This window comes from Flavobacterium ajazii (assembly GCF_010614725.1).
GTDB classification, from domain to species: domain Bacteria; phylum Bacteroidota; class Bacteroidia; order Flavobacteriales; family Flavobacteriaceae; genus Flavobacterium; species Flavobacterium ajazii.
Genome location: NZ_JAAEHL010000006.1, coordinates 1 through 115343 on the forward strand (window position 1 = coordinate 1; position 115343 = coordinate 115343).

General features: G+C 35.5%; 91 protein-coding genes (1 of these 91 running past the window's edge). 39 read left to right on the forward strand and 52 right to left on the reverse strand.

Annotated elements, in window-relative coordinates; genetic code table 11:
- The 5 genes from GWR14_RS11970 to GWR14_RS11990 form a co-directional block, all read right to left on the reverse strand.
- On the reverse strand, positions 1-4064 hold a 4064-nt coding region (locus GWR14_RS11970; protein WP_163409256.1), incomplete at its 3' end, for a beta strand repeat-containing protein.
- A gap of 378 nt (positions 4065-4442) precedes the next feature.
- Complete coding sequence (locus tag GWR14_RS11975; protein WP_163409257.1) at positions 4443-9317, reverse strand: LamG-like jellyroll fold domain-containing protein; 4875 nt, start codon at positions 9315-9317, stop codon at positions 4443-4445.
- A gap of 214 nt (positions 9318-9531) precedes the next feature.
- Positions 9532-10335, reverse strand: coding sequence for a T9SS sorting signal type C domain-containing protein (locus GWR14_RS11980; RefSeq protein WP_163409258.1), 804 nt, complete (start codon positions 10333-10335; stop codon positions 9532-9534).
- A 371-nt stretch (positions 10336-10706) separates the two neighbouring features.
- On the reverse strand, positions 10707-15218 hold the full coding sequence (locus GWR14_RS11985) for a T9SS sorting signal type C domain-containing protein (protein WP_163409259.1): 4512 nt from the start codon (positions 15216-15218) through the stop codon (positions 10707-10709).
- Between the two features lie 5 nt (positions 15219-15223).
- Positions 15224-16531, reverse strand: a complete 1308-nt coding sequence (locus tag GWR14_RS11990; RefSeq protein ID WP_163409260.1) for a glycine-rich domain-containing protein — start codon at positions 16529-16531, stop codon at positions 15224-15226.
- Between the two features lie 304 nt (positions 16532-16835).
- Here GWR14_RS11990 and GWR14_RS11995 point away from each other — a divergent pair, with 304 nt between their 5' ends.
- Positions 16836-17294, forward strand: coding sequence for a regulatory protein RecX (locus GWR14_RS11995; RefSeq protein ID WP_163409261.1), 459 nt, complete (start codon positions 16836-16838; stop codon positions 17292-17294).
- An 83-nt stretch (positions 17295-17377) separates the two neighbouring features.
- Here GWR14_RS11995 and GWR14_RS12000 read toward each other — a convergent pair whose 3' ends face one another.
- The gene (locus GWR14_RS12000; protein ID WP_163409262.1) at positions 17378-23218 is read right to left on the reverse strand and encodes a T9SS sorting signal type C domain-containing protein; all 5841 of its coding nucleotides are present in this window, start codon (positions 23216-23218) and stop codon (positions 17378-17380) included.
- Between the two features lie 557 nt (positions 23219-23775).
- Between GWR14_RS12000 and GWR14_RS12005 the strand changes: the two genes are divergently transcribed.
- Positions 23776-24813: an aldo/keto reductase gene (locus GWR14_RS12005; protein ID WP_163409263.1), complete on the forward strand. Its 1038-nt coding sequence runs from the start codon at positions 23776-23778 to the stop codon at positions 24811-24813.
- A 65-nt stretch (positions 24814-24878) separates the two neighbouring features.
- Here the strand turns inward: GWR14_RS12005 and GWR14_RS12010 are convergent, their stop codons facing one another.
- The 3 genes from GWR14_RS12010 to GWR14_RS12020 all read right to left on the reverse strand — a co-directional run bounded on the left by GWR14_RS12010 (position 24879) and on the right by GWR14_RS12020 (position 27740).
- Positions 24879-25502 (reverse strand): murein L,D-transpeptidase catalytic domain-containing protein, encoded by a 624-nt coding sequence (locus GWR14_RS12010; RefSeq protein ID WP_163409264.1) that lies wholly within the window; start codon positions 25500-25502, stop codon positions 24879-24881.
- An 8-nt stretch (positions 25503-25510) separates the two neighbouring features.
- On the reverse strand, positions 25511-26671 hold the full coding sequence (locus GWR14_RS12015; protein ID WP_163409265.1) for a vWA domain-containing protein: 1161 nt from the start codon (positions 26669-26671) through the stop codon (positions 25511-25513).
- 103 nt (positions 26672-26774) lie between these two features.
- Complete coding sequence (locus GWR14_RS12020) at positions 26775-27740, reverse strand: SIMPL domain-containing protein (RefSeq protein WP_163409266.1); 966 nt, start codon at positions 27738-27740, stop codon at positions 26775-26777.
- Between the two features lie 148 nt (positions 27741-27888).
- Here GWR14_RS12020 and GWR14_RS12025 point away from each other — a divergent pair, with 148 nt between their 5' ends.
- Together GWR14_RS12025 and GWR14_RS12030 are read left to right on the forward strand one after the other, a co-directional pair.
- On the forward strand, positions 27889-29706 hold the full coding sequence (locus tag GWR14_RS12025; protein ID WP_163409267.1) for a tetratricopeptide repeat-containing sensor histidine kinase: 1818 nt from the start codon (positions 27889-27891) through the stop codon (positions 29704-29706).
- Entirely contained in the window at positions 29706-30452 is a 747-nt protein-coding gene (locus GWR14_RS12030) for a LytR/AlgR family response regulator transcription factor (protein WP_223150971.1), read from the forward strand. Before GWR14_RS12025 ends, GWR14_RS12030 begins: the two co-directional genes overlap by 1 nt.
- Before the next feature lie 16 nt (positions 30453-30468).
- Here the strand turns inward: GWR14_RS12030 and GWR14_RS12035 are convergent, their stop codons facing one another.
- The 6 genes from GWR14_RS12035 to panC form a co-directional block, all read right to left on the reverse strand.
- Positions 30469-30927 (reverse strand): DUF4262 domain-containing protein, encoded by a 459-nt coding sequence (locus tag GWR14_RS12035; protein ID WP_163409269.1) that lies wholly within the window; start codon positions 30925-30927, stop codon positions 30469-30471.
- 12 nt (positions 30928-30939) lie between these two features.
- A complete protein-coding gene (locus tag GWR14_RS12040; protein ID WP_163409270.1) occupies positions 30940-32904 on the reverse strand; it encodes a transglycosylase domain-containing protein in 1965 nt (654 codons plus the stop codon).
- Positions 32905-32922: 18 nt separating this feature from the next.
- On the reverse strand, positions 32923-34284 hold the full coding sequence (gene radA / locus GWR14_RS12045) for a DNA repair protein RadA (RefSeq protein WP_163409271.1): 1362 nt from the start codon (positions 34282-34284) through the stop codon (positions 32923-32925).
- Complete coding sequence (locus tag GWR14_RS12050) at positions 34284-35438, reverse strand: alpha/beta hydrolase (RefSeq protein ID WP_163409272.1); 1155 nt, start codon at positions 35436-35438, stop codon at positions 34284-34286. Before GWR14_RS12050 ends, radA begins: the two co-directional genes overlap by 1 nt.
- Before the next feature lie 174 nt (positions 35439-35612).
- Positions 35613-35963 carry an aspartate 1-decarboxylase gene (gene panD / locus GWR14_RS12055; RefSeq protein WP_163409273.1) on the reverse strand — a complete coding sequence of 117 codons (351 nt, stop codon included), beginning with the start codon at positions 35961-35963 and terminating at the stop codon, positions 35613-35615.
- A gap of 14 nt (positions 35964-35977) precedes the next feature.
- Positions 35978-36826 carry a pantoate--beta-alanine ligase gene (gene panC, locus GWR14_RS12060; protein WP_163409274.1) on the reverse strand — a complete coding sequence of 283 codons (849 nt, stop codon included), beginning with the start codon at positions 36824-36826 and terminating at the stop codon, positions 35978-35980.
- A gap of 107 nt (positions 36827-36933) precedes the next feature.
- Here panC and GWR14_RS12065 point away from each other — a divergent pair, with 107 nt between their 5' ends.
- The 7 genes from GWR14_RS12065 (at position 36934) to GWR14_RS12095 (ending at position 48195) form a co-directional block, all read left to right on the forward strand.
- Positions 36934-37740, forward strand: coding sequence for a glycogen/starch synthase (locus GWR14_RS12065; protein WP_163409275.1), 807 nt, complete (start codon positions 36934-36936; stop codon positions 37738-37740).
- Positions 37741-37761: 21 nt separating this feature from the next.
- Positions 37762-39480 (forward strand): DUF4270 domain-containing protein, encoded by a 1719-nt coding sequence (locus GWR14_RS12070; protein ID WP_163409276.1) that lies wholly within the window; start codon positions 37762-37764, stop codon positions 39478-39480.
- A gap of 10 nt (positions 39481-39490) precedes the next feature.
- The gene (gene glmS, locus GWR14_RS12075) at positions 39491-41338 is read left to right on the forward strand and encodes a glutamine--fructose-6-phosphate transaminase (isomerizing) (RefSeq protein ID WP_163409277.1); all 1848 of its coding nucleotides are present in this window, start codon (positions 39491-39493) and stop codon (positions 41336-41338) included.
- Between the two features lie 297 nt (positions 41339-41635).
- On the forward strand, positions 41636-44476 hold the full coding sequence (locus GWR14_RS12080) for a TonB-dependent receptor domain-containing protein (protein WP_163409278.1): 2841 nt from the start codon (positions 41636-41638) through the stop codon (positions 44474-44476).
- Positions 44477-44549: 73 nt separating this feature from the next.
- Positions 44550-46085 (forward strand): SGNH/GDSL hydrolase family protein, encoded by a 1536-nt coding sequence (locus GWR14_RS12085; RefSeq protein WP_163409279.1) that lies wholly within the window; start codon positions 44550-44552, stop codon positions 46083-46085.
- Between the two features lie 235 nt (positions 46086-46320).
- Positions 46321-47832: a F0F1 ATP synthase subunit beta gene (gene atpD / locus GWR14_RS12090; protein ID WP_163396342.1), complete on the forward strand. Its 1512-nt coding sequence runs from the start codon at positions 46321-46323 to the stop codon at positions 47830-47832.
- An 81-nt stretch (positions 47833-47913) separates the two neighbouring features.
- A complete protein-coding gene (locus GWR14_RS12095) occupies positions 47914-48195 on the forward strand; it encodes a FoF1 ATP synthase subunit delta/epsilon (protein WP_163409280.1) in 282 nt (93 codons plus the stop codon).
- A 63-nt stretch (positions 48196-48258) separates the two neighbouring features.
- Here GWR14_RS12095 and GWR14_RS12100 read toward each other — a convergent pair whose 3' ends face one another.
- Positions 48259-48465, reverse strand: a complete 207-nt coding sequence (locus tag GWR14_RS12100; protein WP_135222187.1) for a helix-turn-helix domain-containing protein — start codon at positions 48463-48465, stop codon at positions 48259-48261.
- 3 nt (positions 48466-48468) lie between these two features.
- Positions 48469-49341 (reverse strand): hypothetical protein, encoded by an 873-nt coding sequence (locus GWR14_RS12105; RefSeq protein WP_163409281.1) that lies wholly within the window; start codon positions 49339-49341, stop codon positions 48469-48471.
- A 303-nt stretch (positions 49342-49644) separates the two neighbouring features.
- Between GWR14_RS12105 and GWR14_RS12110 the strand changes: the two genes are divergently transcribed.
- The 7 genes from GWR14_RS12110 (at position 49645) to GWR14_RS12140 (ending at position 55337) form a co-directional block, all read left to right on the forward strand.
- A complete protein-coding gene (locus GWR14_RS12110) occupies positions 49645-50799 on the forward strand; it encodes an aminotransferase class I/II-fold pyridoxal phosphate-dependent enzyme (protein ID WP_163409282.1) in 1155 nt (384 codons plus the stop codon).
- Positions 50800-51013: 214 nt separating this feature from the next.
- On the forward strand, positions 51014-51202 hold the full coding sequence (locus GWR14_RS12115) for a hypothetical protein (protein ID WP_163409283.1): 189 nt from the start codon (positions 51014-51016) through the stop codon (positions 51200-51202).
- Positions 51203-51289: 87 nt separating this feature from the next.
- The gene (locus GWR14_RS12120) at positions 51290-52153 is read left to right on the forward strand and encodes a TraB/GumN family protein (RefSeq protein WP_163409284.1); all 864 of its coding nucleotides are present in this window, start codon (positions 51290-51292) and stop codon (positions 52151-52153) included.
- Between the two features lie 7 nt (positions 52154-52160).
- Entirely contained in the window at positions 52161-52664 is a 504-nt protein-coding gene (locus tag GWR14_RS12125; protein WP_163409285.1) for an RNA polymerase sigma factor, read from the forward strand.
- Positions 52654-53268 carry a hypothetical protein gene (locus tag GWR14_RS12130; RefSeq protein WP_163409286.1) on the forward strand — a complete coding sequence of 205 codons (615 nt, stop codon included), beginning with the start codon at positions 52654-52656 and terminating at the stop codon, positions 53266-53268. Before GWR14_RS12125 ends, GWR14_RS12130 begins: the two co-directional genes overlap by 11 nt.
- Positions 53269-53429: 161 nt before the next feature.
- The gene (gene bioD, locus GWR14_RS12135; protein WP_163409287.1) at positions 53430-54050 is read left to right on the forward strand and encodes a dethiobiotin synthase; all 621 of its coding nucleotides are present in this window, start codon (positions 53430-53432) and stop codon (positions 54048-54050) included.
- Positions 54051-54167: 117 nt separating this feature from the next.
- Complete coding sequence (locus GWR14_RS12140) at positions 54168-55337, forward strand: beta-ketoacyl synthase N-terminal-like domain-containing protein (RefSeq protein ID WP_163409288.1); 1170 nt, start codon at positions 54168-54170, stop codon at positions 55335-55337.
- 74 nt (positions 55338-55411) lie between these two features.
- Here the strand turns inward: GWR14_RS12140 and GWR14_RS12145 are convergent, their stop codons facing one another.
- Together GWR14_RS12145 and GWR14_RS12150 are read right to left on the reverse strand one after the other, a co-directional pair.
- Positions 55412-56353, reverse strand: a complete 942-nt coding sequence (locus GWR14_RS12145; protein WP_163409289.1) for an OmpA family protein — start codon at positions 56351-56353, stop codon at positions 55412-55414.
- Between the two features lie 235 nt (positions 56354-56588).
- The gene (locus tag GWR14_RS12150) at positions 56589-57350 is read right to left on the reverse strand and encodes an exodeoxyribonuclease III (protein ID WP_163409290.1); all 762 of its coding nucleotides are present in this window, start codon (positions 57348-57350) and stop codon (positions 56589-56591) included.
- A 114-nt stretch (positions 57351-57464) separates the two neighbouring features.
- On the opposite strand from GWR14_RS12150, the gene GWR14_RS12155 reads away from it, so the two are divergent.
- On the forward strand, positions 57465-59273 hold the full coding sequence (locus GWR14_RS12155; protein WP_163409291.1) for a GNAT family N-acyltransferase: 1809 nt from the start codon (positions 57465-57467) through the stop codon (positions 59271-59273).
- A 61-nt stretch (positions 59274-59334) separates the two neighbouring features.
- Here the strand turns inward: GWR14_RS12155 and GWR14_RS12160 are convergent, their stop codons facing one another.
- The 3 genes from GWR14_RS12160 to GWR14_RS12170 form a co-directional block, all read right to left on the reverse strand.
- Positions 59335-59613 (reverse strand): TM2 domain-containing protein, encoded by a 279-nt coding sequence (locus GWR14_RS12160; protein WP_163409292.1) that lies wholly within the window; start codon positions 59611-59613, stop codon positions 59335-59337.
- An 18-nt stretch (positions 59614-59631) separates the two neighbouring features.
- The gene (locus GWR14_RS12165; RefSeq protein WP_163409293.1) at positions 59632-60039 is read right to left on the reverse strand and encodes a DUF805 domain-containing protein; all 408 of its coding nucleotides are present in this window, start codon (positions 60037-60039) and stop codon (positions 59632-59634) included.
- Positions 60040-60210: 171 nt separating this feature from the next.
- Positions 60211-61158 carry a 2-hydroxyacid dehydrogenase gene (locus GWR14_RS12170; protein ID WP_163409294.1) on the reverse strand — a complete coding sequence of 316 codons (948 nt, stop codon included), beginning with the start codon at positions 61156-61158 and terminating at the stop codon, positions 60211-60213.
- A 170-nt stretch (positions 61159-61328) separates the two neighbouring features.
- Between GWR14_RS12170 and nhaA the strand changes: the two genes are divergently transcribed.
- On the forward strand, positions 61329-62471 hold the full coding sequence (gene nhaA, locus GWR14_RS12175; protein ID WP_163409295.1) for a Na+/H+ antiporter NhaA: 1143 nt from the start codon (positions 61329-61331) through the stop codon (positions 62469-62471).
- Positions 62472-62541: 70 nt separating this feature from the next.
- Here the strand turns inward: nhaA and proC are convergent, their stop codons facing one another.
- The 12 genes from proC to GWR14_RS23720 all read right to left on the reverse strand — a co-directional run bounded on the left by proC (position 62542) and on the right by GWR14_RS23720 (position 74758).
- A complete protein-coding gene (proC, locus tag GWR14_RS12180) occupies positions 62542-63327 on the reverse strand; it encodes a pyrroline-5-carboxylate reductase (protein ID WP_163409296.1) in 786 nt (261 codons plus the stop codon).
- A gap of 99 nt (positions 63328-63426) precedes the next feature.
- A complete protein-coding gene (gene mgtE / locus GWR14_RS12185) occupies positions 63427-64776 on the reverse strand; it encodes a magnesium transporter (protein WP_163409297.1) in 1350 nt (449 codons plus the stop codon).
- On the reverse strand, positions 64760-65545 hold the full coding sequence (rsmA, locus tag GWR14_RS12190; RefSeq protein WP_163409298.1) for a 16S rRNA (adenine(1518)-N(6)/adenine(1519)-N(6))-dimethyltransferase RsmA: 786 nt from the start codon (positions 65543-65545) through the stop codon (positions 64760-64762). Before rsmA ends, mgtE begins: the two co-directional genes overlap by 17 nt.
- A gap of 93 nt (positions 65546-65638) precedes the next feature.
- A complete protein-coding gene (locus GWR14_RS12195) occupies positions 65639-65971 on the reverse strand; it encodes a DUF4286 family protein (RefSeq protein ID WP_163409299.1) in 333 nt (110 codons plus the stop codon).
- An 86-nt stretch (positions 65972-66057) separates the two neighbouring features.
- Entirely contained in the window at positions 66058-67839 is a 1782-nt protein-coding gene (locus GWR14_RS12200; RefSeq protein ID WP_163409300.1) for a tetratricopeptide repeat protein, read from the reverse strand.
- A gap of 89 nt (positions 67840-67928) precedes the next feature.
- Positions 67929-69200 carry a serine--tRNA ligase gene (serS, locus tag GWR14_RS12205; RefSeq protein ID WP_163409301.1) on the reverse strand — a complete coding sequence of 424 codons (1272 nt, stop codon included), beginning with the start codon at positions 69198-69200 and terminating at the stop codon, positions 67929-67931.
- A 183-nt stretch (positions 69201-69383) separates the two neighbouring features.
- Positions 69384-69908 (reverse strand): hypothetical protein, encoded by a 525-nt coding sequence (locus tag GWR14_RS12210; protein WP_163409302.1) that lies wholly within the window; start codon positions 69906-69908, stop codon positions 69384-69386.
- Between the two features lie 57 nt (positions 69909-69965).
- Complete coding sequence (locus GWR14_RS12215; RefSeq protein WP_163409303.1) at positions 69966-71366, reverse strand: T9SS type A sorting domain-containing protein; 1401 nt, start codon at positions 71364-71366, stop codon at positions 69966-69968.
- A 34-nt stretch (positions 71367-71400) separates the two neighbouring features.
- Positions 71401-72327, reverse strand: coding sequence for a hypothetical protein (locus tag GWR14_RS12220; protein ID WP_163409304.1), 927 nt, complete (start codon positions 72325-72327; stop codon positions 71401-71403).
- 90 nt (positions 72328-72417) lie between these two features.
- Positions 72418-73962: a patatin-like phospholipase family protein gene (locus GWR14_RS12225; protein WP_163409305.1), complete on the reverse strand. Its 1545-nt coding sequence runs from the start codon at positions 73960-73962 to the stop codon at positions 72418-72420.
- Positions 73963-74023: 61 nt separating this feature from the next.
- A complete protein-coding gene (locus GWR14_RS12230; RefSeq protein WP_163409306.1) occupies positions 74024-74566 on the reverse strand; it encodes a DMP19 family protein in 543 nt (180 codons plus the stop codon).
- A 24-nt stretch (positions 74567-74590) separates the two neighbouring features.
- Positions 74591-74758 (reverse strand): hypothetical protein, encoded by a 168-nt coding sequence (locus GWR14_RS23720; protein WP_187356532.1) that lies wholly within the window; start codon positions 74756-74758, stop codon positions 74591-74593.
- 279 nt (positions 74759-75037) lie between these two features.
- Here GWR14_RS23720 and GWR14_RS12235 point away from each other — a divergent pair, with 279 nt between their 5' ends.
- From GWR14_RS12235 to GWR14_RS12255, 5 genes are all read left to right on the forward strand, one after another.
- Positions 75038-75532, forward strand: coding sequence for a TlpA family protein disulfide reductase (locus GWR14_RS12235; protein ID WP_163409307.1), 495 nt, complete (start codon positions 75038-75040; stop codon positions 75530-75532).
- Positions 75533-75637: 105 nt separating this feature from the next.
- A complete protein-coding gene (locus GWR14_RS12240) occupies positions 75638-76225 on the forward strand; it encodes a YdeI/OmpD-associated family protein (protein WP_163409308.1) in 588 nt (195 codons plus the stop codon).
- Positions 76222-76779 (forward strand): YdeI/OmpD-associated family protein, encoded by a 558-nt coding sequence (locus tag GWR14_RS12245; RefSeq protein WP_163409309.1) that lies wholly within the window; start codon positions 76222-76224, stop codon positions 76777-76779. Before GWR14_RS12240 ends, GWR14_RS12245 begins: the two co-directional genes overlap by 4 nt.
- A 1-nt stretch (position 76780) precedes the next feature.
- Positions 76781-77200: a hypothetical protein gene (locus tag GWR14_RS12250; RefSeq protein ID WP_163409310.1), complete on the forward strand. Its 420-nt coding sequence runs from the start codon at positions 76781-76783 to the stop codon at positions 77198-77200.
- 101 nt (positions 77201-77301) lie between these two features.
- The gene (locus GWR14_RS12255) at positions 77302-78204 is read left to right on the forward strand and encodes a PhzF family phenazine biosynthesis protein (protein WP_163409311.1); all 903 of its coding nucleotides are present in this window, start codon (positions 77302-77304) and stop codon (positions 78202-78204) included.
- Between the two features lie 59 nt (positions 78205-78263).
- On the opposite strand, the gene GWR14_RS12260 is transcribed toward GWR14_RS12255, so the two are convergent.
- Entirely contained in the window at positions 78264-78491 is a 228-nt protein-coding gene (locus GWR14_RS12260) for a CDGSH iron-sulfur domain-containing protein (RefSeq protein ID WP_073485872.1), read from the reverse strand.
- 352 nt (positions 78492-78843) lie between these two features.
- Between GWR14_RS12260 and metG the strand changes: the two genes are divergently transcribed.
- Complete coding sequence (metG, locus tag GWR14_RS12265; protein WP_163409312.1) at positions 78844-80979, forward strand: methionine--tRNA ligase; 2136 nt, start codon at positions 78844-78846, stop codon at positions 80977-80979.
- Between the two features lie 138 nt (positions 80980-81117).
- Here the strand turns inward: metG and GWR14_RS12270 are convergent, their stop codons facing one another.
- From GWR14_RS12270 to GWR14_RS12280, 3 genes are all read right to left on the reverse strand, one after another.
- A complete protein-coding gene (locus GWR14_RS12270) occupies positions 81118-81771 on the reverse strand; it encodes a metal-dependent transcriptional regulator (RefSeq protein WP_163409313.1) in 654 nt (217 codons plus the stop codon).
- Positions 81772-81873: 102 nt separating this feature from the next.
- A complete protein-coding gene (locus GWR14_RS12275; protein WP_163409314.1) occupies positions 81874-83742 on the reverse strand; it encodes an Nramp family divalent metal transporter in 1869 nt (622 codons plus the stop codon).
- 67 nt (positions 83743-83809) lie between these two features.
- Positions 83810-84208, reverse strand: coding sequence for a Fur family transcriptional regulator (locus tag GWR14_RS12280; protein WP_163409315.1), 399 nt, complete (start codon positions 84206-84208; stop codon positions 83810-83812).
- Positions 84209-84303: 95 nt separating this feature from the next.
- On the opposite strand from GWR14_RS12280, the gene GWR14_RS12285 reads away from it, so the two are divergent.
- From GWR14_RS12285 to GWR14_RS12305, 5 genes are all read left to right on the forward strand, one after another.
- Positions 84304-84657 carry a MerC domain-containing protein gene (locus GWR14_RS12285; protein ID WP_163409316.1) on the forward strand — a complete coding sequence of 118 codons (354 nt, stop codon included), beginning with the start codon at positions 84304-84306 and terminating at the stop codon, positions 84655-84657.
- A gap of 11 nt (positions 84658-84668) precedes the next feature.
- On the forward strand, positions 84669-85577 hold the full coding sequence (locus GWR14_RS12290) for an NAD(P)/FAD-dependent oxidoreductase (protein ID WP_163409317.1): 909 nt from the start codon (positions 84669-84671) through the stop codon (positions 85575-85577).
- Positions 85578-85822: 245 nt separating this feature from the next.
- Positions 85823-88111, forward strand: coding sequence for a TonB-dependent receptor (locus tag GWR14_RS12295; protein WP_163409318.1), 2289 nt, complete (start codon positions 85823-85825; stop codon positions 88109-88111).
- 158 nt (positions 88112-88269) lie between these two features.
- On the forward strand, positions 88270-88734 hold the full coding sequence (locus GWR14_RS12300) for a thioredoxin family protein (RefSeq protein WP_163409319.1): 465 nt from the start codon (positions 88270-88272) through the stop codon (positions 88732-88734).
- 129 nt (positions 88735-88863) lie between these two features.
- On the forward strand, positions 88864-89274 hold the full coding sequence (locus GWR14_RS12305; protein ID WP_163409320.1) for a BrxA/BrxB family bacilliredoxin: 411 nt from the start codon (positions 88864-88866) through the stop codon (positions 89272-89274).
- Between the two features lie 174 nt (positions 89275-89448).
- Here GWR14_RS12305 and GWR14_RS12310 read toward each other — a convergent pair whose 3' ends face one another.
- The 3 genes from GWR14_RS12310 to GWR14_RS12320 are packed head-to-tail and all read right to left on the reverse strand — an operon-like array spanning position 89449 to position 95150.
- Complete coding sequence (locus GWR14_RS12310) at positions 89449-90816, reverse strand: efflux transporter outer membrane subunit (protein ID WP_163409321.1); 1368 nt, start codon at positions 90814-90816, stop codon at positions 89449-89451.
- Positions 90809-93982, reverse strand: a complete 3174-nt coding sequence (locus tag GWR14_RS12315) for an efflux RND transporter permease subunit (protein WP_163409322.1) — start codon at positions 93980-93982, stop codon at positions 90809-90811. Before GWR14_RS12315 ends, GWR14_RS12310 begins: the two co-directional genes overlap by 8 nt.
- 34 nt (positions 93983-94016) lie before the next feature.
- On the reverse strand, positions 94017-95150 hold the full coding sequence (locus GWR14_RS12320) for an efflux RND transporter periplasmic adaptor subunit (RefSeq protein ID WP_163409323.1): 1134 nt from the start codon (positions 95148-95150) through the stop codon (positions 94017-94019).
- A 251-nt stretch (positions 95151-95401) separates the two neighbouring features.
- Here GWR14_RS12320 and GWR14_RS12325 point away from each other — a divergent pair, with 251 nt between their 5' ends.
- The 8 genes from GWR14_RS12325 (at position 95402) to GWR14_RS12360 (ending at position 104907) form a co-directional block, all read left to right on the forward strand.
- On the forward strand, positions 95402-96364 hold the full coding sequence (locus GWR14_RS12325; RefSeq protein ID WP_163409324.1) for a polyphosphate kinase 2 family protein: 963 nt from the start codon (positions 95402-95404) through the stop codon (positions 96362-96364).
- Between the two features lie 135 nt (positions 96365-96499).
- On the forward strand, positions 96500-97858 hold the full coding sequence (gene trhO, locus GWR14_RS12330) for an oxygen-dependent tRNA uridine(34) hydroxylase TrhO (protein WP_163409325.1): 1359 nt from the start codon (positions 96500-96502) through the stop codon (positions 97856-97858).
- Between the two features lie 105 nt (positions 97859-97963).
- Positions 97964-98950 (forward strand): virulence RhuM family protein, encoded by a 987-nt coding sequence (locus tag GWR14_RS12335; RefSeq protein ID WP_163409326.1) that lies wholly within the window; start codon positions 97964-97966, stop codon positions 98948-98950.
- Between the two features lie 168 nt (positions 98951-99118).
- Positions 99119-100507 carry a PSP1 domain-containing protein gene (locus GWR14_RS12340; RefSeq protein ID WP_163409327.1) on the forward strand — a complete coding sequence of 463 codons (1389 nt, stop codon included), beginning with the start codon at positions 99119-99121 and terminating at the stop codon, positions 100505-100507.
- Entirely contained in the window at positions 100491-100970 is a 480-nt protein-coding gene (locus tag GWR14_RS12345; RefSeq protein ID WP_163409328.1) for a gliding motility lipoprotein GldH, read from the forward strand. Before GWR14_RS12340 ends, GWR14_RS12345 begins: the two co-directional genes overlap by 17 nt.
- A 9-nt stretch (positions 100971-100979) precedes the next feature.
- Positions 100980-103289 carry a penicillin-binding protein 1A gene (locus GWR14_RS12350; protein WP_163409329.1) on the forward strand — a complete coding sequence of 770 codons (2310 nt, stop codon included), beginning with the start codon at positions 100980-100982 and terminating at the stop codon, positions 103287-103289.
- A gap of 168 nt (positions 103290-103457) precedes the next feature.
- On the forward strand, positions 103458-104159 hold the full coding sequence (locus GWR14_RS12355; RefSeq protein ID WP_163409330.1) for a CoA transferase subunit A: 702 nt from the start codon (positions 103458-103460) through the stop codon (positions 104157-104159).
- Positions 104160-104247: 88 nt separating this feature from the next.
- Positions 104248-104907 (forward strand): CoA transferase subunit B, encoded by a 660-nt coding sequence (locus GWR14_RS12360; RefSeq protein ID WP_163409331.1) that lies wholly within the window; start codon positions 104248-104250, stop codon positions 104905-104907.
- 112 nt (positions 104908-105019) lie between these two features.
- On the opposite strand, the gene GWR14_RS12365 is transcribed toward GWR14_RS12360, so the two are convergent.
- From GWR14_RS12365 to GWR14_RS12415, 11 genes are all read right to left on the reverse strand, one after another.
- Positions 105020-105778 carry a GH12 family glycosyl hydrolase domain-containing protein gene (locus tag GWR14_RS12365; protein WP_163409332.1) on the reverse strand — a complete coding sequence of 253 codons (759 nt, stop codon included), beginning with the start codon at positions 105776-105778 and terminating at the stop codon, positions 105020-105022.
- 263 nt (positions 105779-106041) lie between these two features.
- Positions 106042-106491: a CAP domain-containing protein gene (locus GWR14_RS12370; protein ID WP_163409333.1), complete on the reverse strand. Its 450-nt coding sequence runs from the start codon at positions 106489-106491 to the stop codon at positions 106042-106044.
- Positions 106492-106769: 278 nt separating this feature from the next.
- A complete protein-coding gene (locus tag GWR14_RS12375; protein WP_163409334.1) occupies positions 106770-107510 on the reverse strand; it encodes an SDR family NAD(P)-dependent oxidoreductase in 741 nt (246 codons plus the stop codon).
- Between the two features lie 69 nt (positions 107511-107579).
- Positions 107580-108146 (reverse strand): Crp/Fnr family transcriptional regulator, encoded by a 567-nt coding sequence (locus GWR14_RS12380; RefSeq protein WP_163409335.1) that lies wholly within the window; start codon positions 108144-108146, stop codon positions 107580-107582.
- A gap of 100 nt (positions 108147-108246) precedes the next feature.
- Positions 108247-109851 carry a fumarate hydratase gene (locus GWR14_RS12385; protein ID WP_163409336.1) on the reverse strand — a complete coding sequence of 535 codons (1605 nt, stop codon included), beginning with the start codon at positions 109849-109851 and terminating at the stop codon, positions 108247-108249.
- Between the two features lie 69 nt (positions 109852-109920).
- A complete protein-coding gene (locus tag GWR14_RS12390; protein ID WP_163409337.1) occupies positions 109921-110667 on the reverse strand; it encodes a hypothetical protein in 747 nt (248 codons plus the stop codon).
- A gap of 18 nt (positions 110668-110685) precedes the next feature.
- Positions 110686-112125 carry a nucleoside recognition domain-containing protein gene (locus GWR14_RS12395; protein ID WP_163409338.1) on the reverse strand — a complete coding sequence of 480 codons (1440 nt, stop codon included), beginning with the start codon at positions 112123-112125 and terminating at the stop codon, positions 110686-110688.
- A 175-nt stretch (positions 112126-112300) separates the two neighbouring features.
- Complete coding sequence (locus GWR14_RS12400; RefSeq protein ID WP_163409339.1) at positions 112301-113377, reverse strand: winged helix DNA-binding domain-containing protein; 1077 nt, start codon at positions 113375-113377, stop codon at positions 112301-112303.
- A gap of 105 nt (positions 113378-113482) precedes the next feature.
- Positions 113483-114196: a 3'-5' exonuclease gene (locus GWR14_RS12405; protein WP_163409340.1), complete on the reverse strand. Its 714-nt coding sequence runs from the start codon at positions 114194-114196 to the stop codon at positions 113483-113485.
- Between the two features lie 336 nt (positions 114197-114532).
- Complete coding sequence (locus GWR14_RS12410) at positions 114533-115009, reverse strand: methylated-DNA--[protein]-cysteine S-methyltransferase (protein WP_163409341.1); 477 nt, start codon at positions 115007-115009, stop codon at positions 114533-114535.
- 198 nt (positions 115010-115207) lie between these two features.
- Positions 115208-115343, reverse strand: the 3' end of a protein-coding gene (locus GWR14_RS12415; protein WP_163409342.1) for a Rossmann-fold NAD(P)-binding domain-containing protein. It continues 680 nt past the right edge of the window; 136 of the gene's 816 nt are visible here — the last part of the coding sequence; its start codon lies beyond the right edge, outside the window — the gene reads right to left on this strand; the stop codon is at positions 115208-115210.

Below are 115343 nucleotides of genomic sequence, written 5' to 3' on the forward strand. Positions count from 1 at the left end.
GAACCGTTAGCAGTAACTGTTGGTGCAGAAGGATTCAATGAACCTCCCGGGCATAATGCTGATGGTGACGAAATTGCTGCAACTGTAGGGGCATTATTTACCGTTATTGCTACAACATTACTGTAAGTGGTACCACAGCCATTAGTAGCATAGTATCTAATATTCTTACCATTATCAGCATAAGCCACTGTATATGGAAGTGATAAAGATGTATAAGTGCTACCCCCTGAAGTGGTAGAAATCTCCCAGCCTGAAGCCGAAACAGTAGAACCATTGTTCGTAACTGTTGGTGCAGAAGGATTCAATGAACCTCCTGAGCATAATGCTGAGGGTGATGAAATTACTGCAACTGTAGGAACATTATTTACCGTTATCGCTACAACATTACTATATGTTGTTCCGCAGCCATTAGTGGCATAATATCTAATATTCTTGCCATTATCGGCATAAGCCACTGTATATGGAAGCGATAAAGCTGTATAAGTGCTACCGCCTGAAGTTGTCGAAATCTCCCAGCCTGAAGCCGAAACAGTAGAACCATTATTAGTAACTGTTGGTGCTGAAGGATTCAATGAGCCTCCTGAGCATAATGCTGATGGTGACGAAATTGCTGCAATTGTAGGAACATTATTTACTGTTATCGCTACAACATTACTATAAGTTGTTCCGCAGCTATTAGTAGCATAGTATCTAATATTCTTGCCATTATCGGCATAAGCAACTGTATATGGAAGTGATAAAACGGTATAAGTGCTACCGCCTGAAGTCGTAGAAATCTCCCAGCCTGAAGTCATAACAGTAGAACCATTGTTCGTAACTGTTGGTGCAGAAGGATTCAATGAACCTCCTGAGCATAATGCTGATGGTGAAGAAATTGCCGCAACTGTAGGAACATTATTTACTGTTAGCGCTACAACATTACTATAAGTTGTTCCACAGCCATTAGTAGCATAATATCTAATGTTCTTGCTATTATCGGCATAAGCAACTGTATATGGAAGCGATAAAGCTGTATAAGTACTGCCTCCAGATGTCGTAGAAATCTCCCAGCCTGAAGCCGTAACAGTAGAACCGTTAGCAGTAACTGTTGGTGCTGAAGGATTCAATGAACCTCCAGGACATAATGCTGATGGTGAAGAAATTGACGTAATAGTAGGAGCTGCATTAATCACAAATGTTGTAGGAGTACGACATCCTGGATTTGTCGAACACTCTGCATAATAAATCTTTGTATCAACTGAATTAGTATTAGCCAATCCTGAACCAGTTACTCCAACCGGATTAAAAGTAGCTCCAGAGCCTAATAATGTTCCTCCTGAAGAAGCTGTATACCAGTCTATAGAACCCGGAACAGTATAGCTTATTGACAGACTAATATAATCAATAGATGCAGTTCTATTACTTCCACTAACATCTCTAACTGAAAATGCTACTCCAAAGTTAGAAGCCTTAACTTGAGCAAGTGTTAAACTTCCATAACCCCATGAAGTAGGAGATGCAGAATAGGAAACAGCAGACTCAGAATTTGTCCAAGAAGTTGTAGTATTTGCTAAGCTAGTCCCTCCTGCTGTCCCTCCGACAATTAGATTTAAAGCAACATCTCTAATTGCATTATTATTACTTGCAAAACGTCCAATAATTACTTCAATATTTGTAATTGTTGCATTATTAGGAATCGTAGAAAAATCATATCCTGTTGCATTAATTAATGCAGATGTTGTGTTATTTAACGATCGTGTAGCGTAAACATTATCATTAGCATAAATATTTGTTGGATTTGTCCAAGTATTACCTGATCCATTAGTTCCTGATGTTGGAAATTTGGTTAGTATGACAGGATTTGACACACAGCTCGTCGAAGAACTCAAAGATCCAGAACCACCTGTACAAATAGTCACTCCGGTAGTTGTTGGACCTGAAGAAGCCACCGTAATTGCATTCGAAGTTGCCGGACTTCCTGTTAAACAAGGAGTAGCATTCGAAGTCATTTCGCAAGTAACCACATCATTATTTAACAACAAAGTACTGTTTGTATACGTTGTAGAGTTGGTTCCAACATTTACTCCATTTAATTTCCATTGATAAACCGGAGTTGTTCCTGGATTGGTTGGCGTTGCAGTAAACGTTACAGTTGTTCCCGCACAAACAGTTGCTGATGAAGCCGCAATACTTACTGAAGCTGTTAAAACAGGATTAACCGTAAGTGTAATTGCCTTTGTTCCTGTACATCCACTAGCATTGGTAACCGTCATTGTACCTGTGTAAGTTCCTGATGTAGTACCTGCCGGAATTGTTATTCCTGTTAGAGTTCCGCCTCCAGCAGCAAAAGAAAATGCAGTTGATCCCTGATCTGCCAATGTTGCCCAGTCTATACTATAACTCGTTGGCGAAAAAGTAGTCGCAGTATAAGCCATAGTTGTAGTTTGAACACTTGCACTTTGACAAGCTGCTGTAACTACTCCAGTAGTAGCTGCAGTTGATATTGTTGGATTAGAACTTACTGATAAAGTCACATTTTGGGTAAAACTAGCAGAACAATTTGGAGTACTGCTTGTTGTTGTTACTCCTGTAATACTTAATTGCTGAGTATTATTGGCAGCCGTTAAAGCAACGGTGCTAAAACTTGCTGCACCTGAAACATCAGAAACAACACCTGTTACAGCAGTTTGTGCTACACCATTAATTGTATAACTAATAGTTGAGGTAACGCTTGGCAACAATCCTGTTAAATTAATCGTTGCACCTGATCCTACACAAGCTGTAGTGGGTTGTGTCGCACCTGTTAATGTGGGTGTTGCGCGAACTGCCAAAGTCACATTTTGGGTAAAGCTAGTTGAACAGTTTGGGGTCGAGCTTGTATTCGTTATAGATGTTATTTGCAATATCTGACCATTATTTGCAATCGTTAACACAGGAGTTGTAAAACTTCCTGCACCGGAAGCATCAGAAACAACACCTGTAATAGCAGTCTGTGCAATACCATTGATTGTATAATTAATTGTAGAAGTCGTACTAGCTAATAAACCTGTTAAATTAATTGTAGCTGCTGAACCTGCACAGACAGCAGGTTGTGCCGCAGGTTGTGCCGCACCTGTTAATGTTGGATTAGGGTTTATTGAAACACTTCCGTTCATTGGTGTGGTACATGACGTTGTTCCAGCAGTACCTATCGCTGTATAAACACCTGTAACAGTTTGACTACCAAAAGATATGGCACTTCCTGTACCAGCTACAGCACTTCCAACAGCTGTAGAACCGTTACGATATAACTGATAATTCACCCCCAATTGTGAGTTTGCAAGTCCAACTATAGTTGAAGTACCTGCACAAACACTCGTACCAGCCATATTATAAGCCGTAGGATTATTAGCATAAAGCATAATATCATCTAAAAACCAGTCATCTCCACCCCAAGCTAGACAAACTGACGGACTAGTACTTGTCGTATTTGAAGTATTTGCTACAAATTCTAAATCTGCTGTAGTGGCTGTTGCCGGATTCCATGGAATTGTAAGAGTTATAGTTCCTTGACTTATAACTGTTGCCGAAGTAGTTCCTCCCACTGTTAAAGGAAATCCTGTTTGGGTATAAGTAGCCCCATTGGAAGTAGAGACATTAGCTGTTGTTATTTGAGAATTGCTTACCGGATTTAAAATTGTCATGTAAGTAACACCTCCTATTTTTATATCTAACTGAGCTGTTGTAGGACAACTATTTAAACGATTTGCATTTTGTCCTTTAATTTTAAAAGTAAGCGTTAATGAATTAGAAATCAGACCGCTTAAAGTTTGTTTTAGTGACTGATTGACAGCTCCGTCTTTTTCGATATAAATCTCATTTGGAGCCCATGTAGACTCATAATACCAGCCTGTACCAGAACCTCCTAATGTCCAGCCAGTTGCGTTACCTGTAAAAGTAGAATTGGTAACCACATTACATGTCTGCCCATAACCCATTTGAAACATCAAAAAAGTTAAGCAAAACCATTTAGCTATACTTGAAAATTTATTTTGATTTAAAGAAGAAAACAGAGAAATAGAGAACAAAAGTAATTTTTGTATCATATTGTAGGTTTTATATTTTAGATTTGGGCGTTGGGATGAGGTTTTTGCTTAATCAACAGTTGTTTTGTTAATTGGTCTTTTAACCATCAAAAAAAAGCTATAATTAAACAACAAAAATAACTTTTCTGCAATTTATTTTTAAGCAAAAAAAAAGAAACTCGACTAATGACATATTTATCCGACATGTTGCTATTTTTTGATGCAAAAATAATTTTTAAAAAGTAAATTCCTTCAATTTATTTAGTTTTACAAAAAATAATTTTAAAATAATACTCATATTAAACGATAACTAACTTAAAATCAAAGCTATATTTCACAAAAAAAAGTCCAAAAGTTTTTACTTTCGGACTTTTCACTAAAATAAACTAAACTAACTAATTATCTAAAAATAATTTTTTGTGTTTCTTCATGATCATTTTTCAAAATGACTTTTACAAGCAAAACCTGTTCTGTGGCCGGCAACTGACTTACAGAAAATTGTTTACTGCTCAACTTTTCATTTTTATAAATAAGTTTACCAGAAATATCATATATGAAAACTTTATTTATATCATTGACAGCAGAAGTAATGGTTATGATTTTATTTTTAACAGATACTGTCAAACCTTTTTTATTCATTTCAAAACCATCTGAACCAAGAGCATTACTAGTGTATCTTAAAACAAAACGGTCATTAAAAGTTCCGGCTGTTGTCATGAATATATAATTGGCTGCCTGCAAATTATGGACGGTGTTAGCTAATTTATCTTCGAGATAAATCGCCTGATTTGTCAAAGCACCATCTGTTTTATTTATTGCTATTGTAAAACTGCCCGCTATAGTAGTTTTATATCCCAAGGGAACAACATCTGTGTTATCAAAAGGCAAAGCGCGCCCCTGAATTACAAGATTAGCCCCATTATTAATACTATAAAAATCCACATAAGGATTACCATCAAAACTTACTCCGTCAAACTGATCTTCATAATTATTAGTGGCTCCTTCAACATATCCTATTAAAGTTTGTTTATAAACCCCTTCCTGATTACTCAAATCAAGCCACAAACGATGCCTTTCAAGTTCACTACTTTTTCCCGATCTGTAAAACTGACTATTATTTCCTGCAACACGCATCGCATTTGTAAAGGTTATTGTTCCCTGACCTTTTGCTGTGGCAAAAAATGATTGTCCCGCAGCAATTTTACCGAGTGGAGTCGAATTATTTGCACCCGGATTTGCAGCTGGAGCCGTTACACCTGTTCCGCCGGTTGTATTATAACTTGCATAATCATTGGACTGATAAACATATTTTGATCCACTTTGGGCAATTCCGGTATTATGAGTCCATAAATAAATTGTTCCTTCTAAAATAGCAGAATTGGCGAGCAAAAATAAATCTGCATCTAATGCGGAAGGATATGGATTCCCTATTAAAAAGTTTCGGGCAGCAGTAAGTGATGTTATTTGTTCCCCAAAAATACCTCCGTTATTCGGAACCCCGACAAATCGGACAGGCTGTTCATAAGGAAAGACAACATTCTCTCCATTGCCCCAAAGTCCGGCTTTAGGTGTTCTTATAATATATCCTTTTCCTACGGTCATTACAGAAGCTGGTGATTCCTGAAACCAATTCGGAGTAGTCGCATCATACGAAAAATATTTATCTGATAAGGTATTTGGAGAGATGTCATACAGTACCTGGCGCCCTATTGGTGCAGACCAGTAGGTATAATCAAAGTTTTTCATTGGAAAAGAAATCCTTTTATAAATAATATCTCCTGTATTACTAACATCATTGGTCTGAACAAGGCTTGCATTGTTTTCAAAAGTTAATGTCCCTCCTGTTGTGGTTACCGCATTGGTAATCGTAAATGTATGTCCCGAATTTACGGTCACTGACACTCCTGAATTTACAGTACAGGTACAACCGCTTAAATCTCCTGTTGAACTATAATTGCCTGCAAAAACAATATAATTATTAATTGTTGGCGCAGTCGACCATGAAGAACCATTCCATGTTGATGTTGTTACCACCAAAGGATTCAGCACAATATTAGCTGAATTAGGAGAATAACATGCATCTGTCTTAACGGCTACAGTAAAAGTGTTATTTGGAGCAAGATCAGATATAGTGACACTAGTTCCACTGCCTGAATAAGTCTGACCTGTTGAAAATTGCAATGTCCATTCTCCGGCAGGAAGACCATTTAAGACTACCTTGGCTGTCGGATTAGCACATGTAGCCTGAGTTATTGTTCCTACTGTAGGTGCAGCAGGACCTGTACTAACTAATATCGAACTGGTATTAGACGGAGTTGCCATCATGCCACAGGCAGCATTAGAGGAACGTAATCTGTAATAATACGTCGTATTAGAACTCAGTCCTGTAACAGCTGCACTCGTAACGTTGCCGACATTTAAAGCATTATAACCTGGAACAAAACTGGTAAAACCAGCATTTGTAGACACGTCCAAATAATAGCCATTTGCACCGTCAACAGCATTCCAATTGGCTGTAAAACTCGTACATGATAACGTTGCAGCTGCCGTAGCAAACAGCGTTTTGGGTTGTAAGGTTTGATATTGAATAGTATTGGAATTGGCACTTACACCGCAGCTTGTATTTCTGCGTACTCGGTAATATATCGGACCCGGAGGAACATTGGTCACGGCATAGGTTGTTACGTTGCCGACATTTAAACCATTGTAGCCTGAAACAAAACTGGTAAAAGCGGCATCTGTAGCTACATCCAGTATATAACTTGTGGTTCCTCCTACTGCATTCCAATTTGCATTAATAGTAGAGGTACAATTGGCACCTGTTCCTGAGGTTGCGGTTACTGTACTTGCTGAGCCAACTGTAAAAACTTTAGCATTTGGGCTGCTTACACCTGTCAATGCTACTGTAACCCTATAGTCCCCGGGTGTCAAACCTGCCAGGTTTTTTGTAGTAGCAATAACAGTGTTGTTTCCTACTCTCTGCCAGGCATATGTATAAGGATCTGCCCATACAGGAGAGTTCACAAAGGTTCCATTAGTACCAGCAGGAGTTGATGTTAGTATTGTTCCGGTACCATCGAAAAAATTATATCCTGCAATTATGCCGGCTTCAACACCAGAATACGTAGTTGGTCCAAAAGCCAGACTCGTAATTCTGGATTGTGAAAGTGCTGTATTATAAAATCCTACTTTTAATACATTCCCGCTAAATGATTCTCCCACAACATCATTAAACACACGACTGCCAATTTTAGTACTAAACGCAGAAGCACCATAATTAGAAGTCGTTGTTACACCTCCGGTCACAGTTACACTAACACCATCAATATATATCCTGATTCTTGTTCCATCTCCAGTTGCTGCTATATGATGCCATTGGCCATTTCCTAAAGAAGCAGGAAGTGATGCAGTAGCTATACCAGATGCATTTGTCCACAACTCAATAGTTGTTGAGTTAACAAACCCAAATTCAATAGCATTATTCTGTCCAAACAAACTTGTTCTTCCGGTAATATCGGCTAAATTAAACTTTATCCATCCCTCGATTGTAAAAGCGCTTCGGTTAGAAAGCATTTGGGATCCTAAATCGATATAATCATTATCTGCTTTTACAAAATTTACACTATTGTTCATGTTCGTGATAGTGATGCTACCATCGGATGCACTGCTACAAGTTGCATCTAAAATCGTTGCCGTAGGCTGCGGCAATAGCGAAAAAATTGTCATTTCTGTAGTAGCATCTGTACAACCTGAGACACTATAAGTGATGGTATAAGTACCACCTGCACTTGCTGCCAGGTTTACCTCTCCGGTTGATGTACTCACAAAAGACAAACCGGAAGGAGTGGCCGAATAAGTACCGCCAGTTGCCCCTGTTTGTGTAGCTGCAACCGTACCTATTGCTATAAAAGCATTTCCAGGATATGAAATTGCTGGAGGAGGTGTAAATCTATAGACCTGTCCTGTGGCTGGTTTCGTATTCAGTGTAAATATAAAAGAACTGGATGTAGTTGTGGGACTTGCACTTGTATTGTTAAGAAGCAAATAATTATTATTTGCATCATATATCCCTATAGTAGCAGAGGGGTTTCGTAATGCACCCGTACCCTGTTTATAAATGTACTCTACAACATTGCTTTTCTCATATAACCATATCTGAAAAGAAATGGCATCAGCAGCACCGGCATAATCCCATTTCTGTTTAGAAAATTCAATCTTAAAAATCCTGTTTGGTGCTGTACCCGAGGTTACATATTTTGGAATTACGGTAAGTTCAATATCATCCCACAACGCAAATAATGCAGGCTTTATAATGTTCGCATTGGCAATATTGTTTGTATAATTTTGTGATGCTGTTGGAGTAGGTGATGCAAATGTAATCCATCCATTACTGGAAACCCGTATACTGGAATAAAAAGCACCTGCAAAATTAAAGGTAAAAGGTAGAGTAACAGCATTCGACAAAGCATCATCTGAACTCGCCGCCAGCCCTGTTACATCTGTAGTAGACAATAGATTATCGTATGTCCTTGAACTTGCAGAAAAACAATAATTATTTGCTTCTAACCCAGCTGCAACCGGTGGACTAAATCTATAAATCTGCCCTGTTGCAGGTTTTGTTCCAATATTAGTTGTAAAAACATCTGATTGTGCAATAGGTATTCCGCTGGAATTATTTAATGTCAAATATCGGCCGGAACCATCGTATACTCCTATTGAAGCCCCGCCAGAAGATGCAGTATTTGCCGCTACCGCCCCCTGATTGTACAAAAATTCAACTACATTGGTGGTTTCAAAAAGCCATACCTGAAACGAAATTACATCTCCGGCAACACCATTATTCCAGCTTTGCTGCATCCACTCTACTTTAAACCTCCTGTGTGGTGCAATTCCGGTCGTTACATATCGGGGTGCAACATTACATTTCAAATTATCCCATAAAGGAAATAAAATCGGTTTTCTTGTTTCTGCATTTGCCTGCGTATTATCATTAGATTCTACAGGAGTTCCCGCACCTAAATACATCCAACCATTGGGGGAAACTCTTATAGAAGTATAAGCAGTTCCTGCAAAAGTAAAAGTAAAAGGAAGGGTTATCGCATTTGAAACTCCTTCATCTGCAGTTGCAGATATTGAAGTGTCTGTAACTCCGGCAACTCCTGTAAGAGAAATGTAATTTCCCTGAATCGCAGTAAAACTATAATTACTTGCAGACTGTCCAAATGAATTTACAAAAATTAAAAAGAGCCCTATTGTAGTGTAGATATTTTTCATTTTGTTTAATATTAGGGGTTAAATACTAAAAAAACACAATTAAAATATTACCTAAATTACCCCTGATAATCAAAAACTTTTAACTCAAATGATTTAAATATTGCCTCAAAAAATTATTCTTGAGAACAACAGGATTCTACTTTCATTTTGATTATGGACAAAAAAAAGATCCGATAACTTTCGTAATCGGATCTTTTTTGTAAATACTATTATCTTACTTAAATAATACTTTTTTAGTAGTTGAATATCCATTTTCTAAAAACACCTTTACCAGCAAAATCTCCTGAGAAGAAGATAAACCCTGAATTATCAACTGTGAATCCCTAATGTTTTCATTCTTTAATAATTGTTTACCCAAAATATCATAAATAAAAATTTTATCAATATTTCCTGCTATTGAATTTACATTAACTATTTGATTCTTAACCCCAATTGTAACCTCATTGCCTGCAGTTTCAAAATCATCAGTAGCTAATGCGGTATCAGCATATCGCAGCACAAATCTGTTGTTGAACACTCCAATAGCTGTATTAAAAACATAATCACCTTGTTTTAAATTATGGATTGTATGCATCAGTTTATCTTCAATATAAATCGCCTGATTTGAAAGAACACCATCGGTATGATCAATTGAAATAGTAAATTCTCCCGCTATGATGCTACGGAAACCTAAAGGGACCACATCTGAAACGGCAAAAGGAAGTGCACGACCCTGAATAACGAGATTTCTTCCTGAATTAATACTATAAAAATCAATAAATGGATTAGCATCTAAGCTTAATCCGTCAAAATCGCTATCAAATCCATTGGTTGCTCCCTCAATATAACCAACTAAAAGCTGTTTAAAAGCCCCGCCTGTATTACTAAGGTTAAGCCATACACGATGTCTTTCCAGCAAACTGGGCTTAGCTGGATTTACCAGCTCTTCTCCCGAAACTTTTAATACGTTATTTACCGATTGCCCAAATGTGCACATAAAAAGCATAAGCATGCTTAATGTAATAAATCTCTTTTTCATCACTATATGGTTTTTTAGTTAGGTCAAAAAATTCCGATCGAAAAAAAGGGGCGATTGTAAGTCTTAATAATTTAACTATTAAAAACCTCAGAATTAAGTTAATCTTTTTTTCTCAAAAACCCGATTAAAAACACAAAAAATCGACGAAATACATAAATCATCTTATTTTGAAGTATGAAATAACCTTTTTAACCCGTTAGATGAAATGATTAAAAAAATAATTTGTGATAAAACAAGTTTATGATTCAGCAATAAAGCATCCCATATTAATTCAGCTTTTTGAGAATAGATTTCTAGAAAGGTTATTTAACCCAAAAGGGCTTCGGCTTTGCTGAGCCTTATTCTAATTTACCGGATACTTTTTTTAATAATTATTTAAAGGCTGTAACAACTTTTTTTGTGAGTGTGTTGTTATTGGCTAAGACAATTTTCACTAATAAAAGTTCATTTTTAAATCTAACATTATTGATTGTAACTTCTGAAGCTGAAATTGTCGTATCACTATAAACAAGCTTTCCGGAAACATCATAGACAAATACTTTATTGATATATTCTTTTTCTGAACGAAGTTTTATGTTTTTATTTTCAACCCAAACAGCAACATTATTATCAGACTCTTCAAAATTATCAGTTGTCAATGTTCTGTTAGTATACCTCAATGCTAATCGGTTATTAAAAACACCTGTTCCCGTATTAAAAGTATAATTACTTTGTGTCAAATCATGAATTGTATTCGTTAGTTTGTCTTCAATAAAAACAGGCTGATTACTGAGCATTCCGTCTGCATGGTCTATCGAAATAGTAAAATCACCCGCTATGATGGTACGATAGCCTAAAGACACAACATCTGAATCAGTAAAAGGTACTGCACGCCCCTGAATAACCAGATTACTGCCCATGTTTATACTATAAAAATCAATAAATGCATTACCGTCAAAAGATAAACCATCAAAATCGCTGTCAAATTCATTAGTTGCTCCTTCAACATAGCCAATTAACAGCTGCTTAAAAGCACCGCCCGTATTAGTCATATTAAGCCATACACGATGCTTTTCAAACATCTCTTGTTTTGATGTTTTACCGGGTTTAAAAAATTGGGTGTTATTTCCTGTAATCCTCATTCCGTTATTAAATACTATCGTTCCGTTAGCACTGGCCAAAGCAAAGAAAGACTGTCCTGAGGCAATTTTACCAGTGGGCAGATCTCCTCCTGAAGCAGAAGGCAAAGTTGCTATGCCTCCCACACCGTTGTAAGATGCATAATCATCCGAAGAATAGATATATTTAGATCCACTATGTGAAATAGCAGTATTATGAGTCCAGAAATAAATAGTTCCGTCTAAAATAGCACTGTTATTCGGATCTGGATTTGCGAATAAAAACTTATCGGCATCCAAAGCTGAAGAATATGGGTTGCCTACTAAATAATAATTTCCAGCTATAACTGTATCACCTGTGATATTTCCATTATTCGGTACACCAACAAACTGTACTTGTTGTGAGTATGGAAACACTACATTTTCACCATTAGGCCAAAGCCCTTCCTTTGGTGTTCTAATAATATATCCTGTTCCGGGTTTCATAATAGTCGATACTGGATTTTCTATTTTCCATGCCGTACCTGTGTACGAAAAGTATTTATCTGCTAAAGTATTGGGAGATAAATTATACAATGTCTGACCTGTCACTGGTGATGCCCAATACGTAAAATCAAAATTTTTCATAGGCTTCGAAGTTCGTTTAAATATAAGATTACCGATATTAGCAACATTCGCTATTTGGACCAGACTGGCATTATTTTCAAAAGTTAATGTTCCTCCATTATTCGTAATTGAATAATAAATAGTTAGAGTGTCAAGACTACTTATTACAACATTAATACCATTATTTACTATACATGTACAACCACTAAGATTCCCTAATCCTGCACCTGCTGAAGTGTAAGCTGATGCAAAAACCAAATTTTGGTTGATAGTAGGAGTTCCATTTGACCAGCTCCCACTATTATATGTATTTGTCACCAACGGATTTACCACAACGCTTGAAGATAAAGATGATGTACAGCTGCCGCTATATTCAACTGTAAATTGATAACTGCCTACAGCAAGAGCAGAAACAGTATAACTGGTTCCTGTTCCTGTATATATTGTTGATGCTGTACCACTTTGTGTTATTGTCCAGGTTACTGCTCCAGGTAATCCATTTAAAATTACACTTCCTGTGGTTAACACACATGTAGGTTGTGTAATAGTTCCAAGTGACGGTGTAGTTGGTGTTGGTTTAATAGTAATTTGTATTGCCTGAGTTGCAGAACAATTGGCATTCTGAATAGTCATAGTACCCGTATACGTATTCGCAGCGACATTAGCCGGTATTGCAATTGTGCTCAAATTTCCTCCGCCTGATGAAAAAGCAAATGCAGTAGTTCCCTGATTTGTCAGTCCCGCTGTATTGGCAGCAGCATCCCAGGTAATGCTATAACTTACAGGCGTATTTGTTGTAGCTGAATAAGGTAAAACAGCCGTTTGAACACTTGTACTAAAACAAATATCCGTAAGTGTTCCGCTTGTTGTAATGGTAAGCAAAGGATTTACAGTTACAGTCGTAGGATTTGAATAAACAGTACTACAAACGCCATTTTTAATAACCGCCCTAAACTGTGTTGTTTCTGTTAAAGAGCCAGAGGTATATGTTGATCCCGTATGAGCAATCGGAAACCATGAAATTGTAGAAAATATTTCAACACCATATTCCCAACCAATTATTGTCCCTGTATAACCTGATAAAGTTAACAAACCACTTGTTTGACCACTACAAATAGCAGTACCGCCAGTTACACTTCCTCCAACACTTGTCGCATTAATGGTAATCTGGATTGCCTGCGTTACTGAACAATTCCCATTCTGGATGGTCATCGTACCCGTATACGTATTGGCAGCCACATTAGCCGGTATTGCAATTGTACTCAAATTTCCTCCACCTGATGAAAAAGAAAATGCGGTACTTCCCTGATCAGCCAACCCGGCTGTATTCGCAGCCGCATTCCAGTCAATACTATAACTCACAGGTGTATTCGTTGTAGCAGTATAGGGCAAGGTCGCAGTTTGCGAACTGGAACTAAAACAAACTGTATTGATTGTTCCTGTTGTAGTAATCGTTGGCAAAGGATTTACTGTGATGGTTGTAACGGCTGAATTTATCTCGCTGCAAACCCCGTTTTTAACAACTGCCCTGAACTGAGTTGTCTGTGTTAAGGCTCCCGATGTATATGTAGTTGTTGTATTTGATATATCAGTCCAAGTAGAAAAAGGGCTTACGGCTGACTGCCATTTTACCACTGAACCCGTATGACCCGATAATGTCAGTAGACCGCTTGTGCTTCCGCTGCAAATCGCAGCAGGTGTGTTAATTGATCCTCCAACGCTTGTGGCATTAATCGTAATTTGTACGGCCTGCGTTGCTGAACAATTCGCATTCTGAATAGTCATCGTTCCTGTATAGGTATTGGCAGCTACATTGGCCGGTATTGCAATGGTGGTTAAATTTCCTCCGCCTGATGAAAAAGAAAATGCAGTAGTTCCCTGATCAGCCAACCCGGCTGTATTTGCAGCCGCATTCCAGTCAATGCTATAACTCACAGGTGTGTTCGTTGTAGCAGTATAGGGCAAGGTCGCAGTTTGGGAACTGGAACTAAAACAAACTGTATTGACTGTTCCTGTTGTAGTAATCGTTGGCAAAGGATTTACTGTGATGGTTGTAACGGCTGAATTTATCTCGCTGCAAACCCCGTTTTTAACAACTGCCCTGAACTGAGTAGTCTGTGTTAAGGCTCCCGATGTATATGTAGTTGTTGTATTTGATATATCAGTCCACGTAGAAAAAGGACTTACTGCTGACTGCCATTTTACCACTGAACCCGTATGACCAGATAATGTCAGCAAACCACTTGTGCTTCCGCTGCAAATCGCAGCAGGCGTATTGATAGTACCTCCAACACTTGTGGCATTAATGGTAATCTGGATTGCCTGCGTTGCTGAACAATTCGCATTCTGAATAGTCATCGTTCCTGTATAGGTATTGGCTGCCACATTGCCCGGTATTGCAATGGTGGTTAAATTTCCTCCGCCTGATGAAAAAGAAAATGCGGTACTTCCCTGATCAGCCAACCCGGCTGTATTCGCAGCCGCATTCCAGTCAATGCTATAACTCACAGCTGTGTTCGTTGTAGCAGTATAGGGCAAGGTCGCAGTTTGCGAACTGGAACTAAAACAAACTGTATTGACTGTTCCTGTTGTAGTAATCGTAGGCAAAGGATTTACGGTGATGGTTGTAACTGCTGAATTTATTTCACTACAAACCCCGTTTTTAACAACTGCCCTGAACTGAGTTGTCTGTGTTAAGGCTCCCGATGTATATGTGGTGGTTGTATTTGATATATCAGTCCACGTAGAAAAAGGACTTACGGCTGACTGCCATTTTACCACTGAACCTGTATGACCCGATAATGTCAGTAGACCGCTTGTGCTTCCGCTGCAAATCGCAGCAGGTGTGTTAATTGATCCTCCAACGCTTGTGGCATTAATCGTAATTTGTACGGCCTGCGTTGCTGAACAATTCGCATTCTGAATAGTCATCGTTCCTGTATAGGTATTGGCAGCTACATTGGCCGGTATTGCAATGGTGGTTAAATTTCCTCCGCCTGATGAAAAAGAAAATGCAGTAGTTCCCTGATCAGCCAACCCGGCTGTATTCGCAGCCGCATTCCAGTCGATGCTATAACTCACAGGTGTGTTCGTTGTAACAGTATAGGGCAAGGTCGCAGTTTGGGAACTGGAACTAAAACAAACTGTATTGACTGTTCCTGTTGTAGTAATCGTAGGCAAAGGATTTACTGTGATGGTTGAAACATCAGAGTTTTTCTCACTACAAGCCCATTTCCGTTCTTAATAACAGCTCTGAACTGAGTGGTCTGTGTTAGTGGGCCAGATGTATACGAAGTTGTAGTATTTGGTATATCGGTCCAGGTAGAAAAAGGACTTACGGCATATTGCCATTTGACTACAGAACCTGTATGACCGGTTAATGTCAGCAAACCACTTGTGTTTCCACTACAAATTGCAGGAGGGACATTAATCGTTCCCCCAACACTTGAGTTATAAACATTAATTGATACTGTATTACCAGTTGTAAAATTATTCAAACAGGCTTCTGAGGTAAGCCTTGTAACCGTAATAGTACAGCTACCATTCGAATTTAATCCTGTGGCCGTAAATTGTAAAGTTCCGGCACCAGCTCCGCTTACTGTTGCATTAGCTGTTAACCCAGTAGCACTTGGATTACTGGTGTTATAAGTAACCACATAATCCCCTTGAGGCAGTCCGGGTCCAGTTAAGGTCACTAAGGAAGTAGTACCATTACTCAAACAAACATCTGCTGCAGTAATATTTGTAAAACTATACGTTGGACAGGTGTAAACAACATTTAACTTTCCGTTTCCTCCACTTCCTCCTTTTCTTCCACCACTAACTGACAGTATAGATGCTCCACCACTACCTCCACCTCCAGGTACGGTACCGTCTGCTCCATCATTAAACAATGCTATTACCCCTGTAGCTCCTGCTCCGCCTCCTGTGCTTCCACCTGTTCCAGCAGTCGCATTGTTTGCATTACCACCATTAGAAGCTGTTCCTGCTGCCCCTCCGCCACCTCCTGAATTTATTGTCACAAGACTTAAAATAGCAGCACCTGCTCCGTTACCTCCTGAAAAAGTTGTTCCAGTTGCTGAAACAGCCCCACCAGCTCCTCCAGCTCCTAATGAAGGATTTCCAAATTTACCGCCTACACCTCCATTTGCAGAAACTGTAGAAAAAAAAGTCTGTTCTCCATTGGTTCCATCTGCTCCATTTGAACTTGTTCCTCCAGCTCCAACTTTATAACTTAAAGTTACTGCAGGAGTTACAGAAAGATTTGCAACTTTACAGTAAGCACCTCCACCACCACCTCCTCCTGCAAAAAGAGAAAGACCTGCAGTTACTCCCCCACCGGCACCTCCGGCTCCCCAACATTCAACACTCATTGATGTAACACCCGCAGGAACTTTAAAATTCCCGGCTGTAGTTGTTGATGGTGAAAAAGTGATTTGTGACCACGTAAAAGAGTAAACAAAAAACAACAATAAGGGTAGTTTTAGTCTCATAATAACAGAGTTTATAGATTAAAAAAATCAATCAATTCTTCGAAATATTAATGAGTGGTATTGAAAAAGCAAACGCTGCAAGGACTATGGGGATCGCCTGAAACAGCCACTTTTTCTCAAAAAAACATATTTTATAAACAACTGAATTCAAGTCGTTTATCATGGGGCTATTTCAAATTTATAAAAAAAATAAATTTCTATATGTTAAATTTTCTTACTTTTTAATACTCTGACAAAAGTTTTATCACAATAATTTTAAAAAAGGTACTTTTGTTTCCAATTAAATTATTTTTCGTTTTTAATTATGTCTATCAAAGAAGCTTTACAAAAATTAGAACATTTTTGTGCCTATCAGGAACGTTGTCATGATGAAGTAGTAACCAAATTGTATTCTCTAAAAATGTCACCGGAAGAAGCAGACATTATCATTGTTAAACTCATTGAGGATAATTTCTTAAACGAAACACGCTTTGCCTGCAGTTTTGCAAGAGGTAAACACCGTATTAAAAGTTGGGGAAAAACCAGAATTGTAAACGAACTTAAACTAAGACACATTTCTACAGCCAATATTAATCTGGCTTTAAAAGAAATTACTGCTGAAGAATATGAAACGACCTTTAATAATCTTGCTCAAAAATGCTGGGACAGCCTGAATGAAACAAACTCATTAAAAAAACGAAAAAAATTTTGTGATTATATGCTGAGAAGAGGTTATGAGAGTAATCTGGTTTATGATAAAGTAAAAGAGTTTGAACAAATCTAAATCATTGCTTCAACCTTCGATTATACCATAAAAAAATCCGGCAACTTTCGCTACCGGATTTTTCAGTTTATTCTCTGTTTTTCTTATTTAAAAATTACCTTTTTAGTTGTAACTGTACCATTTTCTAAAAATATTTTCACCAATAATACCTGTTGCGCAAATGGCAGGTTTTGCATTATGAGCTGAAGATTATTTACATTATCTTTTGTATATAATTGTTTGCCTGTGATATCATAAATAAATACTTTATCAATATTTTCTACACTTGAATCTATTGTAACCGTTTTATTCTGAACCAAAATTGATATAGCATCTTCTACCGTTTCAAATTCTCCTGTACCCAATGTTTTATTGGTATATCTCAATACAAAGCGGTTATTGAAAGTTCCTGCTTTTGTGTTAAAAGTATAATTACCTGCAGTTAACTCATTAATAGCGCCAGTCTGTTTGTCTTCCAGATAAACTCTCTGAGTAGCCAAATTACCATCAGCATGATCGATTGCAATAGTAAAATCACCAGCCACAGTTGAACGGTATCCCAAAGGCACAACATCTGTATCAGTAAAAGGCAAAGCACGTCCCTGAATTACATAATTATCGGCTGCATTGACACTATAAAAATCAATATAACTGTTTCCATCAAAACTCAATCCGTCAAAACTTTTGTCAAAACTGTTAGTCGCACCTTCTATATATCCAATCAAAGCTTGTTTATAGGCCCCTCCCGAATTAATCATATTAAGCCATAAGCGGTGTTTTTCCAGTCTTGTTGATTTGGATGTTTTTGCCGGTTTAAAAAACGTACTGTTATTATCTCCTACACGCATTGAATTATCAAACTCAACATTTCCGGCTAGATCTGCTGATGCAAAAAATGATTGTCCTGCAGCAATGTAACCATCAGGTACAGTCTTGTTTCCTGAACTGCTTGCTGCTGTCCCTGTCCCTCCTGTTAAATTGTAAGAAGCGTAATCATCTGAAGTATATTTGTATTGTGTTCCTGTTGGCGTAATTGCCGTATTATGAGTCCAAAAATATATTGTTCCCCCTAAAATATCCCTGTTATGAAGATTCATAAACAAAAATTCATCAGCATCCATTGCAGATGGGTAAGGGTTTCCTACCAAATAGAAATTCCCTGCTACCATTGTCTGACTGCTTGTAATATTTCCATTATTAGGCACTCCTTTGAATTCAACTGGCTGCGCATAGTTGCTGCCTGTCCAATAATCCTGACCATTAGGATATGTTGAATTTGGTTTAGGAACACGAATGATATAACCTATACCCTTATCCATAATACTTGAAGGAGATTCAGACTTCCAGGCAGTTCCTGTAAAAGACATGTATTTATCAGATAAAGTATTCGGTGATAAAGCAACAAAAGTTTGTCCCGCTACCGGTGATGACCAATATGTATAATCGAAGTTCTTCATAGGCTGAGAAATTCTTTTATAAGTAATAGCTCCGGAATTTCCAACATTATTGATTTGAACCAGACTGGCATTGTTTTCAAATGTAAAAGTACCTCCTGTAACTGTCACAGCATTAGTAATTGTTAAAGTTACTCCCGAACTTACTACAACATTTCCTGAATTTACAGTACAGCTACATCCCGTTAAATTAGTTGACAAAGTATAATTGCCTTCAAAAACAATTTTATCATCAGCTGTTGGCAGCGTAGTGTTTCCAGTTTTTGACCATTTTGTTCCATCCCAGATATTAGCTACCTGACTCATATTTAATGTTGCTGAAGCATCAGAAGTACAACTACCTTCTGTAACAGTAAAAGTATAAGTACCTGATACTAATCCATTAATTGTATAACTGGTTGTATTAGCAGTTGTATTATTATAACTTGCCGTTACTGTTCCTGTTTGATTAATCGTCCAGTTTCCAGATGGTAAACCAGTCAAAACCACGCTTCCTGTTACAACAGAACAAGTAGGATAGGTTGTTGTACCAATAGTTGGAGCATTAAAAGCATCTATATTTATTCTCGACTCTATAGAAGTCTTTGTACAATTACCACTTTGCAATATAACCTGATAAGTTCTAAAAGCTCCTGGAAATGCAGTTGGTGTATAAGAAACTTGTCCAACTGTTCCAGAAATATCCTGCCAATTTGAATTATCAGCATTATCACTGTATTGCCATTTTAAAACTAATGAAGCATCTGGATAAGTAGCATTTCCTGCATCATTTCGCAAGGTTAGAGTTGGCAAAGAACTTCCTTTACAAATATGTGCCCCGCCATTTACCCTACCTCTGTCGATTACAGTTACATTAGTTGAATAAGTAGCTGCTGCCGCACCATTACAGCCATTTGAATTATTATAATTTACAGTTACTGTTTTTGCCCCGGCTGTTAACCATTCAATCACAATATCAAAGTCAGTACTTGTACCTCTTGCAATAAGTCTGTAATCTGTATTTAGAACACCTGAAACTGTCCATACATAATTAGATTGTCCTGACTGAGAGGTATAAGTCTTATGATCTCCTCCACAGGTCTGAGCCTCAGTAGCAGTTGTAAATGTTGGAGTTGGTCTTGAGTTTACTGTCATGGTCACAGCATTTGATGTAGCCGGGCTTCCGGTTAAACATGGACTTGCATTTGATGTCATTTCAACAGTAACCACATCATTATTTGCTAAAGTTGTTGTTGTATATGTTGAAGAATTTGTTCCCGCATTAGTTCCGTTTACTTTCCATTGATAAACCGGTGTAGTTCCAGGATTTGTTGGTGTAGCAGTAAAAGTTACCGAAGTTCCTGAACATATCGCTCCTGTAGGAGAAGCTGCAATTGAAACACTTGCCGGTAAATTAGGATTTACGGTTATCGCTACAACATTACTATATGTTGTTCCGCAGCCATTAGTAGCATAATATCTGATATTCTTGCCGTTATCGGCATAAGCAACTGTATACGGAAGCGTTAAGGCCGTATAGGTACTTCCTCCAGACGCAGTCGAAATCTCCCAGCCTGAAGCCGAAACAGTAGAACCATTAGCAGTAACTGTTGGGGCAGAAGGATTCAATGAACCTCCAGGACACAATGCTGAGGGTGATGAAATTGCTGCAACTGTAGGAACATTATTTACCGTTATCGCTACAACATTACTATAGGTTGTTCCGCAGCCATTAGTAGCATAGTATCTAATATTCTTACCGTTATCGGCATAAGCAACTGTATATGGAAGCGATAAAGCTGTATAAGTGCTACCGCCTGAAGTTGTCGAAATCTCCCAGCCTGAAGCCGAAACAGTAGAACCATTATTAGTAACTGTTGGTGCAGAAGGGTTCAATGAGCCTCCTGAGCATAATGCTGATGGTGACGAAATTGCTGCAACTGTAGGAACATTATTTACTGTTATCGCTACAACATTACTATAGGTTGTTCCGCAGCCATTAGTAGCATAGTATCTAATGTTCTTACCATTATCGGCATAAGCCACTGTATATGGAAGCGATAAAGCTGTATAAGTGCTACCTCCTGAAGTGGTAGAAATCTCCCAGCCTGAAGCCGTAACAGTAGAACCATTGTTCGTAACTGTTGGTGCAGAAGGGTTCAATGTACCTCCTGAGCATAATGCTGATGGTGATGAAATTGCTGCAACTGTAGGAGCATTATTTACTGTTATTGCTACAACATTACTATAAGTTGTTCCGCAGCCATTAGTGGCATAGTATCTAATATTCTTAGCGTTATCTGCATAGGTCACTGTATATGGTAGCGACAAAGCTGTATAAGTACTACCGCCTGAAGTTGTCGAAATCTGCCAACCTGTAGCCGAAACAGTAGAACCGTTAGCAGTAACTGTTGGTGCAGAAGGATTCAATGAACCTCCCGGGCATAATGCTGATGGTGATGAAATTGCAGTTATTGTAGGTGCTGCATTTGGAGTGATACTTCCTGTAGTTGATGCCGAACTTGTCCCACAGGTATTTGTAGCTGTTACAGAAACTGTTCCTGCTCCTGAACCAATTGTAATAGTGGCTGAAACAGTACCTTGTCCTCCAGTTACAGACCATCCCGTTCCCGTAACTGACCAAGTGTAAGATGTAGCACCGGTTACAGCAGTAATACTAAAGATATTTCCCGTTGAACCAGCACATTTATTTGTTGGTTGTGTTATGGTTCCCGGAGTCGCAGGAGTTGTTCTTACAGTAATAGTACCTGTAGCTACTGGACTGCCACCACAACTACCGCCTGTTAACGGAATACTGTAATTAAATGTTCCTGATGCTGTTGGTGTACCACTAATAGTGATTGTATTATTCGAAAAAGAAGCAGAGACCCCTGCAGGCAAACCTGTTGGAGTTCCTATTCCTGTAAAACCACTTGTTGTATGAGTAATGTTGGTCATTGCCGTATTAATACATGGCGTAGGACTTGATGAAGCTACAGAAATGGTATTAATAACTGTTATTAAAACTACTGTAGAATAGCCATTACACCATGGAGCTGATGTCATTTGTGAAGTAACTGCTCTAAAATAAGTGCTTTGAGTTAGATTACCTATAACAGCCCCTGTCAAAGTAGTAGCTGTTGAGGCTATGGTTTGTCTGCTTGAAAATGAGATATCAGTAGAAGATTCCCAACTAGTAACCGGAGAAGAGTTTCCTGTCAATACTAAATTAGCAGGCTGTGTACCTGAACAAATGGTTTGTGAAGAAGCAAGTGTTCCGGAGTTTGTAGATCCTGTCATTGAAATAGTCCCTGTATTAGAATAATTTGATATTTTACAGCTATCATAAGCTCTTATTCTAAAATACGAAGTCCCATTTGGAAGGTTGTATACAGGAGAACTACCATTATTATAGGCAACATTATAATTTTGATACCCAGCAACAAAATTAGTAAAGCCGCTATCTGTTGCAATGTCTAAATAATATCCTGTAGCATTAGAAACCTGATTCCAGGTAAGCATAGCATAACCACAGTTAACTCCTGAAATATTATTTACCGATGGATTAGCCGTACTAATTGCCGTATTGATATATACATAATAATATGTTGCATTACTTGTTCCGCATGCATTTGTGGCAGTTACAGTAAGATTCCCACTTTGTGATGAAGTTCCTGTAGTAACAGTAACACTAGTCGTACCTTGTCCTGCAGTAATTGTCCAGCCAGTTGGTACTGTCCATGTATAACTGCTTGCACCACTTACAGCTGCTATCGAATACACCTGACCAGTTAAGCTTGGGCATGTAGGAGTCGTACCTGATACTGCTCCCGGTTGTGCGGGTGCTGATGAAGCAACATAAACAGTTCTTGTAGCTGTTACACCAGATTTAGTATAAGTTATTGTTGCAGTTCCTGCAGATAAAGCAGTTACAACACCTGTTGAAGAATTTACTGTCGCAATTGAAGTGCTACCACTAGACCATGTACCACCAGATGATGTAGAACTAAAAGTTGTAGTGGTGGTACCAGATGTACAAATATATTGATTACCTGACAAAATCCCGGCCTGATTAATACCTCCATTTGCAATAACGTCAGCAAAAGATGGTATACTTCCGCTACCATTACAATTTGCTACAACCGAGCCTCCAATATAAATTCTGTCAGAAGCGCTACAACCACCACCGCTATAAATATTTGAGCCACTTTGAAGTATAACTGAAGAACCCGAAGCTAGTTTTAAATCATAATTACCTCCTGAAAAATCTAAAGTACCATTATTTCTTACTATAAGCTGAATCGCACCTAAACATTCAAGATCTAAATTTTGGTTCATATTCAAACTCATAGCATTTGTCCCGTCGCCAATATATAAAATTCCTCCACATGAAGATAAAGGTGCGGTGCCACAAGTAAGTGCAGATGCATTAGTTGTGGCTGTGATTGAGCACTGTGCATTTACACTTGTGTAAAAAACAGCAAAAAGCAGAATAAGTAAAATTTTCTTCATAAAAAAAATTTTTAAATTCTTATAAAAGAATAGTTTTTAATAACTAAATTTTTGTTGATTATTTTCTAACATTACTCCCTTACTTCAGGAGCATCAAAATCAAATTTTCTTAAGATTTTGTATTTCCTTTTACCTACGTAAAAACCCTTGCTAAGGATTTCATTTTTTCAATCAATTTTGGCTAAGAATATGAGACAAAATTAGCTTGTAAAATCAGGTTTTTTATGAAAATTCAGACCTTTTAGATGAAAGACATTATTAGTCGATGAGCGACATATTTTGAAGAAAAAAAAGTAAGAAACAGAAGTTTTTACTTACAATAATAAATACCCTAATTTTTATTTTAAATAAGTAATTTACTACATAAAAAAATGTAAAACAGCTGATATTCAATCCTCAATATATTTTTGTAAAAAAAAGTGATTAAAAAGTTAAATTTCTCTAATTCAAATCATTGAAATTTTTCAAAAAAAAGCTTAAGCGTTTTTTAACTTTTGTAATTTTTTCAATTAAAAAATACGGTTGTACCTTTGAAAAAATTGAATACCACAAAATATATGAAATACACTACCCTGCCTAAAACTGACATAGAAGTAAGTAAAATCTGTCTTGGAACGATGACTTTCGGGCAGCAAAACACAGAAGCCGAAGGACACGAACAAATGGATTACGCTCTGGAAAGAGGAGTAAATTTCTTTGATACAGCCGAAATGTATTCGGTTCCTGCGAGTGAAGCGACTTACGGAAGCACAGAAAAAATTATTGGAACCTGGTTTAAGAAATCAGGCAACAGGGACAAAGTTGTTTTAGCTTCTAAAATTGCTGGACCAAATCCGAATTTTGGCTATATGCGTGAGAAACTGGATTTTTCTCCGGCAAGTATTAAATACGCAGTTGAAAATAGTTTGAAAAGATTACAAACCGATTACATCGATTTGTACCAAATGCACTGGCCAGAAAGAAAAACGAATAATTTCGGAACACGCGCTTTTCACGGACATGATGATGTTTGGGAAGATAACTTCAGAGAAATTTTGGAAACTTTCGACGGATTAATTAAAGAAGGTAAAATCAAACACATTGGAGTTTCTAACGAAAATGCCTGGGGAATAATGCGTCTTTTGGAAGAAAGCAAATACAACAACCTGCCTGCAATCAAAACCGTTCAAAATCCGTATTCTTTATTGAATCGTTTATTTGAAGTAAACTCAGCCGAAGTTTCAAAATATGAGAATGTTGGTTTATTAGGTTATTCGCCTTTGGCCTTCGGAGTTTTGACGGGGAAGTTCTTAACTGGAGAAAGTCACCCGAAAGCAAGAATTAACCTTTTCCCGCAATACAAACGTTACAATAGCGAACAATGTACGGAAGCGACAAAATTATATCAGGAAATCGCTAAAAAACATGGTTTAACGTTAACGCAATTGGCAATGGGATTTGTTTTGCAACAGCCATTCTTGACAAGCGCTATTATTGGTGCTACAACTATGGAGCAATTAAAAGAAAATATCGATACAATTGATGTGGTTCTTTCTAAACAAATCTTAACAGAAATTGATTCGGTTCAGGCTATAATTCCGGATCCGGCTCCTTAATTTTAGTAAATTAATATAAAATCCCGATAGTTTTAGAAGCAAGCTATCGGGATTTGTTTTTTGAATTAATAATACATAACCAAAATGATTTTCTTTTTAGAATTGTCAATCAGTTTTTCGAGAATGCCGAAGAACTTTTCGTTTACCATTGGACACCCCAGACTATTGCAAATTGGATAGGGCTGTTCATCAAACGGAATCTCAGAATATTTATGAAGTACTATATTTCGATCAAAAGCATTGCTGTTGGTTTTATCCAAGCCATGCAGTTTGTATGCTTTTCCAAAAGTTCCAACGTAAGAACTGCCAATGGAATATTTGCCCAACGAACTGCAATTGGAATTTTTAACATTGCTGAATTTTAGTTCTCCTGAAATTCCTGTTTCAGAACCAGAGCCGTGTCCGACCAAGCCTTTATTTAGCAGTTTGTTGTGTTTTAAATCATAAATAAAAAACCGATTTCTTCCAGATTCTATCTTCATGTCTAAAAATAGTGCAACATCTGAATTGTATTTTGAAGATTTCCCCAAGAAGCTTCTTATTTCAGCAATTTCACTTTTTAGTTTCTTTTCATAGGAGTAAATCGGTTTTGTAGTTCTTGAATCTTTTGTTTTCTCTTTTTTATTTTCACAGCTCAAACAAATCAACGGAATTGTCACAAAGAGCAGGAAGAAGATTTTCTTTTTCATTAGGATTCTTATTTCTCAACCGTATAGCCTTTTACTTTAGCGAAAGCCAGAATAGAAGAGTTTATCGTATTTCCAAGATCATCTTGCGTTTTAGTTTTTTTAGATTCTGTATCGATATATTGCTGACGCTTTTTTGCCAAGACACTAATTTCTTTTTGAATCGTTTCTCTTTCTTTTTTCTTTTCGTTTACGATTACCTGAATTTCAGCCGTTGTTTTATTTTGAAGTTCTGCCGGAAGTTCTTCTTTCTTCATTTTAGAAATAGCGCCTGCATCATCTTTTACCTTGTCTACCAAATCCCAGCTTTCGTTTTTATAAGCCGCTTTCGATTTACTCACCGCACGATCGGTGTAATTGGAAGCTGAAACTGTTTTGGCATTTTGATCCTGCATTACCTGGTTTCTTTTTTTATCTGCACCTTTAGCACCGTAATTGATATAGGTTTTGTTAATTTTTTCATCACATTTAGCGATTTCTTCATCGTAAGGTGTTGCAATATATTGAACTGCTTTATCTGAATCAATGTTGAAATATTTACCTTTTCCGCGGTCAGCACCGTCTTTCCATAAAATGTTAATGCCTTCCGTTTTGTTTCCGCAGAAAATAGTATTCACATAAATATTGTTTTTTAAAGCATCGCTGATTGTTTCTTTATAACTGATTTTACCCTGATTAAATTCTTCATTTCCTGCAATGTAAATCAGTTTCATGCTGTTGTTTTCTGCTGACCATTTCAATCCTTTGGTTGCATCCTGAATTACTGCACCGCAATATTCACTTCCGCCATTGGTTCTTAAAGCAAATAATTTCTCTGAAATCAAATCCAAATCTGTCGATAAAGGCGTGACCTGTCTGATGTAATTAGACTTTTCAGATAAACCGTCATTTCCATATTCGTATAAAGAAATTTCAATGTCTGGCGTTTTTCCTTCGTATTTCAAAGTAGTCAAAGTGTTTACAATATTCCACAATCTTGATTTCGCCTGATCAATTAATCCGTCCATACTGTTAGAAGTATCCAATAAAAGTGCCACTTGAATTTTGGTTGTTTCACCCGAATCTGGTTTTTCGGTTACATTATTTTTTAGTGGTTTTGCATTAGACGAATTACACGCAGCAAAAGAAATTGACGTCGCCAAAAGTGCTGTTATAAAAAGATTTGATTTCATAATTTTAGTTTTTAAATAGATGATTACAGATCAAACTTAAAAACTAAAAAAGCTCATTTTTTGGACAAATGGTGAAACGGTCTTTTGACTTGGTGAATTAAGGTTAATAGGTCGGTTTTGTAGAATTGACATTAATAGGTTTTAAATCGCCATTTGGAGTAATCAGAATAAATTCTTTGTCTGCTTTGGCAAGTTGTTTCTTTTCTTTTTCTCTGTTAATGAAAATCTTTACTTCGTATTGTATCTGAATAACGGGCTCCAAAACTGTTGGATTAATGATAAAGTCAAATTCTTTGTTGAAGACAGGCTGATAATAAAGTGTAGTCGATTTACTCGCCTGATTAACATCTGCCGATTTTTTTAAGTTTAAAGAAGAACTGTTGTACGCTTCATACGATTTGTACATTTCGACAGGTAAATTCACAATAAAATCATCGGTAATTCTTTTTTCAACGTTTGTGAATGTTTCTCCAAGAAGAAGTTCGTAATTCTTGATTTTTTCCTGGATCAACAGTTTGGCTTTATTCATCATTTCTTTTTTAATGATTTCCAACGAATTAGAAAAATAATCAACTCGCACCAAATCGTATATTTCATGATTGGATAAAATCGAAATAAAATCATTCAGCTGATTGGGATCGGAGTATTTTATGTGGATGTTTTTCTTCAATTCAAATCCCACAGGAACTTCATTATAAGTTTTACGGCTGAAAATCTTTTTCTCGGTTTCATATTCATAAACCGGAACAAAAGAAATCATATCGACAAAAATCTCAACACCTTTTTTAAGTTTTATTTCGTGTAATGAGCGTTCGATTCTCTGGTCAATTAATTCATTGACTTCTTTAGTTGTTTTACCCGTTTGAGTCGTACTGAAAATTGCTGTATAAGAATCAGCTTTGACATTCGCAAGCCCTTTTACACTTGCTATAATTCCTTCGTTAGAAGGGAAACTAATATCAATGGCATTATTATCAGAATATTGATTTTGATAATTGACATTTCCAGAAACTTGTCCAATAATAAACTGAGAAAAAAGGATAAAAGAAGAGTAAAATAGTTTCTTCATAATGATGGTTTTTAAGATTACGAAGCAAAAGTATTGATCGAAAAAACGTATTTTTGAGAAAATGGGTTAACAAGCTGTTTGACTTGGTGAATGCGATAGGATAGAAATTTGAAATTAAGTTACTTTACACTTTCTAAATAACTTGTTTGTGAAACGTCATGTATTAATTGTTTTTAGTCTGCTTTTTTTAGCGTTTTTATTTCCTCAAGAGATAACTGCGCAGGCAATTCCTGAAAAAAGTCAAACAAAGAGTAAGGCCAGAATCAGTAAAACTGCCGAAGAATTATCCAAATCATTGGATGAAAACGATGAATCGAAAATTGCTCAGAACTATGAAAAGTTAGCTAACGATTTTCTTAGCAAAGGCGATAATGCAAAAGCAGAAGAATATTTTAAAAGAGCTTTAAACTCTTATACCAAATTAAAACTGACCGATGATAAAACGCGCGTCACAAGAAGTTTGGCCAAAGTTCAGGAAAATCAGAAAAACTTCGATTCTGCCATAAAAAATTATGAAAAGGCAGGTTCATTGACCAAAGATGCCGCTGAAGAAAAAATCAATTTGAATGATGCCAACCGACTTAAAAATCAATCTAATCCGGAAAGTCAGACCACTTATGTCGATTCGAATATTGAATTGCTGAAAAAAGAAAAAAAAGCTGAAGAGGTTAGTAAAGCGTATGTTCAGAAAGCAGAGAATTCTTTGCAGTTAAATGATAAAGCAGTTGCAATTGAAAGTTATAAAAAAGCCTTAAAATACGCTAAAGACAAACCGGAGGAAGTCAAGATTAAAAACGAAATCGCAAAAGTTTATGTCGCCGATAATCAGTTTGACAAAGCACTTGCCATTAACGAAAAACTTCTTGCAGACGCGAAGAGCAATAACGATTTTACCACCGAAATAAAACAGCTTCAATCGCTGGCTTCTCTTTATTTTGAAAAAAAAGAACCAGAAAAAGCGATTTCTTCGCTAAAAGAAGCTTACAATTTATCTTTTCAAAAAGGAAATTCATCCGAAGCTAAAAAGAGTTTATCTTCTTTAATTCGATATTATAAAACGAAAGGCGAAGACAAAGAAAGTATGGCTTTGTACGAACAGTTTTTTAATAATTTCGAACAGTTAATCAAGTCCGATACAACTTTAATCGATGCCAAAACTTTTCAGGTTACAGAAGATAAAATCCGTCAGCTTGAAAAAGAAAAGATTCTAAAAGACGAATTGATTTCAAAGAAAAACTCCTTCAATTATTTCCTTTTAGGTTCAATTGGTTTGTTGCTGCTTTTGTTTTTCTTCATTGTAAAAGCATTGTATTCTATCCGAATCAAAAACAAGGAAATCGCTTTGCAGTCATTGCGCCGAGAAATGAATCCGCATTTTATTTTTAATAGTTTGAACAGTGTCAATCAGTTCATTGCCGAAAATAAAGAATTGGAAGCCAATAAATACTTGACTTCCTATTCGAATCTGATGCGAAATATGATGGAAAACTCCAATAAAGATTTTATTTCGCTGGATAAAGAAGTAGAACAATTAAAAAAATATCTCGATTTAGAACATCTTCGTTTTCAGGATAAATTCGATTTTGAAATTGTGGTTGATGAATCTCTTGATACCGAAAGAGTTTTTGTTCCAAATATGATTATGCAACCGCATTTGGAAAATGCAATTTGGCACGGATTGCGTTATTTGGAGGAAAAAGGTTTTTTATCGCTTCGATTCGAGTTTAAAAACGGAAAAATTAATGTGATAATTGAAGACAACGGAATTGGTTTAACCAAAAGTCGTGAACTCAAAACGACCAATCAGAAAATCTACGAATCGCGCGGTTTGAACAATACCAAAGAAAGGATTGACCTTTTGAACGAATTGTACAAAAAGGATATTTCGTTTACTGTTTCAGAAAAAGAAGCACCAGAATCAGGCACGATTGTTCAAATTGTTTTTCCATTAATTGACAAAATATGATGACTTTGCAGAAAATAAAAAGTGTAATTGTCGAAGATGAATTGGCAGCGCGCGAAGTGCTTAAAAATTATTTGAGCAAATATTGTCCACAAATTGAGGTTGTTGGCGAAGCGCAGAATATCAAAGAAGCCGTTCCGTTATTGCATGAAATTAAACCGCAGTTGGTTTTTCTAGATGTAGAAATGCCTTTTGGAAATGCTTTTGATGTTTTGGAAGCGTGTAAAGATCTTCAGTTTGAAACCATTTTTGTTACCGCTTTTTCTGAATATTCACTTCGCGCTTTAAACCAAAGTGCAGCTTATTACCTTTTAAAACCAATCAGTATCGAAGAACTGATTATTGCGGTAAACAAAGTGCATCATCAGATTTTAAATCACGAAATCTTCAATCGAAATAAAATCATTGTCGAGAATTTTCATGAGCAGAAACCAGAAAAACAACAAGTCATTTTACCAACGCTTGAAGGTTTTGAAGTAGTGAAGATGGAAGATATTGTACGTCTTCGCGGAAATGGAAATTTCACCGATTTGTATTTAAATAATGGAGCCAAGAAGATGGTTTGCCGATTTCTGAAACATTTTTCAGAGATTTTACCGTTGCCTTTTATTCGGGTTCATAAATCGCATATTATCAATCTCAATTGTGTGAAATCTTATAATAAAGGCGGAATCGTAACATTAAACGACGGGACTGAAATTGAAGTTTCGCCAACTTATAAAGAAGAATTTTTAAAGAACTTTAAATAATGTTTTTGATTTTTTTTTATAATTTAAAATCTCCTTTTATTTTTTGATCGTAATCATAATTAGGTTCATTAGGAAAAAATCCATTTAAGTCTGGAAAAATTAATTGAAGATATTTAAAATCACGATTTTCATAGAATTTAATTGTTGTGAGAATTTCTTCGTTTAGATCACTGTTGTCAACATTTATAAAATAGACTAAAAATGTATCGATTAAGTCATCAACTTTTTCGTTTGTCGGAACATTTTTAAACTTATATTTTTCGGCATAATTCTTAATTATTTCTCCAGAAAGATTTGGTCCAAGTCCCGAAATGAATATCTCAGGTATTTTGAAGTTTTCATATATTCCCGTAGAATAAGCAAAAGGTGTAAAGCCTTTTTCTTCCATCACTGCTGTTGTGTGATAACCAAATTTTTCAATGTTATCATAAACTTTCGTAAAATATATTTCTTTCTTTTCTTCGTTAAATTCCATGTAATAGATGTTCTAAAGATCAAACTCATCATCTACAGCTAAAGAATCTGTTTTGATTGCTGTAGAATCCGGAACTTTAATTTTTATTAAAGAACGTGCATTTCCTGAAATGTAAACAGGCAATAAACCAATTGTATCTTCAGGAACTAAAAGACCTCTTCTAAACATTAAATTCTTTAGGAATTTTTGGTTTTTAATAGCATAATCTTTCAAATTGCCTTCATCATTAAACTGATACATGAATTTTCTCGGTTTCGGAATAATCGTTGCCAAGTATAAACATTCATCTACATTTAAAGCCGAAGGACTTTTCTGGAAATAAAATTGACTCGCTTCGCCAATTCCATACACATTTGGTCCCCATTCTATAATATTGAAATATACTTCCAGCATTCTTTCTTTGCTTACAATTCTATTATTTTCTAAAATGTAAACTAATAGAATTTCTTCAAGCTTTCGCGAAAGCGTTTTTTCACGGGTCAAAAAGACATTCTTTATTAACTGCATACTGATAGTACTGGCGCCACGAGAGAATTTCTTAGTTCGAATGTTTTTAAGAATCGATTGTTTGAAAGCCTCATTTATGAATCCACGATGCGAGAAGAAAGAAGGATCTTCAGTTGTCAGTACACATTTTCTTAAATACGGCGAAATTTGGTCTAAAGGAGTATAATTTGGATTCTCAACTCCAACCAAAACAGGACGCTGCAGCACATTCTGAATAATGGCGCGATATACAAATTCTCCATTTAACTTATTAAGATTTGCTTCTCCGTATTTCGTAATCCTAAGATCTTCTTTATTTAATTTACTATCAAAAACTAAAGTATTCGGTTTGTTTTTATTGAATTTAAAATCCAGTTTATAATTAAAATTACCCGTAGCTTCCATTCCCTGAAAATGAGTAAATAACCCATCAGGTAATGAAACTATGAAATCCTGAGCTTTCATTTTTGGAATATCAACTTTCAACGTATAAACCGTATCCGATTCAGTATTATAAGAAACATACGGCTTAACTTTTATTTTGTTCAACTGCATTGTAGATGTACTGTCGATCGAAATAAAATCAGAACCCAATAAAAAGCGATAATCAAAGCGGGCGTTTTTAATTACTACATCTTTGTTTGCAATTTTAGGATGATTTATCTTCAAATTAGCAATCGAGGTATAACCGTCTATATGTAATTCGCTTCCGTCTTTATCAATATTGGCTACATTCAGACGTATCGAGTCAAAACTTGCTTTTAAGTTATAACGCTCATCCAGATAAGGGACTCTGATTGCACCGGTATCCAAATTAAAAAAACGTATATCTGCCTTTTTATTCCTAGGATCAGCAAAACCTTTAATGTTCCATCGCTGATCAAAATTTTTACTCTGAACATGCAGATTGGTTGTGAGCTGCTTATTATCTAAAACCAGTTTATTGATTACAATTGTTGCTTTTTTACCATTATCATCGATTCTGAAATCAAGATTTTCCAGTTTCATATCGGTCGGAACCAGATTTAGCAATTTTGAAATAATGCGATAAGCATAATCTGCGTATTTTCTTTTTTCATCTGATTTTTCTTCTGAATTGTTCCTTTTCAAAAAAGCATCAAAATTTCTAATTTTTCCTTTTTTGACTAACTGAATATAACCTTTATCTATTTTTAAAGTTCCAATCTGAACATCCCCAATCAGCAAATTAGAAAGACTGATACTAGTTTCTATATTTTTTATATTGAAAAGAGTATCGGCATTTTTTGGCACCAGAACCACATTAGTCAGTTTAATGCTGGACAAACCATCGAAAGAAGCTTCTTTTATTGAAAAATCGCTATTGTAATCAACGGCCATTTTGTGTGTCACTTTGGCGACAGCCTGTTTTAAAAGTGAATTTCGAAAAGAATACAAACCGATGCAAAGCAAAATAAACAGTACTGCTAGTACTTTTAAAATTTTGAATATTTTTTGTTTTGGGAATTTCATAAGTAACTTTTATAAAAACTAACCAAACAGGAAACTCGCCACATCTTCAATTTTGGCCACGAGTTCAATTTTGATTCCTGTATTTTTTAAAGCAATTTTATTATATTTTGACACAAAGATTGTGTTGAAACCTAACTTTTCAGCTTCCTGAATGCGTTGGTCAACACGATTCACAGGACGAATTTCTCCCGAAAGACCAACTTCACCGGCAAAACAAAATCCTTTTGTTATCGGAATATCTTCATTCGAGGATAAAATAGCTGCAACAACTGCCAGATCAATTGCAGGATCATCAACAGAAATTCCACCGGTTACATTTAGGAAAACGTCTTTTGCTCCAAGTCGGAATCCGGCTCTTTTTTCTAAAACAGCCAAAATCATATTCAATCTTTTGGCATTATAACCGGTTGTACTTCGTTGTGGTGTTCCGTAAACTGCTGTGCTTACCAGCGACTGTATTTCAATCATCAGCGGACGCATACCTTCCATAGTTGTGGCAATTGCTGTCCCTGACATCTCTTCATCTTTATGCGAAATCAATATTTCTGACGGATTACTTACCTCACGCAAACCGCTTCCTAACATTTCATAAATACCCAGCTCGGCAGTGGAGCCAAAACGGTTTTTTAGAGAACGTAAAATTCGGTACACATGATTTCGATCGCCTTCAAACTGCAAAACGGTATCCACCATATGCTCCAGAATTTTTGGTCCGGCAATATTTCCATCTTTTGTAATATGTCCAATTAAGATGACCGGAATACTGGTTTCTTTTGCAAATTTGATTAATTCTGCAGTTGTCTCTCTAATCTGAGAAATACTTCCTGCAGTCGATTCAATATAATCCGTATGCAGGGTCTGAATCGAATCTATAATCACAATTTCAGGCTGGATTGCTTCAACCTGTTTGAAAATATTCTGTGTTTTTGTTTCCGTCAGAATATAACAATTGTCACTATTGGGCGTGATCCTTTCGGCACGCATTTTTATCTGTTTTTGGCTTTCTTCACCAGAAACATATAAGGTTTTATAAGGTAATTTTAAAGATATCTGAAGCAAAAGAGTACTTTTTCCAATTCCGGGTTCACCTCCCAAAAGCGTTAAAGAACCCGGAACGATTCCACCTCCGAGAACACGGTTCAATTCGCCATCAGTTGTGTCCATCCGAACTTCCTGAGCCGAATCAATTTCTGTTATTTTTAAAGGCTTCGGCGCTCTGTTGCCAGGAGTCGGCTCACTTTTCCATGCTACTTTTTCCTGTTTCTGAATAATTTCTTCGGCAATAGTATTCCATTCTTTACAAGCATTACATTGCCCCTGCCATTTGGCATATTGAGTACCGCAGTTTTGGCAAAAGAAGGAAGTTTTAACTTTTGCCATTATTTTGTTTTTTTGGCGAGCGTATTCATTTCATCAATTTTCTCATACATCATATCTCTGGTCAGCTCACCAATTGGTTCCATCTGCGAAGCATTTTGGTATTTTTTTGATGCTCTTTTCGGCTCACCCATTTTCTCATACATCAAACCTAGCTCGTACTCCCCCAACATAGCACGCGGATAATCAACATTGGCAATTTCAGCCATTTTACCTAATTCATCATAAGCATTGTTTTTCAGGATAAGATTTTCAACAACTTTAAAATCATTCATCCTAACCGGAATATCCACTCCTAAAACTTCTGACATTGTATTGTATTTATTATCAAGGTAATCTGCAAAACCAGATTTTAACACAGCGATTTTATCCTTAAATTCAGCAGAATTAATTGGTTTATAAACCTCAAAAATGTGATACAATGCACTCGGAATTGAATGTAAAACTTCTGTATAATGAGTTGAATTTTTAAACAAATCGTATTTGTAATTCACAAGAGGATTATTTGCAATTTTAATATTGCTGTCCAGTTTTTCTATTGGCTCTTTGATTTTTTTAATATCTCCGTCACCTGCAGACAAGTAGTAAAAAAACGGTTTTTTTACTTTTTCAAATTTCTCCGGAATACGTATTTCCATTTTTGGAGCAAGTTCCGGACTCAAACAAATATACCCGTTAAAAAGAGGAATATCTTTATACAGGTAAAAATTTATAAAACTTGCCGTTATATCATGTCCGGCTATAATTCTGAAAGGGGATGTTCTGTAATTCTTTTCAATGTAAGGAACTAATTCTGCTCCAATAAATTCGAAAAACTCTGCTCCTTTTTCAAATGGCAGTCCTGCATTCTGATCAATAGTAGAATCATCATAACGTTCACCATCATTATTTTGATGAACACCGATAATAATCATTTCTGGCAAATCATCCCAATAAACTCCATAATTTACAGCTCCGGAAAAAGGGTCAAACAAATATTCTCCATCAAGCAGATATAAAACAGGGTATTTTTTAGAAGGGCTGGTTTCATAAGAAGCCGGAAGACCAATGGTTATTCTCCTTTCGCTTCCAAGTTTTTCAGATTTGATATTATCGAATTTCTTCTGTGAAAAAACTGAAATAGAGATTAGGGTAAGTAATAAGCAAACTTTTTTCATGATTTGGGAAATAAAAAGTATTAAAATTATGGTACCAATATAATACTTTTATTTGCTTTTTGTCAAAGTGTAATTTTAAAATCAAAGAAATTTAGGACAAAAGAAACCGGCTTTGTCCAAAAAGATTTTGACAAATCATAAATGAAGGGTAAATTTAAAAACCGAAGAGAGTTTTTAAGTCAGTGAATTATCATTTTCATTAGGAAAAACAATCCATGGTTTGAAGGTTTTTGCTTCTTCGAATTCCAGAGTTGCATACGAAATAATGATAATAATATCGTCTTTTTGAACTTTTCTGGCTGCAGGCCCGTTCAGGGTTATCTCACCTGAATTTCGCTCGCCTTTAATAGCATAAGTTTCAAAACGTTCCCCATTGTTGATATTTACAATAGATACTTTTTCGCCTTCAATAATATTTGAGGCATCCATTAAGGCTTCATCAATAGTAATACTGCCAATATAATTAAGATCGGCCCCGGTTACTTTAACACGATGAATTTTTGATTTTATAACTTGAATTTGCATTTTGCAAAGGTAATTTAATTTAATGATATGGTGTCTATCAGTCTGATAGAATTAACAAATACTGCTATAAATGCACGGTATTTTTTGTCTATAATTTTATTTTCAATAGGTAATAATGTCGATTCGTCAGCAATTACAAAATACTCTAAATCAAATCTTTCATTCCCCCGGAAAGAATTTTCTACAAATTCAACAGTTTCCTGTGGGCTTTTCGTCTGAAATACTTCTTTTGCTTCAGTAAGGGTTTTATAGATAATTGCTGCTTCCTTTCGTTCTTCAACAGTTAACCGTTCATTTCTGGAACTCATTGCCAATTGATTTTCTTCCCTAAAAATAGGGCAGCCTACTACATTAACAGGCAAATCATACTTTTCAGCAAGTTTTTTTACAATCTGTAATTGTTGAAAATCTTTCTCCCCAAAATAAGCATTGGTAGGTTCTACAATTTCAAAAAGACGTTTTACTATAGTTCCAACCCCATTAAAGTGCCCTGGTCTGAATTTTCCCTCCATTTGATTTTCTAGTCCGTCAAAATCAAATGAGCCAGATATCGTATTTCCTTCATAAATATCATCTACAGAAGGAGCGTATAAAATCATTTTATCACTCAGTCCTCTCATTTTTCTCACATCTTCCTCGAGAGTGCGGGGATATTTTTCGAGATCCTCCGGATTATTAAACTGTGTAGGATTGACAAAAATACTCACAACAGTATCATCATTTTCTTTGAGTGAACGTTGCATTAAAGCCAGATGTCCCTGATGTAAAGCACCCATAGTTGGCACAAAACCTATCGTTGAATTTGCAGTTTTGATAGTTTTTAAATATCCTTTCAGTGCTGCTTTGCCGTAGAAAATATGCATGGCGGTATTATTAAAATTTGTGCAAACATAATATATTAGTTATAAACTGCATAAAATTTTGTAATTTTGCAACGTTTTTATTACCAAAAATTAAGTAAAATACTATTATGAAAGAGAAGAGGATATTATATGTATCATCTGAAGTCGTGCCTTATTTGGCTGAAAATGAGGTTTCATTAATGTCTTATGACGTGCCGAAAATGATAAATGACCAGGGCGGTCAGATAAGAATTTTCATGCCAAGATACGGAAACATTAATGAAAGAAGGCACCAACTCCACGAAGTAATCAGACTTTCAGGGATGAATTTGGTAGTGAACGATTTAGACATGCCTCTGATTATCAAAGTTGCCTCTATTCCTAAAGAAAGAATACAGGTATATTTTATTGATAATGATGAATATTTTAAACGTAAAGCAACTTTTGCCGATGAAGAGGGTGTTTTATACCCTGACAATGATGAAAGAGCAATTTTTTTCGCAAAAGGAGTTGTTGAAACTGTAAAAAAACTAAACTGGGTTCCGGATATCATTCATGTTCATGGTTGGCTCGCTGCTATGCTGCCGATTTATATGAAACATTATTATAAGAATGAAGCCCTATTTTCTGAAACTAAGATTGTGACTTCAGTTTACGGACAATCTTTTGACGAAAACCTAGATTTAGAATTTATAAATAAAGTAAAATTTGACGGTGTCCCACATGAGTCAGTCGCTGATTTAGAAACACCTAATTACGAAAACATATTAAAAGCAAGCGTATTACATTCTGATGCTGTAATTATTGCATCTGAAAATGTATCACCAAGTTTAACAAAATTTATAGAATCTTCAGGAAAACCTTTTTTACCTTTCGTCGCGAAAGATGTATTTGCTGATGCTTATACAAATTTCTACAAAACTATGGGTCTTTAAATTTTAACCATTATATCAAACATGTATAATACTTCTTTTTTTAAGAAAATTCTATTAATAGTAACAGTCGCCTTTTTCTATTCATGTGATAAAGAATTCAATGCTATAGGTGATGATTTAATTGGAGACAATCATTTTGATTTAGAAGCAGAACCTTACACAGTAACTGCTTATAATCAAAAAGTCACTCCAACAGCTACAAATAATTTAGCTGTAAATGCTTTAGGAATTTACAACAATCCAGTTTTCGGAACCTCTACTGCAGATTTCAACACCCAGGTTGCCTTAGCCTCTTATGCACCAACCATTGGTGAAGGAGCTGTAATTGACAGTGTAACATTAAATATACCTTATTTCATAGATCCAACTAAAACAGTCTTTAATTCAGAGGATGGCAGTTCAACTTATGTTCTTGATTCTATTTATGGACCTGAAACGGGAAGACTTAAATTAAGCGTTTACGAATCCGGTATTTTCTTAAATACCTATAATGCCAGCAATTATGATTTAAACAAATTTTATAATACTGACAGAAACAGCGATTTTCAAACACAATCTGAAGCGTTAGGAGCTAGATTAAATGACAGAACTAAAAAAACTATAAAAGACGATGCTGGAAACATTACAATTGTAGATGATGCGTCAGAAAACGACGAATTCTTATTTAGCCCAAAAGAGATAAAAGAAACAACTCCAAAAACAGAAACTACTGCTGAAGTTATTAAAAGAATCAAGCCTGAAATGCGCTTACATTTGAACAAAGATTTTTTTAAAACTAAAATTTTCGATGCTCCAGCAAGCAAATTAGCTGCTGATGATGTATTTAAAAACTATTTTAAAGGATTGTATTTTAAAGTTGAAAAATCAGGCACACTTCCTGGAAGAATGGCAATGATGGATTTTAAATCCGGGAAAATAACTATTTTTTATAAAGCTAAAACTGCTTCAACAACTGATGCTGAAACAGAAATGGAATCAAAAACACTTGTAATAAATTTAACTGGTAATACGGTAAGTTTGTTACAGGAAAACAATTCAACATCTGATTACACAACCGCAACTGCAAATGATACTACAGAAGACGAAAGGCTATATCTAAAAGGAGGACAAGGATCTATGGCTGTTATTGAGCTTTTTGACAAAACTGATTTAGGCAGATATGAAAACGGCGTATTTGTAAACACTCCAAACGGTGTATCAGATGAATTAGATGGAATCAGAAACAATGTTACAACTAACCAATGGATAGCTAACGAAGCTAATTTAGTATTCACCATTGATTCGGAAAAAATGGCAAATACTCCTGAACCAAACAGGATTTATTTGTATGATTTCGATAACAATACTATACTTGCCGATTATTCCGCTGACCGAACAACAAGCCTTACAGGTGATACTAAAAAATCCAGAACAGTTTTTAGTGGTATTATAAATTTAGATACAAATAAAAGAGGAACTACATATAAAATACGAATTACCAATCATATTCGAAATCTTATCAAAAATGCCGATGTTACCAATGTTAAATTAGGACTAGTCGTTACAGAAGATATTAATACGATAACATCCAGTAAATTTGATAAAACCAAAACGATTAATAAAATTATATCTGAAATCCCAACAGCTTCTGTAATGAATCCGTTAGGAACTGTATTATTTGGAAGTAATATTCCTCAAAGTGATACAAATAATTATGCTAAAAGATTAAAATTTGAAATTTACTACACGAAACCAAATTAATAAATAATATATGTGTGGAATTGTTGGATATATAGGACACAGAGAGGCTTATCCTATTGTTATCAAAGGATTGAAGCGTCTGGAATACAGAGGTTATGATAGTGCCGGCGTAATGTTATACGACCAGGAAAACATCAAACTTTGTAAAACAAAAGGGAAAGTTTCGGATCTTGAAGAAAAAGCAAAAACAAACTTCACAAATAACGGAACTATCGGAATTGGACATACTCGTTGGGCAACTCATGGAGTTCCTAATGATGTAAACTCACACCCTCACCTTTCTAATTCAGGAGAACTTGTTATTATTCACAATGGAATAATTGAAAACTATGCTCCTCTTAAAGAAGAGTTGATTAAGAGAGGTTATACTTTTAAATCAGATACCGATACTGAAGTTTTAGTAAATCTTATTGAAGAAGTTCAAAAAAACGAAAATATAAAACTTGGAAAAGCAGTTCAGATTGCTTTAAATCAAGTAATTGGAGCTTACGCTATTGCTGTTTTTGACAAAAAAAACCCTGATGAAATTGTTGCAGCGAGATTAGGAAGCCCACTGGCTATTGGTGTCGGGGAAAATGAATTCTTTATTGCCTCAGATGCTTCACCATTTATTGAATATACTTCAAACGCAGTATATCTGGAAGACGGTGAAATGGCAAACATCAGATTACATAAACCTCTTAAAGTCAGAAAAATAAAAGATGACTCATTAGTTGATCCGTACATTCAGGAACTTCAGATGAATTTGGAGCAAATTGAAAAAGGAGGCTACGATCATTTCATGCTGAAAGAAATTTATGAGCAGCCAAATGTTATCAAAGACACCTACAGAGGAAGACTGCATGCAAATGAAGGAATCGTTCAGATGGCCGGCGTTGAAGATAATATTGAAAAATTCCTGAATGCTAACAGAATTCTTATTGTGGCATGCGGAACTTCATGGCACGCAGGCTTAGTAGCCGAATATATATTTGAAGAATTCACACGTATTCCCGTTGAAGTAGAGTACGCTTCTGAATTTAGATACAGAAATCCAATCATCAATAAAAATGATGTGGTAATTGCTATTTCTCAATCAGGAGAAACAGCAGATACAATGGCAGCTATCAAACTGGCAAAAGAAAATGGCGCTTTTGTATTTGGAGTTTGTAATGTAGTCGGATCATCGATTTCAAGAGAAAGCCATGCAGGTGCTTATACACATGCCGGACCTGAAATCGGAGTAGCTTCGACTAAAGCATTCACTACTCAGATTACAGTTTTAACAATGATTGCTTTAAGATTAGGAAAAGCGAAAGGGACTTTATCAAATACTGATTTCCATACCTTTTTACAGGAATTAGAAATAATCCCTGAAAAAGTAGCAGAAGCATTAGAAACAAACGAAAGAGCCAAAGAAATTGCAGCAGCTTTCAAAGACGCTCCAAACTGTCTTTACTTAGGACGCGGCTATAATTTCCCAGTAGCATTAGAAGGCGCATTGAAACTAAAAGAGATATCTTACATTCACGCAGAAGGATATCCTGCCGCAGAAATGAAACATGGACCAATTGCATTAATTGACGAGCAAATGCCTGTTATTGTAATCGCTCCTAAACAAGGTCATTACGATAAAATTGTAAGTAATATTCAGGAAATCAAATCGAGAAGTGGTAAAATCATAGCTGTCGTAACCAAAGGTGACACTCAGGTACGTGAATTAGCAGATTATGTTATCGAAATTCCGGAAACTTCGGATGCATTATCTCCTCTAATTACTACCATTCCTTTACAGCTTTTATCTTATCATATTGCCGTAATGAGAGGCTGCAATGTAGACCAGCCTCGCAACCTTGCGAAATCAGTTACTGTAGAGTAATTTTAAAATAATTATATTAAAAAGCGGGATTTTAACATCCCGCTTTTTTTATTGCCAAACTTTTTTATTATCAATCTAATTTTTAAGATTAATTCAGTTTTTTTCTTAAAATTATTATGTATGCATACTAATTACCGTATTTATCAATTCTTTCTTGATTTAAATTTAATAAAACAGCCTAATAAATACTCATAATTACCTGTATTTTTATGATAAATATTAATTTTTTTTAACGTTTTTTTATTAATATTAAAAATATTTGTATTTTGGCTATACGAACTAACAAAAAACTAACCAATGAGAGCATACTTACTAATCATGTTGTTTATCAGCGGATTATCATTTTCGCAGAGTACTGTTACCGGTTCTGTTACAGACAACAACAAACAATCTATTCCCGGTGCCAATATTAACGTAATAGGAAGCTCTACTGGAGCATCAACGGACTTTGACGGTACCTTTAAATTAAACACAAATGCCAAGCCTCCTTTTACAATTAAGGTATCAGCTGTAGGATTCGAAACTAAATCAATTAACATCACATCAGCAAATCAAAATGTAAGTGTGATTTTAAAAGAAGAAGAAACCAAACTCGATGAAATAGTAGTTTCGGCATCCCGAACGCCGGAACGCATCTTAGAATCACCTGTAACTATTGAAAGAATGGGTATTCAGGATATTAAAAAAACAGCCTCTCCTTCTTTTTATGATGGCTTAGAAAATTTAAAAGAAGTACAGATGAATACCAGTAGTATGACTTTTAAATCTGTTAACACTAGAGGATTTGCTACAGTAGCCAATACGCGTTTTCTTCAATTAGTTGATGGAATGGACAATTCATCACCATTATTAAATTTCGTTTTAGGAAATATGATTGGAGTATCAGAAATTGACACTCAAAGCGTTGAATTGCTTCCGGGTGCCTCATCAGCATTATATGGCGCAAACGCCTTTAACGGAATCTTGTTCATGAACAGTAAAAGTCCATTTACCCATCAGGGAGTTTCTGCATATTTTAAATACGGAATGACTTCTCAGGATGCAGCAGGAACAAATAATTACTATGATTTGGGCGTAAGATTTGCTCATGCATTTAATAAATATTTTGCAGCTAAAGCCAACTTTACTTATATGGAAGCTACAGATTGGTATGCAACAAATTATAATGATAAAACTATCGCAGGCATAGACAGAACAGACCCAAATTATGACGGTATAAATGTTTATGGAGACGAAGCCACCACAAACATTAAAGTAGTAGGACAAAAATTAGCTGCAATGGGAATAATACCTACAGGAGCTGTTAACTTATTACCCAACAGCAATGTAAGCCGAACTGGATATAACGAAACAGATCTTACCAATAACAAAGCAGGAAATACAAAAATAGATTTCTCATTCCATGGAAGACCTTTTGGAGACGAAAGACTTGAAATTATCTGGCAAAGTAAGTTTGGTTTTGGAAACGCTGTTTATCAGGGAGCGAACAGATATTATTTAAATGATTTTTTTATGCAGCAGCATAAATTAGAGTTTAAAGGAAAGAACTTTTTCTTAAGAGGATACATGACAACAGAAGATGGTGGACATTCATACGATATGGTTTTTACCGGAATCAATGTAAACAGAAAATGGAAAGATGACAATACCTGGTTTGGACAATATGCCGGAGCATACATTCAGGGTACTTTAGCAGGTATGACTCCACAACAGGCTCATGCAGCTGCAAGAACAACAGCTGATACTGGTCGTTTTCTACCTGGAACACCAGAATTTCAAAACGCATTTAACCAGGTAATCAACGATGAAAGTGTATTATCCGGATCAAAATTGGTAGACAACTCCAAAATTTATCATTCAGATGCAAATTACAATTTTAAAGACCTTATAAAATTTGCCGAAATCCAGGTAGGCGGATCTTATAGATTATATGAGTTAAATTCTCACGGAAGAATTTACACAGATGCTGATGGCCCTATTAATTATAACGAATATGGCGCTTATACTCAACTAACAAAAAGATTTCTTGATGAAAGATTAAAATTTACTGGATCGATTCGTTACGATAAATCTAAAAACTTTGACGGAAACTACTCTCCTAGATTATCCCTTGTATATTCAGGAGGAGAAAAGAAAAACCATAACTTCAGGGGATCATTCCAGACAGGTTTCAGAAACCCTACCACACAGGATCAATACATAGGATTTAATATTGGTAGAGCTGTATTAATAGGTTCTGCACCAGATAACCTGACCAGATTTAGCGAAACTTTTACACTGAGTGCGGAAGGACAAAGCTATAATGAAAACAACAGCCCAACCAAAATTATGACAGGAGATGATGCTTATAACAACTCTTATCTTGCAAGTTCGGTTGAAGCATTTAGCGCAATGGCAGGAACTAACCCAACAGCTGCAGCAGAATTATTAAAGAAAACAAGAGCCAATTACGTAAAACCGGAACAGGTAAAAGCTTTTGAATTAGGATACCGCTCAATTTTTAAAGATTTCTCAATAGATCTAAACGGATATTACAATATTTATAATGATTTTATTGGCAACCTGAATGTTGTTTCTACTTATTATGGAACAGCTCAGGATAATCCAAGCTTACCAATTTCATTTCCTGTAACGGATCCAGGAGCTCAATCAATACGAGCCCTTCAGAATGGAGAATACAGAGCTTATCAAATATATACAAACTCAGACGTAGAAATTCATTCACTTGGATTTGGTGTAGGACTTTCAAGAAAAATAATTGCTGATTTTGAATTAGGATTAAACTATAATTACGCTCAATTTGATTTTGATCAGTCAAAAGATCCAAGTTTTGAAGCCGGTTTCAACACTCCAAAACACAGATTCAAAGCATCCATTGGAAATGAGAAATTATTTGAAAATTTTGGCTTTAATGTCAGCGCAAGATGGAACAGCGAATACGAGTGGGAATCAACTTTTGCAGATGGCACAATTGAATCGGCTACTGTAATTGATGCACAAATTAACTATAGCTTACCAAAGTTAAAATCCACTTTTAAATTAGGAGCATCAAATCTGAGAGGAAAAGAATACACTCAGGTAATTGGAGCAGGATTAATCGGTCAACAATATTTTGCTTCCTGGACAATTAATCCGTAATAAAAACACAATATCAACACATTATTTCACTTGTTCAAAACCCCGACAAGCAATAATTTAAAATATAGAAATTATGATAAAAAATTTCAAATGGCTGTTATTGATTTCTTTAGCCTTTGCAGCCTGTAACAGTGATGATGAGACCGTAAAAAACGACAACTCATCTGATGGATTACCGTTAACTTCAGGAACTGCAGATTTCTCAAAGTATGTAGCCTTAGGGGATTCTTTTGCTGCAGGATTTAGCGACAATGCCCTTTTCATTAAAGGTCAGGAAGGAGCATACCCAAATATTTTAGCACAGCAATTTGCTACCGTAGGAGGAGGCACTTTTACAACCCCATTTACAAATGACAATATTGGTGGATTATTATTAGGTGGTAATGTGATCACCGGACCACGTTTGTATTTTGATACTACTACCAGTACTCCTGTTTCTGTTACAGGCACACCAACAACAGAAGTAACAGCACATTTGTCTGGAACATTTAATAATTTAGGAGTTCCTGGTGCTAAAAGTTTCCATTTGCTGGCACCGGGTTACGGTAGCGTGGCAGGAATAACTGCAGGAACAGCAAATCCTTATTTTGCCCGTTTTGCTTCAAGTGCAACGACTACAGTTTTAGCAGATGCGTTAAGTCAAAATCCCACTTTTTTCTCTTTATGGATTGGAGGAAATGACGAATTAGGATATGCAACTGCCGGCGGAGATCCAGCGGTAAATCCTTTAACACCTCCTGCAACTTTTGATGCAGCCTATAAAGGTTTAGTTGCACAGCTTGTTGTCGGAGGAAGAAAAGGAGTTGTGGCTAATTTACCCGTTATTACAACTCTCCCTCATTTTCATGTTATTGCTTACAATCAACTTACTCAAGCCAATTTAAGTTCTGGCGGAGTTAGTTTGGTTAATACATTGAATGCACAATTGTACGCACCGTTACATAACGCTTTGGCCTTTTTAGGGCAAGGAAGCAGAATTAATCTTTTGACTACAACAGGAAACAATCCTTTATTAATTGTAGATGAAACTTTGCCTGATCTTTCAGCAAATTTAAAAGCAGTTTTAATCGGTGGAGGATTAGATACTCCTACTGCTACAGTAATGGGGCAGATTTTCGGAAGAGCCAGACAAGCACTGCCTACAGATTTAATTTGTTTAGGAGCTTCTTCCAGAATTGGAAAAATACCAACTGTTGCGGCTGACGGAATCGCTTCTCCATCTCCATCATTATCACAATTGGGAGTTACTTTTCCTTTACCAGACAGATATGTCTTACTTCCTACTGAAGTGGCAGAAATTGGAGTTGCTACTGCAGCATACAATGCGACTATAAAAGCAGCTGCTGAATCTAATGGCTTGGCGATTGTTGATGCAGAATCAATTATGGCTGATTTAAACAAACCAAATGGAATTTCAATGAATAACTTTACGTTAAATGCAACATTCGTTACAGGTGGTATGTTCTCTTTAGACGGAGTTCACCCTACTCCAAGAGGATATGCCCTGATTGCTAACAAATTTATTGAAGCAATCAATACTAAATACGGCTCAAACTTAAAAGGTGTAGATGTAGGTAAATATCAAATTCTATATCCAAAAACATTATAATAACGCCAATTTTTTTAGTAAAAAGTCACTCATCTTTAAAATGCAGTGGCTTTTTTTGCATCAATAAAAATTGTTATTTTAAATATTAAAACTGACTGTTTTAAGAGTATAACAAAAAACTAAGTATTTTTTATAAAAAAAATATTGATTTTATATTTTAAAAAATTATCTTTGCGCTCTGAAAAAAGAGGTATTTTCGATAAACCTAAATAGCTATTTAATAAACACATAAGTAATGTCAAAAGTAATAGGAAAAGTTGCTCAAATCATTGGACCAGTAGTTGACGTAGTTTTCAACGGTAAGGATGTTGAACTTCCAAAAATTTATGATTCCCTAGAAGTCACTAAAAAAGATGGAACATTATTAGTTCTAGAAGTACAATCTCATATTGGAGAAAACACTGTTCGTACAATCTCTATGGACTCTACAGACGGTTTGTCAAGAGGATATGAGGTAGTTGGAACTGGAAATCCAATCCAAATGCCAATCGGTCCAGATGTATATGGACGTTTATTTAATGTTGTTGGAGATGCAATTGATGGTTTAGGTGAATTGCCAAAAACTGGAGAAAATGGTTTGCCAATTCACAGACAAGCTCCAAAATTCGAAGATTTATCAACTTCATCTGAAGTTTTATTTACAGGTATCAAAGTAATCGATTTGATCGAACCTTATGCAAAAGGAGGTAAAATTGGATTGTTTGGTGGTGCTGGTGTTGGTAAAACAGTATTGATTCAGGAGTTGATCAACAATATCGCAAAAGGTCACGGTGGACTTTCAGTATTCGCTGGAGTAGGTGAAAGAACACGTGAAGGAAATGACTTACTTCGTGAGATGTTAGAGTCAGGAATTATTAAATATGGTGATGATTTCATGCACTCTATGGAAAATGGAGGATGGGATTTATCTAAAGTAGATATGCCAGGAATGAGAGAGTCTAAAGCTACTTTCGTTTTCGGACAAATGAATGAACCACCTGGAGCTCGTGCACGTGTGGCACTTTCAGGATTATCTATCGCTGAGTATTTCCGTGATGGAGCCGGATCTGATCAAGGAAAAGACGTATTATTCTTCGTTGATAACATCTTCCGTTTTACACAAGCAGGTTCTGAGGTATCAGCACTTTTAGGACGTATGCCATCTGCGGTAGGTTATCAGCCAACATTAGCAACTGAAATGGGTGCTATGCAAGAGCGTATTACATCTACAAACAAAGGATCTATTACATCTGTACAAGCGGTTTACGTTCCTGCGGATGACTTAACCGACCCGGCGCCGGCTACAACTTTCGCACACTTAGATGCTACAACTGTATTATCTCGTAAAATTGCTGAGTTAGGTATCTACCCTGCGGTTGACCCGTTAGATTCTACTTCAAGAATTTTAACTCCACATATCTTAGGAGATGAGCACTACAACTGTGCACAAAGAGTAAAAGAAATTCTTCAAAAATACAAACAACTTCAGGATATCATTGCGATTCTTGGTATGGAAGAGTTATCTGAAGAAGACAAACTTTCTGTATCTAGAGCTCGTCGTGTACAACGTTTCTTGTCTCAGCCATTCCACGTAGCGGAGCAATTTACAGGTATCCCAGGAGTATTAGTTGATATTAAAGATACTATCAAAGGTTTCAACATGATTATCGATGGTGAGTTAGACCACCTTCCTGAGGCTGCATTCAACTTGAAAGGTTCTATTCAGGATGCAATCGAAGCTGGAGAGAAAATGTTAGCTGAAGCATAATATTAATTGTGAATTATGAGTTATAAATTATGAGTTCATCTCACTTATAACTCATAACTTATAAATCATAACTAAAAAAAGATGATTTTAGAAATAGTATCACCAGAAGCGAAATTATTTTCAGGAGAAGTTACTTCAGTTACTTTACCAGGAGTTGATGGAAGCTTTCAGATTTTAAATCACCACGCGCCGATTGTTTCTATTTTAGAAAAAGGAACAATTAAAATTGCAGCTCCTAGCTTCAGTTTTTCTAAAGAGGTAGCAGATAAATTCACGAAAGTAAACGACCAGACTTATACTTTAGGGATTAAGTCAGGAACAATCGAGATGAAAGACAACAAAATAATTGTATTAGTTGATTAAGACAATTTAAGAATAATTAAAAAGCCAGACTAATCGTCTGGCTTTTTTTGTAGAATACTCTTTTCATTCTTTTACATATTCCATAATATCTCCCGGCTGGCATTCTAGTATTTCACAAATGGTTTCTAAAGTTGAAATACGAATTGCTTTTGCTTTTCCGGTCTTTAATATCGAAAGGTTAGCTGTTGTAATTCCGATTTTTTCTGCCAGTTCATTTGATCGCATTTTGCGTTTAGCGAGCATTACGTCTAAGTTGATAATAATTGGCATAGCTTAAATAGTTAATTCATTGTCCTCTTCTAATAATCTTCCCCTCTCAATCAGTTTGGTTAGCATTACCAAAATACTTCCTAAAAGTACTGCATAAAATTGTACATCTATAGTTGGATTAAACGAAACTTTAATATTTTCGAAGTAAGTATTTTGCAAAGATGTTAAAATTTGTGGCTCGACAGTTATATTACCAAATAAATTAATATCAAGAAAGCAGTAAATTACAGGGATTAATTGCGAAAAGAGAAACACATATCCTAATCTTTTGATATAAATCGAAAGAAGTTTTGAAAAATATATTTCTTTAGCCAGTTCTCTTAAAATAAGAGCTAAAAAAATCATTTTTAGAATCAAAAAGACACTATTCAGATGCTCTCTTAGAGCAAGCATGATGTTGACAAAAGACTCTTTTGTCAATATCTTTAAATATGATGAATCTCCCTGCGAAACATATTTTATAAATTTGAATCTGCCCGCTTGTTTATACAGATAAGCTCCACTTCCATCGGCCCCCACTGGAGCATGATTGTTTTCAGAACTGACGTTATAGATGTTTACAGCCTTTGCTATTTTGTTATCCTTTAGATATGTGCTGGTAATTTGAGGATAAGAATCTCCTGCATAAACCCCTAAACTCCCTTTATATTTCCTTATTGAATCAGGAATTTGTAAAGTCAGTATAGCCGGCACATAATAGCCTTCAGAAGTTTTACTTCCCATTGTTAAAGTCGAATTACCATTTTTTATGATATATTGCCCATCGCTACCAAACAATTTGGCAGATAAGAATGTTAGAAAAAAAATAGTATAAGCTATAATACCAAATACGACGGCAAAGTAGAGTAACGATGCAAAATGTTTGATTGGATTCATAATGACTGATGTTTAAATTTATTGCAAACATATAATAAATTATCGAAAAACAATAATTTATTATTAAAAAACAGATTTTTGCATAAAAAAATTAGATAGACGCATCATCTACAATGTTATTTAAGCATGAGAACGATGTCTTAACAATAAACTCATTTCTTCTTTTATATTTTTCTTTAACAGTAACAAACTTAACATTTCAAAAGAAGCGCTATTAAAACAGTATTTGAGTCACCAATTAAAATCAACGAATCACATAATCCCCCTGTTTATTTATATTTTCAATTTCATAACTTTGCTTTTATGAAATTACCTGAAAACCTAAATCAGAAACTTGAGAATCGTAAGCTGAACAATTCGCTTAGAAAACTTCCTGCGTTTAATAATCTTGTCGATTTTTCGTCTAATGATTATATAGGTTTTTCAAAATCGGAATCCATTTTCAAACATACTCATGCTTATTTACTGGAAAATGAGATTTTTCAGAATGGAGCAACAGGCTCCCGCCTAATTTCAGGCAACCATTCTTTATACCAAATTGCCGAAACTTTTATTTCGCAATTCCATGACGCTGAATCGGCTTTAATTTTTAATTCGGGCTATGATGCTAATATTGGTTTTTTTAGCGCTTTACCGCAACGAAACGATGTTATTTTGTATGATGAATTAAGCCATGCTTCTATTCGCGACGGAATTACAATGTCGAATGCCAAATCATATAAATTCAACCATAACGATTTTGAAGATTTAGAACGATTAATTATTAAATTTCAATTTTCTAAATCCCAAATTCCAACAAATATTTACGTTGTTACAGAAACCGTTTTTTCTATGGACGGTGATAGTCCAAATCTGGAAGAGTTAGTGCAACTTACCGAAAAATACAATTGTTATCTGGTAGTTGACGAAGCACATACATTAGGCGTTTTTGGAGAAAAAGGCGAAGGGCTTACGCAATACCAGCAGCTACATCATAGAATTTTTTCCCGAATTATGACTTTCGGAAAGGGTTTAGGATGTCATGGTGCTGTTGTCCTGGGAAGCATTGAGTTAAAAGAATATCTCGTTAATTTCGCCCGAAGTTTTATTTACACAACAGGTCTGTCTCCACATTCTGTTGCTACTATCTTGGTTGCCTACCAACAATTAGAAATCGAAAAAGAAACGATTGAAAAATTACGCCAAAACATCATTTTGTTTAATCAGCAAAAAAATCTTTTAGGCTTAAAACCCATGTTTGTCCGAAGTAAATCAGCTATTCAATCGGCAATTATTCCGGGTAACGGAAATGTAAAACAAATTGCACAACAATTACAGGACAAAGGTTTTGATGTAAAACCGATACTTTCACCAACCGTTCCTGAAGGCCAGGAACGTTTACGTTTTTGTATACACAGCTACAATACTGAAGAAGAAATTAATCAGGTTTTAGAATTTCTGAGAGATTTGGTCTTTTAATTATTCCGCAGAAATTCCCAAAAATTTCCACAAAGAATCACAAAAAAACTTCGCAAACCTTTCTGCATTTTCTTTGTGTATCTCTTGTAAAATTATATTTTTTTTCTTCTCGAACCCCTTATATTTCCTCACTTTTCGAAAAAAGTTTATTTTTTTTGTAACGTTTTGAATGTTTGGTCACTTACGAGTCGTAATTAAATAAATCAAAACTATTATGAAATCGCAATCTAGTTTCTCCAAACAAAATACCTACAAATGTGTCTTAGCCGCATTAGCAGGATTTCTACTCGCTTTACTCTTCAAAATCCTGATAAAAATAATCAGCATTGTTTTTTTAGTTCTGATGGGCGCTTTAGTCATGGGAGTTGTTTCTTCCTGGCAACGAAATAAATACAGTAAATAATCAAAAGAGTTTCAGTCGTACAACCAATCAAATCATTTTAATCAAAATCATCAATCAATTAATCATCAACTTAAATCAATCAAAATCATGAAAAATTTAATCAAAACAACATTAGCAGTAATATTATTCATTTTTAGCGGAACAATCGAAGCACAACAAAAATCTCCTAAATTAGAAAATTCCCTATTATGGGAAGTATCCGGAAACGGATTATCAAAACCTTCTTATTTATACGGAACGATTCATATGATATGTTCAGGAGATTATTTTCTTTCTGACAAAGCAAAAAGAGCATTTGATGCATCAAACAAACTGGTACTCGAAATAAACTTAACAGATCCTAAAGAAATGGCAGAGATGCAGGAAGCATCAACGAAAGCAGAACCGATTACCAAAAAGTTAAACACAGAACAATTAGCTAAATTTGAAGATATTTTAAAGAAAACTACTGGTTTGAATGTAGCTCAGATTGATAATTATGGTTTGGCGGGTGCAATGTCATTAGTTTCAATGAAAAATTATGGCTGTAAAGATTTGAAGCAATATGAAATGGAATTTATCTCAAGAGCCCAAAAGAACAACATACAAGTTGGAGGTTTAGAAACGGCAAAAGCTCAATTATTGGCCATTGATAATGCCTATACAAATGATGAAATGATTACATTTTTGAAAGAGTTTGACCCAGAAGTAACCGCAAAACTTGTAAAAGCGTATAAAGAGGAAAATGTAAATGATTTATTTACAATTCTAACAGACAAAAAAATGGCGAGTGAGCGCACTAATAAAGCTATATTAGATGACAGAAATAAGAACTGGGCTAAAGATATGCCTCAAATTATGAAAAATGAAAGCGTATTTTTTGCATTTGGTTCAGCACATTTAGGTGGAGATTTAGGAGTGATTAATTTACTAAGAAAAGCAGGATATATTGTAAAACCAGTAATGAACTAGCATTATTTTGAAAGAGAAAGAACAAGAGTTTTTAAACCGGATAGAAAGTCACAAAGGAATTCTGTATAAAGTCTCCAAGATGTACATGGATAATCCATATGATCAACAAGACTTATTTCAGGAGATTGTCTGTCAGCTATGGAAGTCTTACGATACTTTTCGAAATGAAAGTCAATTTTCAACCTGGATGTATCGGGTGGCAGTAAATACAGCTATTGTTTTCCTAAGAAAAGAAAAGCGAAAAGTAGACAAATATGAAATTGCATCAGAAAACATTAAAGATGATGAAACCGATTCTCATATAAAAGAAAGTCAGCTGGACCATTTTTACAAAGCAGTTCAAAAACTCGAAAAGATTGATAAAGCCATTATTTTTTATCAATTAGAAGGCTTTTCTCATAAGGAAATTGGAGAAAACCTAGGTATCTCTGAAGGAAACGCAAGAGTGAAATTAAACAGAGCAAAAGAAAAATTAAAAGAAATTATAAAAAATCAAGGATATGGATTTTAACGATATACAAAACGCATGGAACAACGAAAAAACAGAAAACATTGTTCTTCCAGACAATTTAGAAAAAATACAATCGGCAAATACGCCTTTAGACAAGATTCGAAAAAATTTAAAAAAAGAATTTTTTTACCAGTTTAGCTCCATTATCCTTATTGGATTAATTCCGGTTATTTATCAATTCCCGGATAAGGCTACAGCATTTTTTTACTTAATATTCAGTATGTTTACTGCCGTATGCGTTTATTACCTCACTAAACTTTACTTTTTTTATAAAAGATTAAATAACATTACACTTAAAACGAAAGACAGTCTGTATGAAACCTATTTCGATATCAGATTAAACATGGAATTGTATAAAACATTTGGATTTGCATTAACTCCTTTTGTCGTAATGGGGTTAATCGGATTTCAATATTACCTACTGTCACAATCATCAGATTTTGAAATAAATCAAATTAGCAATTCACAATTAATCGCTTTTATAGTACTTATCTTTTTTTCCATTATATGTATGGGAGCAGCTTTAGAATGGTGGGTTCATCATTTCTATGGAAAATATGCTAAAGAAATCAAGAAACTGATTGACGAATTAAAAGAAGAATAAACAACAAGCCTATCAATTATGATAGGCTTGTTGTTTTTATTGGTATTTTTGTGGAGAATTTTACACAGAGATTCACAAAGGAAAAGCAAAGATTCACAAAATTTTTATTCTTTGCACTACTTTGTGTATCCTTTGCGAATCTCTGCGAAACAACAAATCTCATGAAAATATTTATCACAGGCATTTCAACAGATGTGGGCAAAACAATAACTTCTGCCATTGTGGTTGAGGCTTTAGAAGCAGATTACTGGAAACCCGTTCAGGCCGGAGATTTAGATAATTCTGACAGTCATAAAATAAAAGCCCGAATTTCTAATTCAAAAACAAAAATCTTCGAGAACAGTTACAAATTAAACACACCTGCCAGTCCGCATTTGGCAGCTGAAATCGACGGAATTCAAATTGATTTAGAAAAAATTCAGGAACCAAAAACCGACAACCATTTAGTTATCGAAGGCGCAGGCGGCATTTTTGTACCGTTAAACGAAAAAGATACGATTGCAGATTTGATTCAGCCCGATTACAAAATAATTATAGTTTCAAGACACTATCTCGGAAGTATCAATCATACATTATTGACTATTGAAGCGATTCAGAATAGAGGTTTTCAGGTTTCCGGAATTATCTTTAGCGGAAGCGAAAACAAATCTACCGAAAACTTGATTCTCGATAAAACCGGAATTAAATATATTGGAAGAATTGATGAAGAACCGTATTTTGACCAAAATGTAATTAAAGAATATGCCGATTTATTTCGGAAAAATCTTTTACAACTTCAATAGCAACTTCAAAAATCAATTTCAACTCTGAAATCGTTAATTTATGTAGTCCATTTAACTCTAATTAAAAAAGCTTTGCGACCTTTGCGATTAAAATCCAGCAGGCATAAAAACAATATTTTGAATACAAATAAAATCTCCATAACAGCATTTTCGTCTATTTCTCCATTAGGAAATAATCCTGAAGAAGTCTGGGAAAAATACCTTAACGATCAGCATTGTTTTTCACAGCAATTCTTAGATCAGCAGGAAACTTCTGTAGCAGCACTTAAAGCAGAATCCAAACAAATTATTGCTGAAGTCCGTGAATCAGATCCTAAATATAAATTTCTGGACGATTCTGTTTTGTTTGCTTTGGCAGCTTCGCGAAAGGCTGTTAAACAGGCAGGCTGGAAATCAGGAGATGCATTCGGAATCAACATTGGCTCTTCGCGCGGGGCAACCGATCTTTTCGAAAAACACTATAAAGAGTATGTCGATACAGGGAAAGCACAGACTCTCGCCTCACCTACAACCACTTTAGGAAATATCTCTTCCTGGATTGCTCACGATTTACAAAGTACGGGTCCTGAAATTTCACATTCCATAACCTGTTCTACGGCACTTCATGCAATTTTAAATGGTGTTGCATGGCTAAAATCAGGAATGGCTGATAAGTTTTTAGTAGGTGGTAGTGAGGCTCCTTTGACCGATTTTACGATTGCCCAGATGCGGGCTTTAAAAATATATTCACGTATTGACCAGACTAAGGACTCGTGGCCCAATCTGGCATTTGACTTTGAAAAAACGCAAAACACGATGATTTTGGGTGAAGCTGCAGGAGTTTGTTGTCTGGAAGCCGGCCAGACAGAAAGTGCAATCGCTTACATTACAGGTGTTGGTTATGCTACTGAAATTTTAGAACATAATATTTCGATTTCTGCAGAGGCTGACTGTTTTCAGAAATCGATGAAAATGGCTTTAAAAGAAACCGATTTAAAAGATGTAGACGTTATCGTTATGCATGCTCCGGGAACTATAAAAGGAGATTTAACGGAACTTCGTGCAATTGAAAAAGTTTTTGGAGAAAATTTACCATTGCTGACTACCAACAAATGGAAAATCGGACACACTTTTGGGGCTTCAGGAATTTTGAGTTTAGAATTAGCGCTTTTGATGATTCAACATGATAAGTTTATCGATGTTCCTTTTGCAAAAACTCAGAGTAAAACAAAGACTATAAAAAAAGTGCTGATTAACGCTGTAGGTTTTGGAGGAAATGCTGTGAGTATTTTGATTGAAAAAGCATAATTATAAAACCATATCAATAAAAAAAGGCTCAAAGTTTAAAACTCTGAGCCTTTTGAATTTTATTAAAATTCTGCTTAGTTGATACTATTCAGCATATCAGCGATTTCATCCAGCCTTGGCGTTAAGATAATCTCGATTCTACGGTTTTTAGCTTTTCCTTCAGGAGTTGCATTGCTTGCCAAAGGAGAAAATTCGCTACGACCGGCAGCAGTTAATTTTTGTTTGTTGATTTTAGTATTTTCACTTAAAATAGCCACAATTGCAGTTGCTCTTTTGGTGGACAAATCCCAGTTGTTTGCAATTGGTCCCGAACCAGCGTAAGGATCATCATCAGTATGTCCTTCAATCAAAACAGAAAGATCCGGATTGTCTCCTAATACTTTTCCTAACTCCACAACCGCTTTTCTACCCTCAGAGCCCACTGCCCAGCTTCCTGAATTGAAAAGTAATTTGTTTTCCATGGAAACATATACTTTACCATTTTTCTGTTCAACAGTCAAACCTTTGCCTTCGAAACCATTTAAAGCTTTTGATAAGGTTTCTTTTAATTTACGCATTGCTTCTTCTTTAGCAGCAATCATATCTTCCAATTCTTTCAAACGATTTGCTGTTTTATCCAAACGTGCCTGTTCATCTGCTAGTTTTTTAGATTTTGCTTCTAATTCTGCCAGTAAATCACGGTTTTTATTCATATTTTTCTCTAGCGCATCATTGCTGTTTTTCTCTAAAGCATTATAGGAATCCTGTAAAACCTTAAATTTATTTTGCGCAGCAGCCAGATCAGCTTTTTGTTTATCAAGCTCAGCTTTTGTACTGTTTAAATCCTTCGTTAATTTATCACGTTCTAATTCTAACTGATTTTTTGCAGTTTTTAATTCGCTGTTTTCATCAGCAATAGAACGGTTTTCTTTTTTTAAATCTGAATATTTTGTTTCCAGATCGTTGTATATTTTTTTGGAAACGCAAGACGTTGAAAGTGCTAAAACCAGCAATCCCAGTGAGGCTTTTTTAATCATTTTTATGGTATTTTAGAATTATAGGTTATTATTCTTTTTGAGTACTCTTATTATCGTGAAACCCTAGCCCTGATTGAAACGGAAATCCTTTGTGTTTTTTCTTTAAAAACATAAAGATTGCAGTGGAAAGCAGGAAATAGCTCCTTACTTTTAACCTTAAAGCCTTCAAATCCGCTCAGAATGACAATTATCCTGACTTAGAACCCGACTTTGTCTAACAATAACAATACCAAAATTATTCGATTTCAACCAAAACCGGACAATGGTCTGAATGTATGGCGTCGGGAAGAATAACAGCACGCTTTAATCTGTGTTCTAAAGGTTGGCTTACCAGATTATAATCGATGCGCCAGCCTTTATTATTTCCTCTCGCTCCTGCACGATAGCTCCACCACGTGTAATGATGCGGATCTTTGTTGAAATGACGGAAACTATCAATAAAACCTGTCTTCATAAATCCGTCCAGCCAGGCACGCTCTGCCGGTAAAAATCCTGAAACTGTTTTGTTGCGAACCGGATCGTGAATGTCAATTGCTTCGTGACAGATATTGTAATCCCCGCAAATAATAATATTTGGAATGGTTAATCTTAATTCATTTATGTAGGTTTGAAAATCATCCATATACATAAATTTATGGTCTAATCTTTCAATATTGGTCCCTGATGGAAGATACAGACTCATTACGGAAACATCATCAAAATCGACACGCAGGTTTCGTCCCTCAAAATCCATGTGGTGAATTCCGGTTCCGTAAACCACTTTTTGGGGTTCAATTTTAGATAGAATGGCTACACCGCTATATCCTTTTTTCGTTGCCGGGTAATAATATTGATATGGATAGCCTGCAGCAGTGATATCTTCTGTCGGAATCTGATCCTGAGTTGCCTTAATTTCCTGAAGACATATAACATCCGGATTGGCCTGTTGAAGCCAATTGATAAATCCTTTTGAAATAGCTGCCCGTATTCCGTTTACATTATAAGAAATAATTTTCATGCGATTTTTTTAGATACCCAAAAGTAATAAAAATGCGGAAAGTTTGTATAACAAACGCTAAAAGTAGAGTTTTTTGTTATCTTTGTTCGCTGTTCTAATAAATTAAAAAAGTACATGGGTTTAGTTACCGCGAAAGAAGTTGCAAAAGCAATAAATGTTGATAAGTACGGAGTTTTTGGTACTTTTTCAGGCTGGATTCTCATGAAGGTTCTTAAGATTTCTACTCTTAATAAAATTTACGATCACAATAAACATTTAGAAGACGTTCCTTTTTTAAATGGAATTTTGGATGAGATGGAAATCAAATTCGAAATCCCTGAAGAAGATTTAAAACGTCTGCCTAAAGATGGCGCTTACATTACTATATCTAATCATCCGCTTGGAGGAATTGATGGCATTTTGTTATTGAAATTAATGCTTGAAAGAGAGCCAAATTTCAAAATTATTGCCAACTTTTTATTGCACAGAATTGTTCCGCTTAAGAAATACATTATGCCTGTAAATCCTTTTGAAAATCATAAGGATGCAAAATCAAGCGTGGTTGGGATTAAAGAAACACTACGTCATTTAAGCGATGGAAAACCTTTGGGAATTTTCCCTGCCGGTGAAGTTTCGACCTACAAAGACGGAAAATTAGTTGTTGATAAACCCTGGGAAGAAGGTGCTATAAAACTGATTAGAAAAGCAAAAGTTCCTGTTGTACCGATTTATTTTCATGCTAAAAACAGCAAACTATTCTATTGGTTATCTAAAATAGATGATACTTTGCGTACAGCCAAATTACCTTCTGAACTGCTTACCCAAAAAGACCGTGTGATTAAGGTTCGTATTGGAAAACCAATTTCGGTAAACGAACAAAACGAAATTGAATCGTTTGAAGAATACTCAGAATTTTTAAGAAAAAAAACTTATATGCTTGCCAATCCTTTTGAAAAGGACAGCAAATTACTTGATACTTCCAATTTAAAAATTCCTAAAGCGCCTAAAAAAATCGTTACGCCTGCCAATGAATCAAAAATGATTGATGAAGTTCAGGCACTACGGAATAGTGACAGCAGGTTCTTGCAAAGTAAAAATTACGAAGTGTTTTTTGCGGGAGCAAAATCCATCCCAAATATTTTGCATGAAATTGGGCGTTTACGTGAAATTACTTTCCGTGAAGTTGGTGAAGGAACCAATGAATCTATTGACTTAGATGAATACGACCAATATTATCACCATATGTTTTTATGGGATGATGAAACTAAAAAAATCGCTGGTGCCTATCGTATGGGATTAGGTTCTGAGATTTATCCAAAATATGGAATCGAAGGTTTTTACCTCACTGACCTTTTTAGATTTGAACCGGAACTTCACGATATGATGCACAAATCAATCGAAATGGGACGTGCCTTTATCACCCGTGAATACCAGCAAAAACCAATGCCTTTGTTTTTACTATGGAAAGGTATTATCCATACGACTTTACGTCATCCGGAACATAAATATCTGGTAGGCGGTGTAAGTATCAGCAATCAGTTCTCTGACTTCTCAAAATCATTGATGATTGAGTTCATGAAGTCAAACTATTACGACCCATATATTGCACAATATATTCATCCGAAAAAGGCTTATAAAGTAAAACTGAAAGACGCCGATAAAGATTTCATTTTTGATGAAGCCGAATCAGACCTGAACAAATTCGACAAGATCATTGACGAACTGGAACCAGGGAATTTACGTTTGCCTGTCCTGATTAAAAAATACATCAAACAAAACGCACGTGTAGTAGCTTTTAATGTCGATCCTTTGTTTAATAATGCTATTGACGGTCTAATGTACATCAGGATTGCAGATATTCCTGAAAGCACAATGAAACCGGTTATAGAAGAGTTTCAGATAGAACTGGAACGCAAATTATCTGAAAAAGAAGATATCAGTTAAAAAAAGAATCTAATATAAAAAAACAAACCCCAATCTTAAGAGATTTGGGGTTTTGCATTTTTTAGAACCAGCCTTTTTTACCAACCTGATAGGTTTGATAAAATTCTTCGTCTGATTTTGTGAGATATAAAATTCCTTCTACAATACCTATTAGACCACCTATCCCGCACATTAATCCTAAAACAAGCTGAATTATACCTTCTTTTGTATAACCTAAATAAAACTTATGAATTCCTAAAGCTCCCAATAAGATAGCAAATATTCCAGAAACAATCTTCTTATTCTCTTCTCGGTTATATTGCGGGGTATTCCAATGTTCTGTTGGTTTTGTGGTTTCCATTTTTATATATTTTTATAGTTATGCATCAGCTTTTCCAATTTCACTAATTTCGTCAAAATCACTTTTAGGATCTGGCCCATAAGCATTTGTTCCTTGATCACCTGCTGTAGCTAATACTACTATCAACCAAATTACACCCGCTAATGGGATTAGCACAATAAAAGCAAACCAGCCACTTTTCCCTACATCATGTAAACGTCTCACTAAAACAGCTAAACCTGGTAAAAAAACAAACAAACTATACAATGATGAAATTATTCCTGATTCAGCCAAACCAAAAGTCAAACCAGTAGTTTTATCAATAATAGAAAGTATTATAGAAATGATTATAGTTGCTAAAGTATAATACCAATATTCGCTCCTTCTTGCACGCCCATTGAAATTCGCATAGTTTTCAAAAACCACTTTTTTGTACCATTCAATCATAATAATATTTTTTTAGTTAATTAAAGCCCTACTCTTTTGGGGATTTTCGGTTTCTCCTTTTTTAAAATTTTGTTAAATTTAACAACAATATTAAAAAAAAATAACTTCAAAAACTAATTTCACGGAAAGCTTTTACAGAAAAAACCTGTTATTAAATCATGAATAGAATTATTATTTTGAATAAAGCATTTTAATCTTATCAACTATAACCTGAGCCAGTCGCTCGTGGCTTTCAAATGTCCACCCGGCAATATGAGGGGTTAGTATTACTTTTTTACCATCCAATAAATACTGGAAAGCTTCAGGAGTATTTTTTTCCTGAAAAAGTGTTTCAAAAGATAATTTTTCATACTCCAGAACATCCAGACCTGCCCCTAAAACCTTCCCTGACTTCATTGCTTCAACTAAATCTGCCGTGACAATGTTTTTACCACGGGAAGTATTTATAATCCAAAATGGCTTTGCAAATGCATTGATGAAATTCAGATCAATCATTTTATCCGTATCTGGCGTCCATGGAATATGCAGACTTAGAACATCTGTTTTTTGCTGTAACTCCTGTAAGGAAACCTGTTTTGCATTTTCATCCCCCATATTATCTGCAATATCGTAACACAAAACGGCAACATCAAAACCGCGGAGTTTTTTGGCAAACGCTTTCCCCATATTTCCATAACCAATAATACCAACGGTTTTACCATCAAGTTCATGACCACGATTACTTTCCCTGTTCCATTCCCCAGAACGGATTTCACTATCTGCCTGATTTAGTTTGTTAAAAAGTGACAAAATCATTCCTAAAGTATGTTCTGCAACAGCGTTGCAATTACCTTCCGGAGCCGCAATCAGGTTAATATCTTTGTCCAGAGCGTAGTCACAATCAATACTTTCAAGGCCTGCTCCTACTCTGGCTATAAACTGAAGATTGACTGCTTTATCTAAAAATGTTTTGTCAATTTTAAAACGGCTTCGGATAACGATTCCATTATAATCCTGAATTTTGGCTTCGATTTCTTCTTTTGAAGAGGTAAAATCGGCATGATTTTCAAAACCCGCTTCTTCTAACTGCTGCCAAAGAATGGGATGATTGCTATCAATATGTAGAATTTTTATACTCATTATTTTAAATTTAGATAAAACAAAAATACAGTTTATTCTTTATTTCTAAATCCGAATCATATCAAACAGAAAATACTTTAAGTTTTTTATTGGGCTTAATTTTTTTTAACTTTGAAAATATCACTGCTAAAAACTTCATAAACAACTTCCATCAGCATAACTCCCTTCAAATGAAATTAACCAAAACTTTTAAAGCCTTTTTAGAAAACAAAAAATCGGAAGGTTTGTTATTGCTTTTTGTTACCATACTATCACTTACCCTTGCCAATTCATCATTTCAGGTTCCCTATATTGCTTTATGGGAAAAAGAAATTTGGGAACATTCCATTACCCACTGGATTAATGATGGTTTGATGACCATCTTCTTTTTAATGATTGGGCTGGAGCTGGAACGCGAAATTTATCATGGAGAACTGTCTAACCTCAAAAATGCCGCCCTTCCAATCATGGGAGCACTTGGGGGAATGTTTATTCCGGCAGCATTGTTTTTAGCCTTAAATTTTGGTACAGTCACTCAGAGCGGAGCCGGAATACCAATGGCAACCGATATAGCTTTTGCTATCGGAATTTTATCTCTTTTAGGAAACAAGGTCCCAGCATCTTTAAAAGTATTTCTAACAGCACTGGCTGTAATTGATGATCTCGGTGCTATCATTGTAATTGCTGTTTTTTATACTTCTTCTATTATTTTTGTAAATCTTGCCATAACCCTGGGAATCTGGGGGATTTTATTTGTTTTGAACAGAATGAAGATTTACAACCTCATACCATATTTGATCGGTGGAATTCTTATGTGGTATTTTATGCTAAATTCGGGAGTTCACGCTACAATTACAGGCGTTATATTGGCATTTGTAATTCCGTTTGGTGATGGTAGTGAAAAATCATCTTCGTATAAATTACAACACTTTTTGCATAAACCAGTTTCCTTTTTAATATTGCCGTTGTTTGCTATTGCAAATACCTGTATCGCTATTGGATCAGACTGGCACGAAGGTCTAAATAGTCCTTATGCGTACGGAATCATTTTAGGGTTAGTGCTAGGGAAACCTTTAGGAATTTTACTTTTTTCCTATATCGGAGTAAATGCCGATTTTTCTTCCTTGCCAAAAAAATTAAAATGGGCTCACATTTTAGGAGCCGGAATGTTGGGCGGAATTGGTTTTACAATGTCAATCTTCATTACTTTTTTAGCATTTAAAGATCCTCAAACTATTGTGTTTTCTAAAATAGCCATTTTAATTGCATCTGCCCTTTCAGGTATTTTCGGATTTCTTTATTTAAAATATATTTTAGGAAAGAAAACACTTTAAGTTCAAATAAATAAAAATTCCAAATCCCAACTAAAAAAATTGGAATTTGGAATTTCCGAAATTTGATATTTTATTTTAAAAGCCCCTTAATCTGTTTCAAAGAAGTTTTGATTCCTTTGATTAAAGACGAACTAAAACCATTATGTTCCATTTCATTTAGACCTGCGATTGTACATCCCTGAGGTGTTGTTACCCGGTCAATTAATTGTTCCGGGTGTACTTTTTCTTCTAATAGCATTTTAGCCGCTCCTTTTGCAGTTTGTGCAGCAATTGCCAAAGCCGTTTGCGAATCAAATCCAATTTCGATTCCGGCCTGCATTGAAGCACGAATATATCTTAAAGCATAAGCTGTTCCGCAGGCACCCAAAACAGTAGCTGCATCCATTAATTTCTCATCGATAACCGGAGCAGTTCCTAAATCCTGAAACAAATCTACGATTGGCAAAGCTTTCTCTTTGTCTTTATCAGGAAATGAAATACATGTCGCAGATTCACCAAATTGAGCAGCGATGTTCGGCATGATTCTAACTACCGGATATTCATTATTCGTTTTTGACTGAAGCATTTCCAAAGACAAACCACTTACTGCAGATGCGATAGTTTTTTCTGAAATTACCGGTAAAATCTCTGCCAAAACAGTATCTACCTGATACGGCTTTACAGTTAAAATAACCACATCGGCTTCCTGAATATTGTGTTTATTATCAGATGAAACCGTAATTCCTAATTCTGTTAAATACTCAATGCTTGCAGTATTTCTTCTGGTAACGGTAACCTGATTGTTTTTAGAAAATTTTGCAATCCCAACGGCAACAGAAACACCTAGATTTCCTCCTCCAATAATATGTACTTTCATGCTTATTTATTGCTGATTAATAGCGTATTTTTTAAGTCACAAATTACACAGATTTTTAGAATCTTAAATCACTGCAATCTGCTAATTTGTTGGAAAAAATTAAAACCCAAGAATCAATTTGGCTACTCCAAAATAGAGCATAATTCCAAAAACGTCATTGGTTGTAGTGATAAATGGCCCTGTAGCAATAGCAGGATCAATTTTATTTTTGTGTAAAAAAAGTGGCACCAAAGTTCCTAAAGTTGCAGCAAATAATATCACCACAATCATAGAAATTGAAATTGCAAATCCTACTAAGTATTGTTGGTACATAATCGAGTGATAGCCCAGTAAAAGCAAAGAAATAATACTTCCGGAAATCATAGAAACGGTAATCTCTTTAGTAAAATAACCGCGACTGAATTCTTTTAAAGTTCCGTTGGCTAAACCCTGTACCACAATTGCCGATGCCTGAACTCCAATATTTCCAGCCGTTGCTGAAAGCAAAGGCACAAAAATAATTAAGGTAGAATGAAGTTTAAAAACACCCTCATTTCCTTTTAAAACAAACGAAGCTACAATTTCGATTACCATTCCGATTAAAAGCCATGGCAAACGTGCTTTTGTGAGTTCTAAAACACTGTCATTCGATTCAACGTCCTGCGTAATACCCGCAGCCAGCTGGTAATCTTTGTCTGCTTCATCCTTAATTACGTCTACGATATCGTCAATAGTAATTCTTCCTACTAAACGCCCCAGTTCATCTACAACCGGAATAGCTTCCAAATCGTATTTTTGCATGATACGGGCCACTTCAACATCTTCCGTATCAACATTTACAAAATTTAATTTTCTAATATAAACATCGCTAATTTGGGTTTTGGTTGAAGAAGTCAGCAAATCTTTCAGGGACAATCTTCCTTTTAAGCGGTTTTCATCATCGACCACATAAATCGAATGTACTCTGGATACATTTTCGGCCTGGATACGCATTTCTTTCACGCAAGTGAGTACATTCCAGTTTTCGTTTACTTTTACAAGCTCTTTTCCCATCAGACCCCCGGCAGAATTTTCGTCGTAGCGCAACAAATCGACAATGTCTTTTGCGTGTTCAACGTCAATTAACTCCGAAATTACCTCGGCTTTAATTTCCTGTGAAAGTTCGGCAATAATATCTGCCGCATCATTGGTTTCGAGCTCATCAAGCTCCTCGGCGATTTCTTTTGGCGAAAGACGGCTTAAGATATTCTCTCGAAGGTCATCTTCTAATTCAAGAAGAATTTCGGCAGTTTTATCACTATCTAAAACCTTAAATATATAGGTTGCATCGTCAAAATCCAGTTCATCAAGGATTTCGGCAATATCAGCATGATGCAGGTCATTAAGTAAAACTTCAAGTTCTTTGTCGTTTTTCTTAACAATATGCTCTTCTAATTGTTGGATTAATTCTTTGCTAACTTTGAACTCCATCGGCTTCTATTTTTTGAGTCAGTTCAATAAATTCATCTACACTAAGTTGCTCAGGACGTTTATCAAAGATAACATCTTCCCGCAACTTATCAGTTAAATTTAATGTTTTCAAACTGTTACGTAATGTTTTTCGTCTTTGCTGAAAAGCCGTTTTTACCACCGTAAAAAACAATTTTTCACCACACGGAAGACTATAATCTTCCTTTCGGGTCATTTTCATCACACCCGATTTGACCTTGGGCGGAGGAATAAAAACATTTTCGTCTACAGTAAACAAATACTCAGTATCATAGAAAGCCTGTGCCAGAACGGACAGTATTCCGTAAGTTTTTGATCCTTTTTTCTCGCAGATACGCTCTGCAACTTCCTTTTGAAACATCCCGGAAAACTCCGGAATCTGATCTCTGAATTCTAATGTCCTAAAAACAATCTGAGATGAGATATTATAAGGAAAGTTACCAATTATAGCGAACTGCTTGTTTTCGTAAACCTGATTTATATTGTATTTCAGAAAGTCTTCTGAAATAATTTTATCTTTTAATTTTGGATAGTTCGCATCCAGATACGCTACAGATTCAGTATCAATCTCGATTACCCGGGTCGTAACTGGTTTGTCAAGTAAATATTTAGTAAGCACACCCATCCCCGGCCCTATTTCTAAAACCTCATCGTAACCCTTTAAACTCAAAGTATCAGCAATTGCTTTTGCAATACTTTCGTCTTTAAGGAAATGCTGTCCTAAATGTTTTTTGGCTTTTACTTTTTCCATTTTCTTACTTGTTTTGCCACGAGGGCGCAAAAGTATTCTTTTTAACTCGAAGGGTCAAAGACTCAAAGCTTTATTTTCAAACTTTTTTGCTAATTAAGACTTAAAGTCGAAATCGTAATGTTCTGAAATAACTTGCAGTTCTGTTCTGAAAGAAAGCATTTTATCTGCAAACAATTCTAAAGCTTCTCTATCAAATTTTGGTTGATCCTCAAGATAGTATTTCTCTAAAGTATCCTTGCTGTCAGTTGTGTATTGTACAGAATAGGTAATTCCACCCATTTCTTCTTCAATCAGAACTTTTACAATTCGTGCTGAAGAAAATTTATTTGTAGCCAGAATTTCAGGTATGTGTTTTTCCTGCATCCATTTCAACCATTGGTCGTGAACGCTTTCGTGTATGTTGGTGGTAACGTTGTAAATAATCATTTTTTCTTAGATTGTTTAGATTGTTAGACTTCTTAGATTGTTAGACATCTAATGATCTAACCTTCTAATAATCTAAAAATCTATTTTTATAAATTCTTATCTCCCCTCAATTCTCGGTATTTTTTTCTCGCATCAACAAAGTAAATGCTGTCCTGATGGTTAAAAATTACCTTTTCATATAAAGGTTTTGCCTTTTCTGTATCTTTCAATTCGTCGTTATAAATTTCTGCAGAAAAAAACAGCGCCTCGTCTACGTAAATCCCATCACTATGATGATCAATCACTTGCTGGTATTGGCTTAAAGCCGAATTATAATCTTTCAGGCTTTCATAGATTTTACCTAAACGCAACATTGTTACAGCTTCAATTTCCTGCCCTTTGAACGACTTTAAGATGTTCTGAAACTGTGTAATCGCCTCCTGCTTTTTATTCTGATAAATTAAAAAATCACCTTTGGCAAACTGTTTTAAAGCGATTTGTGTCGAATCGGCTACGGTATTATCATTAATCAGTAAAAAATATTCAAGGGCATCATTGGCGATTAGTTGTGTATTTGCCGATTTTAATTCTTTGAATTGTTTTAAAGCCCATTCAAAATCGGTTTTAAAGTAACTTGTTTTGGCCGCTTTCAAACTCGCCTCGTGAGACATCACATCATTCTTTAAATCTAACTGGATTTGCGAATAATAAATCAACGCCTGATTGAACTTTTCTTCCAGAAGCAAAATATCACCCAGTTCCATTTTAGCATCTGCTTTCTGATATTCGTTTAAATTAAGTTCTAAAGCCTTTTTTATAACCGCCTTTCCTTCTTCTGTCTTTTTTAAATTAAAGGCCAGGAAATGCGCCTGAATTATTTGCAAAGATAAGGTAAAAGGAGTTATCCCGTAGGTTGCAAGCAACTGCTCAAGTTCAGCAGTAATTATTGGATAGTCTTTTTCCTGCGCTTTATCGATTTTAATCTGCATCAGACTGGAATTGGTCGCAATCAGCAAATCCTGTTCTTTAGTATTCTGTAAAATGAAATTTAAAATTTCTGCCGCTGTATCAGTATCATCTTCATTAAGTGCAAACTGACTTAAATTAACAATACTCAATAAAGATTCAGGCTCACGTTTGTAAATTGCTTTTTCCTGAATAAAAGCTTTTCCAAATTCTCTCTGCTGTACATAAAACCAGCTCAGATAATGATTCCAGAACACATCCTGATTTTGCTGTGTTTTCAGGATTAAAGCTTTTCGCATCGCATCCTTAAAAGCAGTATTATCTGTTTCACCATTCATAAAACGCGATAATTGTGTCTGAATCAGATTCGTATTCTGTGGATTCTGAAAAGATTCAGTCAGCAGAAGATCAATCATCAAATCGGTTTTTCCAAGCTGCCCATACAACATTCCGATCTGGAAATTAAAATTGTAATTCGGCTGCATCTGCATTCCTGTCTGATACGCTTTCAATGCATACTCCAGCAATACCTTTTTTTCAAAAGAATTGGCAATTCCGTAAACTTCATTCGGATTGATTTTAATTTTTTCAATTGCCTGATCGTAGAAATTTTTAGCCTTCGATTCGTTTTTCTGCAATTGAAAATTATATCCCAATTCGACTAATAAAACACCTTGCTTGTAGCGATTGTAACGTTCCTGAATTGCTTTTTCAGCATTAGCAAACTGCTGCAGCTGCTGATAGCACTCAACGGTCCTTAAAAAGTATTGGGTATTAGAAGGCACACTTTTTAAAAGCTCTTCATAACTGATTTTCGCTTTTTCAAAATCGCCTTTATCGTAATAATAGTTAGCGAGCTGCTCATTTTGTGAAAATGTAAAGGAAGACCACAACAAAACGATATAGATAAAGATGTTTTTCATATTTCAGTTTTTAATGTGGGAATTTTAAATAATTAAGAAACCCTAACAGATTTATAAAACCTGTTAGGTTTAACTCTAAATTACTAAAATTAGTTTATAATATCAAATCCGCAATAAGGACGCAAAACTTCAGGGATTACGATTCCTTCCGGTGTTTGGTAATTTTCGATGATTCCGGCTAAAACTCTTGGCAAAGCCAATGAACTTCCGTTAAGTGTATGAGCCAACTGGTTTTTTCCGTCTTTGTCTTTGAAACGTAATTTCAAACGGTTTGCCTGAAATGTTTCGAAATTAGAAACAGAACTAATTTCTAACCAGCGATCCTGGGCCGTTGAAAACACTTCGAAATCATACGTCAAAGCTGAAGTGAAACCCATATCTCCTCCACAAAGACGCAGAATTCTGTATGGCAATTTCAATTCCTGTAAAATATTTTTTACGTGCTCTACCATTCCGTCAAGAGCCTCATAAGACTTTTCAGGATGTTCTACACGTACAATTTCTACTTTATCAAATTGATGCAAACGGTTTAATCCTCGTACATGCGCTCCGTATGAACCTGCCTCGCGACGGAAACATGGTGTATAAGCAGTATGCAGAATTGGAAGATCACTTTCGTTTAAAATAACATCACGAAACAAATTCGTAACCGGAACCTCGGCAGTCGGAATCAAATATAAATCGTCAACAGTAGCGTGATACATTTGCCCTTCTTTATCCGGTAATTGACCCGTTCCATAACCTGAAGCTTCGTTTACCAAATGCGGCACCTGAACTTCGTTGTAACCTGCAGCCGTATTTTTATCTAAAAAGTAATTGATTAAAGCACGCTGCAAACGAGCACCTTTTCCTTTGTAAACCGGAAATCCTGCACCTGTAATTTTTACACCCAGTTCAAAATCGATGATATCATATTTCTTTACCAATTCCCAGTGAGGCTGAGCATCTTCGTGCAGAACCGGAATTTCTCCTTCTTCAAAAACATTCAGATTATCATCCGGTGTTTTCCCTTCAGGAACAATATCAGCCGGAAGATTCGGTAACGTATATAATTTATTGGTTAGTTCAGCGGCTAAAGCTTCTGCTTTTTCACCTAATTCTTTACTTTTTTCTTTTAATGAAACCGTTTTTTCTTTTAAGATTGCTGCTTTGGCTTTCTCACCAGCCTTCATTAACTCGCCTATGTCTTTGGACAATTTATTAGATTCAGATAAAGTGTTGTCTAATTCTACCTGAGCTGCACGACGGTTTTCGTCTAATTGCACCACTTCTTCCACAACGCTTTTAGCATCGATATTTCGTTTTGCTAAAGCCTTGATTACTTTCTCCTGATTTTCTCTAATAAATGCGATTTGTAACATAGCTTGTTTTTTATAACTATTGTATTTTTTATAACGGAAGCAAATTTAAGGAAATGTTTCCTAAGATTACGACAAAGTTTTAGGGTAAAATATATTCAAAAGATTGTTTCACAAAGTTGCACTAAGAAGTGAACAGAGATTCGCAAAATCAATCTCTCATCATGGAATTTAAAACACCAATTCCTATTTTTTAATTGCCTTAATCCGCTCGTAATTCTCTTTTACATTTTTATATTCAGTATGATCCAGTTTTTCAATTTTAAAATCCATCTTTTTGAGATCGGATTTTAGTTTTTTAAGATCGCTGTTTTCATAAATATCGAGCTTTCTCGTTTTCCTGATTCCTTCATTTTCATTGTTGAAATAAGTTATCTTTTCAACCAGAACAGCGTAAGGATCTTCTTTTTTCTTCTCCCCTTTATAAATTATAACATCTATACCGCTGGCTGTTTCAGCAAATAGTAATTTCTCATTTTCATAATAATTAGTATCAAGATCTATAAACTTACTGTAGAGAAATTTTGCATTGACTCTGGTTTCATTTTTAGTCTTGTATTTTTTGACTTTTATTACTCCATCATTATCCTTTTTCTCAGATTCTGCTTCTAATTTACCTTCAGCATTTATTCTTTTTACATCTTTTTTTACATTTTCAGTCCAGTCAGACTGAACGAAAAGGAACATCGAAATCATTACTAAGTATTTCATTTTACTAAAGTTTAAAATTTATAAAAGTTTATATACTGCTATTTAATCTTAAATTTTTTATTGCTTAATAACTTTGAATGTTTCTGAAATATCATCTGTCGAAACTTTAAGAATATAAAAACCTGAAGCCAGACTGGAAACATCGATAGTACCATTGGTTGTACTTCCGTTTAAAACCGGATTTGATTCAAAATCAAACAATGCATAATTGAATTTCTCAGAACTAAAATTCTCTATTGAAATCGAAGAAACAGCCGGATTAGGAAAAACAAACGCCTTTTTCTTTTGGATTATTTCAGGGACAACATTATTACAGGCACTTTCTAACAAAGCATCCAAATCGTTTTCATCAAAAATCAAGCTGTAATTCAGTTCTTTTGCTTTTTGAAACAACTCACATGCTTCTTTGTGTTTTTTCTGGTCCAGATAAATAATCCCGAGGTTTTTTAGGGCGTAGGTATTGTTTTTGTCCATCCCCAATGCTGCCTTCAGGTCCTGAATCCCTTTTTCGGAATCTCCCAATTTGTGATAAAGCAAACCGCGGGTTGTTCTTAAATCTCTTCCTCCATAACCTGAAGAATGTTCTATAATTGTTTTTTCTTTCGTAAAAGCAACATTGATATTCTCCATAGCTTTCTCATATTGTCCCAGATCAGAATACAATTTGGCTATTGACCATCTTGCATGCCCATGTTCCGGTTTTTCTTTTAATATTTTTTCTAAATAAAAAAGTGCCAGATCATTCTGTTTTCTGTTTTGAAGACAATTTGCAAAATTGTATAAAATACGGTAATCATCAGGAGCAGAAGCCATCGCTTTATAAAAATGATGAAAAGCATGATCCTCCATTTCAAGACTCATATAGAGATTGCCCAGAACATCATAAATATTGCTTTTAAATTTTTCTCTTTTTGCCTTTTCGGAATCTGGAAGATCAGTCGTTTTTTTAGAAATTTTATTCATCAGGTATTCCACCCTTTTTAGATCTTCAATTGCCAGCGAAGTATTTCCAAGACGGGCTCTCAAATATCCTCTTTTGGCAATATCTGTAATTTTAACGGGATTATAATTGGTTTTTGCATTTAGGTCTGCAAGTGTCTGAAGCATTTTCTTCATAGTTTCTTCACTGTCTTTATTGAAAGGCAGTTTATGATCGACCCTGCTCATGAGTTTACCGTGCAAAAAGTTCCACGTCACACGTTTCTCACCCTGCATATCATATTGATAAGAATTTGAGTTTTTAAGACCTTTTTCGTCATAATAAAAAACTTCATTTAATTTTCCGTTAGAATGATATGTTTTAAGGCTATCCATTTTATTATCAGAGCCATACCAAATTTCTACCGATGTTACTTTATCATCATAAAAATAACGTGTTACTTTATTAGTTGTTCCGCTATTAGACTGTGCGTACATTAAGACGGGAAAAAGCATTAAAACAAGTACTTTTTTATGCATAATTTTATGATATGATAAATGAATAGTTATGAATTTAATTATAATCAATAAACCTGTATCGGTCATCCTTTTTAAACTCGTAAGCATGACCATTATATTTTATTCTTTCGGATTCTTTTTTTACTTTGATGCTGGACTTTTCTGCCGTACCTGTTTCCTCATCTGCTTCTACAGCAACTTCATACGAAAAGTTTTTTGAAACTATTAAATCCTGAAAACCATGTGTTTTTGTGTCCGAAAGAATCATGCCAGTTTCTAATGTTTCCAATTCAAAAGAACTTCTTCCATTCGAATCTCCCTGTGTTTTTCTGATTGGATATTCGTACAACAGCTTTTTAATTTTATTATTTACTAATGCAAGAATTGTAAATTTTTGCTGTGAATATAAACTGACGCGACTACCTGAAGCTTCCTCTGTGTAAAATGCAACACCGGTTATATTTGCATTGAGCTGAATTAAATTTTTAAGAATATACGTTTTCGAAAAATGCATTCCTTCATTTTCATTGTAACTCAAATTAAAATCTATTAGCTGGTCAATTATTTTTCCATCTGTTTTATTGACAAAGACGTATTTTCTTTCGAAATAATCTCCTAAATCATATTCTTCAGTTTTTCCTTTTTCCGGTTTATCTGTTTTAACTAAATAAGTAATCACAAAAAATGCAATCTCTTCATTATAGCTAACTGAAGTTGTTTCCTTAATTCTCAAATCAGAATATTTGATATTTAGATTTGTGGCTACTTTCTTTAAGAGATTCAAATCCAATTCATCCGATACTATTATGTCATCATTATCTTTAAAAAGAAGTTTTTCAAGTGGTTTCTGTATTAGGTTTACAGGCTGAATCTGCTCTGATAAAACAGCTTCTTTTTCTTCAATGGCTTGTTTTTTATACTTATCACAGGAACTAAAAAATAAAAAAGTCCCGATGAGAATTGAGCAGATTTTAATTTTCATTGTTGCTAATTTTAGAATTTGGGGTTTCCAAATATAAAATTTCTTACAACATCATTAAAAAATAAATTTGATTAAGACCCTTTTTTTAAGCTATTTATGCTCTGCTAATAACTCTTTTAATTCTTTGGCTTTTAAAAATGTGGTAAGACGCCCGGACAGCAAAAGCATTTCTCTTTCTTCGGGGGTGATTTTTAGTTTGGTTTCAACATGAGAAGCAAATTCATATAAAATCAGAATGTTGCCAGCTGTTAATTCGCTAAACTTATCCCGGGTCAAAGTGGCCAGGATTATTTCGCCGTCTTTATCACGTGTAAAACTGAGTTCACCAAACTGCTCTATTAAATCGTATTTGAATTTATCGTAAAACTTTAACCAGTTATCATAATCATCATCTGTATTTTTGAGTTCGGCAACTATTTTCTCATACGATTCGTCCTTTCTTAAAGTAAGTAGATAATCGCGTAAAGTCGTAAAACCGATTATCTGATAATTTGAAGCAGGTATTTTATATCTCTCAAATGCATTTTCAATATCTCTTTCAAAAGTCATATATCGTGTCTGAACCGTATACAAAGAAGTAGTTTCGAGCAATGAAATCAATTTAATTTTTTCATCGGTTATGTAAGGTTCCTTTTTTCCCTGCCCCAGACAATCAATAAAAAGTGCTTTTTTATTTTTATTATCTACTTTAAAATCATTGTGAAGCAGCTCCATTAAAGTTTTATAGCCCATATTATCTGAGGCGCCACCATCAATAATACACAATATTTTATCCTGACCTTTAATTCCAAATTTTGTTTTTGGAAGCACTCCCGGAAAGGCAGAACTCGCTGTTATGCCATATGTCAGTGGAAAATCGTAACCATCGTTTACCTCATTTTCATCTAAACATATAAAAGCTTTATTGGGAGCCAGAGATGAATTTATATTCAGGCCTCTGATAACATGTGGCATAAATGCAATTCGTTCTCCATTGTTATAGGCTGTCCCATTGGCAACCATCATTGGCAAATACGGAATTTGGCTGCTTCCCTTTGGAATAAAAAAATCAGACAAAAGCATTTGGGTTTTACACTTATCAGGATTATCAGGATTCGTGCTGTCATATTGCAAAACCTCCAGATCCAGTTGCTGGGTCATGGATATTTTATCGCCTTTTTCATTTTTGCTATTATTCAGAATCGATAAAATACTAGCAGATTTATTCACATAATCCTTATAAGCATCAGCTTTAGAAAAGTAAAAATCATTAAAGGACTGATGCTCCTGATAGAGTTTGTTTTTCAGAATCGTTAAATAATAACCTGCCGAATAACAGCCTCCCGAAACAGTAGAGAAATAATCGATTTCGTTCAAAAAATTACGCTGAGAATTACCCTCCTTGATTTCTTCTAAACCCAACAGCACGCCCATACTAAAAAACTGCGCTCTGGAACCTCCTCCGGAAATTGCAATTCCTAAAGCTATGTTGGGATTTTGAAACCTTTTATCACGTTCCTGAACCGATTTATATTCATTTAAAGAAACGGGCGGAATCGAATTGTAGCTAATCTCAGAAAAAAGACTGATTTTGTTTTGAGAAAAACACAATTGAAAAAATAAAATTAGTAAGACCTGGCAATATCTGTATTTCATTTTGATTTTATTACATAACTAAACCGCTCAGAGCGAAGTTACGAGAAACTTCAATAAAAAACTATGACTTCTTAATCTCATGCCCCACGAATTCTTCCAAAACCGAAAAAATATCGTCTACCGGAAGCACTTCAAAATCAGGATGATTTTTTAAGAAGGCTGTGTTTAGCTCGACCAGATTTTCTTCCAATTCAAAAAAGGCATTATTATTCAGCAAATCCCTTGTTGGGTTAACGCCTTCAAATTTTCCGTTTAAGAATTTACCAATTTTTACACTGCTCAGTAATTTAACCCTTTTAGCCTGCGCCTGAAACAATTCTAAATGTTTTTCGGCACCAATTAAAGCAAGACCTTCTTCAATTAATTCATTCAGTTCTTTGTTCCAACGGGAATCATATACAAATTTTGCAAAATTACCTTCAGTATATTTTGAATTATAATAGTCCAAGTAATAACTCAACAGTGCATCTTCGTGGATAAATTCGTCATCGACACCTTCTTCCCGCATCAGATTAATTACCGAAATATTCGAATTAATTACATCCTGTAGATTTTCACTGTTTATTGTCGTTTCTGAAACTAATATTCTGCCGAATTCCTCCATTTTGTATTTTGTATTTGAGATTGTTTATATGATCGTATCGTTATTATTCTTTTTTTCATTCATTTTTGCCACTAAGGCTTTCAAACGTAAGGTACGCTCTTTTTTCTCCTCCTGAAGTTTGGCTTTTTTTCGTTTCAGCAGTTTAGTATGCAACGCCTTATTTTTAGTGTTTTTTTCGGGTCCTTTTGCCATGATACAATTTGTTTCTGCAAATTTCGGGGAAATAATAATGCAATTGGTAATATTTTTTGACGTTTCCCTCCAGACAGGGCCATCCACTGCAAGTCCTCGCTCTTTCTTCGTCAGGCTGCGGTCTTTTCGCTACAAATAAAATTCACTGAACTCCAATAAAAATAATAACATGTGAAGTAATCCCTAACGCAATCTCGTTTTCATCAGGAAATATTGTTTTTGTGAGATTATTTTGAAGTAAAAAAGAGTATTTTTAGCATCTGAAAAATTAAAAAAATAATGAAAAAAACACTGTTGCTATTAACCTGCCTATTCGTTTTAAATGCTTTTTCACAGCAAAAAAGACTTTGGGCAAAATCGGTCATTAACCAAAAAGCACCAAAACTGACTGTAGAAAAATGGCTTTCGGACAAACCTGAAACAAAAGGAAAATTTGTTCTGATTGATTTTTGGGCAACTTGGTGTGGACCGTGTAAAAGAGCCATTCCTGAATTAAATCATTTTAAAACAGAATTTGAAAATGATTTGGTTGTTATTGGTATCAGCGACGAAACAAAAGAAGTCGTAAATTCCCTGACAACTCCTAAAATTGAATATTTCAGCGCCATAGATACCGGAAGAACGATGTACAATACGCTCGAAGTTCAGGGAATTCCACATTGCCTTTTGATTGATCCTGATGGAATTGTACGCTGGGAAGGTTTTCCAACACTAACCGGTTTTGAGTTAACCTCAGATGTAATCAAAGACATTATTACAAAGTATAAAAAATAATTGTTCTTTAACCCTGATTTCCCAATCTAACTGATTTGCGATTAATTTGTATTTTTGTTTATACCCGTTTACTAACCCATATAGATTATTAAACCACGAAAGCCAATGAATCCTAAAGTTGATTTTTATTTTAGTAAAAACGAAAAGTGGCAAAAAGAAACCGAAAAATTAAGGGTAATTGTTTTAGACTGCCAACTGACCGAAGAATTGAAATGGGGTACTCCCTGCTATACCTTTCAAAACAACAATATCGTTCTGATTCATGATTTCAAGGAATATTGTGCGCTGTTATTCTTTAAAGGAGCTTTGCTAAAAGACACCGATAACATTCTAATACAGCAAACTGCCAATGTTCAGTCTGCACGACAAATCAGGTTTACGAATCTGCAGCAAATAACTCAACTGGAACCTGTCCTGAAAACTTATATCTACCAAGCTATAGAAGTAGAAAAAGCAGGTTTAAAATTTGAATTCAAAAAAACGGAAGACTTCGCTGTTACCGAAGAATTTCAAACCAAATTAGATGAAAACCCAGATTTAAAAACAGCATTTGAAGCCTTAACACCGGGACGCCAAAAAGCATATTTACTGCATTTCTCTGCTCCAAAACAATCTAAAACCAGAGAATCAAGAATTGAAAAAGCCATTCCGCAAATTCTTAACGGAAAAGGATTAAATGATTCACCAAAATGAACCCTACTTTCTTTTTAACCCAGGATAAATTCAGAACATGGCTGGAAAACAATTATCAGACTGAAACCGAATTATTAGTTGGTTTTTATAAAGTAAGCAGCAAAAAAACATCCATGTCATGGTCAGAATCTGTAGATCAGGCACTTTGTTTTGGCTGGATTGACGGCATTCGAAAGACTATTGACGATGAAAGTTATACCATCAGATTTACTCCAAGAAAAAAATCCAGCATTTGGAGTGCCATTAACATTAAAAAAGTCGAACAGCTCACAAAATCTGGACTCATGAAAGAAGCCGGATTGAAGGCCTTCGAATTCAGATCTGAAGAAAGATCCAGAGTTTATTCACATGAAAAAGAAGCTTATATTCTTGATCCGGAACTCGAAAAACAATTTAAAGCCAATAAAACAGCATGGGAATATTTTAGTAATCAGGCGCCATCGTACAGAAAAGTAGTAATTCATGTTATTATGAGTGCCAAACAAGAAAAAACCAGAATTTCGAGATTAGAGAAAGTAATAAAGTTCAGCGCTGAACAAAAACGAGTATTATAATATGGAAGAAGAAGAACGTGGAAGAATTTTTCAGGAAGATAATTTTATTTTTACTGAATTTGACGGTCTAAAATTACAGAAACTTGTCGTTTGTGAAAATCCGGAATCCAAAGAACCCGTTATTGTTTATTTAAAAGTTGAAAATTATAACTGGTATCAGTATTTCCTAGATGTTGGCATTGGTTTTTGGGAAGACTGGAACATCATTGACCTTGAAATTGAAGAAGATGACAGTTTTAATTATATCGACAAAACTCTTGAATTTAATCTATTAGAAAAAACCATTTCAAAAATCTGGTGCGAACCGGAGCAAAACAACAGCAGGATAACCATCGTATTTGAGAGTGGTGAAAAACTTATTTTAAAAACCCTTCATCCTGAAATTTTTGATTCCGAAAGCGAACTTTTAATCTTAAAGTAATACTAAAATAACCCGTGAAAGGTTAATCTTATAAGTGAAATACAAGAATAAACCGTAATTTTATTTCTTCTAAAAAGGTTTCAGCTCTAAAAAAGGAAAATATGACGGAAAGAAAAGCATTAGAATATTATGTTTTAGATGTATTCTCGAACGAAAGTTATAAAGGAAACCCGCTTTCTGTTGTTTTTACTACCGGAAATTTACCTCTGGAAACCTATCAGGATATTTCTAAAGAATTTGGTTATTCTGAAACTTCTTTTATTTACTATTCAAAAGAACAAAAAGCATTAAATGTCCGTTCGTTTACGCCGACTGGTATAGAAATAGACGGTGCCGGACATAATTTACTGGGTGCAGTCTGTGGCGCTCTACTTAAAAAAATGCCCATATTTGATGAACAATCGGAAAGCAACCGGTTTGTGATCATGAAAAAATCGCCAGTTTCATTGACGGTAAATTTTGATCCGCTTACCCAATATCCCGTTGTACAAATGCATCAAAAACAAGCTGTAAACGAAAAAGAAATACCAACTTATAAACTCGCTGTGGCACTTGGTTTAAAGATTGAAGACCTGGACAGTAACGATTTCGTTCCGACAATTGTAAAAACTGAAGTTGCCCATACGATGGTTCCCATCAAAAACAGTCAGATTTTAAACAGCATCGTACCAGACCACAAGCTTTTAACAGAAATTTCAAAAGAATATAAGTCTGAAGGATTTTATTGTTTCACGATTTCAAATCAAAATGAAGGCAACATTGCCGAAACCCGATTCTTCAACCCCGTAATCGGAATTTATGAAGATCCCGCTACAGGAACTGCAGCCGGTCCCTTAATTGGTTTTTTGACTTCTAAAAAACAGGCAAAACTGAATACCAAATATAAAATTTTGCAGGGTGTAAAATTAAATCAGCCTTCTATTATTGAAGTTATGACAAGGGAAAATGATGTTTTGGTGGGAGGCTCTTCGATTATTACGATGAAGGGAGAACTTTACATATAAAACAAAAGCGACATCTAAAGTAAATGTCGCTTTATTGTATTCAAAGAAATTCAAATTTCTTAATTCGTTTTCATAGGCGGTAAATCAAACGCTACAGAATCATGTTCGAAGTTATTTCTGTGTCCGCCATCACAAAATGGTTTGTTGTTTGATAATCCGCAACGGCAAAGACCTAAAGCAGATCTTCCTTGTAAACCGTAAAGCGTTCCTTCCGGATCCATGATTTCGAAATCTCCTTCAATTTTAATTGATCCGTTTTTATTGATGATTAGTTTTGTCTTGCTCATAAAAGTTGTTTTTTCGGGCGCAAAGATTGCGAAATATATTTTGAAGATTTTACTTGTAGTGTTAGTTTAAACTGGTTCTATTTTATGAGGTCTACCCCCTAGGATTTCACAGAGGTTCACAAAAGATTCATTTTAACCATAGATTAAAAAAATTTTACTTAAATCTGCTCAATATTTGTGAAACAAAACTTTGTAAATCTGTGCCTTTGCGAAATTAATTCGCATTCCTTCAAAAAACTTAGCGAATCTCTGTGTTTTTCTTCGTGCAACTTTGTGAAATTGCAGGTGAATCTCTGTGTAATAACAAAATCTCAATTCTATTGCTTATTTTTGCACTCAATAAATTTGAAAGATGACACAGAATCCAAAAAGATATACGATTACTGCAGCTTTGCCTTACACCAACGGACCAATTCACATTGGGCATCTGGCGGGGGTTTACGTGCCTGCTGATATCTATTCGAGATACCTGCGACTGCAGGGAAAAGACGTTGCATTTATTTGCGGAAGCGATGAACACGGCGTTGCTATTTCGATGAAAGCCAAAAAAGAAGGAATTACACCACAGGAAGTTATTGATAAATATGATGGAATCATCCGTAAATCGTTTGCTGATTTCGGAATTTCATTCAACAATTATTCAAGAACTTCAGCTAAAATTCATCATGAAACAGCTTCTGAATTCTTTAGAACTTTGTATGATAAGGGAGATTTTATTGAAGAAGTTACAGAGCAATTGTACGATGCAAAAGCAAATCAGTTTTTGGCAGACCGTTTTGTGGTGGGAACTTGCCCAAAATGTGACAATCCGGAAGCTTACGGAGATCAGTGCGAAAAATGCGGATCAACTTTGAATGCAACCGATTTGATCAATCCGAAATCGACTATTACGGGAGAAACTCCGATTTTAAAATCAACTAAACACTGGTTTTTACCTTTGGACCGTTATGATGCTTTTTTACGTGAATGGATTTTGGAAGGTCATAAAAATGACTGGAAAACAAACGTTTACGGACAAGTAAAATCATGGATTGATGCAGGATTAGAGCCTCGTGCTGTAACACGTGACTTAGATTGGGGAATTGATGTTCCTGTTGAAGGTGCCGAAGGGAAAAAACTATACGTTTGGTTTGATGCTCCGATTGGTTACATTTCGTCAACAAAAGAATGGGCGGCGCGCGAAGGAAAAGACTGGGAACCGTATTGGAAAGATCAGGACACCAAATTGGTTCACTTTATCGGAAAAGACAATATTGTTTTTCACTGTATTATTTTCCCAGCGATGCTAAAAGCCGAAGGAAGCTACATTTTACCAGACAACGTTCCGGCAAATGAGTTCTTGAATCTGGAAGGAAACAAACTTTCGACTTCTAAAAACTGGGCGGTTTGGCTTCATGAATATTTAGAAGAATTTCCGGATAAGCAGGATGTTTTACGTTATGCCTTAACATCAAACGCGCCGGAAACAAAAGATAACGATTTCACCTGGAAAGATTTCCAGGCTAGAAATAACAACGAATTGGTTGCCGTTTTCGGAAACTTCGTAAACCGTGTGGTGGTTTTAACCAACAAATATTACGACGGAGTAATTCCGACGCCAAATGAATTTACAGAAGTTGACGAACAAACTTTAGCCGAATTAAAAGCGTATCCAGCGGTTATTTCAAGTTCAGTTGAGCGTTACAGGTTCCGTGAAGCTTTGGGTGAATTAATGAATGTTGCTCGTTTAGGAAATAAATATCTGGCAGACGAAGAACCTTGGAAAGTTATGAAAGACAATCCGGAGCGTGTAAAAACTCAAATGTACGTGGCGTTGCAAATTGCTGCTGCGTTGAGCGTTTTGGCTGAACCGTTTTTACCATTTACAGCAGCTAAACTTTCTAAAATATTGAATTTAGCGGATCTTAAAGAGCATTTTGCAGGTTTCAGCAAATTCCTGAAAGAGAATCATCCAGGAGCTACAGATGTTGTTCTTGATAAAACATTAGGCTGGAATGATATTTCTGAAAATTCAGATTTATTACCAGCCGGTCATAAAATTGGTGAAGCAGAATTGCTTTTCGCTAAAATTGAAGATGAAGAAATACAAAAACAAATAGATAAATTGGAAGCTACAAAAACGGCAAATCTTGCTGAAAACAAAGAAGCAGAACCGCAAAAAGATTTAATTCAGTTTGAGGATTTTGCAAAAATGGATATTCGTATTGGAACTATTCTGGAAGCTGAAAAAATGCCTAAAGCAAACAAACTTTTAGTACTTAAAGTAGATACAGGAATTGACGTTCGTACAATTGTTTCAGGAATTGCTGAGAGTTTTTCTCCTGAAGAAATCATCGGAAAACGTGTTTCTGTTTTAGCAAACTTAGCACCAAGAGCATTACGCGGTGTTGAAAGCCAGGGAATGATCCTGATGACCACAAATACTGAAGGAAAATTGGTATTTGTTAATCCTGATGCTAATGCTCCGAATGGAGCAACTGTAAATTAAGATTTTACAAAATAGATAAAATTGCGTGAATCAATTAAAAACATTAATTGATTCACGCTTTTTGATTTTTATTAAACACCTTATCTGCCGTTATTAGAAGAAAAGTAAGAATTCGCAGATTAATAAAAAAGAATAGTTCTAAACCAGCTTCACAAACAAATTTGAAGCAATTTTATTAGAAATAGATAATTCCCTATCATTCACTTTAATTCGTACCGATAAATCGAAAGATTCTTTGGAAATAAAACCGATTTTAGAACCCAAAGCGATTCCTTGTTTATCCAGATATTTCAGAAACTCCGAAGAAGTATCTTTCACACCCACACAAATACCGGTTTGGTTTTCGCTTAATTCAGAAAGTAATTGTTTTTCGATTTTAATAATCCGGCCGTTCGCATCCGGAATCGGGTCACCATGCGGGTCTTCAGTCGGATTTCCAAGAAAATCATCCAGACGGTTAATCAGTTGCTCCGATTTGATGTGTTCTAATTGTTCTGCGATTTCATGAACCTCATCCCAGCTGAAATTTAGCTTTTCAACCAAAAATACTTCCCACAAACGATGTTTTCTAACAATCATTTTGGCTGCCAGCTTTCCGTTTTCAGTTAAAGAAACACCCTGGTATTTTTTATAATTCACCAAATCTTTTTCTGCCAGCTTTTTAAGCATATCGGTTACGGAAGAAGCTTTCGTTTCCATAATTTCAGCAATAGCGTTTGTACTGACTTCTGTTTCCAAAGCCGCGGTCAAATGGTAGATTGATTTTAAGTAATTTTCTTCTGAAAAAGTCATTTATTTTGAGATTCTAAGGTTCTAAGGTGCTGAGATTCTAAGGTTTTTATTTTAAAGCTTTCAAGAAACCTTACCTTAGCAATTCAGTACCTCAGCACCTTATTATTTAACAATCAGCAAAGGTATCGAAATTTTATGTCTCAATTTGTCTACGGTTGTACCAAAAAGAATATCTTTCAAGCCAGTATGACCGTGAGTTCCCATGACTAAAATGTCGAAATTGCTTTCGTTTATAATTTTCGGAATTACTTTAGCAGGTTTTCCAAAACCAAGTTCCGTTTTGATTTTGAATCCTTTACCCGAAAGCATGTCTTTGTACTTCAATAATAATTTTTCATCAATTGTAGTTTCATAATCATGTACATGCACACCATACATTAAGGCACCGACGGTTTCTACAATGTGAATGAGGGTATATTCTGTGTCAATGCCACCCAGTTCAAAAGCTTTGTTCAAAGCAGCTTCATCGGCATTGGAGAAATCAACAGACACTGCAATGTTTTTGATACTCTTGCTTTCTCTTGGGGAGAACTTCAATTTAAGATTATGAGGCGAATGATTTACAGCTTTTGATTTGAATTTTGTAATAAATGGTTTAAATACGATGTATAGCAATAAAGCCAAGAATCCGAAAGCCAGCGGAACTACTGTAAACCAAAGAATCATTGGATTATCTGAGTTTTTCAGCCAGGATGTTATTTCATCATAAACCAATTTGGCATTCAGAGAAACAATAATCGAAGCAATGATCCAGGAAACAATTTGAGTCGTTTTGGAAATATGAAAACCTTTCATTTTCGATTTATCGCTCACAAAATGAATCAACGGAATAATTGCAAAACCAAGCTGTAAACTCAAAATAACCTGACTTAGAATTAAGAGTTTTCCTGTCACACTTTCGCCATAAATCAAAATCACGATTACGGCTGGAATAATAGCAATTAAACGGGTTATAATTCTACGAACCCACGGCTGAATTCTAAAATGCAGGTAACCTTCCATTACGATTTGTCCGGCAAGCGTTCCAGTTACAGTTGAACTTTGTCCTGCAGCAATCAAAGCAACGGCAAATAGAATTGGCGCCCATTTGGTTCCCAATAAAGGTTCAAGAAATTGATGCGCGTCCTGAATTTCGGCAACCTCAAACATCCCGTTTTTATGGAATGTTGCTGCGGCAAGAATTAAAATAGCAGCATTTACAAAAAAAGCAAGATTTAAAGCAATCGTAGAATCAATCAAGTTGTATTTTAAAGCTTGTTTGATGCCTGCTGGTGTTCTGTCAAATTTTCTCGTTTGTACTAAAGACGAATGCAAGTACAAGTTGTGCGGCATTACGGTCGCCCCGATAATTCCGATGGCAATATAAAGAGCTGCTGAATTTGGAATAGAAGGAATAAGTCCAGCTAAAACCTTATGAACTTCCGGCTCTGCAAAAATCATTTCGAAAATGAAAGAGAAGCCAATAATCGCTACCAACGCAATAATGAAGGCTTCCATCTTGCGAATTCCTTTATTGATCAGGAAAAGCAGTAAAAAGGTGTCTAAAACGGTAATTAAAACTGCTTCGAGCAGCGGAATTCCAAAAAGGAGATTAATACCAATTGCCATTCCGAGAACTTCTGCCAAATCACAGGCTGCAATCGCTATTTCGGCAAGAAAATATAAAATATAGTTGATGTATTTTGAGTAGGTTTCTCTCGAAGCCTGTGCAAGGTCGCGCTGGGTTACAATTCCGAGACGGGCACTCAAACTCTGCAAAAGCAAAGCCATTAAGTTACTCATCAATAAAACCCAGACTAAAGTGTAACCAAACTGGCTTCCACCGGCAATATCAGTAGCCCAGTTTCCCGGGTCCATATAACCAACGCTTACTAAATATGCAGGGCCTAAGAAGGCTAAAATTTTCCTAAAACCTTTTTTTTTGTTTTCGGTAGAAACCGATTCGTGGACTTCTTCTAAAGATTTAGTCATTGTAAAAGTATTGTTTTCACAAATATATATAAAAATTATATTCGCGAAACAATATTTTTAGACAAGTCTAAAAGTTAATGTTAGGATTTAAACAATTTGGACACAATCCGGATAATGTAAAATTGATCTCATTTACTTTATAATTATGCGGCATGATGTAACTCGGTTTTACAGTTTCAAGGCAAGTAATCTCATGGCAATTTTCACAGCTAAAATGTGCATGGTTATGAATGTGTACACGCTGATGCGAATGGTTGCATTTTGCATATTTTACTGTTCCGTCGAGATTCGAAATTTTATGAATTACATCTTCGTTAATTAACCGATCCAGAATTCTGTAAATAGTAACGCGATCACACAAATCATTTAATTGTTTATGAATTTCAGTATGTGAAAGAGCGGTCTTAGAGTTCTCAAACACTTCTAAAACAGCCATCTTTGCTGCGGTATTACGTGTAGCTTTCATTTTTTATGGAATTAAAAATTAAACGCAACAATGTTGCAATTGATAAAATTATATATATTTGCAACAAAATTGCATTAAAAGCAAATATACACGAAATGAAGAAAATAACCTCATCACTTTACGATATTTTAGGAATTTCAAGTGCAACCATTTGTCTGGCTCATTGTTTGATTTTTCCTCTCTTTACGGTTCTTCCACTGGGGGTGAGTCATAACCCGATTATAGATTTACTCTTTGCTTCGATAGGTCTATTTGCAATTCTCAAAATTATAAAAAAATCAGGTCTTTTGGTATCGTCCATTTTGGTTGTTTCAATGATGTTAATTTGGATTAGCATTTTGGCGGAACTCTTTTTCGAAATTCACCTCGATTTGATTTATTTCGGAGGAATCGGAATGATCATCGGACATTTAATCAATTATAAATTACATAGAAAACAAAATCATTAAAAATCAGCAATATGGAACAGAAGCATTTTGAAGTGATTATCGTTGGCGGCAGTTACAGCGGATTGTCTGCTGCAATGAGTTTAGGGCGTTCTTTACGTCAGGTTTTGATTATTGACAGTGGTTTACCATGTAACAGACAAACGCCACATTCTCATAATTTCATCACACAAGATGGTGAAAGACCCGCTATTATTTCGGCGAAAGCAAAACTTCAAGTTGACATTTATAAAACCGTTCAATTTTATAATGGATTGGCTGTGCAAGTCATTAAAACAGAAAATGGTTTCGAAATCACGACCGAATCTGGCAATACTTTTACTTCGAGAAAAATATTGTTTGCAACGGGAGTTAGAGATTTACTTCCAGAAATAAAAGGTTTCAAAGATTGTTGGGGAATTTCGGTTTTGCATTGTCCTTATTGTCATGGTTATGAAGTCAAAAACGAAAGAACAGCGATTATTGCCAATGGGGAAATGGGTTACGAATATGCCAAACTCATTTCAAACTGGACAAAAGACTTGAGATTGTGTACCAACGGAAAATCAGAATTAACTTCAGGACAAATGCAAATTCTTAAGAATCATGGTGTTTCAATTTTAGAAGATGAAATAAAATCTTTAGAACATAATGACGGGTATGTTTCAAATATCGTTTTTAAAAATGGAGAAAAAATTGAGGTAAAAGCCATTTATGCAAGACCTCCATTTGAACAGCATTGTAAATTTCCGCAAGATCTAGGATGTGAAATCAGTGAACAAGGATATTTGAAAGTCGATTCTATGCAAAAAACAACCGTTTTAGGTATTTTCGGAAGCGGTGATGCTACAACTCAAATGCGTTCCGTGGCTCTTGCGGTTTCTTCTGGATCTTTTGCAGGAGCGGTAATTAATAAAGAACTTATTGACGAGGATTTTTTATAATTTAATTTTTAGAAACATAGAATATAGTTTCTGAAAAAAGGCGTTTCACGTACATCAATTCACATAGCTATGTGTGAAAGCTAGCTTTTTCTTTTACTCTTTTTTTTCAGTGAATAAAAATCTATGTTTCTATCTGTTTAAATCTTTTTTAACGGATTGAAATTGAAATGTTTTAAAAATTTCATTTGAGAATAATCATTTATCAAATTTAATTTTTAGTTTTGTCTAAATTTAATTTTACAATAATGAAATATTTATTTTTGACAATATTGATAATTTTAGCTACAAGCCTATACTCACAAAACATATCGGGAAAAGTAGAAGGATCTATTTCTTCCGATAAGCAAATTAATGTTAGTTTATTAAATACAAATTTTAAAACACAAACAGATTCTTTAGGGGTTTATACACTCCAAAATATTCCGAAAGGGAATTATAAAATACATGTAACCTCAACTGGATTCAAACCTATAACCCAAAAAGTTTCCCTTTTAGAAAATCAGGATTTGAATTTAGATTTTGAATTGGAGGAGGATCAAAACGAATTGAACGAAGTTGTAGTTTCAGGAACTTTAAAACCTGTAAAACGATTAGAAAGTGCCGTTCCCGTTGAAGTTTATTCTCCGGTTTTCTTCAAGAAAAATCCAACGCCAAGTATTTATGATGCGCTTCAAAACATCAACGGTGTTCGTCCGCAGTTGAATTGTGGTGTTTGTAACACAGGAGATATTCATATAAATGGATTAGAAGGTCCTTACACTTTAGTCATGATTGATGGAATGCCAATTGTGAGCAGTCTTTCGACAGTTTATGGTTTATCCGGAATTCCGAATTCTTTGGTAGAACGAATAGAAATTGTAAAAGGCCCGGCTTCATCTCTTTACGGAAGTGAAGCAGTTGGAGGTTTAATCAACATCATTACTAAAAATCCAACCAACGCACCAGCTTTTTCAGCCGATTACTTTACAACTTCTTATTTTGAAAGCAATCTCGATTTGGGAGTAAAATTTAATACTGGTAAAAAAGCCATTTCGCTGATTGGAGTTAATTATTTCAACTACGATCAGGTTATTGATAAAGACAAAGACAATTTTACTGATGTTACGCTTTCTGAGCGGATTTCGGTTTTTAATAAATGGAGTTTTAAACGAAATTATAATCGCCTTTTTACCATTGCAGCGCGCGGAATGTATGAAGATCGCTGGGGCGGAGACACTCGCTGGGAGAAAAAATACCGAGGCGGTGACGAAATCTACGGAGAAAGTATTTATACGAAAAGAGCTGAATTAATAGGGAGTTATCAATTGCCTTTTGAAGAAAAACTAATTCTTTCTTTCTCCGGAAATGTTCATTATCAGGACAGTCGATATGGGACGACTTCTTACATAGCCAATCAAAAAATTGGATTCTTGCAGCTGACTTGGGATAAAAAGATTGGACGAAACGATTTATTGGCAGGAATTGCAAGCCGATATACTTATTATGATGATAATACGCCTGCAACCAAAGAAGCTGAAAACACCTGGCTTCCCGGAGTTTTTGTGCAGGACGAAATTACATTTTCTCCAAAAAGTCAGGTTTTGCTTGGAATGCGCTATGATTACAATTCAATTCACGGTTCGATACTTACACCAAGATTTGCTTATCGATTTAAAGCCAATGAAAACACAATTTTTAGATTAAATGCGGGAACGGGATTCCGTGTTGTGAATTTATTTACCGAAGATCACGCCGCTTTAACAGGTTCGAGAGATGTAGTGATTGCAAATAATTTGAATCCGGAGCAATCTGTAAACGTCAATTTGAATTACATTCAGAAAATTAATTTTGGAAACGGTACTTTTATGGGAATTGAAACAACTGCTTTTTACACCCGCTTTAGCAATAAAATTATTTCAGATTACGAAAGCGACCCAAACAAAATTATTTACGATAATATTGACGGATATGCATTGAGCCAGGGAATCAGTACAAATATCGATCTTAATTTTCCGTCAGGATTAAAATTTATCGTCGGAGCAACGGTTTTAGACAATAAAAATGTTGAAAACGGAATTTCGCAGCGACCTTATTTAACAGAGAATTTTACAGGAACCTGGAGTATTTCTTATAAAATCCAGCCATGGAATTTATCGATGGATTATACGGGAAATATTTATAGTCCGATGGATTTGCCTTTGTTGAGTGAGTACGATCCAAGAAGTCCAAAATCACCCTGGTATAGCATTCAGAACATTCAGTTTACTTATTCGGGATGGAAAGACTTTGAAATTTATGGAGGAATCAAGAATCTTTTGAATTTTACACCAAAACAAAATAATCCGTTTTTGATTTCGAGAGCCAATGATCCTTTTGATAAAAATGTGCAAATATCAGATGGAACTGCTGTTGGTATTCATGGTAAGGTGGTTCCGCAAGGTCAAATAATTGATACCCCTGATAATCCGTACGGTTTAAGTTTTGATACGACTTATGTTTATGGGCAAAACCAGACTATCCGCGGATTTGTAGGATTGCGATATACTTTTAGGTAATTTTATTAGCCACTGATTAAAAGGATTTTTCGTTTGTCAGGCTGAGCGGAGTCGAAGCCCTCGTTCCAATTGGAGCGCCCTTCGACTCCACTCAGGGTAACAGGTGAGATGAAAGAATCCTTTCTAATCCTTTATCAGTGATTAAAAAACAAATAACAATGAAAAAGCTACTTCTACTTATTTTCTTTTTCGGAATAACTTCAACAAGCTTCTGCCAATTAAAAAGCAGAACTTTTGAAGAGGTAGATAGCTTACAACAAATTCAAAAACGAAAAATCATTGTTTTTATCCATACCGATTGGTGCCAGTTTTGCCAAAGGATGAAAGCCAAAACCTTTAAAAATCAAGAGATTATCCAAAAACTAAACTCTAATTTCTATTTCATTAGTTTCAATGCTGAGGAAAGACGATATATAACATTTAATAATCACACTTTTAGATATCAGCCTTCAGGAAACAATGTCGGCATTCATGAACTGGCTTTGCAATTGGGAACACAAAACAATCAAATCGTATATCCCGTTTTGTGTGTTTTGAATGATAAGAATGAGATTATTTTTCAGTATTCAAATTATTTAGATTCAAATGATTTTAAAGTTCTTTTAGAAAAAATGGAAAAATAAACCTGCTTTGTAAAACAGAATTCTGCTATAATCAATCTAACTATAACAAAACTTTATACTTCAAATTAACTAGTTGCGCGTAAACTTTGTAACTTTGCAGTTCAAAAGTAAAATTTAAAAAATAAAAATATGTATCCACAAGAAATGGTAAAACCAATGGAAGCTGAATTAACAGCTGCCGGTTTTCAAGATTTACATAGTGCAGAAGCTGTAGATAATGCTATCAACGCTGAAGGTACCACATTAGTAGTTGTAAATTCTGTTTGCGGTTGTGCTGCAAGAAATGCACGTCCGGGAGCAAAAATGAGTTTGCAGGGAGCAAAAAAACCGGATCATTTAATCACTGTTTTTGCAGGTGTTGATAAAGAAGCTGTTGATGCGGCAAGACAGCATATGTTTCCTTTTCCTCCATCTTCGCCATCTATGGCTTTGTTCAAAAACGGAGAATTAGTTCACATGTTAGAGCGTCACCACATCGAAGGACGTCCAGCTGAGATGATCGCTGAGAATTTGCAAGATGCGTTTAACGAGTTTTGTTAATTTAAGGAACTAAGGTTCTGAGATGCTGAGGTTCTAAGGTTTTAGGTTCAAAGTGACAAAGGTACAGAGGTACAAAGATTTAAAGCAAAAGCACTATTTTCTTAGTGCTTTTGTTGTTTATAAAGTTTTCTAAACCTTAGAACCTTAGAACCTCAGCATCTCAGAACCTTAAAATTAGAGATTCCATCCCCCGCCAAGTGCTTTGTACAACTCAACCATTGAGGTTAATTGTCTTTCTGATAATTGTGCCAGGCTTAATTGTGCATTGAACAAATTTGTCTCTACGTCCAAAACTTCTAAGTAAGAAACGTAGCCACTATCATATCTTTCACGGGAAAGTTTAAAGTTTATTAAAGCAGCATCAACTTGTCTGTTACGGGCTTTCCATTCTTCTTTATAAGTTCTGACGTTTTGGATAGATTGTTCTACTTCAGAAACGGCTCCAATATAGGTTTTTTGATAAGCATATTTGAATTGTTCGGCTTGTTCTCTATTGATTTCGACTCTTTTTTTGTTTTTTCCGAAAGCAAAAATAGGACCTGCAATTCCCGCAGATGCATTTTGCAAGTAGGAACTTCCTAAAAACAAGTTACTCAAATCGGCACTGGCAAATCCAGCAACTGCAGCCAGATTTAATGATGGAAAACGCATTGCCTGAGCTACACCAATTCTTTCATTTGCAGCTTTGTATCTTAACTCTGCTGCTTTTACATCAGGTCTGTTTTCTAATAATGCTGATGGAAGTGAGAGTGGAATTTCGCTAACTATTCGTAATTCTGTATTGCTTTTTCCTCGTGGAATTTCGGTAGGGAGCTGACCGGTAAGTAAGGCAATTGTATTTTCCTGATAGGTTATTTGTCTTTGAATATTTGGAATGGCAGCTTCGGCAATGGCAACCTGCTGTTCAATTTGCACTTTATCAACTTCAGAAATATAACCGCTTTTGAAACGTTGATTAATAATGTCGTAGTATTTCTCTCTGGTCGAAAGTGTTGATTTTGTAATTTCCAGTTGTTCATCAAGATTTCGCATTTGGAAATAAGCTGCTGCGATGTTGGCAACAATTTCCGAAAGCACTACTTTTCGCGCTTCTTCAGTAGCTAAGAGTTCGCTTTGAACCGCATTGTTTTCATGGCGATATTTTCCCCAAAAATCAAGTTCCCAGGACATACTTGCCCCAACATTTGACGGAGTTAAGTTTTTCTCGTTGCTGTTTATAGTTCCTCCGTATTGAAATGTTGGGAATAAATCGGCTTTTGCATAACCTAATTCGGCTCGAAGCTGATTGATTCTGGAAACTGCGATTTTTAGATCATAATTGTTTTTCAGTCCTTTTTTAACCAAGTCTTTTAAAACATCATCGTTAAATAGATCAAACCATTTTAAATTGGTGACGTTTGCCAAACTATCTAAGTTTCTTTCATTTCTGTAAGAATCAGATTGTTGTTGTTCTGGCTTGCTATATTTTGGTCCAACCATACAACCCACGGGAAATAGTATGAGGACAAATATAACAGCGACTATTTTATATCTCTTAATCATGGTCAGAAGTATTTGATTCCACATTATGTCCGTCTGTCTGAATTGTATCCTCTTTCTTTTTTCCGATGTTTTCGATCATTACAAATAAGCCAGGTACAATTAATACACCTAAAATCGTGGCGATCAACATACCGCTAAATACCGCCATTCCCATTACAATACGTGCCTGTGAACCAGCACCGGTCGCCGTAAGCAACGGAACAACACCGAGAATAAAGGCAAAGGCTGTCATCAAAATCGGACGGAAACGAAGCTTCGCCGCAACCATAGCCGATTCATAAAGCGGTTTTCCTTTTTCGTATTCTTCTTTGGCAAACTCCACAATCAGAATGGCATTTTTGGCCACAAGCCCGATTAAAAGTACAAATCCAATTTGTGCAAATACATTGTTGACATATTCATCGCTTCCAAATCTGGCTAGCATCAGACCTAATAAGGCGCCAAAAACAGCAAATGGAGCTCCAAGCAAAACGCTGAAAGGCAGTTTCCAGCTTTCGTATTGTGCTGCAAGAATTAAGAATACAAAAACCAAAGCCATTGCAAACACCATTCCTCCTCCCGGAGAATGTTTTTCCTGATATGATAAGTTGATGTAATCGTAACTCATATCAGCAGGCAGTGTTGTTTTTGCAACTTCTTCTAATGCATCCATTGCCTGTGTAGAGCTGTAGCCATCGTTTGGAGCACCTCCAATTTCTGCCGACCTAAATAAGTTAAGACGGTTCGTAAAATCAGGACCCGAAACCTTTGTTGCCGTCACTAAAGTTGATACGGGCAACATATCCCCTTTATCATTTTTTACATAAATCAGATTCAAATTTTCGGGTTTAACGCGATCAACAGCTTCACCTTGTATATAAACTTTGTATTGACGACCAAATCGGTTAAAATCATTTACATAAGTTCCACCTAAAAATGTGCCTAATACTTCTGTAACTTTTGAAACTGGTACGCCTAATTTCATGGCTTTATCATTGTCAATTTCTAGTTTAATTTGAGGTGTACCTGCATTATAAGTGGTATAAATTCTTTTTATTTCGGGACGTTTTTGAGCCTCAGCAATAAAAGCCTGAGTCTGGTGGGCCAGATATTGTGGTGTATTTCCACCTCTGTCCTGAAGCATCATACTAAATCCGGCTGACGCTCCTAATCCCTGAATCGCTGGCGGACCAAAAGCCATAACAGTAGCACTTGTAATTTGTCTTGCAAATTGAGCATTGAGTTTATCAGCTATTTTTTTTGCTGTTAATGTTCTTTCTTCCCAAGGCTTTAAAGCAATAAATATAAAACCATTTGCAGGCAAATACGAACTTGTAAGTAAACTGTATCCGTTAATGGTAGTATAACAGTCTAATGTTTCTTCTTTTGCTAAAATAGATTCAATTTTTCTCGTTACTTCATCGGTACGCTGTAAGGAAGAGGCCGGTGGAGAGCTTATATTAACTAATATGTAGCCTTGATCTTCTTCAGGGATAAATCCTAACGGAACTTTCTTGCCCAAGAAGACCACTGCACATAAAATGACTACTAATAAAACAACGATTCGAAGTGCTTTTTTTGCAAAGAAAGTAGCTCCTTTAATGTATCGATCGGTGACATTTTCAAAGATTCTATTAAAACTGGCAAAAAATTTAGCCAGCCATCCTGTTTGTTCTTCTACTGGTTTTGTTGGTTTTAAGAGCATCGCACAGAGCGCCGGACTCAGAGACAATGCACTAAATGCAGAGAATGCTACCGAGACGGCGATGGTTATGGCAAATTGCTGATAAAAACGTCCTGTGATTCCCGGGGTCATTGCTACGGGTACAAACACCGCGATCAAGATTAAGGCAATTGCAATTACAGGTCCGGAAACTTCTCGCATGGCCTGAATCGTGGCTTCCTTGGGGGTTTTACCATGCTCTATATGATGGACGACGGCTTCAACAACTACAATGGCATCATCGACGACAATACCAATTGCCAATACGAGTCCTAAAAGTGAAAGTGTATTTATCGAAAATCCCAATAATGGAAAAACGGCAATAGTTCCAATTAATGATACGGGAACAGTAATCAACGGAATTAAAGTTGCACGCCAGTTTTGAAGAAATATAAACACAACGAGTATTACTAAAAATATAGCTTCAACAAGTGTATGAAGAATATCTTCAACCCCGGCCGTAATAGCTGTTGTTGTATCTAAAGAAACCTGATATTCAACATTTGCAGGAAATCGCTTAGAAATTTCTTCCATAGCCGCTTTTGCTTTTGCGGCTACATCTAAAGCGTTACTTCCGGGCATTTGAAATACTCCAATTGCCGCGCTTGGCTTACCGTTTCTACGGGAGGTTGAACTGTAATTTTCAGTACCTAATTCAATTCTTGCGATATCGCTTAGAAGCACTTGTGATCCGTCTTCTTTGCTTTTTACGATAATCTCTGAGAATTGTTTTTGTGTTACAAGTCGGTCTTGCAGTGTCACGCTATAAGTGAAATCTGTTCCAAGAGGGGCTGGTTCAGCACCAAATTTTCCTCCGGGCGTAATCATATTTTGGTCGTTCAATGCTTTTTTGACTTCATCAACAGTGACGCCAAGACTGCTCATTTTGCCAGGTTTAAGCCAAACTCTCATAGAATATTCACTTCCGGCAAATAGAAAACAGTCTCCAACTCCTTTTATACGTGCAAGTGCATCGATAATATTGATATAAGCATAATTGTTTAAAAAGACTCCATCATACTTAGGATCTGATGATGTTATGGTAAAAATCATCATCGGAAATGACAGTGATTTTTTAATCGAAACACCTTGTTGTTTAACACTTTGTGGCAAAAAAGGTTCAGCCTGCTTTTCTTTATTCTGCGTAAGCATATTGGCATTGTCCAAGTCTGTACCTACATCAAATGTTACTTCGACAGTTAATGCTCCGTCAGAAGTGTTGATGGATTTCATGTATAACATGTTTTCTACACCATTCACTTTCTGCTCAATCGGAGTCGCTACAGCTTGTTCGACATTTATGGCGTTTGCACCTGTAAAAGAAGTTGTAATTTTTACTAAAGGCGGAACAATATCAGGATATTGAGCTACTGGTGTTTTCTGTAAAGCCAGTAATCCAAGTATAATAATGATGATACTGATTACCATGGCAACAATTGGTCGTCTGACAAAAAATTCTCCCATAATGATGTTTCTAAATTAATTAGTTAGTACAGAATTAATTAATTGCTTTTCCTGGAGCCCATTCTTTAGTTTGTGGCGCTATAATATTGCCACTTTTTAATTGAGATGTTCCTCCAAGAGCAATTTTGTCAGAGGCTGTTAATCCATCAGTAACGATGTAGGAGTCTTTGAAAGCTGGTCCAAGTTTTACCTCTTTCATTTCAACCTTATTGTTTGCACCCAAAACATAAACTTGGGTAATTCCCTGCATTTCTATGACAGAGCGCTGAGGTATAATGATGGCATCTTTATGGATATCGGTTACAACATGAATTTTCACATATTGACCCGGACGAATCAATTGTTGCGGATTTGCGAATGAAGCTTCAAAAGTTACGGCGCCGGTAGCAGGATCAATTTGTCTGTCGGCAAAACTGATTTTTCCTGTTTCCGGATAGGGAGTCCCGTCAGATAATAAAATAGAAATTGATTTTGCTTCGCTTTTTAAATCAGAATCTTTCTTTGACATTTCTCTGAAAATCCGAAGGAATTCCTGTTCACTCATTGTAAAACGAACTCTTACATCTCCTAAATCAGAAACGGTATTTAAGACAGAAGCTGGACCCGGACGTACATAATCACCGACTCTTACTTTTGATATTCCGATTAAACCGGAAATTGGTGCAACAATATTACAATAGCTTAATTCTATTTTTGAATTTCTTACATTAGCTGTTGCCGCGTTAATAGACGCCTGAGAAGCATTATAAGCTGCTTTGGCTCCTATAAATTCTCTCTGGCTAATGGCGTTGGTTTTAACCAACGGCTCCATCATTTCATAATCAGATTTGGTTTTGGCTAATCTGGCTTGCATCTCAGCTAGTCTACCTTCTGCTTCTGTAACTTTATTGTGAAACGGCAAAGGATCTATGGTATACAATAACTGTCCTTTGTGTACCAAACCTCCTTCTTTGAAATTCAGACTCAGTATCACACCATCGACTCGAGGATTAATTTGAATATCTGATTGACCATAGGTTTGTCCTGTAAATTCTGATTCCAGTTTTACATCTTGCTGTAGAACCCGTACAATTGGAACTTCTAATGGAGGTGGGGTTGGTGGCGTTTCTTTTTTGCAGGATAATAGTGAAAAAAGTAAGAAAATTGCCGGAGTGTAAATTTTGTTCATTTTTAATCATTTTTTAAATCACATTAAAACTCAACTAATTAAAAATCAAATAATTCCAAAGCTAAGTTAACATTTTTTTTAATTAAAATTTGAAATAATACTTTCATTTCATTTTTTTAGTTAAATTTATATTTATTTGATTATCAGCCAATAACACCAAAAGTTAAATGACGTAAAATACCGTTAAATAATCTCTCTTTGATAAAAATAATTTCAACAGAATCATAACAAACTCTCAAATATTAATACCTATGTCGGAAAAAAATAAAAAACACATAAGCAATTCTGAAACAATTCCTGGCGATTCACAAAAGTTAAATAAAAAAGAACTTCTTCAGCGTGCTAAAAAATTTTCAGAGCAATATTGTGTTGGAGATAATAAGGATTTCAAACTTAGGGATTGGACTACTTCTGATTCGATAAACGAAAAAAAATCAACCGTTAAAAAAACATTGAAAATGGGTGTAAAGGCATTGGCCGCTATGCAGGATATTTTGTATGCTCAGGATAAATGGTCAGTTCTTATTATTTTTCAGGCAATGGATGCTGCAGGAAAAGACGGTGCTATCAAACATGTGATGTCTGGGATAAATCCTCAGGGTTGTCAGGTTTCATCTTTTAAAGCACCAAGTTCCGAAGAGTTAGATCATGATTTTTTATGGCGTTGCCAAAAGCATTTACCGGAAAGAGGCCGTATCGGTATATTTAATCGTTCTTATTATGAAGAAGTTCTGGTAGTTCGTGTGCATGAACAGATTTTAAAAGGTCAAAAACTTCCGGAAAAACTCATAACAAAAGATATTTGGGAAAACCGCTTTGAAGACATTCGTAATTTTGAAAAATACCTGAATAGAAATGGAACCGTTGTCATTAAGTTTTTTCTGAATGTTTCCAAAGAAGAACAAAAGAAAAGATTTATAGAACGTGTTGATAATCCTGATAAAAACTGGAAATTCAGTGCTGCCGATGCCAAAGAAAGAGGCTATTGGAATGATTATATGTTTGCTTATGAAGAGCTGATCAAAAACACTTCAACCAAAAAATCACCTTGGTACGTTATTCCTGCTGATGATAAATCGTATGCCAGAATTGCTATAGCCTCAGCCATTATTCATGCTTTAGATGAAATGGATTTAGAATATCCAAAAGTAAGCGATGAAAAAATTGCAGAACTTAATGTCGTAAAACAGTCATTACTTGATGAAAAAGAATAACATTTTACAACAATCTGCATAGTTAGTTTTTTACTTTTTAAATCTTAGAAACTCCAAAGTTTTTGCAACTTAGTCCCTTTTTCTTTAACTTTGCCACTCATAAAAATAATTTCTAAACTTAAAACTGTTTATAGCATGCAACTGTATAACACTTTGAGCGCAGAAGAAAGAGCCATCATGATCGATGATGCAGGTAAACAACGACTAACGTTGTCTTTCTATGCGTATGCCAAAATTCAAGATCCCAAAAAATTTCGTAATGATTTATTTGTAGCCTGGAACGCACTTGATGCCTTAGGCCGAATTTACGTTGCAACTGAAGGAATAAATGCTCAGATGAGTATTCCTGAAGAAAACCTGGAAGCTTTTAGAGAAACTCTGGAAGTTTATGATTTCATGAAAGGTATACGACTAAATGAAGCTGTAGAACATGATGACCATTCCTTTTTAAAACTGACCATTAAAGTTCGCGATAAAATCGTTGCCGACGGTTTAAACGACGACACTTTTGATGTCACCAATATAGGCATTCACCTGAAAGCCGCAGCATTCAACGAAATCCTCGATGATCCAAACACGATTGTCGTAGATTTTAGAAATCACTACGAAAGTGAAGTTGGACATTTTAAAAATGCAATCACTCCGGATGTTGAAACATTTAGAGAAAGTTTACCTATAATTAACGAACAGCTTCAGGATCATAAAGAAGATAAAAATCTGGTAATGTATTGTACCGGGGGGATTCGTTGTGAAAAAGCAAGTGCTTATTTTAAACACCAGGGCTTCAAAAACGTTTATCAATTGGAAGGCGGTATTATTAATTACGCTAAACAATTGAAAGAAGAAGGTTTAGAAAGCAAATTCATTGGTAAAAATTTTGTATTTGATAATCGTCTTGGTGAAAGAATTACTGATGATATTATTTCTCAATGCCACCAATGCGGAAAACCTTGTGATAACCACACGAACTGTGAAAATGACGGATGCCATTTACTATTCATTCAATGTGATGAATGTAAAACTGCAATGGAAAACTGCTGTTCTACAGAATGTTTAGAGGTTATCCACATGCCTTTGGTTGATCAGGTCAGACTTAGAACCGGCAAACAAGTAGGAAACAAAGTTTTCAGAAAAGGGAAATCGGAAAATCTTAAATTCAAACATTCAGGAGAATTACCAAACTCAGCTTTGGGCGCAGCGGAAAAACCAGCTGATATTCGTCAAAAAGTAAAAGTAAAAAAAGTACTTCTTGGAAAAGCAGAACATTATTATGTAAAAGCACAGGTTGGACAATTTACGGTTGAAAATCACGAATTAAACAGTGGCGATAAAATACTTATTTCAGGCCCTACAACTGGCGATCAGGAATTAGTTTTAAATAAAATCATTGTTAACGGAACAGAAACTCAATCTGCTAAAATTGGCGATAAAGTTACTTTTGAAGTTCCGTTCAGAATCAGATTGTCTGATAAAATATATAAGATTTTAGGGTAAATTTTTATTCTAAAAATGAATTTCAAAACCTATTTTGTGATAAACAGAATAGGTTTTTTTTATAGACATTGGTTACATTTGTTAAAATACTTTACCTAAATATTTATGGCAGAAGATTTAAAAAAGTTTGTATTATACACGGCTCCAAGTGGAGAAATTCGAGTTGATGTTTTGCTTCAAAATGAATCGGTGTGGTTGACTCAGAAAGCGATTGCAGAGTTGTTTGGTGTACAAGTTCCTGCAATTAGTAAGCATTTTAAAAATATTTTTGAGGAAGGAGAATTAATCGAATCTTCAGTTGTTTCCAAAATGGAAACAACTGCTTCTGACGATAAAAATTACATTACAAATTACTATAACCTTGACGCCATAATTTCCGTTGGTTACAGAGTAAATTCTGCCAAAGCCACACAATTTCGAATCTGGGCAACGCAAACTTTAAAAGAATACATTATCAAAGGTTTTGTTTTAGATGACAATCGCTTAAAACAAGGCCAGACTATTTTTGGTAAAGATTATTTTAAAGAATTACTACAAAGGGTTCGTTCAATTCGGGCGAGTGAAAGAAGAATTTACCAGCAGGTAACCGATATTTTTGCAGAGTGCAGTATTGATTATGACAGCAATTCTGAAATAACTAAAAACTTCTACGCCACAGTTCAAAATAAATTTCATTTTGCAATAACAGGCAAGACAGCTGCTGAAATTATCTTTAAAACGGCAGATGCGCAAAAAGAAAATATGGGATTGACCACATGGAAAAACAGCCCAAACGGACGGGTTTTAAAATCAGATGTTGTGATTGCTAAAAATTATTTGGAAGAAAAAGAAATCAAACAATTGGAACGCACGGTAACTGGATTTTTTGATTATATCGAAGGATTGATTGAGCGCGAGAATACTTTTACTATGGAGCAACTAGCAACAAGTGTTAACAAATTTCTCAGCTTTAATGATTATAAAATTCTGGAGGGAAGAGAAAAGATCTCTAAAATACAAGCGGATAAAAAAGCAATCATTGAATATGATGTTTTCAATAAATCCCAAAAAATAATTTCTGATTTTGATAAAGAAATAAAAAAGCTAAAATAACGAGTTTAAAAATCTTAATTAACCTATTTTGTGTAAAACAGAGTAGGTTTTTTTATTTAACAAGTCTTTAGTTTTAATCCATAAAATGCAAACTAAAAAAAATACTATCTTTACCGATCAAACGTTTATGAACTTAAGTTGCACTTTTGCAACACTACATATATAATTATGGCATGTACAAGTTGTTCAACCTCAGATGGCGGCGCACCAAAAGGTTGTAAAAATAATGGGACTTGCGGTACCGACAGCTGCAATAAATTGACAGTTTTTGACTGGCTTTCGAATATGAGTCCGTCTAATGGAGAGGCGATTTTTGATTGTGTTGAGGTTCGTTTTAAAAACGGACGCAAGGAATTCTTTAGAAATTCAGAAAAATTAACTTTAAGTATTGGTGATATTGTAGCAACTGTTGCATCACCCGGACATGATATCGGAATTGTTACTTTGACAGGAGAATTGGTAAAAATTCAAATGAAGAAAAAAGGAGTGAATTACGAAAGTAACGATGTTCCGAAAATTTACAGAAAAGCATCTCAAAAAGATATTGATATCTGGTCTGTGGCACGTGATCGTGAAGAACCAATGAAAGTTCGTGCTCGCGAACTGGCGATTCAGCATAAGCTGGAAATGAAAATTTCAGATATTGAATTTCAGGGAGACGGATCAAAAGCGACTTTTTACTACACAGCAAATGACCGTGTCGATTTTAGAATGCTGATTAAGGATTTTGCTAAAGAATTCAGTACGAGAGTCGAAATGAAACAAGTAGGTTTCCGCCAGGAAGCGGCTCGTTTAGGCGGAGTTGGCTCTTGCGGACGTGAACTTTGCTGTTCTACCTGGTTAACCGATTTCAGAAGTGTAAATACCTCTGCAGCCCGTTACCAGCAATTATCTTTAAATCCGCAAAAATTAGCCGGACAATGCGGTAAACTAAAATGCTGTCTGAATTATGAGTTAGATACTTATATGGATGCTTTAAAAGATTTTCCGGATTACGACACTAAATTAGTGACAGAGAAAGGAGATGCCGTCTGCCAAAAACAAGATATTTTTAAAGGATTAATGTGGTTTGCTTATACCAATAACTTTGCAAACTGGCACGTCTTAAAAATTGATCAGGTAAAAGAAATTATTGCCGAAAACAAACAGAAAAATAAGGTTTCTTCTTTGGAAGATTTCGCTATCGAAGTAACTTCAGAACCTGAAAAAGATTTTAATAATGCGATGGGGCAGGAAAGTTTGACCCGTTTTGACCAGCCTAAAAAGAAGAAAAAACCAAATCGCAAGCGTAAACAAAATGCTGAAGCGGCAAGCGTTGGAGCTCCGGCAAAACCTCAACAGGAGAAAAATATCAACCACGCTAAACCAGCAGGAAATAATACCAATCCGAACAATGGTAATACGAATAAGCCAAACAATCAAAACAATCCGAATAAGCAAAATCATAAGAAAAAGCATAATTCGAATAAAAACAATCCGAATAAGCCCAATTCAAATGAAAATAAACCTGCTGAAGCCAGAAAACCAATAATAAACAAAAATGAGAATAAAAAATAGCGGAATTCTTCTTTTGGCAGCAATACTTCTTTTTTCATGTGATAAAAAAAGAGTATTTGATGAATACAAATCTGTTGGCAGTGCGTGGCATAAAGACAGTATCGTAACCTTCGATCTGCCGGTTTTAGACTCCACAAAACGGTACAATTTATTTGTAAATGTGAGAGATAACAACAATTATCCTTTCAATAATTTGTTTTTAATTGTAGCCATTGAAATGCCAAACGGATTCACAAAAGTGGATACCCTTGAATATCAAATGGCAAACCCTGACGGAACACTTTTAGGGAATGGTTTTTCGGATATTAAGGAAAGTAAATTGTATTTAAAAGAAAATGTGAAGTTTAGAGGTAAGTACAAAGTACACATTAAACAAGCTGTAAGGCAATCAGGAAAAATTCCCGGAGTACAGGAATTAGAAGGGATTACAGATGTAGGTTTTAGAATAGAACAAAAAGATTAGAAAATAGTTATGGCTACTAAAAAAAACAATCAGACAAATACAGTAAAAGATATTAAATACTATCAAAAAAAATTCTGGAGGATTTTTGCTTATGGACTATTAGGTATTCTGGCCTTCTTTTTATTTGCTTCCTGGGGGCTTTTTGGCTCAATGCCTTCTTTTGAAGATTTAGAAAATCCGGACTCTAATTTAGCTACTGAAATTATTTCTTCTGATGGAGTTGTAATTGGTAAATACTTTAAAACCAACAGGTCACAACTTAAATATTCTGACTTGCCAAAAAATTTGGTTGAAGCTCTTGTAGCTACTGAAGATGCCCGTTTTTATGAACATTCAGGAATTGACGGACGTGGTACTTTAAGAGCTATTTTTACTTTAGGAACTAATGGTGGTGCTAGTACCCTGACACAGCAATTAGCGAAACAATTATTTCATGGAGAAGGTTCTAAATTTCTTCCTTTTAGAATTGTACAAAAAATAAAAGAATGGATTATTGCCATCCGTCTGGAAAGACAATATACCAAAAATGAAATTCTGGCCATGTACTGCAACGTTTATGATTTCGGAAATTATTCTGTTGGTGTAAGTTCAGCTGCACAGACCTATTTCTCCAAAGATCCGAAAGATTTAACAGTAGACGAGTCGGCTATATTGGTTGGGATGTTCAAAAACTCAGGGTTATACAATCCTGTTCGTAATCCTGAGGGTGTTAAAAATCGCCGAAATGTAGTGCTTTCACAAATGGCAAAAGCAAAAATGATTACTGATTCTGAAAAAACAAGACTACAGGCATTACCAATTTCCTTAAAATTCAAATTAGAAAGTCACCGTGAAGGTATAGCTACATATTTCAGGGAATATCTTCGTGATTACATGAAAAAGTGGATGGCAGATAACAAAAAACCTGACGGATCTGATTATGACATTTACAAAGACGGTCTTAAAATTTATACCACTATAGATTCAAGAATGCAGGCTTATGCAGAAGAAGCAGTTTCTGAACACATGAAAAATTTGCAGCAGCAGTTTTTTATTGAAATGAAAAACAATAAAAATGCTCCTTTCGTAAATATCACTCAGGCAGAAACCGACAGAATTATGATGCAGGCCATGAAAAATTCTGTTCGTTGGGCTCAGATGAAAGAAATGGATAAAAGCGAAGACGATATTATTGCTTCATTCAAAGTAAAAACAAAAATGCGTGTGTTTACCTGGAAAGGAGAACGTGATACTACAATGACTCCAATGGATTCTATTCGTTATTACAAACACTTTTTGCAATCCGGTTTAATGGCAATGGAACCTCAGACAGGAGCGATTAAAGCGTGGGTTGGAGGAATCAATTATAAATATTTCCAATACGATCACGTTGGACAAGGCGCAAGACAGGTAGGTTCTACTTTTAAACCATTCGTTTATGCAACAGCAATTGAGCAATTAAATATGTCTCCTTGTGATTCTATTTTAGATGGGCCGTTTATGATTCATAAAGGACGCCACCACGTAACTGAAGATTGGGAGCCGAGAAACTCTGATTACAGATACCGTGGGATGGTTACTTTAAAACAAGCTTTGGCAGCATCTATCAACACCGTTTCTGCTAAATTAATTGACAGAACAAGTCCTGAAGCTGTTGTAGAACTCACACGAAAATTAGGCGTTAAAACTGAAATTCCGGTACAGCCTTCTATCGCATTAGGAGCTGTTGATATTACAGTAGAAGATATGGTGGCAGCTTACAGCACATTTGCCAATCAGGGAGTTTATGTAAAACCACAATTTTTAAGTAAAATTGAAAACAAAAGCGGTGAGGTTATTTATGAACCAATTCCGGAATCGCATGATGTTTTAAACAAAGACATCGCTTTTGCTGTAATCAAACTACTTCAGGGTGTTACAGAAAGTGGTTCGGGTGCACGTTTGCGTACACAAGGCGGAGGTAGCGGAGATAACCGTTGGACAGGTTATCCATACATGTTCACAAATCCTATTGCAGGTAAAACCGGAACAACTCAAAACCAGTCAGATGGTTGGTTTATGGGTATGGTTCCAAATCTGGTTACGGGGGTTTGGGTAGGCTGTGAAGACCGTTCTGCACGTTTCAAAAGTTTGACTTATGGTCAGGGAGCTACAGCAGCATTACCGGTTTGGGCGTACTTTATGAAAAAATGTTATGCAGATCCTGCACTTCAAGTTTCAAAATCAGAGTTTGAACGTCCAGCTAATCTTTCAATCAAAGTGGATTGTTACAGCAGACCTGCTGCTGTTGTAAAAGACACAACTCAGACAGAACAAAATACAGAAGAGTTCGAACTATAATTTTAGCTTTTTAGAATATAAAATATCCTTTTGTTACCATCTTTATTTAGATGAATACAAAAGGATATTTTTTTTAATATAACGTTTTTATTTTTTTACGAAATCGTTATAATTCAATCCTAAAATCGTATTTTTATCAAAAATAGCCAGTAATAAAGAGCGTTTGTTATGATTACAAAAAAAGTAAACACTGTTCAGGAAGCCATAGCAGGTATCGAATCCGGAATGACCATCATGTTTGGAGGATTTGGTTTGTGCGGAATTCCTGAAAATACGATTGCAGCATTAGTAAAAACCCAAATTTCAGATTTAACCTGTATTTCTAATAATGCAGGGATTGATGATTTTGGTTTAGGACTGCTTTTGCAGAAAAAACAAATCACAAAGATGATTTCTTCGTACGTTGGCGAAAATGCCGAGTTCGAGCGCCAAATGCTTTCGGGTGAACTGGAAGTTGAACTTACTCCGCAAGGAACCTTAGCCGAAAAATGTCGTGCCGCTCAGGCCGGAATTCCTGCTTTCTTTACTCCCGCTGGTTACGGAACCGAAGTTGCCAAAGGAAAAGAAGTACGTGAATTCAATGGAAAAATGCATATCATGGAAGAAGCCTTCAAAGCCGATTTTGCTATTGTAAAAGCATGGAAAGGCGATGAAGCCGGAAATCTTATCTTCAAAGGAACTGCCAGAAACTTTAATGCATGTATGGCTGGTGCCGGAAAAATCACAATTGCAGAAGTTGAAGAATTAGTTCCAGTTGGCACTTTAGATCCAAATCAAATTCATATTCCCGGAATTATGGTGCAGCGTATTTTTCAGGGAGAAAAGTTTGAAAAGAGAATTGAGCAAAGAACAGTAAGACAGAAGAATTAGATAATGAGATAATTTGTCAATTAGATAATTCTTTACGTTGTTTTAAAATTATCTAATTATCAAATTGACTAATTAGCACATTTTAAATATGGGACTTAGTAAAGAAGATATAGCAAAACGAATTGCTAAAGAAGTTAAAGACGGTTATTTTGTCAATCTTGGAATCGGGATTCCGACTTTGGTGGCAAATTACGTAAGAGATGATATTTCTGTGGAATTTCAAAGTGAAAACGGAGTTCTCGGTATGGGACCTTTTCCTTTTGCCGGAGAAGAAGATGCCGATATCATCAATGCGGGAAAACAAACCATTACCACGCTTCCAGGAGCGAGTTTTTTTGATTCTGCTTTTAGTTTTGGAATGATCCGTAGTCAAAAAGTCGATTTGACAATTTTGGGTGCAATGGAAGTTTCTGAAAATGGAGACATTGCCAACTGGAAAATTCCGGGCAAAATGGTAAAAGGAATGGGAGGCGCAATGGATTTAGTGGCTTCCGCCGAAAATATTATCGTTGCCATGATGCACGTGAACAAAGCAGGAGAATCAAAAATACTTAAAAAATGCACTTTACCATTAACAGGTGTAGGATGCGTTAAAAAGGTCGTAACTGAACTTGCAGTTCTCGAAGTGACCAAAAAAGGTTTTAAGCTCTTAGAACGTGCGCCAGGCATCTCTGTTGAACACATCATCGCTTCAACCGAAGCTGATTTGATAATTGAAGGAGAAATTCTGGAAATGTCAATTAATTAAAAAATAACTCGTTTGTCTTCTAAAAGACATTATTCCTTTTTTGGACATTCGTTAAAATAAAAACAGATTCAATTAATTAGATTGAATCTGTTTTCTAAATATTTTAATAAAATTAGTTGCTAGTAACAGAGTAACTATTACAAGTGTAATTTAATCCGTTTCCGTTAGTACCATAGGAAGAAGTAATTTCAAATCCAAATTGAACATTTCCTACTGTAACATTTCCAATCCATCCTTTATTCTTTATCCAGTTCAAAATTGCTTTTATATCAATAGTGGCATTATTGGTTTTTGTAGTGCGCAAAAATGAATATACATTATTTGCTCCGTTATTTCCTCTAAAAACGTTCCAGGTATGACCGCCAATACTCTGATTTGTATAAACAGGAACGGCATTACCAGCTGACGAATAAGTATAGGAAATAGGTTTAACATTACCCGATCCATCAGCACCTCCCGTATAATTCATCCACAGCATGATTTCATTAGCATTATTACTATCCCAGATGTCATAAGCCGATTCCCAGGCACCGCCAGCAGGTGTAGTAGCACTAAATGTAGTAGTAAGAGTCGTGACTGCACTAAGAACTTTACCAATGTATTTGGTAGAATTTGGGTACGATTTTATTCCGCCGGTATTAGGGTGGTTAGCCCAAACTCCCCATTGGCTGTAACTGTTTGCCCAAATAGACTGACTTCCGGCTCCAGAACCCCAAATGTTGTTATAAACGGTATATCCGCCATTGGACCAACTAGCCCATTGAGCTGATGATGACCAGGAAGCTTTTACTTCTTGATCGTTGTTTTCATCACCTGCTTCACAACTAATAAAAGCAATGCATAACATTGCAAAAAAAATGGTCTTTTTCATAAAACTTAAAAATTATAGGTTAATAATAGTTAAGCTAATTTATTGATTATTTGATAGTTAAATCTTTTAATAATTAAAAAACAATTAACTTTTCAATTTTTTTCATAAAAAATAAAGAATACCAAATTTTAATTCAAAAAATAAATTAACTTATAGTAAAAATGACCATAATGCAGAAGTAATTTTTGAGAATTTAATAATTTGTAAAAAAAATCATTGGATTTATTTTTAAAAGAGTGGGTACACTACAAAGAATTCAGGTTTTACTTTCCTAAATCAGCAACCCATATAGCGCCAGTTTTTCCTGCACCCATTTCAGTATAAGTACTGCTCATGATGGCCTTACAATGTTCGGCACTGTTTTTCCAGCCCTTTACAACTTCTTCAGGAGTTTCATAATTCCGCGCAATCACTTCACCAACATAAGTCCCTGAATAACCTAATGTCGCTGCTCTTTGTATTGGGCTTGTTCCTTCAGGAGATATATGCGAAAAGTAATTTCTCTTATACATATCATTAGAGTAGTTAATTGCGGTTTCAGTTAAAATGGAATTACTCACCAATGGTGGTACAGAGGGCATCTTTTCATCTCCACATGTACAGCCTGTTACTCTTAATTTATTGATTTCAATCAAAATCGGACTTGTCATATCCGTCGTATACTCAACAGGAACTGAATCTTCATGCTCACAAGAGACAAATAATATTGTCAAAATAATATAAAGAGAATATTTTTTAAACATTGGAAGAATGATTGATTAAGCTTAGTAATTAACTGTTTAACAAATAATTAATTTACAGAATAAGATGTCTCCTAAAACGTGAAGAATATTATTCATACAAAAATAAAATTATTTTGATTTAGTTTCTAAAAGGTTTCAAAGAACGGTTATAAAAACACAAAACCGCCCAATCAGGCGGATTTTATATTTAAAAAACTTAATAACTCATTTTCTAACATCATTTGATAATCAAGTTGAAAAAACACATATTAATCAAACCCTCCTGAAACACTTATTTTTTGTCCTGTAATCCAGGAGGCATCATCAGAAGCCAGAAAAACAGAAAGTTTTGATATGTCTTTCGGCTGGCCAACCCTTCCAAACGGAGTATTGGCTACAATGAATTGTTCCATTTCTGTCCCTAAAACCGGATTACCTGCTGTTTCAGTTGGTCCCGGCAAAATAGAATTGACACGGATTTTTTTTCCGCTCAATTCTTTTGATAATGTTCGGGTAATTGAATCGACAGCACTTTTTGTTGCAGAATAGATTACCGTCATCGGAGTGGCTTTGATGCTGGCTACCGAACTGATATTGACAATGCTGCCGCCGTTTTCATTAAAGTATTTCAAAGCTTCCTGTATTGGTAAGATGGTACCCAAAACATTGCTGTCAAACTGACGGCGAAATTCTTCTTCGGTAATCATTTCCAAAGGTTCAAATTTATAAACACCTGCATTATTAATCAAAGTGTCTATTTGTCCGAAAGTTTTATAGGTTTCTTCAAATAATTTTTGGACATCCTTGCTCTTGGTCACATCAGCCTGAATAGTTATAGCGTTACCGCCATTTTCAATAATAGCTGCTGATAAAGCTTCAGCAGCATTTTTATCTGATAAATAATTTAGAACCACTTTGGCACCTTCCTTAGCCATTTCTAATGCAATTTCGGCACCGATCCCTTTTGATGCTCCGGTAACCACGGTCACCTTGTTTTTTACTTTGCTCATAATTTTACTGTTTTCCTGAAGTAAAACTAAATGGAAGAGAAAACATAAAAGTTGACATAAGGCAAGAAATCAGATTTTGGCTCTGATTCTGCTTAATGTATGTGGCGTTATGCCCAGAAATAATGCAATCTGATTCTGCGGAACGCGCTGAATTATAGAAGGCTGCCTGAGCAACAGTTTGGCATATTTGGTTTCGGCATCATCTAGCAGCATTTCGCTTTTTAATTTAAACTTTTCGATAAAAGCTTTTTCTTTTAATAAATGAATGATTTTCGAAAAATTAGTTATTTCCTTTTCAAATAAATCAAAAGCTGAGCTGGTAATTGAGGTAACCGTGCAATCTGTTACCGCTACAACTGATTCATCTGAAGGCGTTTTATCTGAAAAACTTTCCATTGCAACGGCAAAATGTCCCTCACTTGTAAAGTACGGGATGTATTCATTACCTTCAGAATCTATTTTCATTACCTTAAAAATACCTTCGAGAACAAAACCGATTTTAGTACAGATTTTGCCCTGTTCACAGTATTTTTCTCCTTTTTTCAGGGTTTCTGTAAACAAATGTTGTTTCATAAACGTTTGTTCTTCTTCTGAAATAGGAAGGATGGAGTTGAAAACAGTAAGTAATTGATTCATGCTTTAGAAAAAAAAGAGTTTTTTAGGATATAAAAATACCGCAAATCCATTTAAAATTATGAATTCGCGGTATTGTAAAAAGTTAGTTTGTATTTAAACTTTATAGATTTTCAAAGAAATCATTCCCTTTATCATCTGTAATGATAAATGCAGGGAAATCTTTTACAGTGATTTTTCGAACAGCTTCCATTCCTAATTCTTCAAAATCAACGACTTCTACTTTTAAGATGTTATCTTGAGCCAAAATAGCGGCCGGACCTCCGATTGAACCCAAATAAAATCCGCCGTATTTGTTGCAGGCATCAGTCACTTGTTTGGTACGGTTTCCTTTAGCCAGCATCACCATACTTCCGCCATGTTTTTGAAATTCATCAACATACACGTCCATACGTCCGGCTGTTGTTGGTCCGAAACTTCCTGAAGCCATTCCTTCCGGAGTTTTTGCAGGACCTGCGTAATAAACCGGGTGATTCTTAAAGTATTCCGGCATTGGTTTTCCGGCATCCAATAATTCTTTAATTTTTGCGTGTGCGATATCACGCGCCACAATAACAGTTCCGTTTAATTTTAAACGCGTTTTGATAGGATATTGCGATAGTTTTGCTAAAATATCCGCCATTGGCTGATCTAAATCAATTTCAACCGGAGCTTCCAAATGCGGAGCCGTTTCCGGTAAAAATTGTTTCGGATTCGTTTCTAACTGCTCAAGGAAGATTCCGTCTTTTGTGATTTTTCCTTTGATATTTCTGTCTGCTGAACAGGAAACTCCCAATCCAACCGGACAGGAAGCTGCGTGACGAGGTAAACGAATAACACGTACATCATGCGTAAAATATTTTCCTCCAAACTGAGCTCCGATTTCACTTTCCTGACAGATTTTCTGAACACGCTCTTCCCATTCTAAATCACGAAACGCCTGACCGGCCATGTTTCCTGAAGTAGGCAGGTTGTCAAAATAACCCGCAGAAGCCTTTTTAACATTCGCTAAAGTCGATTCGGCAGAAGTTCCTCCAATCACTAAAGCTAAATGGTAAGGAGGACAGGCAGAAGTTCCTAAATCTTTGATTTTTGCACGAATGAAAGCGTCCAGGGATTTTTCATTCAATAACGATTTTGTCTGTTGGTACAAATACGTTTTGTTGGCAGATCCGCCTCCTTTTGCCATGAATAAGAATTCATAAGAACTTCCTTTTTTGGAATATATATCAATTTGTGCCGGAAGATTCGAGCCTGAATTTTTTTCTTCAAACATTGAAATCGGTACAATCTGCGAATATCTTAAATTACGTTTTTGGTACGTATTGAAAATTCCTCTGCTTAACCATTCAGCATCGTCAACTCCAGTAAAGATGCTTTCACCTTTTTTTCCCATTACAATGGCAGTTCCGGTATCCTGGCAGCTTGGCAATTGCCCTTCGGCAGCAACCGACGCATTTTGAAGTAAATTGTATGCTACAAAACGGTCATTGTCTGTTGCTTCCGGATCGTCCAAAATGTTTCTTAGTTTTTGCAAATGTGTCGTTCTCAACATAAACGAAACATCTGTTAATGCTTCTTCAGCTAATAATTCTAATCCTTTTGGGTCAACGAGAAGAACTTCTTTATCCCCAAATTTTTCAACTTGTACAAAATCTGAAGTAATTTTTTTGTATTGTGTTTCGTCTTTTAAAATAGGATAAGGATCCTGGTATATAAAATCAATCATTTCTTTGTTTTTGGCAAAGTTAAAAATTATTTACCTAAGAAAGAATTTGAATTATAAGTGTTTCGGAGTTTATTGTTGGTTATGAAACTCATTAAAACTCATCTTTTTTTCAAAATAAGGTTTGTCCTTTGCAGAAAGCAATTTCTTTTTCCAACGATTTCCTTTTAATGAAAAGGAAATGGAATCAGAATAGGTTACAATTCCGGAATCTTCGTTATCATCATCCCCAGGCTCAAATGAAACAGTTTTGCAATAAAAACTTTCAGGGTCGTTTCCTGATGCATCACTTACAAATTCTGTCCATGTTCCCCAACCGCTGTCTGACATCGATTGCCATTGATGAACAAGCTGTAAATTTTGATTTTTCAGGTAGTACAAATAATTTTCATGTGTATACCCACAGGCAGGATACCCAAATCCAATTTGTATAAAAGAAGAATTTTTGCCGGATGCATTAGTCAAACCAGATGAGCCGCCCCATTCACTACCCTTTTCGTAATTGGTAATGGTGATTCTTGAAGAGGTGACTTTGGTTTTATTCTGATAAAAATCCAGTCTGAATTTTGATGTCAGGATGCTGTCTTTGTCCGCTTTCAGTTCTGTCAAATTTGCCAGGATATGAGTGAATTCGGCATTTTTTTCATTTGAAAGGAAAATAGTATCTGTTCGTAATGCTTTTTCTTCAGTTACTGTTTTATTTGCAATTGCAGAAATTTTTGTTGTTTCAGAAGAACTTGCATCTGCAATCAGATTTTTTTTCTGTTCTTTTTGACAGCTTGCCAGAATCAATAAGATGAAAAGATATTGAATTCTCATACTTAAAATCGTCAAATTTTAAAAAAACCAGGTCGCCACAAAAATAGCCGTAATCACACAAATCAAATCTACCAAAAGCATCGTACCCAAAGCGTAACGGGTATTTTTAATATTTACGGAACCAAAGTAAACCGCAATTACATAAAATGTACTTTCAGCACTGCACTGAAAAATACTGCTCAGTCTTGCTGTTAGGGAATCGGCACCAAAAGTATTCATCGAGTCAATCAAAAATCCTCTTGATCCTGCAGAACTAAAAGGACGAAGCATCGCAACCGGCAGTGCATTCGTGATTTCTTTGCTTACTCCCATATTCGAAAAGATAAATCCAATGGCATCACTGATGATTTCGAATAAACCGCTGTTTCTGAACAATGAAATCGCAACCAGCATTCCCAAAACGTAAGGAAAGATTGTAACCCCGGTCTTAACGCCGTTGTTGGCTCCTACTACAAAAGTGTCAAAAACAGTAGTTTCGGCATCTTTGAATTTCTTTTCATGAACGAAAGAAAAAATAAGGGTAAAAGCAATTATCGCCACTAATATTAATCCGGAAAGGTTAGAAGTGAAATAGTTTTTTCCGATTAAATCTAAATGGTTTACATACATCAATAAACCAACAATAGCAGCAATTAAAGTCATTAAGCCAATAAGCAGCGAAGCACTTTTAAAATTGATTTTTTGTTTCACTCCCACAATTAAGAAAGCAGCAATCGTTCCGATGAACGAAGTGATAATACAAGGCAGCATCACATCGGCAGGATTACTTGCATTGGCAGCGGCACGATACCCGATAATTGAAGTCGCGATTAATGTTAAACCTGAAGCATGAAGGCACATAAACATAATCTGTGCATCACTCGCTTTGTCTTTTTCGGGATTTATTTCCTGTAAACTCTCCATGGCTTTAAGCCCAAATGGTGTTGCAGCCGAATCTAATCCTAAGAAATTCGCAGCAAAGTTTAAGGTCATGTAGGATATCGAAGGGTGGTTTTTAGGGATACTCGGAAATACTTTTACAAAAACGGGACTCAGTACTTTAGCTAAATTTCCGGAAGCTCCAGAAACAATTAAAAGTTCCATTAATCCGCAGAAGAAAGCCAGATAAGCAATCAAAGGAAGTATTAAATCAAGCAAAGTGCTTTTACAAGTTGGTAATAAACCGTCTGATTTTTGAAGACCGCTGTAGATTTTTACGGTTTTGTTTTTGTAAACATAAGTCGTGTCGGCATTCAGCGTGTCACGATTGACAATCATAGTCTGTTCCGGAGCAGTTTTAATGCTGTCTTTGATGAAAGCGGGAAGTTGTTCAACGTATTTTTCAGAAACCAAAATCGGGTCATCTTTCTTTCCATTCAAAACAGAATCAATAGTATAAGTATTGGCAGTAAATAAACTCACCACAATAAACACAATCGAAGAAATAAAAATCGTTAACCAAAATCTGCTTAATACCATAATTGTAATTTTTTGTAAATGTAATAAATCAATTGCAATGACAATTACAAAAGTCAATTTCGTAGATTAGAGAAATTGATGAAAAAAGATCAATTTGAGAAATAATGTCACCCTGAGCGAAGTCGAAGGCTTTTTAACCTTAATGGGCTTCGACTCCGCTCAGCCTGGCATCTCTTCATTCGATCACAATTTTCGTTTCCAGATAATTTTTAAAAGATTTTATTCCTTCAAAAAGAATTTGTTTTTTGCTCATTTCGGTTTGATTAAAAAAGTCAGTTTCAATTTTGACATGATCTTTTTTGATGGTTCTTTTCCAGGTTCCGATAACTTTTCCGTTTTCTACAATTGTCGGTTTAAAAATGCCGTTTTTGGTAAAAGCTTTCGGCTGATGTTCTAATAAAATAGAAGATTCGCGGTTTTTATATGAAATTAAATACTCATCAAAAGCTGCAAGAAAATGTACGCTTTCGCTGAAATTATCTGGATTAGGATGATCTTTTCCTAACCAATATTGCTGATTATCAGTAGTAATAGTATTTAATTGCAACAAAACTGCATTAATTGCAAATCTGCAAATTGTTGTAGAGAAACCGGACCAGTGCGAAAAATCTGCGAGTGTTGCCGGACCACGGCTTTCAAAATAACGTTGTGCAAGTTTAGCCAAAGCTTCTTCTCTGGTTAATTTGGTTTTTGGTTTAGGAACTCGTTCTTCCAGTAACGCATACGTCATTTTTTTGCCTTTCATTCTACCATTGCAGACTACGCCATCTAATTCTGCATACATCATGATCAGAACAGGACTTAATTTATAATCATCGGAAAACTTTTTGACATTGAGTTCCTGTATGATTTCTTCCCGGGTCAAATGATTGTTTCCGGCCAGTATTTTTTCTATTGCTGAGTTGATCTTGTCAAATTCCTTTTCGTCACAGCCATATTTTTTCGTTTCGGCAAGAATAATGCGCTTGACTTGTGGTCCGGAAACATCGAGCATCCAGTAAATATCTTCGGCAGCAACCAAATGCCAGGTGGGACGTAAAATATGAGTCCGGATTATTTTTCCGGAATTAATGGCTACTTCGATTTCTTTTTCAGTTGCATCACATCGTGAACCAATCGCCCATTTTGCCATGGCATAATCCTGAGCCTGTATGGCACCCAGATGTCTGACAATTTCTTCGGGTGAATTATGACTTGTTTTATCAAGTTTTTGAGCAACCAAACGATGATTTGAAATTTCGTGATGTGTCATCCTAGCTGTTTTTTAAACCATATAAGTTGTGTAAGTTCATTTAAGATTTTGCATTTCAAAAACTTAGTAGCTTAGTATCTCAGACCCTTAGCAGCTGAAAAAATACTATACATGAATAATTTCCTCTTCAATCAATAAATCTTCCCTGCGCAAACGAAGAAAAATCTGTGCTACGGCAATTGTATCTTTTTCACAATACGTTATAATTCGGTCAATATCTTTTTCCACATAAAAAACATGGGCAACCTGACTTCCATCAATATCGCCTTTCGGAGAAGGAACTCCGAGAATTTTGGTCAGTAATTTTAAAGAAGTAAAATGTTTGTAATCACCAAACTTCCATAATTCTAAAGTATCCAAGTGTGGAATCTCCCAAGGTTTTTTGCCAAATAAATTCAGTTTGTCCGGAATTGCAATTTGGTTGATAATCATTCTGCGTGCGAGAAACGGAATGTCAAACTCTTTTGCATTATGCCCACATAAAAGATGCTGTGGCTGATTAAAATGATTGTTCAGAAGATTATTAAAGTCTTTCAATATCTTTTTTTCTTCTCCGAAAAAAGAAGTTACCCTAAAATTCCGAATATCTCCTCGAATGGTAAAATAACCAACTGAAATACAAATTATCTTTCCGAACTCTGCCCAGATTCCAGCGCGATCATAAAATTCTTCCGGAGTAAATTCATCTTTTCGCTGGTATTGTGTTTTTAAATCCCAAAGCGACTGCATTTCTGCGTCAAGCGAATTGAAATTTTCTTCTTCCGGAACGGTTTCAATATCAAGGAATAAAATGTTGTTGAGGTTTATTTTTTCAATCATTTTTGGAGACTTCTTAGATATTTAGATTGTTAGACTTTCTTAGATTCTTTTTTACAAATATGCGTAAAATTCTTACTATTTTAAACTTTATTTTATGAATTTACAATTCACTCCAAGTTTGTCTGCTTCCTTAAAAAAATAATTAGCTGAATTTTCATCATCAATTTCCAGAATTATTTGGATGCCATCTAAAAGGTTGTCCAAATTAGTTTTACCTTCTCTAAGGTCTATTCCTAATATTTCCTTTTGCAACTTTACAAAAGAAACTCCTTATATGCCTTCTCTCCAACTTTCTAAAACTATTTTTATTATAACTTAAATGGATTATAATTGTGACTAAAATAAAGTTTGTTGTGCAGAAGGACTTTCATGCTCCAAAAGCCATTTTTTGCGCCATATTTCTCCGGCGTAGCCAGTAAGGGAACCGTTCGTACCAATAACCCGATGGCATGGCACTACAATCCAAAGCGGATTTTTACCATTTGCAGAAGCTACTGCCCGAATCGCTTTTATATCTCCGAGCTTTTTAGTCTGATCCATGTAGCTCACCGTTTTTCCATACGGAATTTCGAGTAAGGCTTTCCACACTTTCTGTTGAAATGCGGTTCCTTGTGGATTTAGTTTTAAGTCGAAATCAGTTCTTTTACCTTCGAAATATTCATTGAGTTGTGAAACAGCTTCTTGTAAAATTTCAGGAATGGTTTCTGAAACTTCGTTTGTACCAACTTCAGAAACAGAAATTACCGAAATACCGTTTTCATCTCCAATGATTTTGGTAATTCCCAGAGGCGAATCGATATAAACTGTTTCCATAATTTTTGGTTTAATCACAAAGTTCGTAAATATTTTTTGAACAATATAGGTTATATAAGTTCATTTAAATTTAAGTATTTTACTTAATATAAAATTCAATGTCAGGCTGAGCGGAGTCGAAGCCTTTTGTTTTCATAAGCCTTCTACTCCGCTCAGGATGACAACTATTTTGAGAAAAGTTAAATGAACGTATATGTTTTAGTAAACTTCCAATTTAAATTGATAATTCAAAACGGTTTCAATTTTCGCGCTTGAAATGACCTTTTTAATATTCGATTTTTCAGAACTAAACTTCGGCAAAATCAGATTTTGCTCTTTTGCTTTTTGCGTGTAA

What these genes read in the sequence shown, in the direction of transcription:
- GWR14_RS12410 (WP_163409341.1), bottom strand. Translation starts at nt 115,009, where the DNA reads ATGGAAACAGTTTATATCGATTCGCCTCTGGGAATTACCAAAATCATT.
- GWR14_RS12070 (WP_163409276.1), top strand. Translation starts at nt 37,762, where the DNA reads ATGTATAATACTTCTTTTTTTAAGAAAATTCTATTAATAGTAACAGTC.
- nhaA (WP_163409295.1), top strand. Translation starts at nt 61,329, where the DNA reads ATGAAATTAACCAAAACTTTTAAAGCCTTTTTAGAAAACAAAAAATCG.
- GWR14_RS12385 (WP_163409336.1), bottom strand. Translation starts at nt 109,851, where the DNA reads ATGATTGATTTTATATACCAGGATCCTTATCCTATTTTAAAAGACGAA.
- GWR14_RS12105 (WP_163409281.1), bottom strand. Translation starts at nt 49,341, where the DNA reads ATGAATCCAATCAAACATTTTGCATCGTTACTCTACTTTGCCGTCGTA.
- GWR14_RS12145 (WP_163409289.1), bottom strand. Translation starts at nt 56,353, where the DNA reads ATGATTAAAAAAGCCTCACTGGGATTGCTGGTTTTAGCACTTTCAACG.
- GWR14_RS12300 (WP_163409319.1), top strand. Translation starts at nt 88,270, where the DNA reads ATGAAAAAGCTACTTCTACTTATTTTCTTTTTCGGAATAACTTCAACA.
- GWR14_RS12120 (WP_163409284.1), top strand. Translation starts at nt 51,290, where the DNA reads ATGAAAAATTTAATCAAAACAACATTAGCAGTAATATTATTCATTTTT.
- GWR14_RS12040 (WP_163409270.1), bottom strand. Translation starts at nt 32,904, where the DNA reads ATGAAATTCCCAAAACAAAAAATATTCAAAATTTTAAAAGTACTAGCA.
- GWR14_RS12020 (WP_163409266.1), bottom strand. Translation starts at nt 27,740, where the DNA reads ATGAAGAAACTATTTTACTCTTCTTTTATCCTTTTTTCTCAGTTTATT.
- GWR14_RS12345 (WP_163409328.1), top strand. Translation starts at nt 100,491, where the DNA reads ATGAGAATAAAAAATAGCGGAATTCTTCTTTTGGCAGCAATACTTCTT.
- bioD (WP_163409287.1), top strand. Translation starts at nt 53,430, where the DNA reads ATGAAAATATTTATCACAGGCATTTCAACAGATGTGGGCAAAACAATA.
- GWR14_RS12405 (WP_163409340.1), bottom strand. Translation starts at nt 114,196, where the DNA reads ATGATTGAAAAAATAAACCTCAACAACATTTTATTCCTTGATATTGAA.
- GWR14_RS12250 (WP_163409310.1), top strand. Translation starts at nt 76,781, where the DNA reads ATGGAAGAAGAAGAACGTGGAAGAATTTTTCAGGAAGATAATTTTATT.
- GWR14_RS12285 (WP_163409316.1), top strand. Translation starts at nt 84,304, where the DNA reads ATGAAGAAAATAACCTCATCACTTTACGATATTTTAGGAATTTCAAGT.
- mgtE (WP_163409297.1), bottom strand. Translation starts at nt 64,776, where the DNA reads ATGGAGTTCAAAGTTAGCAAAGAATTAATCCAACAATTAGAAGAGCAT.
- GWR14_RS12305 (WP_163409320.1), top strand. Translation starts at nt 88,864, where the DNA reads ATGTATCCACAAGAAATGGTAAAACCAATGGAAGCTGAATTAACAGCT.
- GWR14_RS12220 (WP_163409304.1), bottom strand. Translation starts at nt 72,327, where the DNA reads ATGAAAATTAAAATCTGCTCAATTCTCATCGGGACTTTTTTATTTTTT.
- serS (WP_163409301.1), bottom strand. Translation starts at nt 69,200, where the DNA reads ATGTTACAAATCGCATTTATTAGAGAAAATCAGGAGAAAGTAATCAAG.
- GWR14_RS12065 (WP_163409275.1), top strand. Translation starts at nt 36,934, where the DNA reads ATGAAAGAGAAGAGGATATTATATGTATCATCTGAAGTCGTGCCTTAT.
- GWR14_RS11995 (WP_163409261.1), top strand. Translation starts at nt 16,836, where the DNA reads ATGTCTATCAAAGAAGCTTTACAAAAATTAGAACATTTTTGTGCCTAT.
- GWR14_RS12235 (WP_163409307.1), top strand. Translation starts at nt 75,038, where the DNA reads ATGAAAAAAACACTGTTGCTATTAACCTGCCTATTCGTTTTAAATGCT.
- GWR14_RS12200 (WP_163409300.1), bottom strand. Translation starts at nt 67,839, where the DNA reads ATGAAAAACATCTTTATCTATATCGTTTTGTTGTGGTCTTCCTTTACA.
- panC (WP_163409274.1), bottom strand. Translation starts at nt 36,826, where the DNA reads ATGCATATTTTCTACGGCAAAGCAGCACTGAAAGGATATTTAAAAACT.
- GWR14_RS12295 (WP_163409318.1), top strand. Translation starts at nt 85,823, where the DNA reads ATGAAATATTTATTTTTGACAATATTGATAATTTTAGCTACAAGCCTA.
- GWR14_RS12315 (WP_163409322.1), bottom strand. Translation starts at nt 93,982, where the DNA reads ATGGGAGAATTTTTTGTCAGACGACCAATTGTTGCCATGGTAATCAGT.
- GWR14_RS12050 (WP_163409272.1), bottom strand. Translation starts at nt 35,438, where the DNA reads ATGAAAAAAGTTTGCTTATTACTTACCCTAATCTCTATTTCAGTTTTT.
- GWR14_RS12115 (WP_163409283.1), top strand. Translation starts at nt 51,014, where the DNA reads ATGAAATCGCAATCTAGTTTCTCCAAACAAAATACCTACAAATGTGTC.
- GWR14_RS23720 (WP_187356532.1), bottom strand. Translation starts at nt 74,758, where the DNA reads ATGGCAAAAGGACCCGAAAAAAACACTAAAAATAAGGCGTTGCATACT.
- GWR14_RS12395 (WP_163409338.1), bottom strand. Translation starts at nt 112,125, where the DNA reads ATGGTATTAAGCAGATTTTGGTTAACGATTTTTATTTCTTCGATTGTG.
- proC (WP_163409296.1), bottom strand. Translation starts at nt 63,327, where the DNA reads ATGAAAGTACATATTATTGGAGGAGGAAATCTAGGTGTTTCTGTTGCC.
- trhO (WP_163409325.1), top strand. Translation starts at nt 96,500, where the DNA reads ATGCAACTGTATAACACTTTGAGCGCAGAAGAAAGAGCCATCATGATC.
- GWR14_RS12035 (WP_163409269.1), bottom strand. Translation starts at nt 30,927, where the DNA reads ATGGAATTTAACGAAGAAAAGAAAGAAATATATTTTACGAAAGTTTAT.
- GWR14_RS12130 (WP_163409286.1), top strand. Translation starts at nt 52,654, where the DNA reads ATGGATTTTAACGATATACAAAACGCATGGAACAACGAAAAAACAGAA.
- GWR14_RS12270 (WP_163409313.1), bottom strand. Translation starts at nt 81,771, where the DNA reads ATGACTTTTTCAGAAGAAAATTACTTAAAATCAATCTACCATTTGACC.
- GWR14_RS12030 (WP_223150971.1), top strand. Translation starts at nt 29,706, where the DNA reads ATGACTTTGCAGAAAATAAAAAGTGTAATTGTCGAAGATGAATTGGCA.
- GWR14_RS11980 (WP_163409258.1), bottom strand. Translation starts at nt 10,335, where the DNA reads ATGAAAAAGAGATTTATTACATTAAGCATGCTTATGCTTTTTATGTGC.
- GWR14_RS12160 (WP_163409292.1), bottom strand. Translation starts at nt 59,613, where the DNA reads ATGGAAACCACAAAACCAACAGAACATTGGAATACCCCGCAATATAAC.
- GWR14_RS12100 (WP_135222187.1), bottom strand. Translation starts at nt 48,465, where the DNA reads ATGCCAATTATTATCAACTTAGACGTAATGCTCGCTAAACGCAAAATG.
- GWR14_RS12350 (WP_163409329.1), top strand. Translation starts at nt 100,980, where the DNA reads ATGGCTACTAAAAAAAACAATCAGACAAATACAGTAAAAGATATTAAA.
- GWR14_RS12380 (WP_163409335.1), bottom strand. Translation starts at nt 108,146, where the DNA reads ATGAATCAATTACTTACTGTTTTCAACTCCATCCTTCCTATTTCAGAA.
- GWR14_RS12085 (WP_163409279.1), top strand. Translation starts at nt 44,550, where the DNA reads ATGATAAAAAATTTCAAATGGCTGTTATTGATTTCTTTAGCCTTTGCA.
- GWR14_RS12005 (WP_163409263.1), top strand. Translation starts at nt 23,776, where the DNA reads ATGAAATACACTACCCTGCCTAAAACTGACATAGAAGTAAGTAAAATC.
- GWR14_RS12165 (WP_163409293.1), bottom strand. Translation starts at nt 60,039, where the DNA reads ATGATTGAATGGTACAAAAAAGTGGTTTTTGAAAACTATGCGAATTTC.
- GWR14_RS12010 (WP_163409264.1), bottom strand. Translation starts at nt 25,502, where the DNA reads ATGAAAAAGAAAATCTTCTTCCTGCTCTTTGTGACAATTCCGTTGATT.
- GWR14_RS12015 (WP_163409265.1), bottom strand. Translation starts at nt 26,671, where the DNA reads ATGAAATCAAATCTTTTTATAACAGCACTTTTGGCGACGTCAATTTCT.
- GWR14_RS12155 (WP_163409291.1), top strand. Translation starts at nt 57,465, where the DNA reads ATGGGTTTAGTTACCGCGAAAGAAGTTGCAAAAGCAATAAATGTTGAT.
- GWR14_RS12400 (WP_163409339.1), bottom strand. Translation starts at nt 113,377, where the DNA reads ATGACACATCACGAAATTTCAAATCATCGTTTGGTTGCTCAAAAACTT.
- GWR14_RS12255 (WP_163409311.1), top strand. Translation starts at nt 77,302, where the DNA reads ATGACGGAAAGAAAAGCATTAGAATATTATGTTTTAGATGTATTCTCG.
- GWR14_RS12375 (WP_163409334.1), bottom strand. Translation starts at nt 107,510, where the DNA reads ATGAGCAAAGTAAAAAACAAGGTGACCGTGGTTACCGGAGCATCAAAA.
- GWR14_RS12340 (WP_163409327.1), top strand. Translation starts at nt 99,119, where the DNA reads ATGGCATGTACAAGTTGTTCAACCTCAGATGGCGGCGCACCAAAAGGT.
- GWR14_RS12210 (WP_163409302.1), bottom strand. Translation starts at nt 69,908, where the DNA reads ATGAAATACTTAGTAATGATTTCGATGTTCCTTTTCGTTCAGTCTGAC.
- atpD (WP_163396342.1), top strand. Translation starts at nt 46,321, where the DNA reads ATGTCAAAAGTAATAGGAAAAGTTGCTCAAATCATTGGACCAGTAGTT.
- GWR14_RS12080 (WP_163409278.1), top strand. Translation starts at nt 41,636, where the DNA reads ATGAGAGCATACTTACTAATCATGTTGTTTATCAGCGGATTATCATTT.
- GWR14_RS12230 (WP_163409306.1), bottom strand. Translation starts at nt 74,566, where the DNA reads ATGGAGGAATTCGGCAGAATATTAGTTTCAGAAACGACAATAAACAGT.
- GWR14_RS12195 (WP_163409299.1), bottom strand. Translation starts at nt 65,971, where the DNA reads ATGATTATTTACAACGTTACCACCAACATACACGAAAGCGTTCACGAC.
- GWR14_RS12290 (WP_163409317.1), top strand. Translation starts at nt 84,669, where the DNA reads ATGGAACAGAAGCATTTTGAAGTGATTATCGTTGGCGGCAGTTACAGC.
- GWR14_RS12240 (WP_163409308.1), top strand. Translation starts at nt 75,638, where the DNA reads ATGAATCCTAAAGTTGATTTTTATTTTAGTAAAAACGAAAAGTGGCAA.
- GWR14_RS11975 (WP_163409257.1), bottom strand. Translation starts at nt 9,317, where the DNA reads ATGAAAAATATCTACACTACAATAGGGCTCTTTTTAATTTTTGTAAAT.
- GWR14_RS11990 (WP_163409260.1), bottom strand. Translation starts at nt 16,531, where the DNA reads ATGAGACTAAAACTACCCTTATTGTTGTTTTTTGTTTACTCTTTTACG.
- GWR14_RS12335 (WP_163409326.1), top strand. Translation starts at nt 97,964, where the DNA reads ATGGCAGAAGATTTAAAAAAGTTTGTATTATACACGGCTCCAAGTGGA.
- GWR14_RS12110 (WP_163409282.1), top strand. Translation starts at nt 49,645, where the DNA reads ATGAAATTACCTGAAAACCTAAATCAGAAACTTGAGAATCGTAAGCTG.
- GWR14_RS12280 (WP_163409315.1), bottom strand. Translation starts at nt 84,208, where the DNA reads ATGAAAGCTACACGTAATACCGCAGCAAAGATGGCTGTTTTAGAAGTG.
- GWR14_RS12225 (WP_163409305.1), bottom strand. Translation starts at nt 73,962, where the DNA reads ATGAAATACAGATATTGCCAGGTCTTACTAATTTTATTTTTTCAATTG.
- GWR14_RS12000 (WP_163409262.1), bottom strand. Translation starts at nt 23,218, where the DNA reads ATGAAGAAAATTTTACTTATTCTGCTTTTTGCTGTTTTTTACACAAGT.
- GWR14_RS12390 (WP_163409337.1), bottom strand. Translation starts at nt 110,667, where the DNA reads ATGAGAATTCAATATCTTTTCATCTTATTGATTCTGGCAAGCTGTCAA.
- metG (WP_163409312.1), top strand. Translation starts at nt 78,844, where the DNA reads ATGACACAGAATCCAAAAAGATATACGATTACTGCAGCTTTGCCTTAC.
- GWR14_RS12150 (WP_163409290.1), bottom strand. Translation starts at nt 57,350, where the DNA reads ATGAAAATTATTTCTTATAATGTAAACGGAATACGGGCAGCTATTTCA.
- GWR14_RS12310 (WP_163409321.1), bottom strand. Translation starts at nt 90,816, where the DNA reads ATGATTAAGAGATATAAAATAGTCGCTGTTATATTTGTCCTCATACTA.
- glmS (WP_163409277.1), top strand. Translation starts at nt 39,491, where the DNA reads ATGTGTGGAATTGTTGGATATATAGGACACAGAGAGGCTTATCCTATT.
- GWR14_RS12260 (WP_073485872.1), bottom strand. Translation starts at nt 78,491, where the DNA reads ATGAGCAAGACAAAACTAATCATCAATAAAAACGGATCAATTAAAATT.
- GWR14_RS12325 (WP_163409324.1), top strand. Translation starts at nt 95,402, where the DNA reads ATGTCGGAAAAAAATAAAAAACACATAAGCAATTCTGAAACAATTCCT.
- GWR14_RS12170 (WP_163409294.1), bottom strand. Translation starts at nt 61,158, where the DNA reads ATGAGTATAAAAATTCTACATATTGATAGCAATCATCCCATTCTTTGG.
- GWR14_RS12275 (WP_163409314.1), bottom strand. Translation starts at nt 83,742, where the DNA reads ATGACTAAATCTTTAGAAGAAGTCCACGAATCGGTTTCTACCGAAAAC.
- GWR14_RS12365 (WP_163409332.1), bottom strand. Translation starts at nt 105,778, where the DNA reads ATGAAAAAGACCATTTTTTTTGCAATGTTATGCATTGCTTTTATTAGT.
- GWR14_RS12355 (WP_163409330.1), top strand. Translation starts at nt 103,458, where the DNA reads ATGATTACAAAAAAAGTAAACACTGTTCAGGAAGCCATAGCAGGTATC.
- GWR14_RS12320 (WP_163409323.1), bottom strand. Translation starts at nt 95,150, where the DNA reads ATGAACAAAATTTACACTCCGGCAATTTTCTTACTTTTTTCACTATTA.
- rsmA (WP_163409298.1), bottom strand. Translation starts at nt 65,545, where the DNA reads ATGGAAAAAGTAAAAGCCAAAAAACATTTAGGACAGCATTTCCTTAAA.
- GWR14_RS12360 (WP_163409331.1), top strand. Translation starts at nt 104,248, where the DNA reads ATGGGACTTAGTAAAGAAGATATAGCAAAACGAATTGCTAAAGAAGTT.
- radA (WP_163409271.1), bottom strand. Translation starts at nt 34,284, where the DNA reads ATGGCAAAAGTTAAAACTTCCTTCTTTTGCCAAAACTGCGGTACTCAA.
- panD (WP_163409273.1), bottom strand. Translation starts at nt 35,963, where the DNA reads ATGCAAATTCAAGTTATAAAATCAAAAATTCATCGTGTTAAAGTAACC.
- GWR14_RS12245 (WP_163409309.1), top strand. Translation starts at nt 76,222, where the DNA reads ATGAACCCTACTTTCTTTTTAACCCAGGATAAATTCAGAACATGGCTG.
- GWR14_RS12215 (WP_163409303.1), bottom strand. Translation starts at nt 71,366, where the DNA reads ATGCATAAAAAAGTACTTGTTTTAATGCTTTTTCCCGTCTTAATGTAC.
- GWR14_RS12095 (WP_163409280.1), top strand. Translation starts at nt 47,914, where the DNA reads ATGATTTTAGAAATAGTATCACCAGAAGCGAAATTATTTTCAGGAGAA.